Origin of the sequence: Acinetobacter gyllenbergii CIP 110306 = MTCC 11365 (genome assembly GCF_000413855.1) — a bacterium.
Taxonomy (GTDB): Bacteria; Pseudomonadota; Gammaproteobacteria; order Pseudomonadales; family Moraxellaceae; genus Acinetobacter; species Acinetobacter gyllenbergii.
In genome coordinates this window covers 173014-288356 of record NZ_ATGG01000011.1, presented here as the reverse complement: position 1 = coordinate 288356, position 115343 = coordinate 173014, and the positions used below count along the sequence as shown (strand labels likewise).

Sequence of the window (115343 nt, the reverse complement as noted above, 5' to 3'; positions counted from 1 at the left end):
CGAAGTAAGTCATGAATGTGTTGGGTATGTTTTTTATGTAGTGCGACAATTAAAGCATCTTTATTGGGAAAGTATTGATAGAGAGAACCAATACTAATGCCTGCACGTTCTGCGACTAAATTGGTATTAAATTTTGCATAATCCATCTCTTTCAGAATTTCAGCTGCACTTTGTAATATCGCATCCACAGTCACTTTTGAACGACCTTGGCGAGGCATTTTTCTTGGTTTAAAGACCGTTTTCATATAAATAATTTAGACAGCGCAAATGTGAGCATTAACTCACTTTTTATAAAAACTTGCAATCTTATCGGTATGACAAAATATGAGTAATGACATAATTATTCTCAAATAAAGAAGTGAGTTAATTCATAACTTATTCATTTAAATAAATTAAAAAATAGCATTGCTAATGCGAGTATCTAATGTGAGCTTTTGCTCATATTATGAATCTATCGTATGAATTCTTCAAATTATTGAGGAAACTAAAGCAATGAAGATCAAATTCTCCCTCGTATTTTCACTCGCGGCATTGAGTGGATTAAATGTCTATGCAAATAGCCATGTTGTAGAAAGCCCTGTTCAGTATCAACTGACCGCGGCCCCTCTAGTTCAGGTCGAAAAGAAGCAACTTATTGCGTCAGGAGTCTGGCTGATTCCTGATCCATATATTAACTATGTGCCTAATATTGGGATCATTGAAGGTAAAGATGCGATTTTAGTGATTGATACCGGAATGGGCATGCGAAATGGCCAACATGTTTATCAAGTTGCGAAAGATATTGCCAAAAATAGAAAAATTTACCTCACAACCACACATTTTCATCCAGAACATCAATTTGGTGCCGCAGAATTTAAAGATGCGATCTATATGATCAATCAAAAACAAGAAGAAGAACTCAAAGATAAAGGCGTTGATTATCTTCAGATGTTCAGAGCGTTTGGTCAGATCGAAAAAAGTGCGCTTGAGAAGGTGGTGATTCGTTATGCAGATAAAACCTATATCAATCGAACAATACTTGATTTAGGTGGTCGATTGGTCACTTTGCAGGAAATGCCAGCACATACACGGGGAGATCAAATTATTTATGATCAGACTTCTGGCACGATTTTTATGGGTGATCTGTATGAAAAAAGTTTTTATCCGATTATGCCTGATGCTGATGCAAAAGGGAGTGAATGGATTAAAGTCATTCAACAGACAATTGAAATGAAGCCGAAAATTGTTGTACCTGGGCATGGCAGGCTTGCAACAATTCAAGATCTACAAGTGTTTAAACAACATATGCATCGAGTGAAATCTTTGGTCAAACAGCACATTGCTTTAGGACTTAATCAGGATCAAATCATTCAGACCATATCACCAACTATTTATAGCGAATATCCAGATTGGAATAACCGAGTTTTTCTGCCATTCCAAATTGCAAACTTTTATGCGGAGTTAACGCAGCAAGCAATAGTTCTGCCAAGCTTGGTCAAAGAGTTACAGTCAGACTCAACCCAATAACTTTCTTAGGGAATACGATATGGAACTAAATTTAGAAAATTTTCCTACGGTAGAAATAACACATCAGCATCAGGGGAGTTTAATTGAATTTATTGAGCAATTAGATCAGCTATTACAGAAGCAGCAAGCTTTTATATTGATTCGGCATTTACAGTCCAAGTTTAACGAACCATCACCATCACAAGAGCAGTGGAAACAAGCGATTCTGTGGATCAAGGCCCATACGCAAGCATTAGCTATTGTAAAAGGATGGATTGAAATTACAGACATAGAGATTGAAGAAAGCGATTTGCTCCGTGATCAGAAAGTTTGGAAAATCCCTTTTTATAAAACGGATAGCTTCGATGAAGCTTTACAAATGAGTAAAAGCTTGTTGAATGATTTATAACCACATGTTTGAAGTCATATTTTAAAATTATGCTGGGTGATTTTAGTTATGATTTAGCGCAAATACGGGTGATGGATGATAGTCGGTGTTTGTTGAAGACAACGCTCTAATCAAAGAAGAATCCAATGTCATTGTGCATTGGATTCATCGGGTGAAGATTTAATATTATTAATCCCAGTTTGCAGGAAGTAATTTTGCATAAACAGCGCCAATAAGGTCTATAAGTGAACCTGATTGGCCTCTAAACCCTGCAACAAAATAACCTTCAGGAATCAGGAATGAGAAGGGGTTGCCGCCATTTCCACCACCTGAAATTTTTTGTCCGTTCGTAGCTTCGAATGACAGCTGATCCACTTTTGCACCACTGCGGCCTGTTATTGATTTAAGCGATATGCCTGGGGTTAATTGAAGATCAAAACTTTGATTTCCACCATTCCCACCATGCTCTAATACGTATATTGAGTTGGTTGGATCTGAGTTTTCAAAAGTTGAAGCAATTCGATCCACATATGTTCCTGAACGTAGTTTTAAATTAACTAAACGGGTACGTTTTTGAAAGTATGAAGTTTGATTAACATCATTAAATACAGCACCTCCTGAACCTCCATGTAGGTCAGAATTAATAAAACGAAACTGTAATACAGGTTTACCTTCATTTAATGATGGAAGTTCAGGTAGTATGAAAACCTGATTTGGATTAAAAGAATAATCACTTTGTTGAATTTTTAATTTTGTTAAATCCGATTTTACTAGTTCTAATACATCTAGTAGCTTTTTGTCACCATTAAATTTATAAAAATTATAAATTAAATTAAGATTTTCACACTGATTTTTTAGATTATCTACGTCTATGCCTTTTTTTGTAAAATTACCAGTTGGATCTGTGAAATAATTAACGTTCTTTCTCACCTGATTTAATACATCGGCTGGAAAGTTTGGGACATGATCATAACTTGTGGATGTATAGGAAATAATCGCGGGGTTATCAATTTCTTTGTCAAAAAAATCAAGTGCATATTTAATAATATTATTCTGATCAGGAAGGTTAGGATTTTTTAGCCCTGAAACTATCTGTTGAAAAGTTACAGTTGAAGAAGATGATTTAGATACTTTTTCTATTTGTGATTTAAAATCTAGTGAAAGTGAACCACCAGAAAGAGATATTCCACTGGCGGAAAACTGAGTTTCTAAGGCGAATCTTTGCTCTTTAGTTTCACAAATGAATGCATAGACAGCATAGTATTCTGCTCCAGTCGCTAGCTCTGAAATATATGAATCACCATAAGCTCTTACAAAATCATTTACCTCCTTTTCGGTTGTAGGTAATTTGATCCCACTTTTAATTGAAACATTATTTGTTCTATAGATATCCTGTTTATCAGAGGCCTTAATAACAATACATAAACTTTCTTTTGTAAGATTTAATTGATTTACTAAATTAACCTTTGCCTCACCTGAGAACCCAGCATATCCTGCTGAAATAGATGATGATATATTTAGTGACTGATAGATTTCCTGTAAGGATTTTGTGACTTTGTACTGTAGCTCACTTACCCCAGAGTTTTTAGTTATGCTACCTTCAATAGCAGTATTAAGTGCCTGTGCAGTAACATTATTATATCCTTGAAACATAGCGGATGCTGTTGATAGACTAGATAAATCTAGATCTTGTTTTGAGTTCATGATATTTTCCTTTGATTATTAATATATTATTTAATTATTAAGTTTTATATCGCCTTTTGGGCTTTATTTTTATATCAAATTAGAAGTGGCTTTTGTGTAAATTTTAATCAAAACTTATTTATTTCCGATGAGTAGTATATTTATTTTTAAAATCTTTTAATAAGTTGGTTTAGTTCGATTAATCGTTTATATTATCTTGATTTTGTGTTTAATTGGTTTTTTGTTCTATTTTTAATTTAATTTATTGATTTTTAAATGGTTAGAGTGGGTTTTATTAAATGTAGGGACTACTCGTACAAGAAAAGTGGTGGAGATAATATTTTAGAATAAAACATCAGTATTTAGCTAAATAAATTCTATTTTAAAATTAAATAGCCAAAGATTCTAAGCTTTGATTGATATCTTTGGCTATCAGTACTTTAGCGTTAAACTAACATATCTAAATCATCAAAGCTCTCTAGTGTTTTTCCTGCATTGATATGCTTTCGATAATACTCAAGACGCACTTCATCTAAAATCGTACTTGAAAGACCAACATTCCAATAACCTGTCACTTGTACATCTTTTTTAGGTAGTGACTTTTCCTCTAAAAAGAATTTGCGAATTGCTCTGGCTTCATTCCGTTCGCATGCAGCCCAAACAACTAGGTCATTTGTTTCTTTAAATTGGTAAGCAGCTTTTAGCAACAGCCCCATTTTTCCTGCTTGATCTTGGCGTTCTCTTTGCAGTAAATGTATTTGAACATTTTCTTGATTTGGAAGATATTCGCAAATATTGGCGTCATGACTTTCAACAAAAATATCTGCAGTTATATTGTTTTGCCAATGTTGCAAGATTGAATAAAGCGCAGGAAGGGCGGTGTCATCAGCAAACATCACGATATGCTTTTCTGCTTCAAAATCTGGAACAAAATGTGGTCTTGGTCCAATCAGCTGCGTTTTTGTTCCTACCTTGGCTTGATGTATCCATTGCATTGCAGGACTCTCATCTTCATGTTCAATCAGATCAATTTCTACTTCGTGGTGATCACGATTAAATGAGCGAATAGTATAAACACGGGTTAAATTTTCAGAAACTTCAATACGGACAGCTAAATTTGGCTTATCCCACATACCTGGTTGATTTGTATTAATTTTACCATGAACTCTTAAAATGCTTGGGAATGGCCTTGAAATTGCAGTGATTGTCATCTCGGTCTGTTCGAGATTTCTCATATGATCGTTTTGTTTGAGTATATTATTATCGTTTGAAGTCACTTTTTGCTTAGTCATTGTCAATTTACCTATCATAATTAAGTGAAATTTCATTAATTATGCATGGTAATGATAATTATTTGCAATAACTTTAGCATAAAATAAGAGCGAGAGAATGCATTCGACATTTTCTCGCTCAGCTTAAAATAACTTTTTGTTAGAACTTTCCTCTTATCCAACCATATGCAGCTGCAAAGGGTAAAGCCGTTCGCGCCAAGTAAGGTACATGCCACAAGCCACCATGATTGGCATTTTCCATAATCAAATCTAAAGGATGATTTAACTGTTTGGTTGGATTGGTCGCACTTTCTGGATTATTTAAATCATGTACCCAAAGCGCTGCCATGATGGCATTGGTCGTCTCTGGACTGAATGTTTCTACTTTAAATAAATCTGCACCAGCAAAGGCAGCTTTGAGAATTGGATTTTTAACCACGGAGTGTGTTGTTGTAGAGGGTGCAATATTGATGACCGTTTTTTGGCCACGTGCACGGCTGCGTATTGCAAACCATTGTTGTAGGCGTTTAGCAAGGGCGTAGTTCGGCCCTTGTTCAATGACCATACAATCGGAGATACCGTACTGCTGACCATTATCAGATTGGATTAACTGCTTTGCATTTGGTTTAAAGAAGTTAGTCAAGGAAATATTGTGAATAGATCGAGTGAGTAACTTTTCTATCATTGGACGCCGTTGAGTTTTTTCTTGTATGGAGTTCACTACAGCTTTTGGAATCGCATAAATATCAGTTGGCGTCAGCATAAACATGATACTGCTGTCCGCTTTTTGTTTGCTCACTTGCTCCATAATGCTAATCATAGCGATTGAAACACGGACATGTTTTTCACCATCTAAATATGCAATACCTGCAAGGTCTAAGGTTTCTGCAAAGGTATTCAGCCAATTCGCAATTTCTGGAGTTTGGGTTAATAGGTTGGCACCGAGCTGTTTCTCTTTATTGGCTAAGCTGATCTGTGGAGCGATCAATGTCGCGTTACCTTGCTCAACTGTTTGAGTAATTTTTTCCCATATTTGAGGATTTGGTAAATCAATCGCAATAATATTGGCACGCCATTTTGCCAACCAACTTAAAGGACCTGCTTCAGATGCAGCACCAAACAGTACCATCGTTCGGGTAGATAAATCAAACCATTCTGGGTGTGCTTGCAGTAAACGTAATGCCTTAGCATGGCTTGGTTCTATGATCTGCTGTTTTTCCCATTGATCTATTTGTTCGAGTAATGCTTGTCCCTGTAATTTTTCTCCATTGAAAGGAATATACCAAGGTTCAATCGCAGAATTACCTACGCCCTTTAAAACATAGTTATCAAAAGGTTGGTCTTTAATATCAGACATTGCTTGTTCTAACGTCGATTGTTGACCAGCTCTATTAAATGTGAAGAGATTTTTAGCTGCATCTAGACCATTTTGGGCAATAAGTAATGGATAATGTACCGAGCTAATTCCTGTTTTTACAAGTTCTTGAAAGTAAGCTGGATATTTTTTTCTCCAATTTTTTTCTGCTTTAAGTTGTGATGCAAGTGGAGAATCAACGCTACTCAATGCGGCATATAGAATTTTCTTTGCTGTATTTGTCGTACTGGGAGCCTGTTTGCCGGATTGAATTGGAAATTGTATCCCATCATTTTTAGACTGTAATTTATTACTCAACTCACTACTCCCATCTATTGAATCCAGAAATCCTAGGTTAGGATGTCTTCTATGCTTTTTCCATTGTATCTTTCAGAATAAAGCCAAATCATGAAATACAAAATAGCGAAAATAGCGCAATTGATTGACTTTTTTGAATAGAGAAAATGTTGCAATAAATTTGTTGATTGGTGGAAAAATCTTTTTTATACAAATTGTTATGATGAAATAAGTGCTTTTATATTGATTACATTGATAGGTAAAATATTACTTTATACATACTTAAGTTGCTTTAATGAATAAGCTATTACAGTCAGATGTGTATTTTAAATCAACGACTAATAGTCACAATATGCTGAATTATCGGCGCTCATTTCAAAGAGGATGAGGCTGATACAGCAATTGTGTTGGCACAAGTATTTTTTGCGGACTCAACAAATTCCTCTAATCCCATTGTCTCAGCTTTCACTTTACAGCGATATATTACCCCATACATTGGATGTTTTTGATCATTAGTCATATAGTAATTTTTAACATGAACAAAAGAATAATAATGAAACAGGGTAGAATTCTCATCGCCATCATAGACATATTGGCTACCTGTAAAATGTATACGTAAAGCCTTAGTTTGGCTCATTAATTCATCTAAACTCTCTATGACCTCATGATTACAGATTTCGAATGCTTTTGCTTCTTTTTTATCAAGATTTTTTAAATAATCACCAGCGCATCGTCTGATATACGCTTCATAAATCATTCCATTTTCTTTCTTAACCGAAAAATATTGATAACTTTTATTGGCCAGTGCCTTTATTTGATTTTTTTCAATAAATTCATTTCCATTGATTGTAATTAATGATTCTTGCACATCTTTATCCAGCAAAAGCGATAAGTTTTTTGCTGAGCAAATTGATGAACTAAGGCCCAAGCACATAAATAAGGGGAGGATTCGATAAGATAATAATTGATACAGTTTCATGTGTGAACCATAGAAGATATTACTTTGTTTTTATTAAGCTATTTCTTTCATTGCGTTGCATATAAAATTTTTATGCTAGTGAACTAGCATAAAAATTTGACTTAAATCTTTTTTATTGAAGTTTATCCTGCGTTTTGGTTTCAAAATCACTGGCATCGTGGCGTTCATGTAGTTGGGTTTCCAAGTCTCCGAAAGTACGGTTGACCATTCGTCCTCGTTGCACAGCGGGACGTGCCAGAATCGCATCTGCCCAGCGTTGTACATGTTTATATTGATCTACAGCTAGGAATTCATCTGCATTATAGACCCAACCTTTGACCAAACTGCCATACCAAGGAAAAGCCGCAATATCAGCAATGGAATATTCTGTACCAGCCAAATATTCATTTTTTGCTAAGTGTTGATCTAAAACATCCAATAAGCGCTTGGTTTCCATGGCAAAGCGGTTGATCGCATATTCAATTTTCACAGGTGCATAAGCATAAAAATGCCCTAAACCACCACCGAGGTAGGGTGCGCTTCCCATTTGCCAAAATAGCCAGTTCAGACATTCGGTGCGTGCAGCGATATCTGTTGGGATAAAGGCTTTAAATTTTTCCGCCAAATAGAGCAAAATCGAACCGGATTCAAAAACACGGATTGGTGGATTCTGACTATGATCAACCAGTGCTGGAATTTTAGAGTTCGGATTAATTTCGACAAAGCCACTGCTGAATTGTTGACCTTCACCGATTTTAATCAACCATGCATCGTATTCGGCATCTTGATATCCTAAGGCTAATAGTTCCTCAAGCAGGATCGTCACTTTCTGGCCATTTGGCGTTGCCAATGAATACAATTGAAGCGGATGTTTACCAATAGGTAATATATGTTCATAGCGGCTGCCTGACGTCGGCTGATTTAAATCAGATTTTTCTCCAGTCCATTGCCAAACTTGCGGGGGGATATAGTTTGAATCACTCATTGTTATTTGCCATATGATCAACAGATCATTCTAGTCTAGGCGAGCTGACCCAAGATTGGGTAGCTTTTTTGTGGCAAAGCTTTATCCATTTTTCTGAGAATGTTATTCCTCTTTTTCACGGCTCTAACTTGGGCCTAATTTTTTGAAAATGTTGATGAATTACACTGAGCCATGCTTGTACTGCAGGAGAGACAGGAAGGTTTTTTTTCCATGCCATGGCCAAATGCCATTGAATGTTGGGCTTTTCCAGCGGGATTGCTGCGAATAATTGGGGATCAAGCATATCGGTATAATATTGTGGCAGTAGAGCAATACCCATACGTTGTAGTACCATATCAGCCAATAAATTCCATTGACTGGTACGGCAAGCAATCGTTGGATAAAAGCCGTGCTGTTGGCAGGCATCAAGAATGATGCTGTTGAGCGAAAAATTTTCAGGAAACATCAGAAAGGATTGCTGTTGCAGTTCTTCCAAATTTATTTTCTTCCGGTTTGCCCAAGTTGCATCTCGTCGCAATAGCACCATCAGTGGGTAATCACACAGTTCAATACTGTTGAAAATTTGCTGATCAAAGGGCTGCAATAATACCCCCACATCGAGTTCATTATTTAACAGCGCTTGCTCGATCCCTCGAGAACCGACTTCGAGAAAGGACAGCTCAATACGGGGCCATTGTTGGTGATAATCAAACAGGGCGGTGGTGAGCAGTTGAGCACCGAGTGGTGGCACACCGAGTTTTAAGGTGCCTGTATTTAATTGTTGATAATTTTCAATTTCTAAAAAGATATTTTGCTCAGCTTGCAGTAATCCTAAAGCATGTTGATAAATACGCTGCCCAATTTCAGTCAGCTCAACTTGTCTTTTTCGACCATGTTCAGGCTTTACAAACAACTGTACCTGTAGTTGTTCTTCAAGCTGTTGCAGCATTTTACTGATGGTCGGCTGCGTTAGGGAGAGCGCTTCAGCGGTACGGGTAAAGCTTTTGCTTTTAACCAAATGAACAAAGCATTGTAATGATTTGAGAGAAAGCATAGTCAATCTAAAATTATTCCATTTATGCATAATTTTAGCATGAATAATTCATATTACATCGATGCACAGTGGATAAGATAATCATGTTGTTCACCATTTGATGTTGTTAAATGAGTACCGAAGCTGTTTCTAAATCTCTCCCAAAAAATTCACTCTTGATGTTATTTAAACAAATTCTGATTCTTGCTGCATTTTGGTTGGCAGGTTATGTCTTAAACCAGAAACTGGGTATCCCGATTTCAGCAGGGATATTGGGAATGTTTCTACTGCTTTTCAGCTTGTTTTTTAAAGTGATTAAGATGGATCAAGTGGCAATGGGCGCGACCTTTATCTTAGGAGAGCTATTGCTGTTTTTTGTACCTGTGGTCGTTGCTGTCGTGCAATATAAAAGCCTGTTTATGACGGAAGGCTGGCAAATTGTCTTGAGTATCGCGGTTGGGACAATTTTAGTCATGTTGAGTACGTGTTTGACCATCCATTATTACAACCGCTTAAAGTCCTATTTACACGGACGTAAACACTTTCAACATAAGCATAGCTAAGGCAGTCAAAATGAATATGTGGTCAATTGTTTGTTTGATCTGGACGCTGCTTGCTTACATCGTGGCAAAGCGTATCTATCAAAAACACCCTCAACTATGGTTATCACCTGCGATTAGCGTGCCCGTCGTCACGATTCTGTTGATGGCGATCTTTGGAATTTCATATCAGACCTATGCACAAGATACGCAATGGATTGTGAATTTACTCGGGCCAGCAACTGTTGCATTCGCCGTACCAATTTACCGTTATCGGGAAACGATTCGTAAAAATTTGGGTGTACTATCGATTGCGATTGTGGTCGGGATGAGTGTTGGTGTGATCTCTGCCTATGAAATGGCAAAGTTATTTCATTTTAGTCCCGAGGTAACCCAAAGTTTAATGGCTCGTTCCATTTCAACACCTTTTGCCATGATTTTGGCAGAAGATATCCATGGTTCAGCAGCTTTGGTTTCTTTATTTACAGTGATTACTGGGTTGGTCGGGATGATTTGTGGTGATGCTATTTTAGCCATCACCAAAATCCGCTCCAATGTGGCAAACGGCGCTGCATTGGGTAATGCAGCACATGGCTTTGGCACGGTGAGAGCTCAGCAACGTAATAGTGAAGAAGGGGTAATCGCAAGTTTAACCATGGTGATTGCGGGTATTTTGATGGTGTTGGTTGGACCATTCGCGATACATTTATGGATGCTAATCTAAAGCGTTAAAATGGCTTTTATAAATTTGAAAATGATAACGCCTTTTCAAAGCAACAAAGGGAAGGGCATTGGATGTTTAAACCTTTAGCATTCGATGCTTGTGAACGGAAGAAAAATTAAAAAAATACTTGAGAAAGAAAAAGAGGCGTTTTTATTCACTTATTTTTTGCTAAGATATTGCTAATAATTCTCATTCTCCTTTAAAAAATGTCTGATCCCATCAATACGCTCTATCGTCATCATCACTCTTGGCTATATCAATGGTTAAAGCGTCGTCTTAATCAGAGTGAGGATGCTGCGGATTTAGCCCATGACACCTTTATTCGTATTCTGAAACGTAAAGATCAATTGTATTTTGATCAGCCACGGGCACTTTTGACAACAGTTGCGAAAGGCCTGCTAATCAACTGGTATCAACGTAAATCAATAGAAAAAGCTTACTTGGAGGCGCTTGCAAGCCGAGCTGAATATGATGAAATTACACCTGAGCAAAAACTCTCAGCCATTGAATCTTTGTGTTTAATTAATCAATTACTCAACCAGTTACCAGAACGTCAACAGCAGGTCTTTATCTGGTCACAACTGGAAGGGCTTACACAACAGGAAATCGCAACGCGTTTGAATATTTCGACAAGAACGGTTATGCGAGATTTAGTGACTGTACTGACTCAATGTTTAGCAGTCATGGATTGATATTTTAATGTCTCAAGCACAAATTTTGACTGAGGCTGCTGAATGGATTCTAAAAATTCAGACAGCTGAATTGACCGAAACTGAGCAATGTGAATTAGAACACTGGAAAGCTCAGAGTGCAGCACATCAAATGGCATGGGCTAAAGCAGAACGTTTATTGACAAGTCTAGACTATTTTCCAGAGAACGGGCAGGCAGTGATCCAAGCCGGCAATCATGCTGCTCAGTTTAAATGGAGCAAACAACTTCTATTGGCTTGTTTTGCCTGTTTAGGGGGGCTCGTCGCTTGGCAGTCTGATTATAAATATTTATGGTTGGCAGATTACAGCACAGCAAAAGGTGAACAAAAAATTGTGAAGCTTGAGGATGGAACGCAACTCCAACTCAATACAGACACTGCTTTGGATATCCGTTATACATCCCAACAACGAACACTGCACTTACATTATGGCGAAATACAAATTCATACCGCACATGAGCAGCAGGGTTATCGTCCATTTTTTGTAGAGACGCAATCGGCTCATTTACAAGCATTAGGAACTGTTTTCAATGTGCAATATCTGCAAAACCAGCAACAACAAACCTGCTTAGGGGTCATTGAAAGTGCGGTAAAAGTTACCTTGAATCAATCTCAAAAAATGACAGTTGTGCAAGCGGGTGAACAGTTATGTTTTGATGATACAAACTTTAACGCTTTGGGTCCTTTAGATTCAAATGTATTTGCATGGAAAAACCAGATGATTATGGCTTTTGACATGCCTTTGGCGCAGCTATTCCAAGAGATTGGACGTTATCGACATCAATATATCGACATCGATCCACAATTGAGAGAATTAAAAGTTTCGGGTTCCTTTCCTGTAAATAATGTAACGGATTTACAGGCGGCGCTGGAATTGAGTTATCCCATCAAAATGGATCGATCTTTCAATGATCATTTCATTAAAATTCAGGCGAATAATAAAGGTGTGAAAAAAGAATAGAATTTTTTTGTCAGCTTTTGCGTATTGAACGGGTAATAAGATTATAGCAAACACACTGGAAAAACTGATGTCAACTTTACTTGCGACCAATCAACTTGCCTTACGGTTAAAAAATGAAACTGTGAGTCAACATGAATATATGCACCAATTAATGCACCAAGCACAAGTCTTTTTAGATTCGCAGCATTATGCTCAATTTACTCTAGGGCAATATTATTTTCAGCAAAATGTCGAACATCTGTTTCGCCATCCTGAAGTATCTGCGTTGATTACTGACTTGGATATTCGTGGTCGTTCACAAGCGGCATTATTGGATTTATATGATCTCGGAATCAAACCTGATGCGCAGCAACTCGTTACAGAAAAGGTCGGCTTTGCTGAAGCCTTAGGCTGGATTTATGTCTCAGAAGGTTCAACTTTAGGCGCCGCTTTTTTATTTAAACAAGCACAACAACAGTTAGGCTTGTCTGCTGACTTTGGAGCACGCAATTTGGCTGCCTATCCTGAAGGACGAGCAAAAGTATGGAAGCATTTTATCAATGAACTGGATACGGCTGAGCTGAGCCAGCATGAACAGGAACAAGTGATTCAGGGTGCTAAACAAGCCTTTGATTATTTTGGAAGCTTGTTAAAAAATATGCTTTAAGCACAAAAGTTATGCAAAAAGATGCGTCTTTAGCTCAACAGACAAAAGGAGAAGATTCAGTTCATGCTGAGCCTTCTCCATGCATACACAAAGTGAAACTTCATGCATCACCGCTGGTGCGTGGTGCTTATATAGTTTTGACCATACTTTGTCTGATTTTGGCCGTACTGGGCATTATTTTACCGGGTGTGCCTAGCTTAGACTTTTTATTTTTAGCCACCTTTTTTGCAGCCAGAAGCTCTTCAAGATTACATCAATGGTTGCTTCAAAATCGCTATGTCAATCTGCTAATGATGCAATATCAGGGCGGGTTTAAAAAGATTTCCCGCTTACGCAAGTTCATGCTGACCTTTAGCTGTGTATTGATTTCAATCAGTTTATTTTTTTCTTCCATACATATGCATTTAAAGTTAAGCCTCCTATTGATATTGCTTATTTGTTTAGTATGGATATGGAGCAGATCAGAAAAAATTGAAAGTTAATGTCACATTCTTCGAAATCACTGGGTAATAGTTAGTGAAAATGAAAATCATTACCTAATGTGGATCTCCTTATGAAATTCAAGCAGCAAACTTTGGCAATTCTCATACATTGTGTCTGTATACATGGGGCTTATGCCGAAATCACCTCGTCGGTTACAGCTCTTGAGAAACCGACTTCGGAAAAATACTATCAAATTCCTGCAAACCAATTGGGTTATGTACTGTCCAGCTTTGCTGCACAGTCTGGCATTGTCTTAAGTTATGATTCTAAACTGCTAAAAGGGCTACAAAGCAAAGGCATTACAGGACAATACTCCATACAGAAAGGCTTTGATTACCTATTGGCTGATCAGCCTTATCGTATCATACGACAAGGCTCGACCTACTTATTACTTCCCCAAGCTCAAGCAACATCCACATATTCTGAAAAAATCAATACGAATAGTCAGCGCGTGGAGTCATTCAATCAAATGGCAACAGATGTTGTTGTTCTGCCTGAGATTAAAGTGAATGCTGAACCACAAAAAGCCAAGGTGAATACCAGTCATCTTAATCGGGAACAGATTAATCGATTTAGGGGGACGGGTAATGGTGATGTTTTTTCTGATATTGCTGGGGTGCAGGTCAACAGTTTAAGGAATGAGGCAGGCGCAATTGACATTGGAATTCGCGGGATGCAGGGTGAAGGGCGTGTTCCAGTGGTGATTGATGGAAGTCTACAATCGAGTCATACCTTTCGGGGTTATCAAGGGGAAAGTGATCGTACCTATATTGATATGGATTTAATTAGCCAAATTGAGGTTGAAAAAGGTGCTTCACGCGCAAAATTCAGTGTAGGGGGAATTGGTGGCATTGTAAAAATGCGAACCTTAAGCGTCAATGATATTCTACTTCCTAACCAAAACGCGGGTGTCATGCTTAAAGGCAGTTTTTATAACAATAATAAAACGCCTAATACCTCTGATAATGAAAAGGAGCAGATGTCTTATCTGCTCCACAATAAAATTTCTTCAAACAATTTTCAGAATGGTGCGGGAACACTTGCTCTGGCTTATCGGAATGAGATGTTTGACTTGGTGGCTGCCTATAGTAAACGAGAGGTCGGCAACTACTATGCTGGAAAACATGGTATTGATTATTATGAGAAACGGGATATCCTCGACGTTGGTCCAGGTCAGGAAGTGGTGAATACCAGTTATCAAAGCGATTCGGGAATTATCAAAGCTGGTGTCAATCTCAGTGATGAACACCGTGTTGAAGTAAATATGCGACGCCATGTACAAAAAGCGGGTGAAGTGATGGCGTTTTATTGGAGCCGATCAAAGGTCATTGATCCAAATTCACCACCCTACGGCTATATCGATGGTGACTATGTTGAGCCACAATACATTGAAAATGCGTATACCATGCCACAATGGTCACTTGGTTCAGCCGCCATTAATGCCTTGAGTGGTAGTTATACCTACAAACCTAAACAGAATAACTGGGTCGATTTGGAACTGGGCATTTGGCATACCAATGCCAAATATCGTCAGCATAATGGCATGATTGGTATGAAAAATTCAAGTTATGGTGATCAATATTGGGGGAGTTTTCAAGATTATCGAACTGGCCTAAATTTAGAAAACACCAGTAAAGTTGAGAATTTGACCTTAAATTATGGTCTAACTTATGATGAACAGCGGATGAAGCCGCAGAATCTTATTGATCATGAAATTGCCCGTGATGGGTTACGTAAAGAATCCTCAGTCTTTCTCAACGGCGATTATATTTTTAATGATTTCACTTTGAGCCTAGGCAGTAAATGGCATAAAGCAAAAGTAAAAGACTATGGTGATCAATATCGACCAATGACGCCAATCGCGCATTCAGACTTAAATGCAAAAGGTTATGCAGCACGTCAATATGAGGGAAAAATAGATTGGATGTCCCAGTTGAACTATCAAATCGTCAATGGGATTGATGTCTATGGGAAACTTTCAAATACCTACCGTAGTCCAAGTTTATTTGAATCGACAGTGTCGGGTCAAACCTTTAGCTATGATCCTGATTTACCAATTAAATCGGAAAATTCTCGTCTGATAGAGCTGGGTTTTGTTGGAGAGCGTGACAATCTATTCTCAGCAGCCGATCATTTAAAATTCAATCTTAATTATTTCCGTAATCAAACCAAAGATTTTCTAACTCAAGGCGTGCAGAAAAAAGATATTGAAAATCAGATTACACCAGATTTTATTCTTCCTTATACCACCTCTTATACTTTTGTAAATTATAATCAAGTCGTACTCAAAGGTTTAGAGTTTGATCTTGCTTATCATCATCCAAGTTTCTTTACTAGTTTGAATGGTACCTTATATCAAGCGCCTAAAGTTTGTCCTGCGAGCAAAGAAGATTGTAATGAGGTTGGTGATTCTTGGAGCTTGATTTCAACTCGTCTTCCACCTCGCAAGATTTTGAATCTGACGGTAGGTAAAAACCTATTGGACAATAAACTCGTTCTAGGTGCGCGTGCCAGATATCATTCAGAAAAGAAAAACCCGAAAGGCTGGTTAGCTGGTACAGGGGTCAGTGGACGGGCAGTAACAGAGATTTCTTCTGAAACTTTAATTGATGTGTTTGCGAGTTATCAGTGGAACCCTAATCTGGCTCTTTCTTTTAATGTCGACAACCTGACCAACCGTTATAACTTTGATCCAGGTACTGTGATTAGAATGCCGATTCCTGGCCGCACCATCAAAGCTGGGATAGAAATTAAATTCTAAACGGAAAGTTATTCAAGCCCTATATTTTAACTAGGGGCTTGAATAGCGAATTTTTCAATTGATACATAACCGAGTTTAGCGATCTATGTCCAAGGCCTGACCTTGGCAATTTAAAAATAACTGTTGCTGATGCCAAGCCAGTTGGCCAGAAACAATGGTGGTATCGACCTGATAACGAAAAGTCCTATCCTGAAACGGGCTCCAATTACAGTGCATATAGTTTTTTTGATCTTTCACCGCGATTGCTTGATGATTCTTACGCAATAATACGAGGTCAGCCCAATAGCCCTCTCGAATATAGCCCCGATCTTTGATCTTAAACAGGTCTGCAACTTGATGAGATGTTTTACGCACCAACGTTTCGATACTCAGTTTTCGATCTGCTACCAGCTCCATTAGTGCAGGCAATGCATGCTGAACCAGTGGCAGGCCAGCGGGAGCATTTAAATATGATTGCTGCTTTTCATCCCATGTGTGTGGTGCATGATCCGTGCCAATAATATCTAAACGATTACTCTGAGCAAGGGCAGTGATGAGCGCCTGTTTATCCTGTAGGGTTTTAATTGCGGGGTTACATTTAATTAAATGCCCAAGTGTTTCGTAGTCTGAATCATCAAAACTAAGATGATGAATACAAACTTCGGCAGAGATATGCTTTCTATTTAAAGGTAGATTTTTAAATAAGCAGAGTTCTTTGGCGGTTGATATATGCAAGACATGGAGTTGAGTCGCATATTTTTCGGCCAATGAAACCGCTAGGCGCGAACTTTCAAAACAGGCATGTTTATCACGAATTTTGGGGTGCATTCGCGCGGGAATATCTGCGCCGTATTGTTGTAAATGTAGCGCTTGTTGCTTTTTGATCTGAGGTGTCGATTCGCAATGGGTCAGCAAGATCGTCGGGACATTGGCAAATAAACGTTCAAGTGTTTTGGGATCATCCACCAGCATATTGCCTGTAGATGCCCCCATAAAAACTTTGACACCGCTGACGAGTTTTGGATCAAGTTGTTCAATGAGGTCTAAGTTATTTGCACTCACGCCAAAATGAAAAGCATAATTTGCTCGACTCTGCCGTGCTGCAATCTGCTTCTTTTGCAGCAAACTTTCAAGATCTAATGTCGGGGGATTGGTATTGGGCATATCCATATAGCTGGTAATACCACCAATTGTGGCTGCCATGGATTCTGAGGCAATACTTCCTTTGTGTGGCGCACCTGGTTCTCTGAAATGAACCTGATCATCAATCATGCCTGGGATAAGCCAAGCCCCTTGAGCATCAATGGTTTTTGCATTAAATATTCCTGTTATTGTTGTCGCTATTTTTTCAATTCGACCATTTTGAATAAGCACATCTGCGATCTGCTGCCTTCCTTCATTGACCAGATTAGCATTGCGAATAATGATGTTTGGATACTGTTTAAAATTCATTGTGTAATGCCTTGTAGCCTTTGACCAACTCAATATTGGTGGTGACGACACTTTCTGAAAACTCAGTGATCGAGATATCAATAGGAGGATATTGGCTTAAATCAGTTTTTGGATTGATATAGCTCATAGCCGGTACATAAAAATATGCAGGTAAATCTCGTCCATCGACAACGGCATTGTGTCGGATTGCACTGTGAGCACCAATCTTGCAGTTAAACAGCACGCTGTTAAATCCCACAAAAACATGATGCCCAATTTCACAAGGCCCATGAATGATGGAACGATGCGCAATAGATGAGTTCTCGCCAATGATCACAGCGGCACCTGCTTTGGAATGAATCACCACACCATCTTGAATATTAGAGTTAGCGCCAATGCTGATGGGTTCCATTTCTCCATTTTCATTGGTTTCATCGGCGCGAATGACAGCATAAGGACCAATAAACACATTGGCGTGTACTATCACTTTGCCACAGATAATCGCGGTTTGGTCCACATAGGCAGACTGATCAATGACAGGCAAATGTCCAGTTGGGTTTTTTCGTAACATAGGATGACCGTTTGAATAAGTTAAAGCATGGGTTCAGTTAAGATAGTGACTTGATCAGTCGTTATTCCCAGATAAAAGCAGTTGGGACGCCATGTATGGCAGGCAGGGCCAATTTGATTGACCACCAACAACAGGCTATCGCCATCACAATCGAGACGAGCCTCGATCAAATATTGGTGATGACCTGAACTTTCACCTTTGCGCCATAAACATTGACGAGATCTGGACCAATAACAAACTTGTCTGGTGATTAAGGTTTCGAGTAGAGCCTCTCGATTTACCCAAGCCATCATTAAAACGGCTTTGTTCTGCTGCGCTTGGGTAATGACTGGAATTAGTCCATCCTGATTCCATTTGATCTGTTCAAATACACTATCAAAGGCAAATTGTTGTCCTAGAACAGCATGTTCCATTTGCTCGAAGATCGTCTGTTCTACCATTGCCATGAACCTTGAGCGACTGCATCATGTGCATGTAGGCTTTCTGCATGAATGACTTTGAAATTGAAAGCTTTAATACTGTGGTGATGGATAAACGTGCCATAGAGCCGTCTCAACGCATCTTCACAAAACATCAGGTTTTGACCATTGGCAATTGCAAAGGCCTGCTCATCAATGCGTTTGACTGCTGTCTGAACAGGAGTCATTAAAGCCTGTTCAGCTTGATTAATAAATAAGATCAATGGGATATGCTTTATATTTCGATCTAATTTGAAATGAAGAATGGCAAAGCTTCTTTGGCTATGCGGTGTTGCCGCAATCGCATCGGTTCTGCTCAGCCAGTTCAGAATCTCGTGTTGATCTAGACCGATTTCCTGTTTTTGCAGCGCCGATTCAAAGCGTTGCTGAATAATATTTCTAGCAAGCGCGGCAGAACAAGGACAGGTCGAAGAATAGGGAATTTCAACTCTAAGTTCAGCCTCAAATCGATCATTTAACAGTTGGCATGACAGCATAAAGGGATAGCTTTTCCATCCTGATAAGTTGCTAATCAGTGCGGATCGTTCGATATAAAGCTCGCTGTGAATTTCAATTTTGGCATGTTTGGATAGATCGTGATGGCTTTCCAGAAAATCCATGAGTGTCAATTCAAGATCAGCCAAATTAATATTTTGAATCGAGCTTAATTCTAATAGGCGTGTATACAACCGAGACATATGGATGCCCTTGGCTAAAGGATCATCCAGACTGACATAAGCATTGACTTGGCTTTGACATAAGGTATTTTCCAACCGAATAGGTAATGCAATGTTTTCCATGCCAACCCAGTCAAGGGCATAGCTATAGGCTTTGGGAAGATGAGATTCAGCAGAGATATCAGGTAGGGCGAGATTCATTTCTTCATTTGCTTCAGTTGTAATGCATATTGTTATGTTATAACATAACAATATGCATCGACAAGTTCGCTGCCAAGTTAATTTGAGTTGAGAGAATCTGGCGAATCAAACAATGAAAAAAATTTATCTATTTGGCTGCATTTGTGCGCTTTCTGCCTGTCATTCCCCACAGCAAACGATTCAGCCAGAACAGACGGTTCTACCTCAGACCAATCTCACACGACCTGAATTGATCGTGCAAGAGAAACAAGTACCAAGCTCATATCAACTGTGGATGAGTCACCCGAAATACCAACAGCAAATACAAGCCTACAAAAAATTTCTAAAGCGTCAGGGGCTTAATTCTTATATTCCAGATTTTGAATTTTTTCAGACCGCGAGAGATTGGCAAAAATGCAACTATGTTGAATATGAAATCCCACCAAGAGAACTATGGAGCAATATTGTCCCGACATTAAGTATTTTAAATCAATGGATTGAACAAAAGCTAATTGATCAGTTCACTGTGACTTCGGTTTATCGAAACGATGATTTAAATCGGTGTGCAGGAGGCGCAAATGCTTCACGGCATGTTTTTAATGCTGCATTGGATTTTCGTATCGGAAGTGAAAGTCCCGATCTAATCGAACAAACACATATTGAAGAGACCAAAACCAAACTTTGCCAATTTTGGCAAGACCATGGAGAAGCACTCAATTTGGGCTTAGGTGTATATGCATCTGGACAAATCCATATTGATACGGCGGGATATCGCACATGGGGAGTCGACCATCGTTATAGCTCATCACCGTGCATAAATAATTTTTTCAAAAAGAATAAGGTATAAAAAGATGAAACTCGCAAGCGCCCAGCAAAAAATTTTAGACATTTTAAGCACTGAGAATAAAGCCATGAGTGCTTATGAACTATTAGAAAAGGCCAGACCTTATGGTTTTCAAGCACCAATGCAAATCTACAGAATTTTGAAAAAGCTCACAGATCAATGTCTCATCCTGAAACTGAATACATTAAATATGTACGCCAGTAAACAAGCTGAAATGAGTTCCAACTATCAACTCATCACAATTTGTACAGAGTGTCAGAGCGTGCAAAGCATCACCATTCCACAGCTTCGCAGCTGTGTAGAAACCACAACCAAAGCGCAAAAGTTCAAGCCTCAATACCCATATTTGGAAATATTGGGACGATGTTTTTCATGTGCTGCAAAACCTCAAAACTAACATATTTAACCAGTGAGAAAGCCAATGAATCCTTCTTTAGCCACTCCATCCAAACTCCCTGTAACCGTCTTGTCAGGATTTTTAGGTGCAGGTAAAACCACATTACTCAATCATATTTTAAACAATCGCGAAGGGCGCAAAATTGCAGTGATTGTCAATGATATGTCAGAGGTCAATATTGATGCAGCATTGGTCCGTGAGGGCGGTGCTGAGCTGTCAAGGACCGATGAAAAGCTGGTAGAAATGAGTAATGGCTGTATTTGTTGTACGCTGCGAGAGGATTTACTGATCGAGGTCCGTCGCTTAGCGGAAGATAAGCGTTTTGATCAATTGGTCATTGAATCTACAGGAATTTCTGAACCATTACCTGTAGCAGAAACGTTTATCTTTGAAGATGAAAATGGCATTTCTCTGTCTGAATTTGCTCGCTTGGATACCATGGTCACTGTGGTTGATGCTTATAATTTTCTGAAAGATTATGGTTCTGTCGATAGTTTAACTTCACGAGGAGAATCACTAGGTGAGCAGGATGAACGCAATGTGGTTGATCTTTTAATTGATCAGATTGAATTCTGCGATGTGATAATACTGAATAAAGTAGATCTGATTGACGTAGAAGAAAAAGAAAAGCTATTGGGTATTTTACATTCACTCAATCCGAGAGCAAAAATTGAAATTTCTGAATTTGGGCAAGTGAATCTGGATAAAATTTTAGATACTAAGCTATTTGATTTTAATGAAGCCGCGCAAGCACCGGGTTGGCTCAAAGAGTTAAGAGGAGAACATAGGCCTGAAACTGAAGAATATGGGATCGGTAGTTTTGTCTATCGGGCCAGACGACCTTTTCATCCACAACGTTTTTTCGATTTTATCAATTCTGAATGGCAGGGTGTGATTCGCTCAAAAGGCTTTTTCTGGTTGGCATCTCATCCTGAATTTGCAGGTTCTTGGTCCCAAGCAGGCGCCATGGCCAGACATAGCGTAGCAGGGTATTGGTGGGCGGCTGTACCAGATGAACACTGGCCTGAGGATCAACCAAGCCGCGATGCCATCGCAAAAAATTGGGATGATGCAACAGGTGATGCACGACAAGAACTGGTGCTGATTGGGATGGAAATGGATCAGGCGGGACTGACTGAACAGTTTGATGCCTGTTTATTAAATGATGAGGAAATGGCCTTGGGTGCAGAACAATGGCAGAAATTTGAAAATCCCTTTGTAGAGTGGCATCAGGTCGTGGCCAGCTAAAGCGTAATAAGCTGAAAAAATCTTAGATATGGTGCATAACATGCTTGTCCTATCTAAGAAAATTGTGAATACTCATGCCCGCAAAGTGTAAGCTTTATTATTATCTTTTGGGGTTAGGCAACAACTGTGAAAACGTATCCATTTTCTCGTTTACAAAAAGCATTATTGGCGGTTGGTTCATTTTCATGCCTCGGATTAAACACCGTATTGGTCCATGCAGACACTGAAACACCGCGACTAGCTCCAATTCTGATAAAAGCTGAAATTTCTGAGCTTGCGTACGCTCAGCCTAAAGTGAATCTATCTGGTTTTACCCAGCAAAATCTCGCTGAAATTCCTGCTTCTATTTATACCGTGACAGCCGCGCAGATTGCGGATCAACATGCCAAGACCTTAACCGATGTGGTGAAAAATGATGCCGCTGTCGGTGAGGGTTATGCACCGATTGGTTATTATCCAAACTTTGTAATGCGTGGCTTTGCTCTAAATTTAGGATCAAGTTACTTATTAAATGGTCACTTGGTCAGAGGTGAGCAAAATATTGCACTTGAAAATAAAGAGCAGGTTGAAATTTTAAAAGGTATCAGTGCGATTCAAAGTGGTATGTCCACACCAGGTGGTGTAGTCAACTATGTAACTAAACGTCCAGCGGATATTCGTTCTTTTACACTTGAAGCAGATAGCCATACTGGTAATCGTATAGCAGCTGACATAGGTGGTTTAATTGGTTCAGATCAGCAGTTTGGTTATCGGGTCAATCTCGCCAAAGAAGAAATCCATCCGTATGTCGAACATGCCAATGGACAGCGTTGGTTTGGTTCAGTCGCTTTGGACTGGAAAATTTCAGATCGTTCAAAACTCGAATTTGATCTTGAATCACAACGTCAGCGCCAACGTTCCGTACCTGGTTACCAATTACTTGATGGTAAAAAAGTACCTACAGATGTGGATTGGGATCGTTTATTGGGTCATCAAAGCTGGGGCAAACCCGTCAGTAATGAAAGTCTCAATGCTGGTTTAAAGTATAGTTACCAAGTGAACGACAATTGGAGCGCTAATCTTTCAGCATCACAAAGTCGAGTGGTGGTCGATGATTATTCTGCATTTGCATGGGGCTGTTATAGCGAGATATGCCAAACGACAGGCTTAGGTAATACTTTTGACCAAAATGGCAATTACGATATTTATGATTTCCGTAGTCCCGATGACAGTTATCTCACCAATCAATTTAAAACAGGCTTAAGTGGAAAATTTAACACAGGAACTTGGCAACATACACTTAATGTAGAATTATCTAATAGTTATAAACGCCATGCCCAGCATGATCCAATCAATGAATTAGTAGGTACTGGAAATATCTATACAGATAACATGACTTATCAGCCTTCAAAAGCAACCTTAGGTAAGCATTACAAGTCATTCAGTAGTCAGCAAACGGCATTGAACCTACTTGACCAAATTGATTTTAATCAGCAATGGTCGATTCTGGCGGGTGGAAAGCTTTTGCATCTAAATGAAGATGCTTATGATGTTGATGGCAACAACATCCGAGATACCAACTTTAATCGCTTTTTACCTCAATTTGCGTTGATGTATCAGCCTTGGGAAGGCACCAATGTCTATGCTTCATATGCCAAAGGTCTGAGTGATGGTGGACAAGCACCGTGGTATGCCGAAAATAAATTTGAAACATTGGCACCAAAACATTCAACGCAATATGAGCTAGGTGTTAAACAGCAATGGCAAGATTTATTGTTTACAGCAGCATTGTTTAATTTAAAGCAAGACAACCAATATACAGATATAGCCAGTAATTTTGTTGCTGATGGCGAGCAACATAATCTTGGCTTAGAACTCGGCGCACAAGGTCGTGTAGGTCAAAACCTAGAGATCACCTCGACCTTAGCATTGACACGTTCACGCTTGAAGGATACTCAATCAGCCGAATATCAAGGCCATCAAACTCAAAACATTCCTGCAGTGCGTTTTGCGAGTTATCTGTCTTATCAACTCCCACACGTGGAAGGACTGCGTTTACTGGCGGGTATGCAATACAGCAGCAGTAAATATGCTGAGAAAACAGGTACTGTAAAAGTATCGGGCTATACGGTATTTAATGCAGGTACAGCCTATAATTTCCGTGCTTATGGTTATGACAATACTTTGAGATTAAATGTAGATAATCTATTTAATAAAAAATACTGGCGAGATGTGGGCAGTTTCTTCGGCGATGATTACTTATTCCTTGGGGCACCGCGTACAGCACAGTTATCATGGAATATCAAATTCTAAAATGAGTCGCTTTCTTTATTTTATTAAGAATAGATGAGAGCAAAGGAATAGGAAAAAGACCAGTTAACGGATTCACTGGTCTTTTTTATTTGTGACTTTGACTAATGGTCCATCTTCTTTTTTGTTTTATAGATAGAACAATCTATCTTAATAATGTTGCTGTATTCTTTTGCTTACTTTGTAATATTGGTTAGATATTTAAGACGTGACGCTATCTTGCGATCAGCCTTTATTTTTGTTCAGTCTATTGCATGGAAAATGAACTGAACTTCGAAATGCAATGATAGAACTACGCTTGGAGGCGTATTGCAGAGGATTAATCGCATGACAATGAATAGAAAAACTCTGATCAAGCGCCTTGTTTTGCTTTGTCTCTTTTACAGTTTATCTGCCTGTCAGCTCGTCAAACTTCAACAACGAAGTTTAAGTGCATCCTTAACCGATAAAACTCAAAGCATCTTAACGCGACCTCAATTAAGTGATGCTTCACAAAATACTTTGCTTCTTGCTGGTATTCCAGCAAATGAATGTATTAATCAATCCGATAGATGTGTACAGACTTTAGAAAAAAAACTAACTGATAATAATGAACAACGTTATGCTGCAGCCAGTGAAGTGTATTTGGCTCAGGCTTTACGCTTAAGTGAAGAAAAACAATGTCATGTGTCGTTGTTGGAAAGACAGCATTCAATGAAACAAAATCAGTGTTTAGATCAAGTACTGACTTTACTTGATCAGAGTATTCGTTTTAGTTATGCCTATTTATTTGAAACGCAACATACACCTCAACAACGTATTTTTGATCAGAGGCAAACGCAGGTTCGGCTTTTTTATAATGTAGCACTTTCACGATTGATCACGACTGCTTATTTACGCTATCAATTTACTCGTTTTCCTAAACAATTACTGATTAATCAGCACCTTTATCATTTTAATTTCGATGATTATCCAGAACTTGCAACGACAGATATTCAGTTATTGCAATCGAGTTACAATATGCGTTTTTCTGGATTTTATAGTGTGAATCGTCGCGATGGCTTTGGTTCAGAGTTTGTGTTAGTCGCAAAGAATAAGCAGCTCTTCAGTTCAGACTATATTTATGATCCAGAAACTTTCTATGCCAATAAGAAAAACCCATATATTCATACGGCGAGATATTTATCTGTCACTGCCGTAGCGCAGCCATTAAAACAGAGCAATGTTAAAAATTTGGCTTTGCTTCGAGATGCTGCACTAGAAATAAAGCTGATCGATCCCTTTCGCCATGATGAGGTGAAAGTCGCAGGTGATAATTATTTATTAACAGCCAATTACTCAGCGCCATACGGTCTTTGGTTGGCTGAAAATAATTTGGGCGGCACGGGCTATACGACTTTAATTGATCGTAAAGAGCAACTCAGCATGCCGCATTTATTTATACTGGAGCCTTATCAACCAGATAAGAAAATCATTATCTTTATTCACGGCTTAGCCAGTAGCCCAGAGGCATGGATTGCGCTGACGAATGATATTTTAGGAGATGAGAACCTGCGTAAGCATTATCAGGTTTGGCAAGTTTTCTATTCTACCAACATGCCGATTTTAGAAAGCCGTGCCCAGATTTATGCCTTGTTAAAGCAGGGATTTGCAATGCATGATCCTAAAGATGCTGCAATGTCTGACGCTGTTCTGATTGGACATAGTATGGGAGGAATTATTAGTCGCTTGATCATGGGGCAAGGCGATATCCGCCAGCAGGCTGTAGACGCGATTAATAATGAAAAAGCTCATGATTTTATTTTTTCACCTGCAGTCAGTAAGCGCTTTATCTTCCAGCCAATTGATCAAATTAATCGCGTTATTTTTATTGCAACACCACATAAAGGTACGGCCTATGCGGATCGCTGGTTTACACTGGCATTACGTAAAGTTATTCATTTACCGAGTAAGTTTTTAGCGGCAGCTGAGGTTGCGGTCACAGAAAAGAAAATTAACCTACAGCAAATGAAAAACAGTCTTGGATCAGGCATTATTGAAAATGGACCGAGCGATTTAAGCTATCAGTCTAAATTTATGAAAATGAGTCAGGATATTCAACCGATAAAGGGTTTAGCCTACCATTCAATTATGGGGAATATCACGCAAAGCCAAGACCCCAATAAAATGACAGATGGTATCGTGCCATATACCAGCTCGCATCTAGAAGGGGCATTATCAGAAAAAATTATCCAAGGTGGGCATTCGATTCAAGAGAAACCTGAAGCAATTCTGGAGTTAAGACGAATTTTAAAATTACATGCCAAACAGCACGCTTTGCCTCAATGATAGTTGAAAGCGCCAGCGTCTAACCATGGGAATTATCGTAGTTTCTGAATTTTAGCCATCTCTTAAGATTGTTTGACCTGTGCGTGGATTGGTGAGGGTTACGTTTTCTAATGCGCGGATCAGCCAAAAACCATTTTGCTTGCTGAGAACAGCAAGAATTAATGTATCGACTTGATGTGGACCCGCTGGATGGGCAGTGCCAGCGGTTAATCTGCTCCAAAAATGGATAATGACCACATCATCGGTAATTGGACTCAGCTCTATGATTTCATTCTGAAGCGTCGAATCACGATAGATGGTTTCATGAATAGGAAGATGTAAGGCAACAATTTCTTTTATACCTTTTACATAGTGTCCAAAACGATTTACAAAGCTTGCATCCTCAGCAAATAACGAGGCAAAGGCCACCATATCATGTTCATTCCAAGCTGCTTGGAATAAATATGGAATTTGCTCTGGTGTAGTTGCTTTAACGGTCATATTTTCCCTTATTTTAATCCACGTATCAGCGCACTGATCGTCATTTCTTTTAGCGTATTTGGATTTCCCCATGGGTATTCTGGGATGCCAATCAAACTTAAGGTAATCCCTAACATACTACAGAGTAGAACGTTCTTGATTTCATTGGCATCAACAGCCAAACTAAGTCGTAGCTCATCTGTGAATTTTTAATTTTAATAAAAGCAATAATTTCAAATAGATAAATCAATTTTATACCGCTTTTCATCTAAACTGAAATTAAATTTTCCAAATATAAATAGAAAGGAGCATAACAACAAAACATTAACTTTAAGTTAACAATATAACATTTCAGTTGATTGATCCAAATCTAGAAAAAGCTTTTTATAAGGTAAGTCAAGTCATCGTTACCAAGGAAAAGCACATGGAAGATTGTGTTCAGAACAAAGCAAATCTATGGACAAAACGTCGACATGCGAAACAATTGAAATTAGAGCGGGCGCGTAAATATGCTGATGGTGTGGTCATTCCTCGACAGAATATTATTCAAGTTTTGGAAACCTTGATTTGCTCAGGCGATAAAGTTGTATTGGAAGGAAACAACCAAAAACAAGCTGACTTTTTATCGCGTGCGCTTGCACAAGTAAATCCCAAGACCCTGCATCATTTACATATGATTATGCCAAGTGTTGGTCGTCCTGAGCATTTGGATTTATTTGAAAAAGGGATTGCACGTAAACTCGATTTTTCCTTTGCAGGTACACAAAGCCTACGCATTAGCCAACTACTTGAGGATGGATTACTCGAGATTGGTGCAATTCATACCTATATTGAACTGTACTCACGGTTATTGGTTGACCTAATCCCAAATGTTGTCCTCTCTGCAGGATTCATGGCAGACCGTCACGGCAATATTTATACAGGTCCAAGTACAGAGGATTCACCTGCATTAATTGAACCTGCTGCTTTCAGTGATGGCATTGTGATTGTTCAGGTGAATGAGCTTGTTGATGATGTACAAGATCTACCTCGGGTTGATATTCCTGCATCTTGGGTAGATTTTGTCGTAGTCGCAGATAAGCCTTTTTATATCGAACCATTGTTTACGCGTGATCCCAAGCACATCAAACCTGTTCACATTTTAATGGCCATGATGGCGATACGTGGAATTTATGAACGCCACCAAGTGCAGTCGCTCAATCATGGGATTGGTTTTAATACGGCGGCAATTGAATTAATTTTACCAACCTATGGCGAATCGCTGGGTTTAAAAGGAAAAATTTGTCGGAATTGGACTTTAAATCCACATCCAACATTAATTCCTGCGATTGAAACGGGTTGGGTTGAAAGTGTGCATTGTTTTGGCACTGAATTGGGGATGGAAAAGTATATTGCTGCACGTCCAGATATTTTTTTTACAGGTCGTGATGGTTCCTTACGTTCGAATCGCATGATGTGTCAGCTTGCTGGTCAATATGCTGTCGATTTATTCATTGGTGCAACCTTACAGGTCGATGGCAGCGGCCATTCTTCAACTGTAACCAAAGGCCGTTTAGCGGGATTTGGTGGAGCCCCGAATATGGGACATGATCCACGTGGTCGTAGACATCCAACAGCGGCTTGGATGGATATGCGGATCGAAAGTCAGGATGAGACTGACACCTATCTAGCTCGTGGGAAAAAATTAGTTGTACAGATGGTCGAGACGTTTCAGGAAGGGGGAAAACCAACATTCGTAGACAGACTTGATGCTGTTGATGTCGCGAAAAAAGCAGGGATGCCTTTAGCCCCCATTATGATCTATGGGGATGATGTGACCCATTTGCTTACGGAGGAAGGGATTGCCTATCTTTATAAAGCACGGAGCTTGGAAGAACGTCAGGCAATGATTGCTGCTGTCGCGGGTGTTACCGATATTGGCCTAAATCATGATCCGAAAAAAACAGAGCAATTACGCCAAGAAGGGTTGGTTGTTTTTCCGGAAGATCTTGGCATTCGCCGTACCGATGCAACACGTGAATTATTGGCTGCGAAAAATATTGCCAATCTAGTGACATGGTCTGACGGACTGTATCAACCACCTGCAAAATTTAGGAGTTGGTAATGAATGCGCTTCTAAAACAGACTGGTTTTAACACAGCAGAATTTCTCGCTGATATGGCCGTACAAGCATTAATTGATGAGGTTAATTTAACCCCTAAACCGGCTTTGGTTGATCAACGCGGAAGTGGTGCACACGATGATTTAAACCTTGAGTTAATGGAACTTTCGGCCCAGTGCTTATTTCCAATGTTTAAAGCGATGGCTGAAGCCGCTGAACTGCATGGGGATGTCTGTACTGCACTGAGAGAAGATATAGGCCAATTAGGTCGCTATGGTGAGCATCGGATGCTGCAAGTTACGCAAGGCATAAATACACATCGTGGTGCGATTTGGTCGATGGGTTTAATGGTGACATCAGCGGCATTAACGCTATTCAACCAAAACACATGCACAGTTGATGTGTTATGTAAAACAGCCAGTGAGTTAGCTCGAATCGAAGACCGCTTTATCCCAAAACAACAATTGACACATGGACAACGTGTCCGACAAAAATTTGGTGTAAATGGCGCAAAACAGCAAGCTCAACAAGGTTTTCCAGTTATTAGACAATATGGATTAACCCAATTGCATCATAGTCGGATTCAGGGTGCCGCAGAGTCTTCGGCTCGACTTGATGCCTTACTGGCCATGATGGGGCAACTAACGGATACATGCGTGATTCATCGAGCAGGTTTAGATGGATTACATCAAATGCAGGTTGGTGCACAACAGGTTTTGGCACTTGGCGGTAGTTCGACGCTTCAAGGTCAACAACGCCTGTCACAACTCGAACAGGACTTATTGGCCATTCGAGCTTCTGCAGGCGGCGCAGCAGATTTACTCGCAACACTGTTATTCCTTGATGGCATAGAAAAATATCACTGGAAAAGATTTTAGGAAATAGTGCAATGGAAATACTTAGTTTTGAGTTTGCAGCGGGAGAGATTCCCAATAAATCAGCTGTAGTTGGATGTGTAGGATCAGGTGATCTGGAAATTTTAATGCAACCTAATCATTCAGGTCAAATCGCTATCATCAAGGTGGTCACTTCAGTCGATGGTAGCCAACAACGATGGAAAAATCTGTTTGAACGTATTTTTTCGGTTGATCATCCTCCTGCTGTCAAGATCGATATTCACGATTTTGGTGCAACACCAGGAGTCGTCCGTTTAAGACTTGAACAAGCTTTAGAGGAGGTGAACAGTGACTAATTTTCATCATTTATTAGATAAGCAAAGCTTTATTGAACTTGGGGCACGAGATCGGGCGAAATCTTTGCTTGATACAGGCAGTTTCCGTGAATTATTAGATCCGTTTGCAAGAATCATGTCACCTTGGTTATCCAAACAAAACATTGTTCCTCAAGCAGATGATGGCGTTGTGGTGATAAAAGGGAATATTCAGCAACATCCAGCTGTTGTGATTTCAATCGAAGGGATCTTCCAAGGGGGGAGTCTTGGTGAAGTGGGCGGTGCCAAGATTGCAGGTGCATTAGAACTGGCCATTGAAGACAATCTGAAAGGCATCCCAACTACAGCCATTTTACTGCTGGAAACAGGTGGTGTCCGTTTGCAAGAAGCGAACTTGGGCTTAGCCGCGATTGCTGAAATCCAATCTGCCATTGTCGAGCTCAGACAATATCAACCTGTCATCGGTGTCATTGCGGGGAGTGTGGGGTGTTTTGGAGGGATGTCCATAGCAGCTGGGCTGTGTAGTTATTTGATCATGACGCAAGAAGGTCGTTTGGGCTTAAATGGCCCTCAAGTGATTGAACAAGAAGCTGGTGTCCAAGAATACGATGCCAAAGATCGTCCTTTTATCTGGAGTATCACTGGTGGCGTACAACGGTTTGCCAGTGGTCTGGTTGATTTTTATGTTGAAGATGATCGTCAGCTGATTCAACAGCAAATCATGCAATGTATTTCACAAGCTAAACCTCCAATTCATCGTAGCAGTAATGCAGCTTTTTACTTATCCAAGCTGCAAGAGGTTGATACGACAACACAGATTTTACCTGCTGAAGTTCAAGTTTTATATCAAGGAAAAGGGGCTTAAAGATGAATACAGTTGTTGTTCAAGCTTCCTCACGAGGGCGAAACTGGTTTAATGCCTTAACTCAACAATTTGATTTAATCGAAACTAAAATTGACTCATTACTAATTGCCGATGGTCAATTGGCTGGTCAGGCCATTTGTGTTTTTGCCATTGTTGCCGATGAGTATAATGCTTATCCACGTGCACGACAGGGTGAAGTGGGTTTATTAGAAGGCTGGGCGCTGGCACACGCAATTGATGAAGTCATTCAAGCTGATCAAGCAAAAACAAAGAAACGCGCAATTTTGTGTATTGTCGATGTACCGAGTCAAGCTTATGGACGTCGAGAAGAAGTGCTGGGAATTCATCAGGCACTTGCTGGTGCCGTAGATGCTTATGCAACTGCCCGTTTGGCGGGTCATCCCATCGTTAGCCTGTTGGTGGGTAAATCCATGTCTGGTGCATTCTTGGCACATGGCTATCAAGCGAATCGTATTTTAGCACTTAAAGATCAGGGCGTTATGGTGCATGCGATGGGTAAAGAATCTGCTGCACGTGTCACGTTAAGAACAGTGGAAGAGTTAGAAGCTTTGGCGGCTCAAATTCCACCAATGGCGTATGACATTGAAAACTACAATAGCTTAGGATTGCTATCTCAAATTTTAGAGGTTGAACATGCTGAACAGCCAACACCATCTGATGTGATATCCGTTCAGGCTGCTTTACTCGAGGCAATTCAGGATATTCAACGACAGGGTTCGGTGGATTTAAAGCATCGCTTAGAAGGTGAAAATCGCAAAGCCTCAAAATATGTCCGTGAGCGGTTACGTGAGCAATGGTCATGAATCATCCTCTGCAGGCACATGATTTATTGTGGGGAATGCGACCACACATGTTAGCTGATAACGTGCCAGATTGGGTTATTCAAGTGCTTTCTGAGCATAAGCCAGTTGTGGTCAGACGGGCAGTTACTAAAATGCATATAGTTGCAGTGGGTATTCGAGGTGAACAACGGAATTTGCGCTTTGCCACTGAAATGCCTGTTGAGGCGATTGTTAAAAAAGTAAGCCCAGAAAATTTAATTGATAAGGATTTGGCTTTATTCCCACATTTACAACACAAACTGCAAGCTATTCACCAAACCATGCAAAGTTTTTCATTGCCATGGGGGTATACCGGTAGCGTAGGCTATGAGCTGGCAACAGGCTTGAAAACTGTGACGGAAAACAGTGATGTTGACGTATTGATTCGGACCGTGCAAATGCTCTCAAAAGCTGATGCACACAGCATGTTAATTGCGCTAGAACATTTAGGCATACAAATTGATGTGCAATTACAAACACCGTTAGGCGGTGTGGCTTTACGAGAATGGGCAAGGTCGACAGGCAGCGTTTTACTCAAGAGTAGTGATAGCGCTGCTTTGGTTAAGAATCCTTGGAGTGCAGAGGAATGCATATGAGTTCAATCTGGGTCTATCCAGGACAAGGCGCTCAAAAAGTGAATATGTTGCATGATTTACCCCAACATTCGCTGGTGAGGGAATATTTAGAACAGGCATCGGATCTACTGCACCAAGATGTTCTATTGCTTGACCAAAAGGAAGCTTTGCAATCAACCTATTCTGTTCAGCTCTGTTTGTATATGACTGGCGTGATTTGTTCTGTATTGCTGAAAGAACAAGGTCTAAAACCAGATTATGTTGCGGGTTTATCGATTGGTGCATGGGCAGCCGCTACAACCGCTGATGTCATTACTTTTGAAGATGGTCTGACTTTGGTGGCAAAGCGTGCTGAGTTGATGCAACAAGCCTATCCAAAAGGCTTTGGTATGATGGCAATCCTTGGCTCGGACTCATCTAAAGTTGAACAGTGGGTTTCAAAAATTCATGAACATTGTTCAGATATTTTTGTTGCCAATTTTAATGCACCAAACCAAACCGTGATCTCAGGTTCAGATCTTGCAATGCAGCAGGTTCAAACGCTTGCAACACATTCTGGGGCAATCACCAAAAGATTAGAGGTCAGTGTGCCATCACACTGCTGTTTATTGGAAAAACAAGCCAGACAATTGGCTAGTTTGGCGGAGGATATTCAGTTAAATCAACCTAGTATTAGATATTTAAGTGGAACGTCAGCACGTTTGCTCAACACACCTGAACAAATTATTGATGATCTTGTTTTTAATATGAGCCGAACCATCGATTGGGAAAGCACCGTTCAGGCGGCATGGGAGCGAGGTGTTCGATTACAGATAGAAGCTTTGCCAGGTACCACACTGACAGGTTTGGCACGTAAAGTATTTAAAGAAGGAACGCTTTTATCCTTTCAAAATACCAGATTAGAAAATTTGATTATTGAAATGCAAAAACAATGTAATTTTGCATAAACAGAATCAGAAATAAATGAAGTTACTCAATGGATAGAGGAAATTGAAAATGATTATTTATGGAACCGCTATTTTAGCAATTTGCCACTTATTAGGCGATTACTTGGGTAATACACTTGGAAGTTTATTAGGTGTACAAGCCAATGTAGGTGGCGTTGCGATCTCGATGATTTTACTGATCCTATCGAAAGAAGTGCTCACAAAAAAAGGCTATTTACCTCAAATTACCCAATTTGGTGTTTTGTATTGGTCTGGTATGTATATTCCAATCGTGGTCGCCATGTCAGCAGGTCAAAATGTGGTTGCTGCGCTTTCAGGGGGAATGTTAGGGCTTGCAGTATCTGTCGCGTCCCTTATTGGTACAGTTTTGGTGATCCGCTACCTGAACCGCCTGAGTGGAGATTATGAAACATACGAATGGTCAATAGAAACAACTGAAAAAATTGCTTAAATATAATTACTTAGGAATATAAAAAATGGATGCTTTGATTTCGGTTCTAACTAAGAACGCATTGGTAACAGCACTCGCCGTGACTGGTTTAATGATGTTCTTTTCTCATTTACTTTCTAAATATCTCACTAAGGGTAAGTTACAGAGTTCGGCAATTGCGATTACTTTGGGTTTAGTGATTGCTTATTTTGCAGGAGTTTATACGCAAGGTACGAAAGGAATATCAGATATTGCCATTTTCTCTGGTTTTGCATTATTAGGTGGAGCAATGATTAGAGACCTTGCAATTGCTTCAACTGCTTTTGAGGTTGATGTAAAAGAAGTTAAAAAGGCAGGTAAAATAGGATTCATTGCCTTAATGCTTGGCTGTGTTGTGCCGTTTGTAATCGGTGTCGTGATTGCTTGGTGTTTGGGTTACAAAGATCCTATATCTATGACGACCATTGGTGCTGGTGCCATGACCTATATCGTTGGCCCAATAACAGGTTCTGCGATTGGTGCGAGTTCTGAGGTTATTGCCTTGTCAATCGCGATTGGCTTAATCAAATCTGTCTTTTTTATGGTGGCTACACCATTATTGGCTAAATTTATGTATCTTAAAAGTCCCCGATCAGCAATGGTTTTTGGTGGTCTCGCTGGCACAACAAGTGGAACTGCAGCAGGACTTGCAGGTACAGATGTACGTTTAGTTCCTTATGGTGCTTTAGTTGCAACATTTTATACAGGTCTTGGTTGTTTATTGGGACCTTCAGTATTCTTTCTGACTGTGAATGCAATTTTTAGTTAATTTAAAAGGATTAGAGTCGGGCAAGGATGAAAATTTTATGAATTGCCCGAAAATACCGTTACTTTGTTAAGAAACGTTTGGAAAACATTCGGCATTCAGCAATCAACGCCAGTAAGTTTGGATCAGGTTCTTTACTTTTCAGAAACACTAAACCAATTTCTTGCTTGATCTGAAAAGGTTCTTTTAAGGGAATCAATTTCACTGAACTTTCGTAAATTGTCGAAATACGCCCTGGTAATAACGCCAGTCCTACACCTGTGCTGACCATACTCACTAAAGTAAAAATATCACTCACTTGCAGAAATACTTTCGGATCAATTCCTGCTTTTTCAAACAAAATATCTGAATCATTACGGGTCGCAAATCCTTTAGAAAGCGTTAAAAACTTTTCATCCTTTAAAGTACTCAGGTCAATCTGTTCCATCAGTGCAAGTGGTGAGTTTGTATTAACGGCTAGATATATATTGTCTTGAAACATAGGAAGTGTTTCAAAGTCTGAGTCATAGGTTGTGTCATTAAGCGCAACGATAATGGCATCCAACTCAGTAGACTTCAGTTTCTTTACTAAATCTAAGTTGGAACTCAGAAGAAGCTGAATATCTAACTCACCTCGACGAAGCTTCAATCTACTGATTACATTTGGAATAGTGTTTACGGTTAATGAATAGAGTGAGCCTAAATGTAATATCTTTGCAGCAAAACCTGCGGCTTCACGGGTTTTATTTACTGTAACAATCACATCTTGAATAAGCTTTTGTGAGTGCTCTTGTAATACATAAGCACTTTTAAGTGGAATCAAATTCCGCCCTTCATTTTTAAATAAAGGGCAACGCAGGGCACTTTCTAAAGAATGCAATGCTTTATGTACACTAACATTACTGATTTGCATCTCATCCGCAGTTTTAGATAAATTTCCATGACGCATAAAAGCCAGAAAAATCTGGATTTTTTTTAGTGTTAGTTCTTCTTCTATTTTCATAATTTAACTGAATTTAAAATAATGAAAACAATTATATAGATAGTTTTATTTATTTAAATAAAGTATTAAATAAATATTTAACAAATCAATAGCAATCGATACTCGCCATCTTTTTCAATCGGTGCTCGATGAACACAAGGGAAGGCCTGTTGTGTTGGATGATCTACCGCTAAACGCCAGAGATGGCCTATGCCTAAATTCACTGGTTTTGCATCTGGTTGAGGTTGGTAATGTAAATCAAAAAAATACTCTGCTAGAAACGTTTCAAATTCAGCTTCTGGGCCACCATGTAATTCTTTGAGTTTTGCTCTAATTTCTGGAACCAAAATTTTCTGTTCAACTTGATCATGTGGCAGGATATCGCTTGCTGGACCATGATAGGTACATAGAAAAGTATCTGTTTCGACGGGTGAACGATCTACATGATATGAATATACATCGGTTGAAATGAAATCAAGCGCTTCATCGCGTTCGTAGCATTTAAGTAGATTAAGTGAAGGGGAAGCACCTAAATCAGTTAAGCGCTTTATATCACTTAAGATCATCTCTCTTGCCTGGCTGCCTTGTTCTGAAAGTTGCAAGGCCAACAGATCTTCAACAGATACTTCTGTAATATTTTCTTTTAACTCAAGTTTAGCCACAATCTCTTGAAAATCACCTAACAAATCTCGATGCCAGCAAAGAGCATTCATAGCACCTTGAAAATTAGAATTCACAAGTTCAGAAAAGGTCGAAACCATGCTAATTTGGGTGTTATCAGACTGTATATTCTTCATATTAAGACTAAATCATGCACTATTGCGAATTATACACTTATGCCTATAAAAAATATTGTATTTCTATTTAGTCATGCGCCAAAAAAGAAACCTCAAAAGTAGCGCTCTACTTCTGAGGTTTTCAAATAGACCCTTGTTAAGGAACAATAACAAAATCTGGGTTTGCTATTGCAAAAATTGCTTCACGGTCTGCGACTGGTGGATAAATCCATACCGTATTAATTTCTTGCTTAATTTTTTTCGCTTCTTCACGCACAAATTGAACCTGTCGATCCCAACCTTCAGTATAAAGTGCACCCCATGGACCTAAATCAACACAAGTTACATACTTGGGCTGACTATATGGATGTAATGGTAAATCTACCAGTTCTGCAGCTGCATTATAACCTGCGACTCGACCTAAGCTCATCGCGTGTTGGCAAGACATCACGTTGAAATTGCCTAAATTATCAGTCGGAACTTTTACCGTATCACCCGTCACAAAAATATGTTTTGCTTCAGGCGCATGTAAATAAGCATCACCTAGAATACGCCCCAAATTATCTTTCTCACCTGCAATTTGAGCAGTAAGTGAATTGGCTCGCATACCCGCCGTCCAAATGACGGTTTCGGTCTCAATTCTTTCACCGTTAGAAAGGGTGACGCCAGTGGCATCGAGTGCAGTAACCCGTAACCCAGCTTTAGCTTCTACACCGAGTTCGGTGAGCGCTTCACGAATCACAGCTGCTGCTTCGTCACCAATTGCTGAACCAATTTCTGCTGATGAATCAACCAAGACTACACGAATATCAGTTTCAGTTAAAATACTACGCAGACGTTCAGGCATTTCCGTCACTGTTTCAAGACCTGTAAGTCCACCACCAGCAACGACGACGGTGTTACGTGCCGCACTGACAGGTTTATTAGCTAAGCTTTTAAGATGTTGATCCAGTTTCTTCGCATCTTCTAATGTGCTGACACTAAATCCATAGTCTTTAAGACCAGGTATAGGCGGCATATAGCCAGTACTTCCTGTTGCCAAAATGAAACGGTCATAACTTAAGCGCTGTGTATCGCCGTCGATTGTTGTCATCACAAGATTTTGGGCCACAGCATTCACTTCATTGACCCAACCAGCGACATATTTAACGTCAACAACATTTAATATCTCTAAAATGTCAGGGTACATATTTTCAAGTACAGCTTCATAGAGACGGGGACGAATATCAACATTCGGACTCGGAGAAATCATCAGAACTTCAATATTTTGTTGTTGTGCAGCCAAATGAATTGCGCGTTGTGCGGCAAGTGCAGCCCATAGACCAGCAAAGCCAGAACCGGCAATAATAATACGCTTACTCATTTAATGATCCTTTTGGTCGATTCATTCGAACATACAAATTCCAACTCATCATAAAATTCAGGATGAGTGAATCCTTTCTCTGACTGTTCGAAAAATCTGAGAAGGGGGTTAAAAAGGTTAGGGAAGTAATTACGTTAGGACGCTAAGTCCTATCACGCTTTAGTCGGGAATATCCCTTGATATTTTACTTTTCCGCATTTTTGCTGTTCTTCCTTCGATGCGTTCATTGATCCAGCCATTTACATCACTAAAAAATACATCAGGGGCATAACGACCAAAACGGTCAGCAATATCACCCAGTGTATGTGCGCCTAATGCATCTCGCATCGCTTTCTCGGCCTGTAGCATAACTGCATGTACGGCACATACTCCATGTGTTGCCCAATCAGGGGGAGCACTATTAAAGACCGCGCATTTGCCACGAACTTCTTGGCATTCGAAAAGTGGTTTTTCACCTTCAATTGCATTCACAATATCAAGAAAACTGATTTCATCAGCAGGGCGAGCCAGTAAATACCCACCACGAATACCTTCTTGTGCCAAAACAAGCTTTGCCTTTTCAAGTTTAGGAAAAATCTTGGCCATAAAGCTTGGCGAAACGCCTTGCAATTCAGCCAGATCCTTACTACTCAATGGTTTATCTTCATTATTTACAAGAAAAAGAAGACAGTGAATCGCATACTCGACGCTACTAGTGATATAAGCCATTTAATTTCATAATTGATCAACTACAAACACAGACTAATGTAGTCTGTGTTTGTAGTCAAGAATGAAACTAAGACAATGTTAGTCCTAGTTTTATTAATGGATCATTCAAGTTCAAAAAAATAGCGCTATATCACTGAATCTAAATACCTTTAAATGAGGATTGAGGGCCGTCAATAATTTAAAAATTATCGAATAAAATTACGAACGCCACCAATGGTTTTCGACATTTGGCTCGTTTAAGTTCAATACTTCACCCATTTGAGGCGTACTAATCGCTAAGTTATTTTGATGAGCCAAAGCCACGATCCGTTCAAACGGATCATCCCAAGCGTGCAGTGCCAAGTCAAAAGTCCCATTATGGACAGGTAACAAATGACGTCCTTTTAAATCGAGATGTGCTTGTAAAGTTTGCTCAGGTTGCATGTGAACATCTGGCCATTCTGGATCATAGGCACCAGTTTCTAGCATGGTAAGATCGAATGGGCCGTAACGATGTCCAATCTCTTTAAATCCATCGAAATAACCCGTATCACCACTAAAAAACACCCGTAGATCATTATCAATAATCACCCACGATGCCCAAAGTGTTGCATTGCTATCACCCATACCACGGCCTGAAAAATGATGGGCAGGGGTGGCAATCAGCTCAAGACCATCCACATGAGTAGTGTCCCACCAGTCAAGTTGCTGTACCTTTTCTGCTGGCACGCCCCATTTAATTAGTGTGTCACCGACACCAAGCGGTGTTAAGAAGTGTTCAACCTTGTCTTTGAGTTGGATTACTGCATGGTAGTCGAGATGGTCATAGTGATTATGTGACAAGATCACACCCTTAATCGGCGGTAAGTCAGCAATGCTAATTGGTGGTTGATGAAAACGCTTTGGGCCAATCCACTGAAAAGGCGAGGCACGCTCAGAGAAAACAGGATCGGTTAACCAAAATTCATTACGCAATTTTAATAAAATGGTCGAATGCCCAAGACGAAATAGAGAGCGGTCAGGGGCATTCATAAGTTGCTCTTTAGATAAACTTAACACAGGAATTTCTCGGTTTGGCACCGTATTTTTGGGTTTGTTAAACAAAAATTTCCACATTAAGCCGAGTGTTTTTCCAAAAGAGTGTGTCTGCAGATTCGGTCGTGTATTTCTAAATTTACCATTATGCTGCTGTGATGACATGAAGGGAGAAGGCAGGTCTGTTGTGTTTGAAATCGTCATTTTATTTTCCTTGAGTGGAACAACCTATATCTGTCAATAAGAACTCGAGTTAAGTGCTTATTTAGATTTATTTAAATGAGTATTTAATCACTCATTAATTGATTTAAAAAAATAAGAATGCTGCGCATCCTTACTTTGGTCTTTATCTACATGGAAACTGCATGCCAAAATGCTTCAAAACCTGACTTCCGATAAAGATCAGCCTGAGAGGCATCTTGGGCAATAAAATTAAGTGTAACTTCAGCTAGTGCACCCAAAATTGAACCGATAAACAGGGGTGGGTAATCTCTTAATTTTCCCTCATCGATATGTTCTTGAATGGTCTTAGTAAAATCACAAAAAGTTTGCATACCGATTTGCTTGCTCTGTTCGGTAATTTGTTCAGAAGTTGATAGTTGTGCCATCACTTTACGTTTCAGTGGGGCATCTAAACTCCAGTCCAAATAGCTTTGCCAGATATAAAACAGTTGAGTTTGCAGATCTGAGTTGTTCGGATAATTCAGCATGATGACCTGACGCAGTTCGGCCTTTAGCGAAAGGTATAACTGGTTAAGTAGTTCCTCTTTATTACTGAAATAAGTAAACAAAGTACCTTCAGCTACACCAGCGACTTTGGCAATTTTTGAGGTAGACGCACGCTCTCCAAGTTCTGCCAATGTTTCAATCGCAGCATTTAAAATTGCATTACGTTTATCTTCACTACGGGGACGGGCCATATACAAACATGTTAATTGAGTGATTACTCAATCATACATAAAAATAGAGAACGCGCAAGATATATTTTTTATAGAGCAGGGCTTTTCAAGATCATAAGCCATAACATCGCTTAAATAGGTCTACATAGCAAATTTAACCCCTTAAATAGCTTGTATACAATTCACAAAAAAATTAGAGTGTAGAAAAACTACTTGCTTAAGTGTTTATGGTATCACGTAGAAAACTGCCATCTTTAAATGCCTTACGTGCATTTGAAACAGCTGGCCGAAAGTTAAGTTTTCGCGCTGCTGCCGATGAGTTGGGAGTGACTCAGGGTGCGATTGCTCAACAGGTGAGAGCATTAGAAGATCATCTAAATGTTACGCTATTCCAACGACTTCCTCGGGGACTATGTTTGACTCCTGAGGGAACAAAGTATCTGGTCGATATAACGCGTGCCTTTGATATTCTTGCTGAATCAACAGAATCATTATTCGATCAGCCAGATCGAGTAACCATTAGTGTAACACCAACGATTGCAACCAAAATGTTGATCCCTCGATTAGGTGATTTACATGCAGTACTGCCTGAGATCAATTTATGCACGCTTGCAACTGAGGTTGTTTCAGACTTTGATCGTGATCAGGTTGATATCGCTATCAGGCTCACTCAAAAATCATTTCCAGAAAATCTAGAAACACAGTTATTGTTTCATCAGGAACTTATTGCTGTAGCAAGTCCTGATTTTATTCAGGATTTAACGCTGCCTTTGCAACTTGAACAGTTGATCAATATGCCACTGCTACACGATGCTCATGATCATTGGCCAAATTTTTTGAACACGAATGCAAAGTTATCTGGGGCAGTATTTAATCAAACCACGCTGGCACTAGATGCAGCTTTGTCTGGGCAAGGGGTTGCTTTAGCATGCCAAGCATTTGTAGATGCAGATATTCGGTCAGGAAAGCTCGTCCAAGTCACTTCGGAAACAAAAATTGTTGAACCAAGTTATTATCTGGTTAGAAAAAAAAGCTCACATCCCAATAGTACAGTCGATAAAATTTGGCAGTGGTGTATTGAATATTTAGGCACGGAGCAAACATACAAATAGATACTTATTGGTGATGATTCAGTGAGTTCAAATCTTGAAGGAATCATGTATAGATCATTTATCCCTTCAAGTTTTTATTAAATGTCGTTATACAGAGCGAGTTAGACCACCATCTACTCGTATATTCTGTCCAGTGATATAAGCCGCACCATCCGACACAAGGAAAGCCACTGTAGCTGCAATCTCTTCTGTTGAACCATATCGTTTCATTGGAACACTATTGGTTCTTTCATCTGTTTTGGGTAGGCTATCAATCCACCCAGGTAAGAGATTATTAATACGAATATTATCAACAGCATATGTGTCTGCACAAATCTTGGTAAAAGCTGCCAATCCTGAACGGGCAACCGCAGACGTTGGAAATAGTGAACTAGGCTCAAATGTCCATGCACTGGAAATATTTACAATCACGCCGTGTTTTTGTTGTTGCATGATCGGAATCACTAAACGAATAGGGCGTACAGCATTGAGAAAATAAGTATCTATGCCATCATGCCAATCTTGATCTGTTAATTCTAAAATTCCTTTGCGAGGGCCATGTCCAGCACTGTTGACTAAAACATCTATACGTCCCCAACGAGCAAGCGTTTCATCAATAAGGCGTTGAATATCATCTATTGATTGATTTGATCCAGTAATGCCCAAGCCATTCAGTTGATCCGCAAGAATTTCACCTTTACCGGATGATGATAGAATTGCAACTTTATATCCATCTGCTGCTAGTTTTTTTGCAACTGCAGCACCCATACCACTTCCAGCGGCCGTAACAATAGCGACTTTCTCAGCCATGATTTTTACCTCTTAATGTCATTCGAAATATGAAAGAGTTAGCTCATTTTAAAATCATATTAAAGTTCAACCGTGTGCTGAGCAAACGATAAATTTTCGTTAAAGCCAGTAGAAAATCTACAGGCTTGATTCGTAATCCAAAGATATGGAAAGGTTTTAATTATTATTCACGCTAAATTGATAGGGTTGCATTCCACTTAAACAAGCCACGCGGATTTGCGTAGGTTCGACTAATACACAAGTCAAGTAGCCTCTTAAAAAATCAATAATGAACAACTTTTTAGAAATGTGTGTAATCCTGAATATGTGCTGTTACAACATGTGTAAATTGCTAGATTCTCTCATCAGATTGTTCCAGTATAGGTTTAGACACTCGAATTTTCAGGACAATGATCATGGCATTTAGATACTCTATATTATTAAAATATATAGCTATTTTAGGTTTTGTAGCAAGTTCTACTGTGATGAGCAGCGTAACTTTTGCAAGTTCTGAACAGGCATGGAACAAGCATGATCAGGAAATAAAAGCGGCTTGCATAAAAGCGAGCCAACTTAAAAATGCCAAGACAGTGAGCAATGTCATGCTGTTTGATGATCGTGTTGGATATTCAGCAGTCTTGATTGAAGGAAAATATCCGCAAGCACATATGAAAAACAAAACAGGGCAAGAACTGTGTTTATGGAATAAGACATCGAAAAAAGCTTATTTAACTGAAACAAACATGAAAGCACATTGAAGTCATAGCCATACAGAGTTCTGATCGCTACGATTTCTGTTTGGCTTTTTGGCGTAAGACATACAAATATAAGCTTTCCACTTTTTCACGTGCCCATGGTGTAGTACGTAAGAATCGCAACGATGACTTAACACTTGGATCTATGCAAAAACATCTAATCTCAATTTTACGACTTAAGCCTTCAAAGCCACCGTAGTAATCCAATAATTCATCCAAAATGTCAGCAAGTTTTTTGCCGTGTAGAGGGTCATTGGAGGCGTTCATAATAGATCAACCATATATTGGGAGGCCATCATTATAACCTGAGCGAGTTGAAAAATGAGAGGTTTGTAATTTAAGCGTAATTAACATAGAAAATTACAGCTTATCTTCCTATATTGTGTAAAGCATAGGGCAAAAACATGGACAAGACGAATCTAGATCAAAGACTTTCTTTTCCAAATGAATTGTCTTTAGGGCAAACATAGTAAAGTTTATGAAGTATTATTTAGGTGTTTTTTAGATAACTTATGTTCACCTAAAATCTAGTTCATAAACTTAGCTATGAATATATATTTTCCTACTAAAAAGATTTTAAGAATAGACTAAATTTGTCTAGGAGAGTGGTGACAGTCCACCACTAATTAAAATACTTAGGTTATGATTTCTATTTGGCCTTTTGGCGTAAGACAGGCTATATTGCACAAATATTTATAATTTGAAAAGTCCCCAACTTACTAAAATTTAAGTTAAAACTTGGGTTTTAGGTAGATCTAATTCCGTATCACGTAATAATAGATAAGGTTTTTATACCAATCGTTGCAATACAAAATTCATAATTAATTTAACTATATGAAAGTAATTATTTTTTTATTGTATTCTTTAATTATTTTAAACTAAAGTTACATTTTTTTATTTAAGTTTACTTGAAAAAATCATTTTTTTAATCAGAATGGAAATCACATGGAGTAATCAATATTTCATGTTTTTAACATTATCAAAAGAGGAAGTAATAATATGAAAAATCTTAATAAAATGTTCAAAAAAGAGCAGAAATATCATAAACAATTGAAAGTTATTTCTGTTAAAGGAAGTGCTTCAAAAATGACGCTAGGAGGAAAAGGTCCAATTTTTGAGACTTGGGTAACAGAAGGAAACTACTACGGCTAAATGTTTGAAGTGGTTTATATTGGAATGCCAGACTTGGCATTCCAATTTTTAGAAAGGATATTGATATGCCTTATAAATTTAGAAATAATATTAAAGCAACAATTTGTGAAGATGACTTAATAATACTGGATATTGAAAAAGATGCTTATTATTTAATTAATAATATTAACGCTGATCTAATAAATAACTTTTTAAAAGGAGTAGATCATCATGATCTGTCAGATATTTTAAATTATGATTGGTTGAATGAGAGTGAAAATATTTATGACCAGCTTATTGCAAAAAAATTAAAAGGTTACTTTGAACAGAGATGGATTACACATAATATTTTTTGTGAAAAATTAAATTTTAAAATTTATCTTAAAATTATTATTGAAATATTTAAAATAAATTTTAAAATTCAAAAGCTAGACTTTAATACCATAAGTAATTTAAAAAATAGGGGAAGTATTGAAGATTTTAGTGGAAATTATGAAGATATAATTTACTCAGTAGTTTCTTCTTTAAATAAGCTCTTTGTTCTGGATATGTCTAATAATAAATGCTTAGCGTACTCGTTTATTTTGTTTAAGATCTTAAAAAGTTATGGAATAAATGCAGTTTTAAAAATTGGTGTAAGAACGAAACCATTTTTTTCTCATGCATGGGTGGAAGTCGATAAGAAAGTTCTCAGCGATGTTCAGATGGTTAATGAAAATTTAGCTATAATAATGGAGTTTTCATGATTTTTTTAAGGCGATTAGTAGAAAAGGATGAGTTGAGTTTAAATAAAAATAATTCATATAAATCAAAGGTTTTTGATAATTTTTATTTTGAACATGATACCAGTTTCGATGTGTGTGAGCATGATAATTTTTGTGTCATATTTAATGGAGAAGCTTTTAGTTATACTAGTGCTAAGTCACTAAAATCTATTCTATTTGAAGTAGGTAGTGTAGAACTGTTGCTAAAAGAAATTAGTGATTTGGTCGGTAAATATACTATTCTTATTATTTATAAAAATACACTTAATGTAATCCAAAGTTTATATAAGAATATAGATATTTACTATATGGTTGAGAATGATGAATTTTATGTAACATCTAATTTATCAGCTCTTCTAAGTACAGGTAATTTTGAAATAGATACTAGCTATGCATATAGTTTCATCCTTAATAAAAGAAACTTTGGTTTGGAGACTCCATTTAAAAATGTAAAAATTGTTCCACAAGGGGAATCTTGTCTATTCAAATCTTCTAATAATATAAGCAGGAGCCTAGTTAGCTTTAGAGAAATTTCTAAAGTTAATTATATTGAGGAAATATCAAAAAATATTAATTTATTTAATTTAGATAAAGACTCTCCATTGTATGTAAGTTTCTCTGGTGGATTGGATTCTAGTGTAGTACTTTACTCTGCTCTTATGGCTAACTTTAGACCTAAAGCTATACACCTATTACCCCCAGAAGAACATTCATCTGAGTTAGAGATAGCTCAAAGTGTTGCTAAAGAGTTTGATGTAGAATTATTAGTTTTTAAACATCCTTATTTTTTATCAGGAAGAGAAACATTTCAGCCCTCAACTCTAACATATAATATTTCTGATATACATATTCTATCTTCTGGTCTTTGTGAGACATCCGAGATTTATAATGATTTGATGAAAAGTGAGGCATTGCCTTTAGGCCTTACACTAACAGGACAAGGTGGGGATTTTATTTTTATGCAAAATCCGCCTGAAAATATTGGCTTTGATGCATTAAAAGAAAAAGGTTTACGTTCTTTTTTAAATAAAACGAAACAATATAGCTTATTAAAAAAAGCTAGATACTTTAATATACTACATAAAAATATAAAAAATTTTATTGGAAATCTTTTTTCTGATACCAGTGTTTACAACAATTTTTTTGATAACAATGTTACGCTCTCTGAGAGTAAGCATCTGTTATTGGATAGTGTTTCTAATAAATCGGCAAAATATGATTATATACATGGTGTTTTAACAGGGCTATATAGTGTTAAGCCAACAAGAAATGATGGTTATAAAATTTTACATCCTCTTTACTTACAAAATATAGTTTTTAATATCATTAATAACTCAGTATGTGATATGTTTAATGAGGATCATGATAGGTTAATCATTAGGGAGCAATTTTATAGAAAATCTCAGTCTGAAGTGGCTTGGAGAAAGACTAAGAGATCATCATCAGGAGCATTGTTTATGTTTCTGAATAACAATAGGGAATTAATCTATGATTATCTATTGAATGGATATGTAGTGGATACATTGAAAATTAATAAAAAGTGGTTGGATGAGGAAATTTCTCAAAACACAATGGTAGGCATTACTAACAATTGTGGAATTGTGATGAATATACTTCAATTAGAGATTTATTACAGACAATTTGTTTGGAGGGTGAAATAAATGTCTATTAATTCAAAGTTTATTTCAACTATGTTAATGTATATTTTTAATAAATTATTAAAAAATTCGAAAAAGGAATTTTTAATAATTTTTTTAGTTATGATTGTATCCTCATCTATTGTTGTATATATACCATACTTATTTTCAAATATTATTGATGGTCTCTCAGTTGACACTTTAAAGGTTAGCTCTTTATATATTTTTGTTGCTTATGCAATTTTATTAGGCCTTTCTTTGTTTTTTCAAAATTCCATAAACTATCTTGCAGCGATAATTGCAGAAAAGGTTAAATTTTTTGCCTCTATTAGTTTTTTTAAAAAAATTGTTTATAAAAACTCTAACTTTTTTATAAATCATAATGCTGCTGAAATTCAATCTACTCAAATTAAAGGTTCAGATGCAGTAAATACAATAACACAATTATTTGTTATGATATTTTTTCCTTGTATTTTACAGTTGTTTTTTTCTTTATATTTAATTGGGAAGAATATTGATCCAATTATGGTTTTAGTGGTTTTTTTATACGGAATCTTTTTTATTGGATTCACTTTTTTTTCTAATATTTGGATTAGAAAATATTTAAGTAATGCAGTAGAGCAAGGTCAATTAAATGCTAATTTGGCAGGGAATGCCATTCTAAATATAGAAAATTTAAAATATTTCAATTCTTCTAATTGGATGTATAATAAGTTTAAGTTTGGCGCAGGTGAAGTGCTAGACAATTGGAGGAAGTATTGCATCAAAAGAATAAGTTACTCTTTGGTGTATGGCGTAGCTTTAACCATTCAATTTATTATATTTTTTCTAATTATCTTACCTAAGTTTGAACTGGGGTTGATTACTATAGGTAATATTGTTTTGTTTAATGCTTTGTTACTACAACTTAATAAACCTTTTGAGATGGTGGGTTTGTCTATAGAGAGTTTAATCAGATCCTTCTCTGAACTAAAACCATTTGCAGTAATGTGGAGTAATGATAAAAATGATAGACTCTTTTTTGAGTTAAAAAAAGAGGTGGATTTTACTAATAATGTTATAGAATTTAAAAATGTATCTTATAAATATGATAATGGTAGAGGTATAAATAATCTAAGTTTTAAGACGGAAAGTAATAAATTAAACTTTATAGTTGGTCCAAGTGGAATTGGTAAATCAACAATTTTAAAAATTTTATTAAAGAATATTGAACTATTTTCTGGGAAAGTTCTTGTTGGTGGTATAGATATTGTAGAGGTTGATGAGTTCAATCTTTATAGTAGTGTTTCTGTTGTTCCACAAGATATTTTATTATTAAACGATACTTTGAAGTCTAACATTGTTTTAGGGCGAGATTATAATGATGGGATTTTTTATAGAGTTATAAAACTTGCATCAATTGAGCACCTTATCTTTAATATGCCAGATGGTATTGAAACTAAGCTGGGAGAAAGAGGGTTAAGTTTATCTGGTGGTGAACGTCAAAGAATTGCATTAGCTAGAGCTTTATATGGAGAACCAAAATTTCTTTTGTTAGATGAGGCTAGTTCTAGTTTAGATTTCAATACTGAAAAAGAAATTATTGAAAACTTAAGAACTTACTGCAAAGATATAACTATATTAGCGATCACTCATAGGCTGAGTATTATTAGGGAGGATGATCATATAATTAAATTAGGTTAATGGCTTATTCTCTATTAAGTATTAACTCTTTGCTTCATGTAGTATTCTATTTCTTTGGGTAAAATAGAAATCACTTAAGTTATTGAATAGAGGTCAGAGAGTGAAAGAGATTAACTTATTATCAGGTGCAATCTATTTAACATAATATACATTATACGAAATAAAATTATATTAATAATTTGATATGTAATGACTTTTATAATGTCCACTTTCTTTCAAATCCTGATGTATGTTGACATGCACTTAAATATTAAACACAATACTTTCACTATATAAATGTGTTTATTCCAATAACAATGCCTTCGATTTATCAATTAAAACCAGCATTTCAAAATTTACTTCGCCCATTTGTACAATGGCTTTACTCAAAAAAGATCACGGCGAATCAAGTTACGCTCTTAGCCATGTTTATCTCTGTTGGATTAGCTGTCGTACTTTACTGCCTACATCTTTACCAACAACCTATAATCCTGTTTTTACTATTTCCTGTATGGATGTTAGTTCGTATGGGTTTTAATGCAATTGATGGCATGCTCGCACGTGAGTTTAATCAACAATCAAAACTTGGCGCCTATTTAAATGAAATTTGTGATGTCATCTCCGATTCTGCGCTTTATCTGTGTTTTTTAGGCTTAGCTTTCATCAACCCATTTCTGTTGGGCTTAGTTGTCTTTCTAGCGATTCTGAGTGAATATGCTGGAGTTATGGCACCATTAATTGGTCAGGAGCGTCGTTATGATGGTCCTATGGGCAAAAGTGATCGTGCATTTTGGTTTAGTTTAATTGCTGTATTTGTCAGTTTTAGCCCGTATTTAATTGAAAATAACTACATTAATTCAATCGTTTACATCTGTAATGGACTGCTTATTTTTATTGCAGCACTATTGATTTTGACAATTTATAACCGTATTAAAAATAGTATTCAACTTTAAGGAAAATCAGATGCAAAGTTCGCAAAAACATGTATTTACCAGCCATGATGATACTCAGTTAGCCTATCAACATTGGCCAGCAGCTACAGAAAAAGACACAAAAAAGGCAATTATTTTATTCCATCGTGGACACGAACACTCCGGACGCATGTCACATTTAGTCAATGAGCTTAATCTACCAGAATTTGATTTTTTTGCATGGGATGCGCGTGGACATGGTGAATCACCAGGTTTACGTGGTGATGCGCCAAGTTTCTCTGCGTGTGTGAAAGATATTCAATATTTTGTGCAACATATTGAATCCACGTATAATATTTCATCAACCAATATTGCAGTTATTGGTCAAAGCGTTGGCGCTGTTTTAGCAGCAACTTGGGTCCATGATTATGCACCAAAAATCAGAGCCTTATGTCTAGCTTCGCCCGCATTTGATATTAAACTGTATGTACCATTTGCAAAAGCTGGTTTAACGGTTCTAAGCAAGCTCAAAGGTAATTTCTTTATTACCAGTTATGTAAAAGCCAATATGCTGACGCATGATGTTGAGCGTGCAAAAACCTATGATACCGACCCACAAATTGCCAAAGCCATTTCGGTACGAATGCTGTTGGGCTTATATGCAGCGTCAGAACGTATCGTCAATGATGCACAAAATATCTTTGTTCCCACACAAGTTTTATGCTCTGGATCAGACTTTGTGGTATTCCGTAAGCCACAACAACAATTTTATGAAAAACTTCCTCATCCGCGTAAAGAATTTCATGTTTTAGATGGTTTTTATCACGATACTTTAGGTGAAAAAGATCGTCATATTGCAATCGAAAAAATTCGCCGTTTTATCTTGCAAAGCTTTGCTGAAGATTATCTAGCGCCAGATGTACTCAATGCCGATAAAATTGGTTCAAGCTGTGCAACTGCTGAACAATTGAGTAGTCCATTTCCCGCTTCTTCAATCAAGAATCTGTTCTGGAATTTAACCAAACGTAATTTAAAACTCGGCAGCAAATTCTCCCGTGGTCTTAAAATTGGTGAAGATACCGGTTATGACTCTGGCAGTACTTTAGATTTTGTTTATCGAAATCAAGGTGAAAGCAAAAACATTCTCGGCAATATCATTGATCAACAGTATTTAAATGCAATTGGTTGGCGTGGTATCCGCGTGCGTAAACAGCATATCGAGCAGTTATTGGCGAAATATGCACAAGTTCTAAATAAGCAACGTAAAGACATTCGCATCCTAGATATTGCAGCGGGTCATGGTCGTTATATTTTAGATGCTGTGAGCCAATTGCCAACTCCACCAAAATCAGTGTTACTGAGAGATTATAGTGAATTAAATGTTGAGTCTGGTTCTGCATTAATCCAAGAACGAAAACTGGACAATATCGCCCAATTTGAACTCGGTGATGCCTTTGACACGGCGTCATTGGCCAAAGTGAAACCAAAGCCAAATTTGGTCATTGTGTCTGGGCTTTATGAGCTGTTTAGTGATAATGACTTATTAAGACAATCACTTTCAGGTATTCATCAAGCCATGTTGCAAGGTGGTTTTCTGATTTACACAGGACAAATTTGGCACCCACAACAAGAGTTTATTGCACGTGCTTTAACTTCACACCGTCAAGGTGATGCCTGGGTGATGCGCTTACGCTCACAAGCCGAAATGGATGCACTGGTTGAACAAGCTGGCTTTAAAAAAGTGGATCAATGCATTGATGAATTTGGAATTTTTACGGTTTCTGTTGCTCAAAAAATTTAAATAAAGACCTTTTATGCAAAATAATATCTTAGATCGTCAACCAGGTACATGGAAATGGGGGCTACTCTGTTTAGTCTTTTTAGCCCCTTTTTTCTTTTTAACCTATGGTTTTGCAAATCAGTATGCATCCAGTTTAGCTCATGTTCCAAGTATCGTTTTCGCTTGGGAACATCACATTCCACTTTGGGCATGGACTATTGTACCTTATTGGTCGATTGATCTTTTCTATGGTTTATCTTTGCTATTATGTTGGAATAAATTTGAATTAAAACAACATTCACTTAGGCTATTTTTTGCCCAACTTATTTCCATCAGCTGCTTTATCATCTATCCGCTCAAGTTTAGTTTTCAACGAGCCGAGTTAGATGGGTTCTTTGGACTCTGGTTTGATGTGCTCATGGGTTTTGATAAACCCTTTAACCAAGCACCCTCCTTACATATCGTGCTTTTGGTTATTTTGTGGGATTTTTATCGTCGACACATCAAGCCAAGCTACCGTTGGTTGGTTCATGTTTGGTCATTCCTGATCGGACTCTCTGTTTTAACCACATGGCAGCACCATTTTATTGATATTCCATTGGGTTTACTGGCAGGTGCGCTATGTTTATGGCTATTTCCACTTACAGTGAAAGCACCTTATCAAAAAGATCCATTACAACAACGTACATACAAACATTTAAAATTAGGCTGTTTTTATCTGATAGGCGCCTTACTGTGTCTGATACCTGTATTTTTATTTAAAGGTCCTTGGTTATGGATGTTATATCCAGCCATCAGTCTATTGCTAGTTGCATTGGCTTATTTCACGGTTCGACCACACTTTTTTCAAAAACAACAAAATGGCCGAATGACGGTTGCTGCGTACTTGCTGTTTGCTCCTTATTTTCTAGTGGCAAGGCTAAATAGTCGATTATGGACTTATCGACACCCTGAAGACTCCCTGATTCTGAACTTAAACGGCGTGGATCTCTATCTGGGGCGTATTCCATCTGCTGAACATAGTAAACAATACAATGCCTTATTTGATTGCTGTGCTGAGTTAGCGTTAAATCAACAGGTGCAACACTATGAAAAATTTAGCACACTTGATTTAATCCCTGTCCAAAGTCAGCAATTGTTGTCCGCCGCAGCAGCATTCGATGATTTTATTCAACCTGTTATAGACAGCCATAAACAGCAAAAAATACTGATTTTCTGTGCGCTTGGTTACTCGCGTAGCTGTAGCATATTGATTGCATGGTTATTACAGCACAATCACGCGACTAGCGTTGAAGACGCCATTGCCTTAATCCAACAATCTCGCCCTTGGATTGTTTTGAGTGAGACGCATATTGCTGAAATTAAAAAATTTCAAGTGCTGCTTACTCAGGAGATACCACAATGAAAATGAATTTTGTTGTAGTAACACGCCTGTTAAAACAGAGTCAGAGTATTTTAAAGTCCGGCTATTTGGTCTTTGTTTTGTCAGTTGTAAGCCTATTTTTATTTTCAAGCATACCAATCTTGATTCCACTTTTACTCGTAAGTGGACTATTGGCGATTCATCATTATTTATTTATTCGAATTGAGTTTGATCGTGGTCTGTTACAGTATATGGTGGACCAACCAGAGGATATAGACCGTCTTACCCAACAACTCGATCAATCACTGTTAAATTTGAAATTGATCCCTGCGAATAAAACTGGCCGTGAATGGTCTGAACGCTTCAAGGGATGTTTGAAATTACTCAAAATACAAATTGCTATCGTGTTGGTACAATATGCTGTATTCATCATACTGTTTTATAAATTAGCGCATAGATGAAAGTTGAATGAAGAAAAATATAATTACGCAATCAGTTGCACGTTTTATTGCTTTCCTTACCCGTCGTGGGGCACGGTTATTAACGGGTGCAAGAAGTTTATGGGTCGGCTGTGAACCAGAACTTAAGCAGCGTATCTACTATGCCAACCATAATAGTCATATCGATTTCATTTTATTATGGTCTTCCTTACCCATTCATATACGCAGACAAACTCGCCCAATCGCAGCGTCTGATTATTGGCTGAAAGATGGATTTAGGCGTTTTTTGATTCAAGACACTTTTTCGGGTGTCACCATTCAACGCAATCGTAGCGATCAACAAGATCCCTTACAACCGGTTAAAGATGTTTTGGCGGAAGGCTATTCCATTATTTTCTTCCCTGAAGGAACCCGTAACTTAAATGATGATGTTGAACTCCTTGAGTTCAAAAGTGGACTGTTTCATCTCAGTCAACAATTCCCCGATGTTGAGGTTATTCCCGTTTGGATTTCTAACTTAAAACGGGTGATGCCCAAAGGTGCTTTTATCCCATTACCTTTACTTTCTACTGTTATTTTTGGTGAACCTTTAGTCCTCAATCAATTCGCAGATAAGGAACAGTTTTTACAACATGCTCAGCAGCAATTATTAAAATTAAAAGAGGCCGAGAATCAATGAGTTTAGACAACTTACAACAAACGTATTTATTGTTTGGCATCTTTGCCGTGATTTTGATTATCGCCTCAAGTATTGGCTTTATCCTCAAACAGAAAGCAGGCATAACCCCCTCCCCAGTGATTGATAACTTAAATGCCCGTATCAATGCTTGGTGGATCATGCTGATTGTCTTGGCAGCCGCCATTCTATTGGGAAAAACTGCTTTTATTGTGCTATTCGGTCTTATTTCGTTTTTTGCACTACGCGAATTTATTAGTTTATTACCAACACGTCGTGGCGACTATCTGCCTTTGCTGATCGCGTTCTACTTTGTTATTCCCTATCAATATTATTTGGTCTATACCAACTGGTACGGACTATTTTCGATTTTCATTCCGTTGTATGTATTCTTACTGATTCCAATTGCCAGTTTAAAGCTAGAAGATACCACACACTTTTTGGAACGCAGCGCCAAAATCCAATGGGGTTTAATGGTGAGCGTGTTCTGTATCTCACATGTTCCAGCCCTGTTAAACCTAGATTTACCTCAATTTAAAGGGGAAAAAATTTGGTTAGCGATTTGGCTGATTATGGTGGTTCAAGCCTCAGATGTACTGCAATATGTATGCGGTAAGCTGTTCGGGAAACATAAAGTTGCACCAACCTTATCCCCTTCAAAAACAGTTGAAGGACTGCTAGGTGGTATCATTCTGGCAACCGCACTGGGTGTGTTGATGTCAGCATTGACCCCATTTACTTACTGGCAAGCAGCGTTGATTGGTTTGATTGTCTGTATTTTTGGTTTCTTTGGTGGACTGGTGATGTCTGCCATCAAACGTGACCGTGGCGTAAAAGATTGGGGACAGCTCATTCAAGGTCATGGCGGTATGTTAGATCGTATCGACTCTATTTGTTTCTCTGCGCCAATCTTCTTCCATATCCTACGCTATTGGTGGAGCTAAGCCTTAAAACGAAGAATGACCAGTGCTGACTTCACGATAAAACTTAGGTGTCACATTGGTCCACTTCTTAAATGCCCGTGAAAAGTGGGAAATATCGGCATAGCCCAAACGTTCTGCAATCTGTTCAATCGTGAGTTTAGGCTGTTTTAATAAACGTTCGGCTTGTTTACGACGTACTTCAGCGACAAGAACTTGAAAAGAAGTTTGTTTACGGCTTAATTGGCGCTGTAAAGTGCGTTCGGAAAGATGGAGCTTCGTCGCAACCTGCTTTAATGATAAGAAACCCTGATGCTCGTCATAGAGTAATGCTTTAACCTGCGAATCTAAACGGTCTTTTTGATCCCTTTTCAGCGCAAGTTTATGAGCATCTTGTTCACATTGTTGCTTGCTTAAACGTGCTAATAGCGCATCAGCACTCTTTAAGGGAAGTGATAAAGCCGCTTTGTTAAAGATCAGGCAATCCTTCTCTCCATTAAAGTGCATATTCATTTCATTAAATTTTTGAGTGTTTTTATAAAAATCAGGTTTATCTTGCTGGAACTGAAAACAGATTCCAAGTTTGTCTTGAGCCAAGTTTTCCAAAATTTGTGAAAAGCCTAGAATCAAAAACATCATACCATGTCGATTTAGCTTAAACTTTGGTGATGGCTGATCAAAGTCTAAATACGCCATCTCCCCATCTATTTTGAGTTTGGGTTTAAACACAGAACAATGTAAGCCAATAAATTGTTCCAGCACAGCAATCGCCTCTCCCAATGTTTCAGAAGCCGTTGCCGCAATCCCCACATGCCCATAACAAGAGACTTTCATGTCTTCGGCTAGATATAAACTAATTGCAGCTTCATTTGTCAATAATGCTGCCCGTTCTAATAAATGATTAAAAATATTAAAGTCGACATACCAAAATGGTGCTGTTAACGTCTGCTTAGAAATTCCTGTACCTGCCAGGAGTTGTTCTGAAGAAATGCCCCATTTTTGGATAAGATCAACCAAAAGATTGACATAACTTCCGGGTAATTCTGGATTCATTGTCGCTCCAAGATTGAAGAATAAATTGGCGTGAAATGGTAAATATTGGCGGTTAATGAACTATGACACCTTTCTTCATTTAAGCATAGTAGAGCAATCTGAAAATTCATCATGATAAGAGATTAAATCATGCATATTTTGATTGTACATGCACACCCAGAGCCATTGTCATTCACTACAGCACTGAAAAATACGGCACAACATAGTTTTGAACAGCAAGGTCATAGTGTCGAAGTTTCTGATCTCTATGCCATGAATTTTAATCCTGTTGCCTCAAAGCAGGATTTTGAGAGTTTGAGTCAACCCGATTACTTTAATTACGCACTTGAGCAACGTCATGCGTTTAAGCAGCAACACTTGGCACCCGATATCCAAACTGAAATCGAAAAAGTTCAACGTGCTGATCTGGTTATTTTTAGCTTTCCTTTGTATTGGACTTCTATACCTGCCATCTTGAAAGGTTGGATTGATCGTGTATTCGTATCTGGCTTATTCTACGGTGGTAAACGTTTTTATAATCATGGCGGTATGCGTGGTAAAAAGGCCATGCTGTGTTTAACACTCGGTGGGCGTGATCATATGTTTGGTGAAGGTTCTGTACATGGGCCTTTGGAGCATTATTTGTCATCATTGCAACGTGGTACGCTTGCCTATGTTGGTTTTGACGTTCTCCCTCCATTTGTTGCCTACCATGTCCCTTATATCAGTCAGGAAGATAGACAGAAGATTGTGATTGATTTTGAACAGTATTTGCAAAATATAGATGATCTACAGCCCTTAGTATTTACACTACTGGAAAATTTTGACGATAGAATGAATCCGTTATAAGAACAGTAATATAGAAGAAATCAATGGGATCAGACTCTTTCAAAGCATGAAAATCTCTGAGCATTACTGCCAAGGTCTTTCTTAGCTCAGTAGCTGATCCTCCCTTCTTATCTTATTGGAAAAATAAAACCAATTACTCACGAATGAATAATTGGTCAGGGTTTTTACGAAATATTAAAGATTAACCTGTTTGGCATTCCACCCTACAATGATCGAACGAGACAAAACATCGGCTTAAATAATGTGTTGATTAATTAATTTTTAATAAAATATGATAATTCATTTCTTTCCACAATTTGATTCAAGAACTCCTTAATATTATTCAAATTAACACTTGACAACAGAACTAAATTTTTATCATAGAAACAATTGCTGCCAAAATAGTTAGCATTCTCCACACTATAGATTCTTCTCATATCATAAAAATTAAAAATATAAGAATCTTCAAAAATTGTGACATCAATTTCTAAGCATCCTTTAGCTTCATATTCCCAATCATAATCCTGAAAATCATCAGGTGAGTTAATAGTATAGTTTTCCATTAGTTTCATCTCACACATTTCATTTGAGAACACAAATACATATATTGCTCAGGAGTTAAAAAAGTTCCAGGAGTAGGAAGAATTTCAAAATGTTTTGGATCTGAACCTCTTTGAAAAATTCCTAATCCTACTGGAAGAGTCTTCGGATCAACCTTATGTGGGGTCATTCCCTTTGAAATTAGACTACTAGAATTATCAAATAATGACACCCCTCGTGCATAAGGATCACTTCCATTCTTTACAAAACCATTAACATCTATTTTGAAATCATTAGGTCGTGGAGTAAAATTGTGTATTTTTTCATTTTTATCTCCTTTATTTGATTTTAAAATCGCTTAAAATCTGCACGATTATACTAGAGGAGTCTGTCTAAAAATTAACAATTGCGACATTCAATAGTGTTAATTTCTTCATATTTTTATTGTAAATAGTGACTGAAATCTAAAAATTAAAAGGGAAAATATATTATATAAAGACATATATTCAGAATGGTTGCTTAATGATATTGCTGCACTGAGACATTCGTTGTTTCCATCTTCAAAGTCACTTCAAAGATAAATGATAAATATCAATTAATTAATAAAAAACCTATACCATTTCTACATGAGATGAGATCCAAATCTTCCTAAAATAGTCTAGCTCTCTTTTGGTCAATCTTGCTTTTGCTCTCATTTTTATATGAATCTTCATATAAATGAAACGGTGCTGTCATAAGCGCTGTCTAGTGTGTTGACATCTTTAATATGGATGAAGCAGATGTTGAAAAAGATGAAACGATGGCTCTCATGTCTTTATGTTGTTCCCATGCTATTGGCACTCACCGCGTGTAATGATTCAAATACCGATCAGGCCGCAGCGAAACCTGATGATGCCAAAAAACCAGTCATGCGCTGTGCGCCATAAACATAAAGAACAATAAGAGGAAATCGCGTGATTAATCGTCGTCAATTTTTAGCAAACACACTTAAAACAGGTTTTGGTGCTGCCGCTTTAACAACTTTCCCAGCAAGTATTCAAAAAGCGTTAGCGATTCCAGCCAACAATAAAACAGGAACCATCCAAGATGTTGAGCATGTGGTGATCCTCATGCAGGAAAACCGCTCATTTGACCATTATTTTGGAACTTTAAAAGGTGTACGTGGTTTTGCTGATCGCCTGACCATTCCTTTACTCAATGGTCGTACAGTTTGGCAACAACAACGTAGTAATGGCGCGTTATTAACTCCCTTTCATTTAGATGGTTCTAGTAATAATGCGCAACGTGCGCCCGGCACCAACCATACTTGGATAGATAGCCAAAAAGCATGGGACAATGGCCGTATGTCTAACTGGCCAACCTATAAAACAGACTATGCGATGGGTTATTTCAAAGAACAGGAAATTCCTTACCAATTCGCTTTAGCCAATGCGTTTACCATTTGTGACGCATATCATTGTTCTATGCATACAGGCACAGACGCCAATCGCTCATTTCATCTCACAGGCACCAATGGTGCAGTGCCAACCAGTACCGCATTTGTCAATAATGAATGGGACTGGATTGATGGCGATCCGAAAACGGTTGATGTCGGTTATACATGGAAAACCTATGCGGAACGTTTAGAAGAAGCGGGAATCAACTGGATTTGTTATCAAAATATGCCTGATGAATGGGGCGATAACATGTTAGGTGCATTCCGCACGTTTAGAAAAGCCAATATCGATTCTGGTTTTCCTGTTTCGAGTGGTGGTGCGCCCAATAGTCCTTATAACAAGGCTGCACAAACACTGCCATACAAAGCTTATGATGCAACAACAGACAATGCTAAAAATCCACTTTATAAAGGCGTTGCCAATACTTTACCCGGCAACAAACCAGAAGAATTTTTAGATGCATTTAAAAATGATATCAAAACTGGAAAATTGCCTCAGGTGTCTTGGATCAATGCCCCTTCCATTTACTGTGAACATCCTGGCCCATCTAGCCCAGTACAAGGCTCTTGGTTTATTCAGGAAATACTGGATGCCTTAACAGCCGTCCCTGAGGTGTGGAGCAAAACTGTTTTCCTGATCAATTTTGATGAAAATGATGGTTATTTTGACCATGTTCCATCGCCATCAGCACCGACATTGCAAGCGGATAATACTTATGCAGGTAAATCAACGCTCAGCCAAGCAGATATGCGCCATGAATATTATGTGCATGACGCACCACTAGGCAGTACCAGCCAACCCCAAAAAGACAATGGTGTTTATGGCCCTGGCCCTCGTGTTCCACTCTTTGTAATTTCACCTTGGAGTCGTGGGGGGATTGTTAACTCTCAAGTATTTGACCATACCTCAGTGTTGATGTTCCTTGAAAAACGTTTTGGCGTTAAAGAAAGCAATATCAGTCCTTATCGTCGTGCAATTTGTGGAGATCTCACTTCTGCATTTAACTTTAAAACCCCCAATGAAGATGCACTACCAACACTAAATGGCAAACAAACCCGTGAACAAGCTGATCAACTTCGTCATGCACAACAACAATTACCCAATGTGCCTATTCCAAGCAATTTGCAAATGCCAATCCAAGCCAGTGGTATCCGTCGTTCTAAAGCACTGCCTTATGAACTACATAGCAGTGCACGTTGCCAAAATGATGGGACTGTCAAGCTGCTGTTCTCAAATACAGGAACACAAGGTGCTGTCTTTCATGTCTATGACAAATTAAATTTAAGTCGAGTTCCGCGCCGTTACATTGTCGAAGCAGGAAAAAGCCTAGATGATGTATGGAATGTGCAAAAAGACAATCAAGGCTTATATGATCTCTGGGTGATGGGGCCGAATGGTTTTCATCGACATTTCAAGGGTGATCTGAATCGTAATCAAGATCTGCAAATCAATGCTGAGATTCGTGTTTGCTATGATATTGCCAATGGCAATGTATATGTCGACCTCAAAAACTCAGGGACGAAGGATATTGAATTGGTGATTAGCCCCGTGGTTTATCGCACGGATGCTCCACTGAAAGTAACCGTGAAAGCAGGACAAAGCTTCACCCAGCACTGGGATTTGGATGAGACAGGTCAATGGTATGACTTCGCTGTAACCTGTACACAGGAAGCCAAGTTCTATCGTCGTTTTGCTGGACGAGTTGAAACAGGTGAAGATTCTGTGAGTGACCCTGCAATGGTTTAAGGATTAACACTGTATAATGACTTTCACCTCCTCGGTTTTGACTATAACCGAGGAGGTTTTTGTTTTTCAGTATGAATCAGCTTTTGTTCAAACTGAATACTCAAGCGTTCAGTTCTTATGCTGTAACTTATAGCACTCATCTAAGGCAAGTTCATAATATTCCAAACCTTCTTTTGCGGCCAAGAAAGCTTTTCTTTGCTGCTCAGGGTCTTTATCACATAAGCGCTTAATCAGCTCCATCGCTTCATAAGGATGTAAATCATCATAATGTGCATGTGCTCTTAACCATGCTAAAGAACGCTTATTGATGTTTACTTCAGGATGTTGCGTATAGGTTTGAATCCCTTTGTACACTTGAATCGTCCAATCCCCTGTGGCCCATTCAATCGCAAGATTAGTTGCTGCAATACTTTCAGCCAAACTTCCGCGAAAATTAACATCCCAAAGAAAGTGATTAACCGCATTCATCGCAACAGGTGGCTTCACATTATTCAACATTTCAACTGTCAGACCAAAGCCCCCCGCCCAGTCCTGATACCAGTTTAAATGTCGCTCTTCTACCTTGATGTTTTGAATCAACCAATCTCTGGTTTCAGTCACGCCATCAAGTGAAAAAGCAGTTGCTTTGGCTAAAGACCCTGCCATATAAGAAGGAAAATGTGCAACCAAAGGATAGAAGTTCAATAAGGCTGAACGAAAACATTCAAGACTTAAACAACCATTGGCCATATCTAAGAATAACGGATGTTTGCTGACCCGCTCTTTTGAGGGTAATAATTCTTCCCAGAATCGTTGAGCCCAACCCGAATGAGGTGTAATTTCTAATTTTGTTCCATATTGATTCATAGCAGTCATTGCGATGCATCCTATTTCGTATGACTTAATCCAACCATGTACCATGATTGCTGCTTTTTTATAAATTGTATCCTAATACCGTAAAGATACAATCGTTTGTGATTTAGTTTGTAACAGTTTTTATTTCTTGAATCTAATTTAAACTTGAATCATTATATTAGGCAATGGCTCTTATATAAAAATTAATATTTTTTTATAATCTAATACACATTCTATTTAAATCAGTGTAACGTAGTAAAAAAATAATCCCTATTTTGACATTTATAAGAACATTTTGGGAGTGGTGAGAGATAAGATGAAGTTGAAAGCTTCCAATATTTTGGGACAAGAACAAATCGACTTGTTAATTTCTCGCGGGCTAAATTTAGTTTGGTTTCCTAAAGAATTAGAAGTGATCTATCGAGATCAGTATAGAAATGAGGCTGCGCATGAGTTCCGCTATCGCGCCCCTATTATTTTAGGTTTATATCTATTTCTAAGCTTCGGTATCTATCAGGTCTTGCCTATAGACCTACGTATTACTTGGATGGCAACCTACGGTTGGGTAGGTATCATCATTACATTGGCATGGTTACTCTCGTTCCTGCCCATCATGAACAAGTGGTTTGATCACTACGTGTGTATTGGTTCAACCGGTGCAGTGGCAATTTCCTTCACCATCATTAACGTATTGGAGCAAGGTCAGAACAATGTCTTGTTCCATGCTGCCATGATGTATGCCGTAGTGATCATCTACGGCTTTGTTGGAATGCGCTTCTATACCGCGATCATTGCGGGCTGGGTTGGTGGTTTGATTGGTATTGCAGCCAGTACTTGGCTCAGTGGTGCGATTGATTGGACCTTCTTAAACCGAACCTATACCTTCAGCAGTTTTCTGGGTATGGCACTTGCTTATGCCACTGACCGACAGCATCGTGAGAACTATCTACAGAACTGTATGATTGAGCTCAATCGTTTGGAGCTCATGCGACAAGCACAGCAGTTGTCTATTTTATCTCAGCAAGATGCTTTAACAGGTCTCGCCAACCGGCGCTATCTGGATGAAGTACTTGAGAATGAATGGAAACGTGCAACTCGCCATGAAATGCCGATTACCATCATGATGATTGATATCGACTTCTTTAAGCTCTACAACGATACCTTAGGACATATTCAAGGAGATCAATGCTTGCGACGAATTGCAATTATGTTGGGCTCAATTGCCTCACGTAGTGGTGATCTGGCGGCGCGTTATGGAGGCGAAGAGTTTTTATTACTTTTTGCGATGACAGATCGTGATCAAGCAATTACACAGGTACAAAGATTGATGGAATTGGTACGTAATATCGGAATTCTGCATCCACGCAGCAATGTATCAAAACATGTGACCATTAGTGTAGGCGTTGCTACTATGGTTCCGAGTATGGGTGATAGTCTTTCAGAATTTATTGCACAAGCAGATCATGCATTATATATCGCGAAAAGTAATGGTCGGAATCAGTATCATATTGCAACATCAGATAATATCGTTTCTGAAGCTTTATAATTTCTTGATCTTGATTAAATGAATATTAAACTAATATTTAATTAAATTGTTTTTAAAATGTGATGCAAGCCGCAGATATAATAAATTATATGTGCGGCTTAATATTTTTATTATGGTTCAATTGGTTTAAACGGTGCAATCACATCTGCATTTTGTGCACGATGTCTTAAGAAATGATCCATCAATACAATCGCCAACATCGCTTCAGCAATTGGTGTTGCACGTACACCCACACACGGATCATGACGGCCTTTGGTCAATACATCTGTATTTTCCCGATCAATCGTAATGGTTTTACCTGGCGTGGTTATACTCGCGGTTGGTTTTAATGCAATCGCCACACGAATGCTTTGACCACTTGAAATCCCACCTAAGATGCCACCTGCATGATTGGCTAGGAAACCATCTGTCGTCAGCTCATCACGGGTTTCATGACCAAATTGTCCTGCGACTGCAAAACCATCACCAATTTCAACGCCTTTGACTGCATTAATGCTCATCATGGCATGGGCAATATCTGCATCTAAACGATCAAATACAGGCTCACCCCAACCCACGGGCACTTTCTCAGCAATAATTTCTAGCTTAGCGCCACAACTGGTGCCTTGCTCACGTAAGGCAGTCACCAATTGCTCAAAGCGTGGTACCGCATCCACATCACCACAGAAAAATGGATTATTCGGCACTTCTGCCCAATCTAGTTTTTCAGCAACTTCATTGCCGATTTGTGTGACATGTCCACGAATATCAATACCAAATTTTTCGGCAAGGTATTTCTTGGCAATTGCACCTGCAGCAACACGCATTGCCGTTTCACGCGCACTTGAGCGACCACCACCACGATAGTCACGGAAGCCGTATTTTTGCGTATACGTGTAATCCGCATGGCCTGGGCGGAAAGTTTGAGCAATATTGCCGTAGTCTTTTGATTTCTGATCGGTGTTACGAATCAATAAACCAATCGATGTTCCTGTGGTTTTACCTTCGAAAACACCCGAGATAATCTCAACTTGATCTGGTTCTTTACGTTGCGTTGCAAACTTCGATGTTCCCGGTTTACGGCGATCTAAGTCTTTTTGCAAATCTGCTTCACAAAGCTCAAGACCAGGTGGCACGCCATCGACAATCGCCATCAAGCCAGCACCATGTGATTCACCACAGGTTGTCACTCGAAAGAGTTGCCCAATACTATTCCCTGCCATGCTTTAACCCCTTAGTTTTGAACTGATTGCTGAAAAACTTCTTTATAACGGCGACATTGTTCGGCAGTTAAAGCAAAAATACCAGTACCACCTTTTTGGAAAGTGAGCCAATGGAAGTCAACTGTATTGAAGTTCTGGCGCATTGCCCATTCAGAATTACCGACTTCAATCACAATCAAACCATCTTCCGTTAAATAGTCAGCTGCTTGGGCTAACATTTTGCGGACTAAATCTAAGCCATCTTGACCTGCAGCAAGTGCAAGCTCAGGCTCATGTAAGAATTCTTCTGGTAAATCCGCCATATCTTCTGCATCCACATACGGAGGATTACTGACGATCAGGTCATATTGGTTTTCAGCAGGAATTTTTGAGAACAAGTCAGATTCAAGTAATGCCACTTGGTACTGTTTATCGTGGTGCTCTGTGTTGATTGAGGCCACTTCCAATGCTTCTTTTGAAATATCAGTCGCATCGACTTCTGATTCAGGAAAAGCATAAGCCAAAGCAATGGCAATACAACCTGAACCCGTACACATATCCAAGATACGTTGTGGTGTTTTCGGATTGTTGTTTTCAGGTAAGTTATTTAATGCTTCTAGCATACGGCCATTTTCATCTAGGCAGTACGGCGCGAAACGTTGTTCAATCAACTCAGCAATTGGTGAACGTGGAATCAAGACACGCTCATCCACATAAAAAGGCTTATTGAAGAAATAGGCCAAATTCAATAAATACGAAGTTGGAATACGATCATTGATACGACGTTCTAACAAGCTTAAGAATTCTGCTTTTTCGCTTGGTAAAAGTTTGGCATCCAGAATTTCAGCATCTGCTTTCCACTCTAGCGATAGTGTCTGTAGTACCAATGCAGAACTCTCTGCAAAATAATCTTGAGTACCTTGACCTAAGTGCGCGTCATATTGACGCATTGCGGTTACCCCAAAACGAACAAAATCTCGAATGGTTACTAGGTTTTCAGCCGCTTCTTGTAAATGTTCAGGGCTGATTGTAGGTCGCTCCACTTAGGCGTCTCCAAAAGTGCTAATTGCAAAACGCTTTATTCTAACGGGATTAAGGTTGATTTAACAATAAAAAAACCGCCTCTCTACACGAAGCGGTCTATTAACCTTGAGATATTCAACAAGAACTTATAGGCCTAGCTTTTCTGCCACATAATCCGAGTCTTTATCGCCACGTCCAGAAAGATTGACCACGATCTTAATACCTTTATCCAACTTAGGCGCTTCACGTAACGCCCAAGCTACCGCATGCGAACTTTCCAAAGCTGGGACAATACCTTCTACCCGTGAAAGTGTCATAAAGGCATCCAAACATTCCTGATCCGTCGCCGTTTCATATTGCACACGACCAAGCTCTTTCAGGAAACTATGTTGTGGCCCAACACCCGGATAATCCAAGCCCGAAGCAATCGAATGCACTGGCAACGGCTCACCGTTGTCATCTTCCAGCACATAGCACGCCATACCATGAATCTGCCCCGGCTTACCCAAAGTCAAAGTGGCTGAGTGTTTGTCGGTATCTAGGCCATGACCTGCAGGTTCTACACCCACCAATTGAACTTCTGGCGTATTTAAAAATGCAGTGAATGCGCCTATCGCATTAGAACCACCACCAACACAGGCAACCACATAATCTGGATTCTGTCCAAAGCGTTCATTAGCCTGAGTTTTGATTTCATTGCCAATAATTGATTGAAAATCACGTACCATTTTCGGGAAAGGATGTGGCCCAACCACCGAGCCAATCGCATAGATATAGTTTTTAGGATCTTTTAAATATTCTTCAAAAGCACTATCCACCGCATCTTTTAAGGTCGCTGTGCCTTGTGTAACTGAAACCAGTTTCGCACCCAAGATTTTCATCTTCACGACATTCGGATGTTCTTTTTCAATATCGACTTGACCCATGTGGATTTCACATGGGATGCCGACCAATGCACAAGCCGTTGCCAAAGCCACGCCATGTTGCCCCGCACCCGTCTCGGCAATGACTTTGCTTTTGCCCATATATTTCGCAAGCAAAGCCTCACCCAAACAGTGATTAATCTTATGCGCTCCCGTATGGTTCAGGTCTTCGCGTTTGAGATAAATCTGTGCTCCACCCAATTGATCAGACAAACGCTTGGCATGAAACAATGGGCTTGGACGACCAACATAGTTTTTGAATAAGTCATTCAGCTCATCCTGAAACTCAGCGGTATGACGAATCTCTTCATAGGCCTTATTAATTTCATCCATTGCTTCTTTTAAATGTGGTGGAATGAACTGACCACCAAAATTGCCAAAGAAACCTGCTTCATTTGGCAAAGCAACGCCATTAATTTGATGTTCCATGTCTTTTCCTGTTCTTATAAAGTCTTAATATAAAATTTTAACGCGATAGGTAGCGTGTCATATCCTCAAGACCTTTTAGGGTCATTGGAAACATGTGATTCTCAAAAATGTCTTTAATCCAGTTAATGGTCTGGGTGTAATGCCAATAACCTTCCACTTCAGGGTTCAACCAAGCGGTTTTGTCAAAATGCTGACGTAAACGTCTAAGCCATACTTCGCCCGACTCTTCGTTCATATATTCAACTGAACCACCCGCAGACTTTAACTCATATGGTGCCATACTGGCATCACCCACCACGATGACCCGATAATCACGTCCATAAGTATGGAATAGATCCCATGTATTCATACGGGTTGAACTACGGCGATGGTTATCCTTCCACACATGGTCATATAGACAGTTATGGAAGTAGAAGTATTCGAGGGTTTTAAACTCTGATTTAGCCGCACTAAATAGCTTTTCACACTCTGCGATATATGCATCCATCGAACCACCGACATCAAACAGCATGAGCACTTTAATGCGGTTACGACGCTCAGGGACCAACTGTACATCCAAAATCCCTTGTTTGGCTGTCTCACGAATGGTGCCATCGACATCGAGCTCTTCAGCAGCGCCTTGGCGGGCAAATTTACGCAAACGGCGTAAGGCAATTTGCATCTGACGGGTTCCCAAAACCTGATCATCATCTAGATTTTGGTATTTACGTTGTTCCCAAACTTTAACCGCTGAACGTTTACGCCCTGGCCCACCAATACGAACACCTTCTGGATGATCACCAAACGCACCAAAAGGTGAAGTTCCCCCAGTGCCAATCATGCGATTGCCACCCTGATGTTTTTTATGCTGTTCACGTAAGCGTTCTTCCAGCATTTTCATCAGCTCTTCGAGAGAACCTGCCTTTTGTAGCTCAGCACGTTGTTCAGGCGTAAGATGTTTCTCTAATAGCTCAAGATCAAACCAGTCTTTGGGTAGCTTATGAACTTGTTTTAGCAATTCATCTAAATCAAAAGTTTCGATGCCATCAAAATAATCTTTCATGGCACGATCAAACTTATCAAAAAAGCGCTCATCTTTGACTAAAACAGTTTTAGCCAATTGATAGAACTGTTCCTGATCTGCAAATACAAGACCTGACGCGACCGCCTGATTAAGATCAATGAGCTCACGTGTTGTTACAGGCACGCCATATTTGCGTAAGGTGTAAAACAGTCGCACAAACATTTTTAAACACTCTTAGCGGCGTGACATAAAGGCTAAACGTTCAAGCAATTGCACATCTTGTTCATTCTTAATCAAAGCACCATATAAGGGTGGAATCGCTTTTGATTTATCGTGATTACGCAATACATCTTCTGGCATATCATCTGCCATCAACAGGCTTAACCAATCAATGAGTTCTGATGTTGACGGTGGTTTTTTCAAATTCGGAACTTCACGTAATTTAAAGAACACCTGTAGTGCTTCACTGACTAGGGTATTTGAAATATTCGGGAAATGTACTGCAATGATGTCACGCATAGTTGCATCATCAGGGAACTCGATATAATGGAAGAAACAACGACGCAAGAATGCATCTGGCAGTTCCTTCTCATTATTCGAGGTAATAATCACGATTGGGCGTTGAGTTGCGGTAATGGCCTCACCAGTCTCATAAACATAGAACGACATTTTGTCGAGTTCATGCAATAAGTCATTTGGAAATTCAATATCCGCCTTGTCGATTTCATCAATCAACAATACACAACGCTCTTCGCTGGTAAATGCTTCCCACAATTTACCGGGTTTAATATAGTTTTTAATGTCGTAGACACGATCATCACCTAGCTGGCTGTCACGCAAACGTGAAACAGCATCATATTCATACAGACCTTGCTGGGCTTTGGTGGTTGACTTGATATGCCAAGTAATCAGTTTCAAACCCAAGCTTTCAGCCACTTGCTCTGCAAGTAATGTTTTACCTGTACCTGGCTCGCCTTTCACCAATAATGGTTTCTGTAAAGCACGGGCAGCTTTCACTGCAAGCTTTAAGCTATCAGTTGCAATATATTGATCTGTACCAGTGAAGTGTTGTGTATCAGCAGACATTTTAAAACCTTATTTTTCTATATTTAACGTTGTATCTAAACTGAACCTGCAGTTTTATTTGCAGTGTATTTTGACCAGCAGAAGCCGATCAGTAACCCCGTACCAATGACAAATAAAATCAATGATAAGTTAGACCAGACTAAGACATGTTCTTTGGTGAGGACACCAAAAAGCAAACCAAAAATTGCTGGCGCTAAGGCCGAGTTTGGACCTTCTGAAATTGTTGGAGTCGCAAGAACTGCAAAGGCAATAATCCAAAGGATGCCACCAATTGGATTGGGTAGGCGTGACATCAAACGATACCAGCACCACAATGCAATGAGTGTCCCTGTAACATAAACAATGATCGCAACATTTTCTTCTGGAAATTGATCCAGAACCGAAAGAATGTTAGACCATATCGCTGTTAAAGTCTCAAGCACCACGTAAGCCCTCTGGTTCTACCGCATTCGGATTAATTAATCCTTCTGGTGGCATCTGAATAAAAAAGCCTTTGGTATTTAATGAATCTAACACATGTAAAACGTTAGCACGTGCAAGTTTACGCTCATTATGAAGCTCTAAATGCATGACAAAGGTGGCTTTGCCGAATGCTTGTAGAACTGTTTCTGGAACACCTTCAAATGGGTTTTCTTGTTCCTTGTCATCAGGATAATTTGGACGAGCAATATACATATACATTTCATCTTTTTTGCTCGATCTATAAATATCGCAGTGCATGTTTACTCACATCTATTAACAATCAAAGACAGCATACATGAAAATAAAAATGGATACATTAAGGATTGTTAACGCTGGAGTCGTGTTTTGCGGTCTTAATGGCAAGTACAAAACGAAAAGACAAAACAATGCGTCAAAATAAAAAAGAGCGAATCATTGATTCACTCTTTCCTGTTTATCGTATCACTTTCATTTGTGTGGAAAGATATTCAATATCTTCTTTTAACAACGCAATCAATGGTTGTGTCAGAATGTCATAGCGCCAACCCATTAAATAACTCGGTAAAGACTGCTCATCTAAATGAAAGACCACATGTTCATAGATGGCATTCATCCATTTCTTACGCAGTAATACTTCTTTCGGTATCCCAGTTTCTAAAACTACACTTTCAATCAACGCATCAATTTTGGGTGCAACTTCTTTAGAATTACTCTTGATCGGCTTAGCCATACGTAATGGCCACTCTTCCTCTGGCGGTAAGAACTTGAGTAAATCAAGAATCATTTTGCCATGTTCACGTACAATGTGCGGACGAATATCTTTAATTCTTGCCAACTGAAAATTATTGCGAGGATTCTTTTCCACCAAATCGATCATGGTGGAGTTTCTAAGAATAAAACTACGTGGCTGATTCAATGCCTTGGTAATCTGCTCTCGCCAAATACTGAGTTGTTGCAACTGCATCAATTCACGGCGTGAATGGCGATAATTACCGATATCGGTGTACAACTCTGCCAGTGGTGTTTCCAAGGCAATCTCTTTGGTGAGATTTTGACAATCTTCCAATACGTATTGATACAGCCCTTTTGCTTTCAGATCTGTTTTCAGCGCATCTGCAAGTTTGCTTAAATAGATCACATCATTTGCCGCATAGCACATCTGCTCTTGCGTTAATGGTCTAGCAAGCCAGTCCGAACGGGTCTGATCTTTTTCAATCTCAATATTCAAACAAGTTTTAAGCGCATTTTGATAACTGACTTGAAGCCCATGTCCGAGAAATGCCAACGCAACTTGGGTGTCGAATACATTATTTAATGGTTTTTGGTCGGCATAATGATAGATCAGATCAATATCTTCGCCACAGGCATGAAAAATATTTTGTTGAGCCGCAAAAATCTTTGGCCAAAAATTGCTGAGATCTAATGCTGCACCATCAAGCAACAGAATTTGACCATTTAAATTGATTTGGCAAACACCAAGTTTAGGATATAAGGTATCGACCTTAATAAACTCGGTATCAAGGGCGTAGACAGAACACTGTTCCATCTGCTTGAGGAGAACAGCTAAATCTTGTTGCTGTTGGATAAACTGAAACATGTGTGCTCAAGTAAAATAATAAAGAACCATGTGCAATAAAACTGCCCAATGTCAGTCATTGCTCAACTGAAAAATACAAAAAAATTAATTGGTATTCCACATGCAAGACATGAAATTACTCCTCTTCCATTCATCAAAAAACGAAAATCCTTTTCGCCCGTCAATAGTGCCACAAATCACAATAAATAGATCTACGATAATGTTAGACAATATGTAAAATTTAATTATTTGTTTAAATTAACAGCATGAATTTAATATAAATATATAAAAATGCGAATGAACCCCGTTATTTCATTCGCATACGGTTATGTACAGCTTGACTTAAGGTATGACTATCTACATATTCCAGTTCACCACCTTGTGGCACACCTTGCGCAATTCGGGTCATGTGAATCGGCAAATGCTTGGTCGCCTCAACCAGATAATGTGCAGTCGCTTGTCCTTCCACAGTCGCATTAGTGGCTAAAATCACCTCTTGAATCTGTCCTGCACTGAGCCGCTGAATCAAGTATGGAATTCCTATCTCTTCTGGGCCGATACCATCCAATGGAGAAAGGTGTCCACCAAGCACATGATATTTTCCGCGAAAACTGCCACTCTGTTCAATCGCCATCACATCGGCTGGTGATTCAACCACACACAGCAGTTGCTCATCACGCTCTGCGGAAGCACAGATATCACAGATTTCATTTTCAGTTAATGAATGACAAATCTGGCATTCGTGAATATGGCTCGATGCTTCATGTAAGGCATGCGACAAAGCAAAAGCACCTTCCCGGTTTTTCATTAATAAATGTAATGCCATACGTTGTGCTGATTTGGGACCAACACTTGGCAATATACGTAATGCTTGAACTAATTGTTCAAATCGTTCACTAAACACAAATCAACTCGATTGTTTATAAAAAAAGACTCCCTAAGTTCCATTTGAAAGCTTAGGGAGGGATTTATTAAAATAAGCCAGATAAGCCTGGTGGTAAGCCCATACCGGTGTTCGCACCTTGTAATTTCTCTTCAGAAATGGCTTCTGCTTGACGCGCGGCATCATTCATTGCCGCAGCAATCAAATCTTCAATCATATCCGCTTCGTCTTGCAACAGGTCAGGACTAATTTCAATACGCTTAACCACATTACGGCACGTCATGGTTACTTTAACCAAGCCACCGCCTGCTTCAGCATGAACTTCAGTTTTTGCAAGCTCTTCTTTGGCTTTTTTAAGATTTGATTCCATATCTTTTTGCATGCGCTGAGCTTGCTGCATGAGCATATTAATGTTCATAAGTTTCTCTCGTTAAATTAAATCTAAACCGCGTGATATGTCGCGAATAATATCATCAATGTCTTCTAAACCAACAGACACACGAATCAAACCTTCTTCAATTCCTGCAGCTTGTTTAGCTTCAGCCGACATTCTACCATGCGAGGTCGTTGCTGGATGTGTAATTGTTGACTTAACGTCACCTAGATTACTGGTAATCGACAAGAAACGGGTGTTATCAATCACGGTCCAAGCACCTTCGCGCTCACCTTTCACCACAAAGGATACAACACCACCAAAGCCTTTTTGCTGTTTTTTCGCAAGTGCATGGCCTGGATGATCAGGTAAGCCTGCGTAATACACTTTTTCAACTTTTTCGTGCTGATGTAACCATTCCGCCAATTTTTGTGCACTTTCACAATGTGCTTTCATACGAATGCTCAGTGTTTCCAAGCCTTTCAAGAAAATCCAAGCATTGAATGGACTCATCGAGTTACCCAAAGTACGGATTACACCATTTACTTCTTCAAGTAAGTCATGTTTTCCAACAACAGCACCCCCCAAGGCACGACCTTGGCCATCGATATACTTGGTTGCTGAATAAAGGACTAAATCCGCACCAAACTTAATCGGTTGTTGTAATACTGGCGTGCAGAAACAGTTATCGACCGCAAACAAAGCGCCATTGGCATGGGCGATATCAGCAATGGCCTGCATATCTCCCACTTGTGCCAAAGGATTCGACGGCGTTTCGATAAATAGAATACGCGTGTTTGGACGAATCGCCTGTTTCCAGCCTTCAAGATCATCTAAATCGACAAAAGTCACTTCAACGGCAAATTTCGCGACATATTTTTCAAATAAAGCAATGATTGAACCGAATACCGCACGAGAACAAATGACATGGTCACCCGCTTTTAAATAAGCCATACACATTGCATGTACTGCAGCCATACCTGAACTGGTCGCGACTGCACGTTCTGCGCCATCCAAAACAGCCAAGCGCTTTTCAAAAGCCTGTACGGTTGGATTGGTATAACGTGAGTAGGTATTACCAGCAATTTGCCCTGAGAATTTGGCAGCAGCATCAGCCGCACTTTCACACACAAATGACGAGGTTAGAAAGATTGGCTCACTATGCTCACCTTCAGAGGTACGATCATGCCCTGTGCGAATTGCCAGTGTTTCTAATTGGTATTCTAAATCATCGCTTGGATTCATCGTTCTGTATGCCTTATGATCATAATGTCGAAATGTGCCAATATTTTGAGCGCCTAAGGTATTTAAGGTCAAGGCGTAAGATGAAATTATCGCTTAGACTTCGTGCAATCTTGACTCATGATGAGACTTTCTAAGATGAAATCGCTTGTGGAACAGCAAAAAATAAATTTTAAACATCTGGCTATGCGTGTTTTCGATGCCGACAAACTGGTTTTGTCTCAATCGACGCCGTATCAAGTGATTGCTCAATTTAAACAAACTCGCGTCCGTTTCTATGCGTCAGAGAACAAACGCTATAAAGAACCGTTAGTATTCGTTGCACCGTTGGCCATTAATATGGATATCTATGATTTATATCCTTATCGTTCTTTGGTGAAACATTTTCAAGACAGTGGTTTTGATGTTTATTTGATTGATTGGGGTAAACTGACTTATAAAAACTACCAAATTAACTTTCTATCTTTTATTGATAACTTTATACCTAAATGTATTGAAGCAATTCAACAACACTCCAAATCTGAAAAAATTTCGCTGCATGGCTGGAGTATGGCGGGAATTTTCGTCACCCTTTACACTGCTCGCCATCAGCCGAGTGTTGTCAAAAACTTGGTGGTGTTAGGTAGTCCGATCGACAGCTATGCTTCGGGTTATATTGGCAAACTTTATAAAACTTTGGCTTATCTGACTAACCGCAACCCCACCATTAAAGATTACATCTATAATCGTTTACCGAAGTTAATGATTCATTCACCAGGCTTCCTAAACTCGCTTGGATTCAAGTTGTTAGATCCTAAAGGCTGGATTGATGGCAACATTCAACTACTGAAAAATTTGGATAATCTAAAACTGGTGCAAGAAGATGCAACCCTGAGCCACTTCTTAAACAATATGATTGATTATCCTGGTGGTGTGAACCAAGATATGCTGTTCAATGTCTGGTTGCAAAATCCTTTAAAAAACGGCGCGATTCAGCTTAAAAACAAAACCATTGAATTGAAAAAAATCAATTGCTCTTTATTTGTTGGTGCTGGAAAAGGTGATCAACTAGTCACTTCTGAATCTGCATTTCCGTTGACTCAGTTGACAAGTAGCCAAGATGTCACGTTTACTCTTATTCCTGGCGGACACTTAGGTTTAATGTCTAGTCATAATAGTTCAATAGAGTTCTGGCCAACACTTACGACATGGTTAGCCGAACGATCAACGCAAATAAAAAGGTAAAGTATGACTCAATCTGTTGCATTCATCGGTTTAGGGGCTATGGGCTATCGTATGGCAGCGCATTTGCCTAAATATTTCGAGAAGGTCTATGTCTGGAATCGAAATTTTAGTAAAGCTGAACAGCATGCAACAGAATATGGAACTACAGCCGTTGAGCTTACTCAAGCGGTTCAGGCTGATGTGATCTTTTCTTGCTTACCAACCAGTGAGGACGTCGAAGCCTTGATTGATGGTCTAGAGATCAAATCAGGTTCAATCTGGATTGACTGTACCAGTGGTGTGCCTGAAGCGGCACGCCGTCTGGCTGAGAAATTAAAAGCTCAAAATGTAGACTTTTTGGATGCACCTGTCAGTGGTCAAACCGTAGGTGCTGAGAATGCAACCTTAACTGTCATGGTGGGTGGTGATGTTGATGCTTTTGAACGTGCTTACCCTGCTATGGCCGCAGTCGGTAAATTGATTCAACATGTAGGTGAATCTGGTGCGGGTTTTGCAGTAAAAGCCATTAATAATATGTTGCTTGCTGTGAATTTGTGGTCAGTTGCTGAAGGTTTCAGTACTTTAAAAGCACACGGCGTCAATTTGGATGCAGCACTGAACTGTATCAATGCATCAAGCGGTAAAAGTCTGGTTACAGAAACGATTTTTCCGCAACGCGTATTGAGTCGGGAGTTTTCTGTAACTTTTGGACTACCATTACTTGCGAAAGATACAGGTATCGCACTTGATTTAGTTAAGGATGCAAAACTCCCTGCTCCGATTTTGTCGTTAACGCAAAGCTTGATTCAAGCAGCAAATTTAACCGCTGAACCAAATAGTGACTTCTCCGCAGCCGTAAAAATGTATGAATCATGGACTAAAATCACTTTAAAATAAATTTTTGAATTAACACATAAGTGTTTGTATTAATTTATTTTTTAAATAAAAAGACATATTCCATGAATATGTCTTTTTTATATTAACCGCTATGTCAAATACAGAACTTTTTTAAGAACTTTCAGCAAAGACAAAATCATAGCCTACTTTTTAAAATAAGGAGCGAGTAAAAAATCCCAAGCATCGACGATTTGATTATACTCATGCTCACATTCCTCTGAACGATCTTTATTGAGCAACTCATCACTGATTAGATACTGAAAGTTCTTTGTATCAGATCCATATACATAGCATAGAAAATTAACCGCACGTTGAGCATCTAATGAATGAGAATCATAAAAAGGAAGATCGTCCAATGATTTTGCTCGTTGTGCTGCAAGGCTATACGTATCAGCAACAGTAAGAAGATAATCTTTATCCTCATCATTATAAGTTAAAATATATGCAGCTAATTGATCAGCCACATCTTCTTCTCTACCTGTAATTTTTAGATTAAGTACATCAATCAAGGCGTGTCCAGCCTCATGGAATAGCGTTCCTACAGCACTTTGATAAAGTTCGTTCTCTAAAATATCCCCAGAATCACCTGCATCAGTGAACATTTTTCGCTCTTCTGCTCCTAATTCATAACACAACTCGATTGTTTGTGTTTCACTATCATAAAATGCGTTTGCTTCCTGACACTCTTTTGCTACAACTTTAATGTCTACAGGAATATTTACAAAACTATTCATCTCTGCTGTGTAGCCTTCCAAAATTTTTCTGCTGCGCCAAAGATTTTCTTCAATTCGGTTTTCGTTCGTTCGAGCCACTTCATAGACTGGAATAAATTTACCTTTCAAAGATGTATTTTCCACTACTGTCCCTGATTTAATATTTTTAGATTTGGAATCTGAACTGTCATTACACCCAACCAAATTTAATAGCGCATAAATTGACAAAGAAAAAATAATTGTTTTCCTGAGATAATTGCTATGAATGATTTTCATCAAAAATGTAACCTTTTGCATAGAATATTTAATATTCATAGGAGAGTATGCATGGATACATTTTGTATGTTTCCATGAGTTTCTAAATCAAATTATTTATAGATTTATCGGCTAAAACAATCTGCAAATGCAGACGCTCTTGCAGAATTTATCGTAATTAAAGTATGCTCCTACCGAGTAAAGAAGTCGGGGCTAGAAAGCTTTTGGAAGAAATACAAAATATTACTTCAATTGAAGTCTTAGGCCATTACTTATTGAAATTAGGAAAGATTTCCAAAGATCATCTGGCTTCAGAATTTATTCGGCAGTCATTGCAAGAATTAAAAACAATCATATGTTTTGATGCTGCTTGGTGGGGACTCATCACACACGATAAAGACAAAAAAATGGTGGGTATTCATCACACAGAGACAATCAACCTACCAACAACTTTTCCGTCTGAATGGAAAGCTGTTGCAAATGATGATGAATTTGCTCATGTGGTTGACAATTTATCTGATATTGCCCATAGGTTCAGTTATTCATCTGATTTTCAAGATGAAACTGAAAGCCATGAGCTCAACCAATTTAGCCGAAAATATCAACTCTTACATGGCATGTCCATGTCTATAAAAGATACCTTTACTGGACATATTTTTTTTATAAGTTTATATCGACATAGTGGAGCTTCATTTAGCAATATAAATATCGCCTTTTTCGAACAGTCAGTTCGTCATATAAATCAAATTTGGCGTTATAACTTGCAAGAGGCTTTAGAGCTTTCTCCTAATCACAATATGTTTCATGCGGGACTAGTACGAGAAGATGGTTATATATTAAGCATTGGTGCTGGTCTATGTGAAGTTATTTACGCAAAATGGCCAGAATGGAAAGGGGTTTATATTCCTGAAGAATTGATGTTTCAGTTCGATAAAATACCAACCAGTATTCGTTTAGGTAAAGTCAACATCAATATTTTCAAAAAATCAGATAACATTAGAATTGAAATTTTAAATATAAAGAGAAATTTAACATTATCACCACGTGAATATCGTGTTGCTTACCTTTTCTCACAGGGCCATTCTTATAAAAAAGTCGCTGAACTATTAGGGTTAAGCCCATCTACAGTTCGGACCTATCTACAAAAGGCTTATATGCAATTAGGCGTTAGTAATAAAGTTGAATTGATCAAAGCGCTACATATTATTTCTTCTTAACGAAATCTTCTAGCTCAATTTATCTATGCACGCCCCTCCTTTCGCTTAGTAAAACCAACTTCATTCACCGATGTACAAATGATAATTTCATCACCAAGAGACCATTCTGCCACTCTAGCTACCATAACAGCAGGCACACCATCCGATCCCGGTCCTGAGGGCACATCATAAGTCGCATGCGCATCGTGCGGTAACAATACATCATAACCAAGCTCTAATGCTGCACGGGCTGTTGCAGCTACACACATTTCGGATAGAACTCCACATATTGCGAAAGACCTAATCTCATCATCTTCCAATTTCTGTTTAAGTAAAGTGCCACTAAAACCATTATCTTGATTTTTTCTTATGATAAATTCATGAGATTGTGGCGGAAAAAATAGCTCCCAACCCACTTTGTATGGTTCATCTAAAGTCCCTATATCTCCATCATTTTGCAGGAAGATCACGGAGGCATGAGCTAATCTCGCTTTGGCAAGTAAAATACTGATTGATTCAATTAGTTGTTTTGATGCAGGTACAGCTTCTGCACCTAACACAAAAGCATTTTGCACATCCACAATCACCAATGCATCGACGACATTAAGTTCAGTTGAAATATCGGTCTCCTTATGCTTCGAAAGCAACTTAAGGTATGAGTTTGAATTATTTATTATTCGCTTCCATGTTGAAAATCCTCCAGTTAAAACTGAATAGACACCAAATTTTAGCGAAAATTTCTTCTAGTGTAGAAAAATAGAGAACAACATCGAACTGCCGGCAATCAATAGCATCGCATCAAGCATAAGGTTAAAAGTTCGATCTGACATTCTCAATACAAAGGTTTTACCAATATAATTACCAATGATTAAAGAGATCCCTACTGCAATTCCTGCAATTAAGATATTTTGCTGTAAAACACCCAATGCCCCAAAAGTTAGACTTTTTGTCAAGTAAATTGCGAAGGAAGCTGCTGCCTCAGTTGCTAAAAGAGCTCCTTTTATCAGGCCAAATCCATTAAAAAATGGCAGTAATAAAGGCCCTGTTGAAAACACGATACCCGTAATATATCCAAGCACACCTCCAGCAACCACCATTTGCCAAGCATTCAAAGTGAAATTACGATCTTTTGCATAATGCCGTATCGGGATAAGACATAAGAAAAATAGACCAATACATAAATTAGAAAGAAATGGCGACATGACCCAAAGTGTGTTTGCGCCCAGTACGGTGGCAGGAATACCAAGACTGGAAAACAATAAAAAGGCCCTGATATTTAATTCTTTGCGCCACATTACAACACGAGAGATATTCCCCATGATTGAAGCAATTGCCATAATTGGAACAGCCAGCTTTGCACCAAAAATATAAGCAAGAATAGGTAACAAAATGATCGATGATCCTGTGCCAACTATGCCACTAATCAAGCCTGAAATAACACCAATTAAGGCAAGTGCAACATAGATCATAGAATATCGACAGCAAACAATTTCTTATATTCTATAATATTTTATTAGTCACCTACTTAAACTGTTTGAATCATCTCGAAACTGTCTTAAATGGTCATGCCTAACAACAACAAGAAAATTAAATGTTGTAAGTCATATTCAATAAATAAATCTCCCGAAGGAGGTCGAATTTAAAGCGTTGTTCCACAAATATCTTTTGTTCCTGTAGGGTAAGTATTTGCAAGCTTTGTATGGTCAGTAATAAACTCTATAGATAAATTTTGCCCAACAACAGATGCCGATGTCGCAATAGCTCCAGTCCCCCCACCTGCCATAAACGATAAAGTAGAACCATTGCTCTCATAACCTGAGATATAACCTTTGTTTACTCCATTAAAAATATATCCAATCTGTTTACTATTTTGATTCACATAAAACCCGAAAGTCTGATAACCATCAGCGGTATTTTCAGGTTTTAAGGTCAACACACCAGATGACTGTGTACCACCATTAATCAAAAGCAGAATATTATTGTTTGTATTTGTGGGCTGGCCATTCACATGAATTAAAGCGATATTAAAGGCATTCTGATTACCATTCGTTGCAGCAATCTGAATTGGGAAAAAAGTTATTGTTTCACCTGCGGGTAGAACATAAGTTGGAATTTTTAACTTGATTTCAAAAGCAACTGTACCACCAGCAGAAATTACCTTGTCTCCAGGCACATCTTGAAAAGCAAGATTTGGATAACTAATTTTATTATTTGCGAAAGCATTACTCATGGACATATAAGATTTCACACTGCTACTTGCATCTACATTAAAACTTGCTTTAGCACCTAGTATGTTAGGAAACCTAGTCATGGTTGAATCAATTTGTGATAGCTGAGCCTGTGTGGCATCTAAATTATAAGTACAAGCAGCAAAGCTACTCCATGTAATCATCGTACTCAAAAACGCCCCTAAAATTATCTTTTTCATATGTTAATCCTTTTTATAGTAGAACATTCAGTATACATTTTTGATTTAATTAGTGAGTAAAAACAGATAAATGGGTACAGATAGCACTGTTCTATTGAAAAATAGGAAGTATTAAAAACCCACGTTTAAACGTGGGTCAATGTCTTCAAGCAATGGCCAATGAATCTACACTGCCCCGACATACCGGTAAATACTGCCATCTTTAGGATTTTCAAAGAGTAAATCCATATTGGGTAGAAGAATCTCCCCTTCAACTTCGATATGTTCAATTCGTTTAAAGAAGGGAATTTCTTGATCATTGACAGCTTTTACTTTGGCTGTCGCGATCTTTTCGGCCTCAAACTGATCCTTTACCTTAATTTTTATAGTACTCATTAAAAACTCCAATTTTTTAAATTTTAAATACAGCAGCAAAACCAAAATTTAGAACGATGAAATTGCTGAATAAGCCAGCGGCATCGCAAAGAAAGTTAAAACAAATGCTGCTGAACGTTGTAAGTTACGTTGATTCAGCCACGAAATTTTGTTGGAAATTAAAATAGATCCAAATGCAATCCATAAAAAAGCAATTGGGGTGATCAATGCTAAGAATGTTCCCATATGAACAACATATTCATGTAGGTTAAGCCAAGCAGTGTGTGGAAAAATGGCTGAAGCGAATAATAAAGCTTTAGGGTTCAGTAAGGTTGCTACAAATAAAGCCTTAGTTGTAATCAAAGGTTGATTCAAATCCAACTCTTTAGTTGAAGTAATCCATAACTTAATTGCCAAATAGATAATAAAAGTCGCACTAAGCAGCTTAATTAAAGGTGGTAGCCAAGGCACATAGTGTGAAACAGACTCAAGTAAAAAGCCCCATGTTGTAATGGCAATAAAATAACCTATAACTTCAGCAGGGATTAATTTTAGTGAACCTTTAATACCCGCTTGGATTCCAGACGAAGCCAATAATGTATTCGTTGGACCTGGTGTTAGTAAGATCGTAATGATCAAACCAATAAATAGAAATGACACCATAGACAAATACCTTTGCTAAGTTTCGCAAACGCAATATGGCAAACCAGATCTAGTCTTGTCGACAAAATGGTTGTAACCAAAAATATTTGGTCTTATATTTTCCATTAAAAATCAAAACATTAATTCATTTACAATTTGATTTTAGATTTAACCAATTTTTCGTATATGTGTGATAAAAGTCACATTATTCTCAATAATTCCATATAGATAGAGCCACGTATTTCACACAATATTATGATTATTTCTAAGAATTCATAGAAGAAATTCAAGTCTAAAAATTGAAGAGGCTATCTCACTTCTGCGTGAAAAAACATGACCTGCTACCACTTCACTTTACCTAGCTCTAGAAAATCACAACTTATAAAATTCGATATGTGTGTTACAGACTAAGGTATACAAGCCATTATTTTTTCTATATAACAAGAATTCAACCTCAAAAATGAGCAAAACTGATGGAGTCTGTAAGACTTTTATATGTAAGCAAAATTAAAAATATCGACTCAAACTTAAAAACAGATTTGATTAAAATCCTTGATGAAGCTGTGGATTTTAATTATCGCAACGATATTCGAGGTGTTTTATATTATGGGCATGGCTATTTCGTGCAATGTTTAGAAGGTCCAAAGAGCATCGTAGACGATTTGTTTTACAACAAAATTGTGAAAGATGAAAGACATATCAATTGTGAAATCCTCTATTACACCGAATGCGAGAATCATTTTTTCTCTCAATGGTCTATGAAGTTTTCACCCATTAATCCCAATATTTCAGACTTTTTCATGAAGTACCATTTGGAAGAATTCAACCCTTATCTGCTAACGGCTGATACTGTTGAGAAATTCGTTTCTGTTTTAGCTGGTGAACCAGAATATGATGTCCAAGCTTATGTTTCGTGAATAAGAAACGTATTTCCACGAATGTACTAAAGGTATCTGTTCTTTCAGGTACCTTTTTTACCAATTGGAATAAAAATTAACAAAAATGAATTGAAGTCATTCACCAATAATGCTTATATAGTCTCTGAAGAGGACGACCTCTTTATTCAAATTTTCAAGCTTTAGGACGACCTAAAAATATTAATAATGAGGTGTCGAAATGGCTTGGGCTTATCTAATTTTAGCTGGTATTTTTGAAATTGTATGGGCATATTCCATGAAAATGTCCGATGGTTTTACCAAGCTTACGCCTAGCATCATTACAATTGTCTTCATGATTTTAAGCTTCGGTCTGTTAGCTGTTGCAATGAAAACACTCCCCTTAGGTACAGCTTATACAATTTGGGTGGGTATTGGTGCTGTAGGTGCATTCTTGATCGGGATTTTTTTCCTGCACGAGCCGATGGGATTTTTACGTCTTTTAGCAGCAGCATCGATTGTATTTGGCGTGGTATTGATGAAAGTGACGACACCCTAATTTTTGATTTTTATAAAACCCTCATTTTGAGGGTTTTATAAAATTAGCTTATTTAAAGCAATATCGCTTAATTGGGATTAATATAATAAAAATACACAATAAGACTGACCAGTAGAATGCTCGCAACCGTTAGATAAACCCCCACCGTATTAAAGCTTCTCAAGAATTTTAAAATGTTCATATTTTCAATTTATTGATAAATCGAGAGAATTATCACATAATATGAATTAAATTTGAATTTATTTAGATTAAAAATCAATCGCTTACTTTCTACATTTTTAGATATGTTCCCTCTAAAATTTTCTAATTTCAATACATAAATATTTTGAATGAAGAAAAGGACGTTTTGAATTGGTACTTTTCTTCACTCATTTTATCGCTTAAAAACGATAACCTATTCCGACATAGGTAATAAGTGGATCTATGTCAATTTTTGTTGAGGCATGAATTAATTTGGCACCAGTAGTTTTGTTCACAACATCAATATTTGCCTTATTATTGAGTTTTGCGTATGACACAGAACCTACACCATACCAATCGTCATTAATATCATAGGTAAAACCAACAGAGACAATTGGAGCGATTGCATCATCTGCATCAACCTTAACTTTCATGTCACCACTTGATTCTTTACGGTCTAACGCAGCGCCAGCTTTTCCATCTAATACATTTTGGATCATATGACCAGCTGAAATTAAATCAGATCTAATCCCCTCATTGAGTTTGATTTGATTAAAATGTGCATACATTAAGCCAGCCCCAATATATGGTCTAAATTTATCAACTCCACTTTGCCCAAACTGATACTGCGCCTCGATTGCGGGTGTCCAAGCACGGACAGTTGCGGCATTCGGTTTATTACCCAAATTAGTAATAGGAACAGCTTGGCCTAATACAATCCCATCAGGGAAAAGATATTTAACTAAGTCAGCAGATGACATTGCTAACCCGCTCAATGGTGCATATATTTCGCCTTTACCCTTGATATCAACTTTAGGTGGAATTCCACCAATAAGTTGTAGTGATACATTATCATTTAGATAATAGTTAAACATTAAACCCAAAGTATCTACATCATCTACTTCTAGACCCGCATCTTTCTGCTGCCAGTTTTCTAATCCATTGATTCTTGCGGTACCTGTAACTTCAGCCAGAACATTACCATTACCATCTGTAAGTTGATCCTGAATTTCGGGTTGGGCTAAGAACTCTGTGAGTGTATCTTTTAAATTCCAAACCTCCCCGCCTAAATCAGTCATCGTTGCATTTGGATCAACTGAGTTTAAAAAGCTAGTCGTTGAAATAGTTCCTACAGTAGCCACTGTTTGATTTTTCACACTGGTATTAATGTTAAATGGATTGGCTTTACCTTGAGGCATAACATGTAACCAACCCGCCGAGACAGAGAATCGTTTAAATTCCTGAGCATAAGATAAGTGAGTTAATGTGATTAAAGTCGTTGCTATTACGATTTTTGTTGCTGTTTTTTTTCATTGTATTTCATCCTGAAATTCCACATTACTTGATTTAGTAATATGTTTCCCGAATATAACCACTATCTATTTTTTATCAAATGTTAAATTTTACTTCCTGATAAAAGGTGATTAATCACTTAAATTTCGTGAACTGGTTAACAAATAGACAGAGTTAATTAATGGATAATAAAATGATACTTTAAAAAAACTGAAGCTATAAAGATCTAAATTGGAAGGGATTAAAGCCAATATCAAGGGCTACATCTTTAGTGAAAAACTTGTTTAGGTCTCTAGACAGTGACTTCACTGTTTTAATGCTTTTCCATCTGCATCCTACACTTTTCAATCTCTCCTAACTGCTCTTTGTGCTGCTGATCAAAAAAATTGCACGTTATATTTAATTGCTATAATAATGCTAGACAAGTTGAATCATAAAATTCCGAACCTGATGTCCTGACAAAATATGTTTTTATAAGCAATAATAATTTTAAGGAAGCTATAAAATGCGACACAAAATAATATATAACAAATTCACATGGGTGCTTTGTTGGATAATTCTCGCTTTTCCTGTAATCGCGGCTTTATCAATTGACCTTTTCTTAATCCCCATAGAAATATGTCTTTTTATTTCAATATTTTACTTCGTTAATCGAGAAATCACCTTTATTTCAATTCTACTATCATTATTCTATTTATTCTTTTTATGGTTTCCGCCTTATTATTCATTTATTCGGCCATACTTTGAGGTTGGGTTAAACATACAGGATACCATCCAATTTATATTGGACATAAGAATTAGAAGTGAGGGTGTTTTTAAAAACCTAAGTCTATTTTCTATAATATTTTTCGTTTGTCTATTCATTGTGCTGAATTACAAAAAGCATCGCTGCTTATAAATTTCATCAATTAATTAACATATTTTAGATTGAATTTAATAGGCATCATTCAAGATTTTAAAAATAAAGATCTCTCTGCTTCACGTCGGCGGACTAAACCTTTTAGCACCTTTCCTCCAGCTTTATTCCAGACCAGAAACTGCTCTGCCGCAGCATGTTCATCAAGTATATTTAGATACTTCACTAATGTTGAGCTCTTAAAAGCATGGCTGCCAATATTATATGACAAGGAAACAAGAGCATCGAATTGATTTTGAGAAATGGGAACGGTTATCGCTTCATTGACCGCTTTCTCAAAGCGTTTTAGATCATATTGAAAAAAGGAATTTGCTTGCTCTAATGTACAACTATCCCCTTGCCTAACTGGAACACCAGTTGGATAAACTGTAGTACCGAAGCCGATAGACCACACCCCCACGCCGTCATCATAGGCATTTAGTTTTAGATCTTCAAAGCTTGTAATAAAATTGATACCATGAGTACTTATGGACATTTCGTAATCTATAGCTACACCAACCATATCAACTGCATCATAGGCCGTTGCAACATTAATATGCGTATCTTTAGCATCAATCCGTTGTTGAGACTGCTTAATATCAACAATCTTGCGGAAATAATCCCAAATAGCCTTCATGATTCCTCACTTAACATTTTACCCATCATTCGATCTTACTACGAAAATCCACAATAGCATTTACAAAGATTGGAAAACGTATATTTAATGCTAAATACATCAAAACACTGACAATTCTTAACATTCAAAATTTGTATTTGAACGTTTCTTAGCAATCAATCTAAGTAATGTATTGCGTGTAATAACTCGCTGCAAAGTCAAAATTTCTGTTTAATCAACACCTACTTCACTGGGTTCCCGCCATTGAGGTCGTCTTAAGCTGATCTATTTCCAAAAAGTAACACTTTGGGAAGCCTATCGAACGAAGGACACGACCCCTGATCGTTTCTTTTGAAGCTAATTTGAGTAAAACAAACATGGTCACATGTGAAACCATGATTAAGACTCCAATCTACGGGCTTTTATTTTTTGTAATACATAACAATTTTGCTTTCTCGTTTAATTGGAAATAACAAACTCTCCCTATAGCTCTACTTCCAGTACCAATAAGTTGGATATTCAATACAATTAAAAAGCCCACTCAATGAGTGGGCTTCCCCTTAATTCTTTTTGCGCTGAATGAAGGTTATTGTTGTTTAGTTATTATCAAACAACATGGCAAATATAGACAAAAGTGTGACGCAAATCAACAAATTTCCACTTATTTTGAGAAAATTTTAAAGCTGAACTACACAATAAGGAGCTGTAGGCGACCTTGATCATTGTTGTGCTGAAGCCTCATTCCCCTATGCTGAACTTAGCTATTCAACATGATTTAATTAAGATAAAGTATTACTTTATCCTTATGAGGATGAAATCCAGAATCTCTACTTTTAATAAGCATTTGAAACAAATGATCTTATTTTTCAACGAAAATGGTTACGAGTAACAGCAAAACTCATTACAGAAAGATGAGATAGAAATAATTTCAGAACCAGACTACCAGCAAAAATTAGTCGACAAAATCCAATATCTTTATTGTAAAAAAGCCCATCCGTTGATGGGCTTTTATTGATAATGTTGTGTTTATATCGAAAAATACAGGTTGTAATATCTAGCGACAGATGAACAGCCTCCTAACCTGAACAAATTAAGATCAGTTCTTTAAAGACAAATCGATTAGAGATTCAATTTTTTGAGATGCAATTGAGTTATAGTAGGTGCATTCATTCTTGACTTCATTAATTGCACCAGTAAATGAAACTTGATCGTCATAACCAATAGATTGTTTTAGTGAGGCTTCATATCCCTCAGCCAATGACTCAATTGATGTATTCGGATTTTTCGTATAATAACCTGCAGCAAGTTTATTATTGATGTTCATATAGACATCAATTGAATAGTACCTAGGGTCATTTGCCGTTTGCTTCGAGTAAGCCCATGCTGTCGTTCCCCATTTGCCAGTAACAGCATTGCGCCCTAAAGTAGAAACATATTCATTCAAGCTATAAATACGTTTAGCATCCGTATATACACTAGTATCGGGATCTGTGATGACATAAAATGGCGTCGAATAGGTTGTTTTTTCAACCTTAAAGCATTTTGCACCAACAGGAAAACGAGTTTCTCGGGTAAGCGCCAAAAAGTTTTTAAATTGAGTTCCTAATAAATTCTTGCTAAAAAAGACACTTGTAGGAATTTTCTGTGCCAGCAAATTCCAATATACAGCAGTTCGGTCACTGATTCTTACATTCTGTAAATCAATCCAACGACCTTTTTCTTCAATAACTAAGTTTTTGTGCCCTTCGATGTTATAGGGTGTTTTTCTAAAAACAGTACCATCCTCTGAGACTGATCTGATATTAAAGTGTCGATAACCTAATGGATATTGGGTCTCATCAGGTGTATATAAACCATCTGTACTTAACATCCGTCTGCCGATATCTGGCTGGCTCTTTGAATCTAGTTTTTGATAATCAACATATAAAACCTCTGCATTCCGTGTATTTCTAGCTATTTCAACAAAGGTAGTATTAAATTGAATGGATGCCCATGAATAAGAGGTCGTATTATCAAAGTTTTTATTAAAAACACCTTCTTTTTGCGATGTTGTACCCGTAATTTCAGCATTACTTCCACCACCACCACATGCTGTCAGTATGCCCGAAATAAAAAGGAGAGAAATAGTTTTATTAAATGTCATGAATCGTGCTCTTATAATGAAAGATATGAAGTAACTCAGGATAAAAGGTGTTTTAGCCAAGAAGAAAAATTTATCGAATACTATATTTTATTTTTGTAATACACAATTGTATTTGCCTTTATCATGAAAATGATCTTTAGCATACCCATACTGTTCACACACGATGAAATGCTGTGCTCCACGTATTATTCAGGAATAATCGTACCTTGAACTTAGAAAATATGAACAAACCGAGAAAAGAACATGAGCAAATTCAAACAAAATAGCAAGAACTGGAATAGATAATTATTTGTTTTATATAAAGTTATAACAAAGATGTTGATATATAAAGCTTTTTAATATTATATGGATAAATTATGGAGTAAAATTACACTCGTACCATACAGTTTCATTGAAATTTTATTAATAAACCTTATATTGGTATATGTGTAGCGATCAATCGCCATATGGACATACTCCATACAGCATTGATTTATACTTTTTTGATTAGAGGAACACCTCATGAATAAGTTAATGGTTGCTGTTTTTGCTGGCTTAATGACTTTAACAGGTTTTAGTGTACAAGCTGCGACACCAGAACAAGAATGTAAAAAGTTACAGGATGACTATAACCTGATCTATGCATCTAAAGGATTCTGTTTTAAAGACGCTGATGCTAAAGCAAAGTTTGGTAATGAAAATTGCCACACAACTAAGCCAAAATTTTCGGATAAAGAGCAACAACGTCTTGATGAAATCAAAGCTCGTCAAAAAGAGCTGAACTGCAAATAATCAAGTCAATTACGGAGTTTAATACTCCGTATCACTCTGCTAATTGAGTGCACATTTCACCAATTTAAAGCTTACGCCCTATTTAAAGGATGAATCATGGCATACGATGACCAAAATATTTTTGCACGAATCCTTCGCGGTGAATTACCTGCAATCAAAATCTATGAAGATGATCAGGTCCTCGCTTTTATGGATATCATGCCCCAAGCAGATGGTCATGCTTTAGTGATTCCAAAGATAGCAGCAGTTACATTGCTGGACCTCCCTGCTGATGCAGCTGCCTATACCATCCAAATCGTGCAGAAAATTGCCAAAGCAATGGAAACTGCCTTAGATGCCAAAGGTATCGTGCTTATGCAGCTTTCAGGCGCAGCAGCGGGACAAACTGTCCCTCATGTACATTTCCATCTGATTCCTAGTTCAGTGCATGAACTTGGTCGCCATGCAGCAAAAATGGGTGATCAGGAAAAAATTACAGCACTCGCTGAAAAAATCAAAGCTGTACTCTAAGTTCTTATTTTTATAAAGACGGAGTTTTTACTCCGTTTTTTTTGTTTGCTAATTATATAAAAAACAATAAGAAATATAATTATTACCAAATATGAATCGTCATCAAACTGTCATTTTTCTTTCACTTCTCTGTCACAAAGTTTACCGATACTGCATACAAGTCAGTGAGCTATGTAACTTTATGTACATAAGCAAGCTCATAACAGTAACTAAGGCATCAGCCATTTACAAAAAGTGTTTTGGAGAAATCTCAATGAAAAAATTGCTTCTTGCTGCTACTGTAGCAACTTTAGCCATGAATGCAGCGCAAGCAGCACCAACATTGTATGGTAAGCTCAATGTGACTTTAGATCAAATTGATAAGAATGGCTTTAAAGATGAAAGCGTAACTAAAGTAAACTCAAACGCTTCTCGTATCGGGGTAAAAGGTGAAGAAAAACTGACTGACAACCTTTCAGCAGTTTACTTAATTGAATGGCAAATCAGTGCAGATGGCGACGGTGATGTATTTAGTAACCGTAACCGTTATATCGGTATTAAGTCAGACGGTATCGGTACTTTAAAAGTAGGTCAACATGACTCTTACTTTAAAAATGCTGCGGGCAATAACCAAGATATTTTCAACGATCACAACGAACTAGATATGACTAAAGTTTTAGTTGGTGAAGATCGCTTAAAGAATGTGATTGCGTTTGAAACTGATAAAAAATTACTCGGTGGCTTAGCATTCAACATTATGTTCCAACAAGGTGAAGAATCGTCTGCTGTAAAAAATAATGCAAAAGGCCAAAAAGGCAGCCGTGATGGTTTCGGTGATGGTGTATCAACCTCTCTTACTTATGAAAACAAAGATTGGGGCTTAGCAGCAGCTGTTGCGGGTAACTTTGGTGTTGCTTCTAAATTTAATGCTTATAGTGACTTAAGTGGCGACAATAGCGTTTATTCAGATGCAATTCGTGTAACAGGTTCTTTAGACTTAACAGCAGCTGGTGTTAATGGTTTAGTGCTTGGTGCATTATGGCAAACAGCTCAACCAACTGATGACACGGTTGCAGTAACAAGCGGTACTCCAGCTGTTGTTACTTCATATAAAGGTCTGCAAGAAGATGCCTATGGCGTAACAGCTGCATACGTAATCCCTTCTACTCCTGTGAAGTTAAAAGCAGAATATATCTCTTCTACAACTGAAGTGAATGGTCGTGATGATCGTAAACAAGATCTTTATGGTGTAGGCGCTGATTATCAAATCAATAAACAAACACGTTTCTACGGTGTTGTAGGTCAACAAAAACGTGATTGGTTAGTGAAAGATGATAAGAAAACAACCATCGGTTTAGGTATGGAATATAACTTCTAATTTGAAGCAATATTCAAATTTATATGAAAAAGGGCGATCTTGATCTGCCCTTTTTCTTTTTATGTTGTACTCACAACTCTCAGTTACTTTCTAATTTGGAAGCTTTCTTCAAAAAAAACCTTTGATAATCTTACGGAAACTTTGAATGACAGGGTCTTGGGCTCTACCTCGCCTAAAAATAAGTGAAAATGGTGCTGCATAGCCAAACGTTGCTGGAAGTAACACTTTTAAACGCTGTTGTTCCACCCAATATTGGGCAAAATGCTCAGGTAAATAACCAATATATTGCCCAGATAAAATTAGCACCAACTGCGCCTCCATCGAATCTACTGTGGCAAAAGCATGTTTAAAGCCCTGTTTTGCCAGCTCGGTATGACTCCAATAACCACGACTTACCATTTTTTCACGGCGAATCACTTCTGCTATTAGCCCATGCTGCTCAAACAAGGGGTGCGTATCGCTACAAAATAGCCATTGTTGTTCTTTATGCAAAGATTGATACATCACGCCATTCATTTTAAGAAAAAAAGATCCTATCGCAACATCAAAACGATTTTCCAAAATTCCCGATTGTAGTTCATAGGGTGATTGCACCTGCAATTTAATATAAACATTTGGATTTTGTTCTGAAAACTGCTGAATAATTTGATCTAAGGGGATATTTCGATCTGTCACCATGGAATCCAGCAGTCCTATTTTAATGTTGCCTGTCAGTTCCCCCTTAATCTGTGCAGTATGTCTGGAAAAATTTTCTAATTCATTCAGTATGCGCTTGGCTTCCTGAAAAAACATGTCGCCTTTTTGAGTTAAAGAAAAACCACCACGACCACGTTCACATAACTTGAAACCGACCATATGCTCTAATTGAGTCATATAGGTACTGATTGCCGAAGTTGATAGATTGAGCTCTTGTTGGGCATTGGCAAAACCTTGATTCTTCACAATGCTGACAAAAATTCGAACTAACTTGATATCCATCTGTGTCATGGCTTTTATCTCAATTTTCCCTCTGCCTCACTTCATCTTAAAACATTCTTGTAAATCTTAGTTTAGAAAAATCAAAACTAAGTTTTTAAAAAATAGGATTTAACCCTGTTCCAAGCTGATCAATAAATAAGAAAAAGGAGAAGCAAATGAACAAGCGTTTAAATCAACCACTTGGTGGCAATGAAATGCCGCGTTTTGGTGGTATTGCCTCAATGTTACGACTACCAGTTGTCGACAATGAGGCAGGTTTGGCCGAATTGGATGCGGCTTTTATTGGGATTCCTCTAGACATTGGTACATCTTTACGCTCGGGTACACGTTTTGGTCCTCGGCAAATTCGTGCTGAATCGGTCATGATTCGCCCATATAACATGGCAACTGGCGCAGCACCCTTTGATTCACTCAATGTAGCTGACATTGGTGATGTCCCGATCAATACTTTTAATTTGACCGAAGCGGTACGCATTATTGAAGAACATTACGACCGTGTACTGGCCCATCCGATTATCCCACTCACCATTGGCGGTGATCACACACTGACCCTTCCGATCCTACGTGCGATTCATAAAAAACATGGGCCTGTTGGTTTGGTTCATATCGATGCGCATGCAGACGTCAATGATGAGATGTTTGGTGAAAAAGTCGCACATGGCACTACCTTTCGAAGAGCTGCTGAAGAAGGACTACTGGATTGTCAGCGCGTTGTGCAAATTGGTTTACGGGCTCAAGGCTATAGCGCAGATGATTTTAACTGGAGTCGACGTCAAGGCTTTCGTGTAGTGCAAGCAGAAGAATGTTGGCATAAATCACTCGCTCCCTTGATGGATGAAGTGAGAGCCAAAGTGGCTGGAGGTCCTGTATATCTCTCCTTTGATATTGATGGAATTGATCCTGCGTGGGCACCAGGTACAGGAACTCCTGAAATTGGTGGCTTGACCACGATTCAGGCCATGGAAATTATTCGCGGCTGTCAGGGCCTAGACTTGATTGGCTGTGATTTGGTTGAGGTTTCTCCACCCTACGACACGACAGGCAATACCTCATTACTGGGTGCAAATCTGCTATATGAAATGTTATGCGTCCTCCCAGGAGTGAAAATACGCAAATAAATTTCTGCGATAAAACAAGAAAAACATATGGATAAAAATAGGTCGAGATGGAATGAAAAAAGATCAATCAAAACGGGCTGCTGCCGCAGCCTTCGTAAGTACAACGATTGAGTTTTATGACTTTTATGTTTATGCCACGGCTGCAGCGCTTGTGCTCGGCTTGGTATTTTTCCCTGAAACCGATCCTGTAACAGGGACAATAGCGGCTTTTGCAACCTTTGCTGTCGGTTTTATTGCAAGACCAATCGCTGCCGTTATTTTCGGGCATTTAGGCGATAAATTAGGTCGCAAAAAAATGCTGCTATTTACCATGCTGTTGATGGGGCTGGCGACTACTGGCATTGGTTTGATCCCCAGTTATGATCATATTGGAATTTGGGCACCCGTTCTACTGATTGTACTGCGCTTTTTGCAAGGCTTGTCCGTCGGTGGAGAATGGGGTGGCGCCGTGTTAATGGCCAGCGAACATGCGCCTGCCCATAAAAAAACTTTTTTTGCCTCTTTTGCCCAAATGGGCAGCCCAGCAGGTTTGATTCTGTGCCTATTGGTCTTTAAAGGTATTACGTCTTTGGATGAACAAGCCTTGCTGAGCTGGGGTTGGCGGGTGCCTTTTTTACTCAGCTTTGTATTTATGCTGATTGGCCTTGTCATTCGTTTAGGGGTCGAAGAATCCCCTGAATTTAAACAGATGCAAGCCAAGCAAGAAATCGCCAAATACCCTGTAAAAGAGTTGCTTAAAAACTATTGGCCTCAAGTGGTTTTTGCTGGACTGGCGATTACCATTGGGACAGCGGGTTTCTTTTTCACCAATACCTTCATGATTAGCTATGTCACCCAATATATGGGGATCAGCCGCCCCACGATTTTAAATGCTTTGTTCTGGGTCACCCTATTTGAGTTTTTAGCCATGCCTATTGCGGCTTGGTATGCCAGTAAAATTGGAGCACATCGCTTTTTATTCTGGGCAGCAATCCTCTGCATCGTTATTCCATATCCAATGTTTATGTTGGTCAGTACTAAAAATATCTATTTCATCGTGTTAGGCATCACCTTGGCTGTGCTTGCATTGTCATCGTTATACGCTGTGGTCGCTGGCTTTATGGCGGAAGCTTTTCCTGCACATGTGCGTTATTCAGGGATTTCCATTTCCTATCAAATGATTGCGGCCATCACCAGTGGAACAACACCCATCATTGGCACTTTGTTGGCTCAACATTATGCAGGCCAATGGCTACCTTTGGCCTTCTTATTTAGTTTTCTCTCGCTGCTGTCCCTCATTGGCATTTGTGGCATTACCCGATTAAGACAAAAGCAACACTCTCAGGAACAGGCTGAACAAAAGCACGGCAGCCCCAAACAAGCCGCTTAATGGATGAGCAAACAAGCGAATCTGAATCTGATAAATGGATATTAAGAGTAGCGTATTATGCAAAGAGATCGTTCTAAACAGATTACAACAATTGAAAGTTTTGGCATCGAAGAAATACCGGCTCATGCTCGTACAGCAAGCCCTTTTGATCTATTTCGTTTAAGTTTTGGTGGTGCTAATACCTTTTCGACCTGTGTCTTAGGCAGCTTCCCGATTGTATTTGGCCTCTCTTTTCAAGCTGGATTCTGGGCAATCTTGTGCGGAGTTATCTTAGGGGCCTGTATCTTGGCACCAATGGGAATTTTTGGTGCGCGTACAGGAACCAATAACGCCGTGGCTTCTGGCGCCCATTTTGGTGTCCGTGGCAGAATCGTCGGTTCGTTTTTATCCTTACTCACTGCCATTGCCTTCTTTTCACTCTCCGTTTGGAGTTCTGGCGATGCACTGATTGGCGCAACTGAGCGACTGTTTGACAGTTCTTATCAAAGCAATTGGCTGTATGGATTGGTCTATAGCGGCTTTGCCTTAGTGGTACTGATTATTTGTATCTATGGCTTTCGCTTTATGCTACTGGTGAACCGAGTGGCTGTGATCGCCTCTAGCCTGTTATTCTTTTTAGGTCTGTTTGCTTTTTCCAAGCAATTTGATTCAACTTACGCAGGACAAATTCAACTCGGACAAGCTGGATTTTGGGCGGCTTTCATGAGTGCTGCATTGATTGCATTCAGTAATCCAATTTCCTTCGGAACTTTCTTAGGTGGCTGGTCACGTTATATTCCAAAGGAAACAGCTTCATCTAAAATCATGGCAGCCGTGTTTGCATCCCAACTTGCAACCCTCATTCCCTTTCTTTTTGGCCTAGTCACCGCCAGCATTGTTGCTAGTAGTACTCCCGTATTTATCGAACAAAATAATTACATCGCTGGGCTGATTCAGATTGCACCTGCTTGGTATTTTATTCCTCTGTGTCTGATTGCACTGATTGGTGGGTTATCTACTGGAACGACAGCCTTATACGGTACGGGCTTGGACATGTCGAGTCTTTTTCCAAAATCGCTTACACGTGTTAAAGCCACGATCTGGGTTGGCCTATTGTCCATCCTGTTTATTTTTCTAGGTCGTTTTGCAGCGAATCTGACTCAAAGCGTCATGACTTTTGCCACTTTAATAGTGGTGTGTACCAGTCCTTGGATCATCATTATGATTATCGGATTTATCACACGGAAAGGTTACTATAAAAATGATGATTTACAGGTGTTTGCAAATGGCCTAAAGGGTGGCGCTTACTGGTTTCATCATGGTTGGAATTGGCGTGGCATCATCGCATGGATACCCAGTGCGGTCATTGGCCTTTGCTTTGTACATTTACCAGATCAGTTTATTGGTATCTGGGGGCATGTATTCAACGGTCTTGATCTGAGTTTACCGATCAGTATTACACTCGCAGCACTGCTTTATATTTCACTGCTCAAACTATTCCCTGAACCAAGTAGTGTATACAAAGCAACATCTAGTGTGAAAAAGACCAAGCAGCAATGTAATCGATCATTGGTGTCAGAATAGCAATGATGCAGATATTTAACTTAGAAAAAAGCCTGCTCAAGAGAACAGGCTTTTTCGCATCGGATTTTTTACTTTTTAAGGAAACCACTCACCAAATTCAAGACTTGTTGAATATCTTGGTTGGCTTCTTGCGGATTGGTACTGCTGCCTTGCGGTGTTAAAGAGTCAATCACTTGCGGTAATACTGAAGCAATTGCACCATAAATGGCTTGTTTCGGTGCTTGGGTTTGTTGTGCAACTTGTTCTACATCTTGGTCATCAAATAAACTTTGAATATTTTGCTCTGGCACATCTTGTGCATTTTGTTGCTGTGGATCAACCCAGCTTTGCACTTGATTCGATAAACCCGCATTTTTCAGTTTATCCAATGCACCTTGTAAACCACCTTGTTTTTGAATCCAAGCTAACACCAATGGTAAAACTGCAATCAATAAAGTTTGTGCGGTATTACCACCAGTTGCATTACTTTGGGTTGAAGTATTTCCACCACCCAATTGCCCTAAAACTGAACCCAAGATACCACCCAAGCCGCCTTGCTGGCTTTGGGTATTTTGCTGTTGGCCGCCAAGTTGACCTAAAACAGAACCTAAAATTCCACCTAAACCACCCGTTTGGCCTGATTGTTGCTGACCGCCTAAAGCTTGCTTTGCTAAAATTTCAACAATGTTGGTTAAATCAGTCATGACTTAAACTTTCCTTTGGAATTATTTATGCAAAAAGCATACGCTGCTTTGAAAGCACAAAACAAAGTTAAATTGTTAAATTTTGCAAGAACTTGCAACTCTTTCCAGTCTAATTATTTTACCAGCGGAATTTATTCCAATTCTCAGGATTCGCCCAGAACTTGGAGTTAAACCAGTCAGGTACATGCTTATAAGTCAAAATATTAAATTGCCATAAAGCAAAATCACTGCCGTGTGTGGTTTTATCAATCAATTGAGTAAAGCCAAGCGAACGCAATAATTTTTCATCACCCAATTTACTAACCACGACAATTCGTTTTGCCATCAGGTCACGTAGCTTCACTAACAGCTGTGATTTTTGCGTTTCAGTGATGTTTTGCATTTCTTCTGTATCAAATAATACAAAACCTAAATCATAACGCTGCGTAAATGGCAGACTTAAAAAGTCAGTTACGCTAAAATAATGCCATTGAATTGAAGCATTTTGGTCAATCTGCTGACCTATACAAAGTGCAGTATGAATGGGCTGTTCTTGAGATAAATCGTCTAGCATAGAAGTGATGACATTTTGTTCAGCCATAACTGCAACCCTTGATTGAAAGATGAGAGTTTATTAATGGAACTACAAGGCATTTGTCATAAAATGCATGCAGCGCTCAAAACGCATAGTGTAACTGATCAATCAACAAGCAAGGCAAATGTTGAATATAAATTTATATTAGATCGTTCAGAAACTGACCTTCCTTTTGTTTTAGGTCAAGAAATTGAGATCGAATGGACGGGTAATATCTTTTGTACCTCTTGTGGCGCAAAAACACCGAAGTCTTATTCACAGGGTCATTGTTTTAAATGTTTTAAAACCAAGGCCGAATGTGATTTGTGCATTATGAAACCTGAAACTTGCCATTATCACTTGGGAACTTGTCGTGAAGACCAGTTCGCACATGATGTTTGTTTCCAGCCACATATTGTGTATTTGGCCAACTCCAGCGCCTTAAAGATCGGGATTACCCGTATCGTCAATATGCCAACCCGTTGGTTAGATCAAGGGGCAACGCAGGCGTTACCCATTATGAAAGTCGGTTCACGTCGTTTGTCAGGGCATTTGGAAACGTTAATTGGTACACAAATCGCAGATAAAACAGACTGGCGCAAATTGCTGAAAGGTGAAGCTGAACCTTTAAATCTGCTTGAGCAACGTGATCAAATTTTGGAAGAGTTCGCTCCAAAAATTCAGAGCATCCGTGAAGAATTTAATCAGAACCTTGAATTTAACGAAAGCTTGGAATTCTTGGAAGATGAAACGCCACGCGAATTTATCTATCCGGTTGAGCATTATCCTGAAAAGATTAAATCGCTGAATTTAGATAAAACACCAAAAATTCGCGGTGTATTGCAAGGAATCAAAGGTCAATACTTATTATTTGATATCGGTGTGATCAATATCCGTAAATATACAGGTTATGAACTAATCCTTCGTGCCTGAAGAATATGCATAAAAAAGGTGGCCTAATCGCCACCTTTTTTATTTAGCCCGTTTTTAAACAATTCAAAATCGCCTGTACGGGGTCTTCCGTATTGCCTGAGATTAGCTGTTTATGCATACTCAAATGTTGCATCATTTGGATATGCGCCGTTTCATGATCCATTAAACGTTCAATTTCAGTGGCTAAATGCTGTGGTGTTGCATCGGCCTGAATCAGTTCCTCAATCACTTTCTTGCCCGCAATAATGTTTGGCAATGAATAGTACGGAATTTTGACCATGAATTTCGCAATCAGATAGGTCAACCAGTTTAACTTATAAAAAGTCACCATTGGACGGTGCAATAACATTGCTTCCAGCGTCGCGGTACCAGAGGCCAAAGCGACAATATCACTGGCATTCATCACCATACGACCAATTTTTGACTCGGCATCACTATTTTCCAAAACATGAATTTTAGATTTCAAGCTCGCATCTAGATTTTGAATGCCTTGTTCAATCTGATGCTTGCGCGCATCATTAATTGCAGGGATTAAAAACTCCAGATCAGGATGCTTTCGATGCAGAATTTCTGCAGCGCCAGTCAATAAGGGCAATAATCGCTCAATCTCACCACGACGACTGCCTGGTAATAAAGCAATATGGGTTTTATGTGCAGACAAGCCCAATTGATGTTTGGCTTCAGTAATTGGATTTTTTAAAGGGAGTTGCTTTGCCAATGGATGCCCAACAAAAGCGGCGGCAACCTCATAATTTTCATAGAAGGTTTTTTCAAATGGAAATAAACACAGAACCAAATCGATACTGCGTTTAATGCCATGAACACGACCTTGGCGCCACGCCCAGACCGACGGGCTGACATATTGCACAGTTTTTATCGGTAAATGTTTTTCTTTAATGGTTTTAGATAGGCGTAAATTAAAATCGGGCGCATCAATACCAATAAAAATATCGACAGGATGCTCGGTCCAACGTTCAACTAGACCATCACGCACAGCAAACAGCTTTTTTAAATCTTTAAGGACTTCAACAATTCCCATCACCGAAAGAATTTCCATCGGATAATAACTGTGAAATCCCTCTGCAATCATTTGTGGGCCACCAATCCCCTCAAATTCAGCATCAATGCCCTGTTCGCGAAAACTGCGCATGAGTTTCACTCCTAGAGTATCTCCAGAAACTTCCCCCACCACGATACCAATTTTTAGTTTTTGCTTTAACAAGACCTACGCCCCACAGAAATGTTTAAATGATTCTAACAGAATGATTTTACATCGAATCACCCTACACCGTGCAAATTGTTCATGATTGGTGAACATCAGTTCTGATCTAAGATGACATTTATTATTCAAAATACAATCTAGATTTACGATGAATGAAGAATTGATTGAGATTCTGCTAAGATTTAATATAAACAAGAATCATTTCCATATGTGATCTATTTCTCCCTTCTTTTGCTTCAAGACCCTTTATGGCTAAATCTGCATCTGTTTCGCTTGTCTATCGACTGAGCATTTTCTATCGCTTTGTACTGAGCTTTGTTCTTGGCTACGTGTGCATGATGTATTTGAGCCTTGGACTTGGTTCATTGTTTAGCCATTTATTAGACAAGGCAGAGGCAATCTATCTTGCGGCCTTTATTTCAATTCTCTTTTATCTGGCCTTTATCATTTTGAGTTTTTGTATGCATTCATTGATCAAACTCAGCTTGATCAGTCTGGTTTTGACTGGCGCATTGTTTGGCTTATCTGTGGGTTTAAATTAAAAATGCAAAATAAAGGCGTTCGCCAATCAATGGCATGGTTGCATGCGTGGGCAGGCTTAATTTTTGGCTGGCTTTTATTTGCCATTTTTTTAATGGGTACCAGCTCCTATTATCGACATCAGATTAATCTATGGATGCAGCCACAACTGGCGCAATACCAAATTAATCAAGACACTGCTATCCGTACAGCAACGGATTATTTAGCTAAAAATGCGGCTGATGCCAAATCTTGGTATCTCAATATTGCCAATCATGAAGAACCCGTCAATAAAATGTATTGGCAACAAGCCAGCGGCGGCTATGAAAGCCGTAGTTTAGATGCCAATACAGGGCAAGAGCTAAAACTCTCAGCGACCCAAGGCGGAAATTTCTTTTATAATTTCCACTTTCAGCTCTATGGTGTTCCCATCATGGTCGGACGGCTGATTGCCTGTCTCGCTGCCTTTATTATGCTGATTGCTTTGGTCTCTGGGATTATCACGCATAAGAAGATCTTTACCGATTTCTTTACCCTCAGAACCTTTAAATCGCAACGCTCATGGTTGGACTTCCATAATGTCTCTTCTGTACTAGCATTGCCCTTTTTCCTGACCATTACCTTTACAGGCTTGGCGATTTTCTTTTATCTGTACTTGCCTTGGGGTATGCAAAAGCTTTATCCAGAGAATCCTTTTCAATATTTTACTGAGATCAGAACCACTGAAAAAAGCACAACGCATCAAGCTGAACCTAAAAAAGCGGAAATGTTGCCGATTGGCAGTTTATTAGAAAAAGTAAAACAACAATGGGGAGATCAAGCCTTAGCATCGATTGAGGTCAAAAATCCCAATACAGACCAAGCCATCATTACCTTTAAGCAATTAGAAGATCGTTCGATTAGCTTAAATCAGGCACAAATCACCTTTGATGGTCAAGGTCATGTATTGGCGAATACCCGAAATGAAAGTGCTGTTGCGACCTTAAATGCAGGTGTTTATGGCCTACATATGGCGACTTTTGCTCAGCCGATACTGCGCTTCGCTTTCTTTTGCTCAGGCATTCTGGGATGTTTGATGATTGCGTCTGGCCTATTACTGTGGAGCCTAAAGCGCCAGATTCAAAATAAATCGAATCAATTTCATTTCGGCTATTATTTGGTGGATCGTTTAAATGTTGCAGCCTTTGTCGGTCTTCCTACGGCAATGCTCGGCTATCTATTCGCCAATCGATTGGTCCATATCACTGAAACCACACCCAACTATGAAATTTATACCTTTTTCAGCGTATGGGGACTGAGCTTTATCATCGCTTTATTGACCCAAAAACAATATTTATGGAAATCACAGATTTGTATCTTCGGATTGATTACTTTGATTCTACCGATCTATAACTTGGTGTACTTGATTCAACATCAGTTAATCACTGATTTACATAGCTATTGGATATTCTTGCGAATTGATTTGTTTCTGCTGGTCTGTGCCCTATTTGCCGTGTTTATTTTTAGAAATATTCAGCCGATTCAAGCGAAATCCGCTCAGAAAATTAAAAGCAAGTTGGCGAAGCAACAAGAGGTTAAAGCATGATTCTGTTGAGCCTTGTATTGACCTTCATCGGGATGTTGTTGCTCTATAAATGTAGCGCCAAGCAAGTCAGTAAAGCCAAACAACAGGTTTTCATTCGCTATCAAACACACCTTAGAGTCTTAGCTTATCTCTGCTTCTTAATTGCGGGTAGCCTGCTTTGTTTAGAGTATGGTAGTTCCATTGGCTTTATTAGTTGGTGGATCTTTGCCACACCAGTGACCTTTATATTGGTGTTATCAGTGAATGAGTTAAAACCCACTAAAAAGCTAAAATGATTTTGCTACAACAGCTATCCTCAACTTCTGCCAAGGATAGCTTTATTACTTAAAAATTAATGCCCGTGATGGCTATGATCTTCCTGAGCAGCCGTTTTGTCTTTGTCATCACAACATTTCATCTTTTTTTCACAACACTCTTTTTTATTGGCGGCCTCTTTTTCCTTACAACAATTACCTGCAGCAAAAGCCGGTACAGTTGTAGCCAATAAAAGTGTTGAAAGCAAAATGGTTTTAATATTAAACATAATCATGTCCTTGAAATAAAAATAAAAAATTTGAATTTATAAAAATAGGACATGATTTGGAGGGCGATAAGGTAACTGATAAATGCCTAAAGTCAGTTGATCTAGATAAGTTGAATTTGCTGTTTTAAACGATTGTATGCTTCGTTCGATGGAATGAGGGCTATCTTCAAATGTTGCCACGACACAGCACAGACTCTTTTGGCAATGCGATGTATCTATTTTGCCACTGTCCATAGGGTCATGCTTCGTCATCGTAGCCATTCCACAATCTGACATTGCAGCATGATTTTTCATGACTTGCGCTACAACAGGTTGACTCACTTCAGACACAGCCATTGCATAGCTATTGGTGATAAAACACATAGCAATCAGCAATGAAATGAGGCTTCGAATGAAAATAGACATAAGGCGAAATAATCAAACATACAATCCGTGTATCAATCTCAAAATAAACCAATCACCGTTCATAAAGCAAGCCAAACTGAATAAAAATTGATCTAAAAAGCTGTAAACTCGGCTTTCTTTAGCTTTTTTTTGCATAAGCAAATCATTATTCATCACAACGAGTTATCTAAAAAAAGCATAAGATATGCTGATTTTTGCATAATTAGGCATATTGTCGATGTTTGGTCCTATAGAATTTATTATGGCTGGGGTATTGGTTGGCTTCTGTGTCGGTATCACAGGTGTCGGTGGTGGTTCATTGATGACCCCAATCCTGATTAGCCTATTTAAGATCGAACCGCATATTGCCATTGGTACTGATCTACTTTATGCCTCAATCTCAAAATTCTGTGGTTCAGTGGTTCATGCCAAAAAACTGAATATTGTCTGGCCAATTGTACTTTGGTTGTCTTTGGGCAGTATTCCAGCCTCTTTCGCAACCTCTTGGGTACTTGAACATTATCTCAGTCAATCAACGCATTATAAAGCGGTATTGACCATGGTCTTGGGCTTTATGTTGACCTTGACGGGCATTTCGATTGTGTTCCGTACGCAAATTGAAAAGTTCTTTGACAAATTCCGTAACCGCGAACAAGCGGATATGGAAAGTGAACAGCATGCATTGCAACACAAGCGTCATTACATTGTGATTATGGGTATCGTGCTTGGTATCTTTGTGACCTTATCTTCTGTGGGTGCAGGTGCTTTCGGTATCATGGCCTTAGTGCTTATGTTCCCAAACCTTCCTATGATCCGTATCATTGGCTCAGATGTAGTACATGCGGTATTACTGACAGCGGTTGCTGGCCTAAGCCATATGTCTTCAGGTAATGTCGATTTTACCCTGTTAATGTGGTTATTGGTGGGTTCAATTCCAGCCATTATTGTCGGTACACTCATCAGCTCACGTATGCCAGAACGACTAATCCGTAAAATTCTAGGCATTACCCTATTTGCCTTGGGTGTGAACTTTATGGTGAACCCAATTAAGGCGAAACCAAAGCCAGTTGAAACACACCAAGCTGTTGTGATTCAGCAAACAAAGCATGTAACAACAACTGTTTAAGCGTTGTAATGCCGATTATTTCTACATAAATTATGCTTTTCGCTAGTTAATCAATCGGCATTTCATGCTATATTCGTAGACAAAATAACCTTTTCTTTCGATTGAATTTGTGACAGCAATGAATACTCTACAGTCAAATCCAGTTTCTCAGCCAGATATCGACGACGTTAATATTAAAAGCATTCAAACTTTGATTACCCCAGCAGAACTGAAAGCTGACCTCCCTTTATCTGATGCTGCTTCTCAAACTGTGTTACAAGGACGTGCAACTGTACGCAACATTTTAGATGGCAACGACAAACGCTTGTTTGTGGTCATTGGCCCTTGTTCGATTCACGATCCTAAAGCTGCACATGAATATGCTGACCGCCTGAAAGTGCTCAGCGAAAAAGTAAAAGACACTTTATATCTAGTAATGCGTGTTTATTTTGAAAAACCACGTACCACAGTTGGTTGGAAAGGTTTAATCAACGATCCAGATATGAACGACTCTTTCAATATTGAAAAAGGTTTGCATATCGGTCGTGGATTATTAATTGATCTGAATGAAAAAGGTTTGCCATGTGCGACTGAAGCACTTGATCCAAACTCACCACAATACTATCAAGACTTGATTTCATGGTCAGCAATTGGTGCACGTACCACTGAAAGCCAAACTCACCGTGAAATGTCTTCAGGCTTATCCTCTCCTGTTGGCTTCAAAAACGGTACCGATGGTGGCTTAACCGTTGCGACCAATGCGATGCAATCTGTTAAACATGGTCACAGCTTCTTGGGCCTGAATGAAAATGGTCAAGTTGCGATTATCAATACCAAAGGCAACCCTTATGCACACGTGGTATTGCGTGGCGGTAATGGCAAGCCAAACTATGATGCAACTTCAGTTGCCGAGGCGGAAGCCGCTTTGGCAAAAGCTAAAGTCAGCAACAAGATCATGATTGATACTAGCCATGCCAACTCAAACAAAGACCCGTACTTACAACCTTTGGTTTTGAAAAACATCACGGAACAAATCCTTGATGGTAACAAATCAATTGTTGGAATCATGGTGGAGAGTCACTTAAAAGGTGGTCGTCAGGACATTCCTGAAAATCTGTGTGATCTTGAATACGGCAAGTCAGTGACGGATGGCTGTATTGATTGGGAAACCACAGAAAAAGCATTACTCGAAATGCATGAAGCATTGAAAGACGTCTTACCAACACGTTAATTCGATCTTCACAAAAAAACAGGCCCTTATGAGCCTGTTTTTTTGTTCATCAATTCAGCTAACTTGCACAAACGTACAATACAGCGCATGGCACTTTGCCCTATTTTGATCATCCTTTGCTATTGATTCATTTAGGTTGGTCATGGAAATTTTTCTTTATACCTTAAGTGTGATGTACAGCCCTGGTCCTGTGAACTTTATGGGGTTAAATGCTGGGCTAACAGGACAGTTCTCCCGAACATTGGGCTTTTTTGCTGGTGTGGGTTGTTCCATGCTGATGCTATTTGTTGTATTTGGTTATGCCGGTGCAGCATTAATTCCCCATGCGTATTTGCATTTGATTGCCTTGATTGGGGCAATCTATACATTCTATTTAGCCTATAAAATGATGACGGCACATACTGAGTTAAAAACAGATCAAACCCAACACAAAAGCCTCAATTTTTGGAATGGTTTCTGGATTCAAAGTCTGAATCCTAAAGCGATTTTAGTGATTTTACCTGTGACCACCATTATGTACCCTGCTGCACATATCACAGGTGGCCTGATTCTCATTGTTTCACTACTCATTTCTCTTGGTGCAGCGGGTGCTCCGTTGCTTTATTCATTTGCTGGATCAGTAATTGGCAAAAAATTGAGTAATCCAATTTGGCTCAATCATCTAAATAAAATACTGGGTATCTTCCTAATTATTTCAGGTCTATTTATGTTGAGTGATTTCTTAAAAGGTATGCATCTTATTTAGAGCTTTTTTAGTTGCAAACACAGCTTATTTCTGACGTGTATAAATCTGTTTCCATCTTGCTGGGGTAATCCCAAAAGCTTTGGTAAAATGCCGAGTCATATGGCTCTGATCAAAAAAACCAGCAATGATGGCAGCCTGCGTCAGCGACTCTCCGTACATCAGACATCTTTTCACGATATCTAGCCGACGCATGGTCATATAACGATGCGGACTGGTGCCGAATAGCAGTCTAAAATCACGAGAAAGACTCCAACGATCACGCTGTATATTCTGTTCTAAATCATCCAAACTGATGTTCTGATCCAGCGAAGCGTGAATAAACTCTCTGGCTCGCTCTGCTGCAATATAATCATAGCGTTGCCGCGCGCGTGATGACTGACCTGCAACTTCATACAAAGTTGTTGCCAAGTCATACAACGCATCTTCTTCTTCTAAAAGATCCAATGGATCCTGCATGTTTTGCAAAAGTGTATGGGTAACACGATAAAGCCGTGGATCATCACTCAGCCCATGTTTGAAAAAAGGCAGCGGTTTGCCTTTCATGATCTTTTGAATCAATGCAGGTTCAACGTACATCATTCGGTAGTGAAAGCCTTCTTGAGTTCCCGCACTGCCATCATGCTTTTCATCTGGATGTAACACCATGGTCATGCCATGCTGACTATGTCGGACTTCACCACGATAATGAAAGCTTTGTACACCAGACAAGGTACGACCAATCGCAAAGGTATCATGTTGGTGTGGTTCATATGCATGATCAGAAAAGAAAGCTTCTATTCTTTCCAAGCGCTCACTATCAGAAGCCCGCACAATCCAATCGGACTGATTTGCTATTTTTGACACGCTGATCTGCCTATAAAATATTGAATTCAGCAGTCTCAGAATACCTCAATTTTGCTTTGATCTATAAGTCATTTTTTGATTATACTGCTGCCACATTTCTCCTACGACGTATCGCTGATATGAAGTCCAGTTTTCGTCAACATTTGCTTAAGTGGCGTGCCAGTTTCGGCGCGATAACTTTGCTTTGTTTACTCTGGCATATCTTCTTACCAACAATGGTCCATACAGGCGTCGTACCTGCACTTTATGCAATGCCAAGCCATTGCCAAGTCACTGAAATTCAAAATGCATCGTTGATGTCACAGATGCATTCGAGTCATCATCAACACAGCATGCATGACATGCATCACGGACCGCAGTTACAGCATGCCAAACATGCCCAGCTCAGTGAATATGCACAACAGGTATATGCGCTGGCTAGCCAAATCATGAAGCATTGCCCTCTCTGCTCACATGGTTTAGATGCCGCTGCGATCGTGCCGCTGATTGCATTCATTATTATATTTCTACTGGCTTGGTTCAGTCGCGTTCGCTGCCTGTGCCATACGTGGACAGAAGATCTGCACATCGCCCGTATCTTCTATATTTTTCCAATCAAACAAGCCCCGCCACTCGCTTTATAAAACGCAAATTTTACTTCGTACCCCGTAAATGACGGCGGTGCGTTCTCGTTTATTGCTTTTTATAGAGTTCAAAATGAATACTCCATTCCGTTTGTCTGTACTCACGGCTGCGTGCCTGTCTGTTGGCTATAGCTCTGTTGTTTTTTCAGAAACTGTACCTTCTGATGCGACTAAAACCTTAGCCACCATCGTTGTGACCGCGAGTCGTGAAGGTGAATCGATTAATAATACCCCTGCTGCAATCAGTAAAATTAACAGCAAGGACATTGAAGATAAACATGCAACTTTTATAGGACAAATCATCAATCAAACACCGGGCGTACTGATGAATGATTTGGGTAATGAACAGCATATGATGTCGATTCGCCAACCGATGACCACAGCTGCCGTTTATCAATATTTAGAAGATGGGATTTCAATTCGTCCCGTGGGTGTATTTAACCACAATGCCTTATATGAAGTGAATCTAGCGGGTATTGATAGCATCGAAATTTTACGCGGCCCTGCCAGTAGCTTATATGGCAGCAATGCGATTGGTGGAACCATTAATTTTCTGACCAAAGCACCAAGTGCGACAGCAACAGCCGATCTGGGCATCAGTGCCAGTTCTGAGGGATATCGCCGTATCGATGTCGGCGCTTCAAATACCTTTGATAGCGAATTTGGTGAGCACGGTTTAAGGCTTTCGGCCTATGCCAGTGATCGTGGTGATAGCTGGCAAGACCATGCTGAAAGCAATAAACAGAGTGTGACGCTCAGACACGACTGGCGCATCTCTGATGCCACACAAATTAAAAATATTGTCAGTTATAACCATTTAAAGGCAGATATGACCGGTAGCTTAAATCTGGACGATTATCGCAAACGTCCTGGATACAGCTACCAAACCTTTACCTATCGTGAAGTTGATGCCACACGGCTTTCTTCTCAAATTAGCCATCAATGGAATGATCAGCAACAAAGCCAAGTTACCTTGTATTATCGTAACAATACCACCGAGCAAAACCCAAGTTATAACATCCGCACCGATGTTAAAAATGGCACACCGACTGGCACTTATAGCGGACAAACCACCTATAACGCCTTTCAGTCCTATGGTTTAAATGCGCAGCATTCTGCTACATTTGATCAGGTCAAACTGATTGTCGGGGCAATGGCTGACCATTCTCCTAACCAAGCCAGAACCAATGATATTCAGGTGTTCCGAGACCCGAATACTTTGGTCTATACCGGTTATCAACAACGCCAGCGCTTACGCGACTTTAATGTAGACGTCAATAACCAAGCCGTCTATGCACAAGCCAATTGGCAAGTGTTACCGACTTTAAATTTAGTCGGTGGTGCACGTTATGACTGGATTAGTTATGACTATGAAAACAAATTAACCCCATCAAAAACCACAGGCGCACCGAATGAAAAACGTGATTTTCATAAAGCCAGTCCTCAAGTCGGTTTTGTCTGGAACATCACGCCAGCAATTGATCTTTATAGTAATTGGTCACAGGGTTTTGTACCGCCAGAAGTCAGCAGTTTATACGGTGCAAATTTGGTGACACCTGACTTGAAAGAAGCCACATTTAATAATATCGATGCAGGTCTGCGTTTTAAATTATTCGATGATCGCTTAGACGGTGAAATCACCCTATATCGCTTAGAAGGCGAAGATGAAGTGATGAGCTATACCAAGCCAGATAACACACGCGAGCCACGCAATGCAGGCAAAACCTTACATCAGGGAATTGAAATTGGGGGAACATGGAAACTCAGTGATTTATATGATCAGCGCTTAAAACTCTCAGGCAGTGTGGCCAAACATGAATATCAGCAGTTTCAACCTTCGAGTGTTTTAGATTATAGCGGCAACACCATGCCAAGTGCGCCTAAAACATTTGGTACGCTTGAATATCAAATCAAGCCATTACCTGAGCTATTACTTTCTGCAGAAGCGGTTTATGTCGGTTCTTACTGGATTAACGATGCCAATACGGAAAAGTATGATGGCCATACTTTGCTGAATCTACGTGCCAACTACCGTAAAAATGCTTATGAAATCTATGGGCAAATCCTGAATGCCACAGATCAGCATTATGCAGAAAGTACCTCATTTAGTAATAACCAAGTCAGTTATACCCCCGCTGCACCACGAACCTATTTATTAGGTTTACGTTACCATTTTGGGAAATAAGCAATGAATGCCAAACAACTGAAAAAACTACTGTCTTTACACCGTAGTTTTGGGATGGTGTTGGGCGTTCTCGTTTTACTTTGGTCTTTAACAGGTGTGTTGCATCCAATCATGAGTGCAACACAACCCCAGCCTGTAAAACGAATGCCACCATCTCAACAACTGGATTTAACACATGCCTTAGCAGCAACGGATGTTCTGAAACAACATCAAATCGCGCAATTTTCGGCCTTACAGGTAATTGAATTAAATACTCAGCGGATTGCCTATCGCATATTACAGCCCAATCAAAAGATTGCTGAATACTATGATAGTCAGACTGGTCAATTGCTGGCCAATGCGGAGCAATTTGATGCCCAACGTTTAGCACTTTGGTATACAGGCTTATCGCAACAGGACATTGTATCCAGTCAAATCATCACCACATTCAGTGATGATTATCCGAGTGTCAATCGTTTGCTGCCTGTTTGGCGGGTTGATTTTCAAAATGGTTTACGTGCCTATGTTGATCCTTCACAAGCCCGATTGGCTACACTCTCCAATGATCAAAAGATGTGGATGGCAAAAATCTTCCGCTTAGGTCATACCTGGACGTGGGGTGATCAAGCTTGGATAGGCCAAACTGTTCTTATGCAACTGGCTTTGATTGGCATACTCTGCATGATTTTTATGGGGATAAGCTTATTCTTTAACATTCACAATCGGCGCAATCATCGTCTAGGGCAAAAACCAATACGCTTTCTGCATCGCTATTTAGGCATCAGTTTAAGCGTCTTTATTCTGCTTTGGGTGCTTAGTGGTTTCTATCATATTTGGCAAAAAAAGCCCGATATTAAAAATATTCAACCTGTTTTCCATACGGCTGATTTAACTACAGAAGTATGGCAACACATCACTCAACAGCCTATTCAACGGCTGGATCTTGTTCCCACATCCTTTAGAGAAACACATAGCCGTGCAGCTTGGATGATTCAAGCCATCGGACGAGAGCCATTACAAGGCAGCATGACGGCGGCAACGAAGCAGCATGATCATCACACGACTAAAACAGTAGTTCCCGCGATTCAGTTTGTAGATGCTGGTAATGGTGAACTGATTGATATTCTTAAACAAAGTAAACAATTGGCTGCAAGTTATTTAGGATTACAACCTGAACAAGTTCAACAGGCCGCATGGGTGACAAGTTTTGGAGGCGAATATGGGTTTATCAACAAGCGTCTGCCCGTGATTAAGGTTGAAACGCAGTTAGAGAATCAACTCAGACTGTATATTGAGCCGAGCAGTGGCGTAATTGCAGCTCAGGTGACGCAACAAGATGCTTTAGAAGGATTTAGTTTTGCTTATCTACATAAATGGACATGGTTGCCAATAGATAAAACGCTTCGGGATATCATCCTAGGTACGATTGCCGGGTTGGTTGCTTTACTCGCTGTGCTAGGTTTCTGGGTTCAATTGGGCAAACGCTAATCATCAAAGTGATCCTTCTGTTTGCAGGAGGATCACGACAATCCAAGCATTCAATTTTTTAAATCACATAGAATGAAGCAATCACAAAACTGAGAATCACACCAGTTTCAGCCAGCTCAATTGCAGCGCCTATAGTATCCCCAGTAATCCCGCCGATTCGTTTAATAAACAATGATCGCATATAAAAAAGCATCACTAAAAAAACCAGTAAAGCAATTAACCCAAGCCATTTAAACATACAAAGAAATGCGATTGTAATGACAAAAACCATCCAAAGTTGTTTTTTAGGCATAAAATCTGTCATAGAACGGCCCAAGCCTTGAGCACGTACATAAGGTGTTGTGAGGAATAAAAACAGCGGCACACTGCGCCCAAGCATAGGCAAGACGATTAAAAAAACAGCCATTTGTTGTTCAAGCAAAACGTATAGAGCCACAAATTTCAGCAAGCAGACGGCAACTAAACTCAGCACCCCGATTGGACCACATGCAGGGTCTTTCATGATTTTCAAGGTTCGTTCAGGATCACCAAATCCACCGACCCATGCGTCGGCTGTATCCGCTAAACCATCCAGATGTAATCCACCTGTCAGCCAAATCCAGAGTACGAGAATCAGCACTGCACTCAAGATGATCGGAAGCTTTGCCAATAACATGGCAGATGCAAACAAAATCAACCCAAGTAATACACCCACCAAAGGATAAAACAGCATGGCCTGAGCATTCTGCTTTGCGCTTGGCATCGTTTTGAGTTCAATGGGTAAAACAGTCAAAAACTGCAAGGCAATCCAAAAAGGTGTCATGCAACCTCTCAATGACAACGAGTTCATCATGCCTGAATTATGAAGAAATAAAATTGGGAATAGCAAGCGATTCCCAAATGAAAAGACCCAATATCTTAGATTATTGAATTTGATAACATTGTTTAAGCTTCAAATAATCATAATAAAAACTGTTGTTGCTATAACGTGCGTAGTTACAACTCGACTTAAATAGGGTTTCTTTCTCGTTATAGAACATTTTCACCAAGGTTGTACCTTGCTTGTTTTGATAAATATCCCATTGTAAATTCGCTGCCATGGGTGACACTAGCTCACCTCGCCAAGTGCTGCTGTTGTAGCTATAAGTTTGACGTAAAGGTAAAGGCTGCATCATATTGTGCAACTCTAAACTGGTCGCCAAAGGAATAATGATTTCGGCATGAGCAAAACGTAATACCGCACGATGGGTTTGCTGCTGATCTACAATCGCATCGACTTGTTTAAATAAGTCCTGCTTTAATCCTTGAGCAATTGCACTGGTGACGTTCTTCGATTCGGTAAAACTTGGCCCTTTGCTATAAAAATCATTGGCATCGTTAAATTCAGCATAGAATTTTGCAGCATCTACAGGCATATACTGATCAAAATCAACACCTTTCAATTCAGTTTTCATACCGCCTGATATTGAATATAACTCATAGACATAGGCCGCCGCATCCACAGCACTGGCAATGCTATTTTTACCTTTACCTTTTTCAGTGATGGTTTCGCCTTTAGGTGAAGTAACGCTATATGAACCAATATTGCTAAATACATAGCCTGTGGTTCCCAGTTTTTGAATAAATTCTGCTTTGAACAGTGGATTCAATACACTCTTTGCCACTTGTTCAGCACGACTATTTTTCGCAAGTTCATTTAACTTATTGACCAGATCTGCATCCTCTTCTTCAAAATGCTGATAGGCTTGGCTGGCATCGTAAATCGCCTGTTGTTGTGCGGATAAGGGCTGTGCTAAATCTTGCTCTTTATTTAAACTATGAAAATAAAGCTTAAAACGATCCACTCCACCATCTTCAAGCGTTGGCACACTACTACTGGCTAAACTGGTGTATGAGACTGGGGTGATGTGTGTTTTTAATTGCGGTTGCTGTTGGATCAATTCAGCAGTGAAAAATTTGGCACTATCCACCGCACGGTCTACCCCCGAACTTTGCACTAAAATTGATGTCGGTTGTTGTGCTGCGGTTTGAAATAAATTTGGAAGTCGCTGCAATAAACGATCAGCAATACCACGATGCTCCTGAATACCTTGCATGGTTTCATTGCCATAACCAAACTGACGGATGCCATCCACACCATAACCCAAAAGAATATTGGCTTTCATCATGCTTTCTAAATCTGCCCCCAGTTTTTCACCTAAAGGTGTGAGTGCATTTTCAGCTTTGGCTTGTTTCCAAAGGTTATACAACGCTAAATCATATTTGATGCTGGATAAACCGCGCGAACCATGACGTGCAACCAATTCAGTAAATACAGGCTGAAATCCTTGTGGAATAGCTTCATATTTTTTGAGATCTTGTTGTGGTTGGTACGGAGTTTTAGTCTGATAATATTTTGATGCAGCGTTATTTTCTGAGGTTGTTTTCGATTCTTGGTGATCGTCGTTATTACATGCTGCCAATAAAATGCTTGCGCATAACACACTGCTTTTCAATAATATATTCATGAATGATTTGCTTATAGGTCAATAAATGCCATGTATCATAGGCAGTCGCAATGACAGTTCGATTACATCAAGCAAGCAAATACTGGAAACAGAATAAGATTTTATCGCTACTAGATTTTTGTCTTTTCAGAAAAATGAATTTGATTGTCAATTTGAGTTAGCTTTAAAGCATATAAGGTTCCTAACTCTGCGGGCATGGTTAATAGGTCATCCAGCTTTTGGTGACGTGCCAAACAAGTCAGTAACTTAATCACCCCACCATGCGTCACAATCAATGCCTTGTTCCAGTTGTGTTGCTGCATTTGAACATAAATTTCATTAAAACCATGCAAGACACGTTGCTGGAATTGATTCAATGACTCCCCATTCGGGGCATGATATTGCGTTGGAAATTGCCAGAAATTTGCCAATCGCTCAGGCTCTGTTTCGTAGATGGTTTGAGTCGCAATACCTTCCCAATCGCCAAAATACATTTCCTTAATTTCTGCATTGAGCAGCAAAGGTAATTCAAGTTGTTTCGCCAGTGCTGCCGCAAACTTTTGACAGCGTTGTAATGGCGAGCTGATGATCACATCCCATTGTACTTGAGCAGCAAGATGCTGCTCAACGGTAGATTGCATTTGTAACCAACCTTGTTCTGTGAGTGCATCATCGAGATGCCCACGCAAGGTATGGCTCAATGCTGTTTCCCCATGCCGTAGTAAATCAAGGTGCAACTTTATCACCCGTAACTGCAGCTTCGGCAAAGGTGGCCATTTGATTGTGTAAGACACAAGCCAGTTGTAACATGGACAAGGCTGCTCCTGCGCCGCTGCCTTCACCAAGACGCAAATTCATATTTAAAATAGGCTGAGCGTCTAAGGCTTTTAGCACACGCTGATGACCATATTCAGCCGATTGATGTCCAAACAACATCCATGCGCGACTGTGGAGTTGAATACGTACCGCACACAAGGCTGCAACCGAGCTAATAAAACCATCCACCACAATTGGTAAACCAAGTTGTGCACAGCGAATATAAGCACCTGTCATGGCCGCAATTTCTAGACCGCCAACAGCTGCCAGAATTTTTAAAGCATCGTCAGCAACAGCTGCTTGATGTCTCTTCACCGCTTGATCAATGACCGAGATTTTATGTTGCAACTGTTGATTCGTAATTCCTGTCCCCACACCCGTCATTTGTGCGGCATCTTCATGCAACAACAAACAGGCCAGTGCTGAAGCTGAACAGGTATTACCAATTCCCATCTCACCAGCAATAAAAATATCGGCAGCTTGAGCTTTGGCACGATCAACGCTGTCTTTACCCAGTTGTAATGCCGCTAAGCATTCCTGTTCCGTCATTGCCGCTTGTTGGGCAAAATTAGCAGTACCTGCACGAATACAATAACGCTCGACCCCAACATAATCATAGGCTTCACCCACTGTACCGCAATCCACCACTTGTAAATGTGCATGATGATGTTTGGCAATCACACTGATAGCTGCACCACCTGAAGCAAAATTTTGCAGCATTTGACGGGTCACGGCCTGCGGATAAGCCGAAATATTTTCGGCCACAACACCATGATCACCTACAAAAATGGTAATCCAAGGTTGTTGAATCTGCGGATGGACCGTGCCTTGTAAGCTCGCCAATTGAATGGCTAGCTGCTCAAGTTGCCCCAAAGCGCCTGTGGGTTTGGTCAATTGCAGTTGACGTTGTTCAGCTTGTTGTTTGGCTTCTAAATCTGGTTGTTGTACGGCAGCTAAAAACCATTGCGCTTGTTCAGTCATGTTATTTCTCATCTTTTAAAATCATTGGAAAGCCTGCCACACAAAACATGACTTTATTGGCGAGTTGCCCCAAGGTCTGATGCAAACGCCCTGCTTCATCGACAAAACGACGGCTGATTTCTCCCATTGGTACCACTCCCAGCCCAGTTTCGTTACTGACCAGAATAATCTGAGAGTGTAGTTGTGGTAAGACCTCGAATAGTTTTTGCATCTGTTGTTGCTGCAAGGCTGGATCTTCAGCCAATAACAGATTACTGAGCCACAAGGTCAAGCAATCGACCAAAATCAACTGATTGGCCTGATCGCATTGCAAGAGTCGATCTGCCAGATAAATCGGTTCTTCATATACTTGCCAATGATCAGGACGTTGCTGTTGATGATGTGCAATACGCTGCTGCATTTCTGTATCTAAGGCCTGCGCCGTTGCAATATAAATGACGGATAAGCCTGTATCTTTGGCGGTTTGTTCTGCCAAACGACTTTTACCTGAGCGCGCCCCGCCTAAAATTAGTTGCAACATATCTAACCTAGTTCAATTTGCTGATAAGGATACAGTAATCCTTGTAAAATCTGTGCCTTGTAATAGCCAAAAGTCAGTTTTTTGACCTGAATCTTCATGGATTTTAACGAAAGCTGTTGTATCCGCTGCAATACCCTATCACCCGGCCAAGCTTCACCATACAAACCTAAAGTAATATGCGGACAATATTCAAGTGCTGCGATCTCTTCAGATATGAGCAAATTGCTGACGAATTTGGGCCAGTACACCCTGCCGATCTTGAATCTGTAAGAACAAAGCACTACTAAAGCTATCGATCTGTGTGATTTCAAGCTCAAAAGGTTTGAGCTGTAATGCTTCAATTAGCTTGATCTGCTGCTGTAATTGTTGAATCTGAAAATCATCGTCGTATTGCTTAACAGTAGGCTGCAAGAAACCGCACACAAATAAAGTAATGTGATATTGGCGTTGCTGTGCAGGAAGTAATAGATCTGAAAATTGTGCCTGGATTTCGTCTAAATATTGAATTAATTCAGGTTGATCAATCTCAATATACCAAAGCCCATAATCTGAGCGACCCTTGTGCCATTCAGGATAATCGCGTATTGCGGTCGCAATCAACTGGGTGTCTGTTTGTAATAACACAACTTCAGCATCATAGATAAAGTTGTGTTATTCAAACATAAACCCAGATCAAAGTTAAGCTGCATTCACCGTGAGCACTGATGTTTATGCCGTTAGAGGTTTCAACTCCTCCAACTGTGATATGAATGCATTGTCATTGAGTTCCGCCTGAATCCCGTGATAGAGCTGGTTTAATAAGGCTTTTTTTTGATTTTCAGTGATGTCCATATGCTCAATATTGGTCTGGACATGTTTTACAATCTTAATCTCATCCAGCCCAAGCCTTTTCAAGGCATAGGCATAGCCATAAATTGCACCTTGTATCAGCTTTTGATAAGGAAGCTGTTGTTGCACCTGACATTCTAAACTGCCTAATACGCGCTCATTCAGATTGAGTTTTCTAAGCGGATCACGAGCTACACGTTCACAAGGATCTTTATAGGCCGCTCGGCAAGAATGCAGGAAACTTTCCGCCATTCGGTCCAGTTCTTTGGCTTGATTGGGAATCATATTGGCTAGACCCAATTTAACTTCGTTAACCACCTGCTCTGCATATTTCATGATTTTTGGATCCGCCATGGCGATACCAATGGTGTCATGTCCAAGTGCACTGGCATACCACGCCAACATGGCATGACAGCCATTCCATAGGCGGTTCTTAATGATTTGAATCTCAGAAATCTGATCCACTAAAATCATTTGACGCATTTTGCTTAATAACGGGCTGCGATTTTCCACATAAATCGGCATATCCGTTTCACTATGGAACAGGATCAGATCCATATTTTGTAGGAATTGCCCTGTTTGAAACTGTCCGCGCATATCTTCTAAACAATGTGTGATCTGC

The 115343-nt window shown here is 39.0% G+C and carries 117 protein-coding genes and 2 pseudogenes (2 of these 119 only partly in view); 60 read left to right on the top strand and 59 right to left on the bottom strand.

Annotated features, from left to right (window positions below; all coding sequences use genetic code 11):
* Nucleotides 1-245, bottom strand: the 5' portion of a protein-coding gene (locus tag F957_RS13565) for a TetR/AcrR family transcriptional regulator (RefSeq protein ID WP_016540114.1). The gene continues 364 nt to the left of window position 1, outside the view; only the first 245 of its 609 coding nucleotides appear in the window; the start codon lies at nt 243-245; its stop codon lies off the left edge, out of view.
* Between the two features lie 247 nt (nt 246-492).
* On the opposite strand from F957_RS13565, the gene F957_RS13570 reads away from it, so the two are divergent.
* On the top strand, nt 493-1506 hold the full coding sequence (locus F957_RS13570) for an MBL fold metallo-hydrolase (protein WP_016540115.1): 1014 nt from the start codon (nt 493-495) through the stop codon (nt 1504-1506).
* A gap of 19 nt (nt 1507-1525) precedes the next feature.
* Nucleotides 1526-1894, top strand: a complete 369-nt coding sequence (locus F957_RS13575) for a hypothetical protein (protein WP_016540116.1) — start codon at nt 1526-1528, stop codon at nt 1892-1894.
* 168 nt (nt 1895-2062) lie between these two features.
* Here F957_RS13575 and F957_RS13580 read toward each other — a convergent pair whose 3' ends face one another.
* The 6 genes from F957_RS13580 to F957_RS13605 all read right to left on the bottom strand — a co-directional run bounded on the left by F957_RS13580 (nt 2063) and on the right by F957_RS13605 (nt 9454).
* A complete protein-coding gene (locus tag F957_RS13580) occupies nt 2063-3577 on the bottom strand; it encodes a jacalin-like lectin (RefSeq protein ID WP_016540117.1) in 1515 nt (504 codons plus the stop codon).
* 425 nt (nt 3578-4002) lie between these two features.
* Complete coding sequence (locus tag F957_RS13585) at nt 4003-4848, bottom strand: siderophore-interacting protein (protein ID WP_016540118.1); 846 nt, start codon at nt 4846-4848, stop codon at nt 4003-4005.
* A 139-nt stretch (nt 4849-4987) separates the two neighbouring features.
* Nucleotides 4988-6499, bottom strand: a complete 1512-nt coding sequence (locus tag F957_RS13590) for a hypothetical protein (RefSeq protein ID WP_016540119.1) — start codon at nt 6497-6499, stop codon at nt 4988-4990.
* A gap of 349 nt (nt 6500-6848) precedes the next feature.
* Nucleotides 6849-7457, bottom strand: coding sequence for a hypothetical protein (locus tag F957_RS13595; RefSeq protein WP_016540120.1), 609 nt, complete (start codon nt 7455-7457; stop codon nt 6849-6851).
* Between the two features lie 112 nt (nt 7458-7569).
* Nucleotides 7570-8421, bottom strand: coding sequence for a glutathione-dependent disulfide-bond oxidoreductase (gene yghU, locus F957_RS13600; RefSeq protein ID WP_016540121.1), 852 nt, complete (start codon nt 8419-8421; stop codon nt 7570-7572).
* 115 nt (nt 8422-8536) lie between these two features.
* Nucleotides 8537-9454 carry a LysR family transcriptional regulator gene (locus tag F957_RS13605; protein WP_016540122.1) on the bottom strand — a complete coding sequence of 306 codons (918 nt, stop codon included), beginning with the start codon at nt 9452-9454 and terminating at the stop codon, nt 8537-8539.
* Between the two features lie 110 nt (nt 9455-9564).
* Between F957_RS13605 and F957_RS13610 the strand changes: the two genes are divergently transcribed.
* The 7 genes from F957_RS13610 (at nt 9565) to F957_RS13640 (ending at nt 16257) form a co-directional block, all read left to right on the top strand.
* Entirely contained in the window at nt 9565-9996 is a 432-nt protein-coding gene (locus F957_RS13610) for a CidA/LrgA family protein (RefSeq protein ID WP_016540123.1), read from the top strand.
* Between the two features lie 10 nt (nt 9997-10006).
* Nucleotides 10007-10696 (top strand): LrgB family protein, encoded by a 690-nt coding sequence (locus tag F957_RS13615; RefSeq protein ID WP_016540124.1) that lies wholly within the window; start codon nt 10007-10009, stop codon nt 10694-10696.
* A 206-nt stretch (nt 10697-10902) separates the two neighbouring features.
* Nucleotides 10903-11388, top strand: a complete 486-nt coding sequence (locus F957_RS13620; protein ID WP_016540125.1) for a sigma-70 family RNA polymerase sigma factor — start codon at nt 10903-10905, stop codon at nt 11386-11388.
* Between the two features lie 7 nt (nt 11389-11395).
* Complete coding sequence (locus F957_RS13625) at nt 11396-12367, top strand: FecR domain-containing protein (RefSeq protein ID WP_016540126.1); 972 nt, start codon at nt 11396-11398, stop codon at nt 12365-12367.
* Nucleotides 12368-12434: 67 nt separating this feature from the next.
* On the top strand, nt 12435-13013 hold the full coding sequence (locus F957_RS13630) for a biliverdin-producing heme oxygenase (protein WP_016540127.1): 579 nt from the start codon (nt 12435-12437) through the stop codon (nt 13011-13013).
* 11 nt (nt 13014-13024) lie between these two features.
* Nucleotides 13025-13495, top strand: coding sequence for a YbaN family protein (locus F957_RS13635; RefSeq protein ID WP_016660252.1), 471 nt, complete (start codon nt 13025-13027; stop codon nt 13493-13495).
* Between the two features lie 71 nt (nt 13496-13566).
* On the top strand, nt 13567-16257 hold the full coding sequence (locus F957_RS13640; protein ID WP_016540129.1) for a TonB-dependent receptor: 2691 nt from the start codon (nt 13567-13569) through the stop codon (nt 16255-16257).
* Between the two features lie 75 nt (nt 16258-16332).
* Here the strand turns inward: F957_RS13640 and F957_RS13645 are convergent, their stop codons facing one another.
* Genes F957_RS13645 through folE2 form a run of 4 tightly spaced genes read right to left on the bottom strand, consistent with a single transcriptional unit; the run spans nt 16333 to nt 19574 of the window.
* On the bottom strand, nt 16333-17688 hold the full coding sequence (locus tag F957_RS13645; protein WP_016540130.1) for a dihydroorotase: 1356 nt from the start codon (nt 17686-17688) through the stop codon (nt 16333-16335).
* Complete coding sequence (locus F957_RS13650; RefSeq protein WP_016540131.1) at nt 17678-18238, bottom strand: gamma carbonic anhydrase family protein; 561 nt, start codon at nt 18236-18238, stop codon at nt 17678-17680. Before F957_RS13650 ends, F957_RS13645 begins: the two co-directional genes overlap by 11 nt.
* 20 nt (nt 18239-18258) lie before the next feature.
* Nucleotides 18259-18678 carry a phosphoribosyl-AMP cyclohydrolase gene (gene hisI, locus F957_RS13655; protein ID WP_016540132.1) on the bottom strand — a complete coding sequence of 140 codons (420 nt, stop codon included), beginning with the start codon at nt 18676-18678 and terminating at the stop codon, nt 18259-18261.
* Nucleotides 18672-19574: a GTP cyclohydrolase FolE2 gene (gene folE2, locus F957_RS13660; protein ID WP_016540133.1), complete on the bottom strand. Its 903-nt coding sequence runs from the start codon at nt 19572-19574 to the stop codon at nt 18672-18674. Before folE2 ends, hisI begins: the two co-directional genes overlap by 7 nt.
* Before the next feature lie 112 nt (nt 19575-19686).
* Between folE2 and F957_RS13665 the strand changes: the two genes are divergently transcribed.
* From F957_RS13665 to F957_RS13685, 5 genes are all read left to right on the top strand, one after another.
* On the top strand, nt 19687-20400 hold the full coding sequence (locus tag F957_RS13665; RefSeq protein WP_016540134.1) for a D-Ala-D-Ala carboxypeptidase family metallohydrolase: 714 nt from the start codon (nt 19687-19689) through the stop codon (nt 20398-20400).
* Nucleotides 20401-20404: 4 nt separating this feature from the next.
* Nucleotides 20405-20794: a Fur family transcriptional regulator gene (locus tag F957_RS21490; RefSeq protein WP_016540135.1), complete on the top strand. Its 390-nt coding sequence runs from the start codon at nt 20405-20407 to the stop codon at nt 20792-20794.
* 24 nt (nt 20795-20818) lie between these two features.
* Complete coding sequence (gene zigA, locus F957_RS13675; RefSeq protein WP_016540136.1) at nt 20819-22042, top strand: zinc metallochaperone GTPase ZigA; 1224 nt, start codon at nt 20819-20821, stop codon at nt 22040-22042.
* Nucleotides 22043-22168: 126 nt separating this feature from the next.
* The gene (locus F957_RS13680) at nt 22169-24334 is read left to right on the top strand and encodes a TonB-dependent siderophore receptor (protein ID WP_016540137.1); all 2166 of its coding nucleotides are present in this window, start codon (nt 22169-22171) and stop codon (nt 24332-24334) included.
* 324 nt (nt 24335-24658) lie between these two features.
* The gene (locus F957_RS13685) at nt 24659-26638 is read left to right on the top strand and encodes an esterase/lipase family protein (protein WP_016540138.1); all 1980 of its coding nucleotides are present in this window, start codon (nt 24659-24661) and stop codon (nt 26636-26638) included.
* A gap of 51 nt (nt 26639-26689) precedes the next feature.
* On the opposite strand, the gene F957_RS13690 is transcribed toward F957_RS13685, so the two are convergent.
* On the bottom strand, nt 26690-27118 hold the full coding sequence (locus F957_RS13690) for an SgcJ/EcaC family oxidoreductase (protein WP_016540139.1): 429 nt from the start codon (nt 27116-27118) through the stop codon (nt 26690-26692).
* 403 nt (nt 27119-27521) lie between these two features.
* Here F957_RS13690 and mdcA point away from each other — a divergent pair, with 403 nt between their 5' ends.
* From mdcA to madM, 9 genes are read left to right on the top strand one after another with little or no spacing between them, the layout of a single operon-like run.
* Complete coding sequence (mdcA, locus tag F957_RS13695) at nt 27522-29201, top strand: malonate decarboxylase subunit alpha (protein WP_016540141.1); 1680 nt, start codon at nt 27522-27524, stop codon at nt 29199-29201.
* Nucleotides 29201-30076 carry a triphosphoribosyl-dephospho-CoA synthase gene (locus F957_RS13700; RefSeq protein ID WP_016540142.1) on the top strand — a complete coding sequence of 292 codons (876 nt, stop codon included), beginning with the start codon at nt 29201-29203 and terminating at the stop codon, nt 30074-30076. The genes mdcA and F957_RS13700 overlap by 1 nt, the downstream gene beginning before the upstream one ends.
* Before the next feature lie 11 nt (nt 30077-30087).
* Nucleotides 30088-30390 (top strand): malonate decarboxylase subunit delta, encoded by a 303-nt coding sequence (locus F957_RS13705; RefSeq protein WP_016540143.1) that lies wholly within the window; start codon nt 30088-30090, stop codon nt 30388-30390.
* A complete protein-coding gene (locus tag F957_RS13710; protein ID WP_016540144.1) occupies nt 30383-31234 on the top strand; it encodes a biotin-independent malonate decarboxylase subunit beta in 852 nt (283 codons plus the stop codon). The genes F957_RS13705 and F957_RS13710 overlap by 8 nt, the downstream gene beginning before the upstream one ends.
* Before the next feature lie 2 nt (nt 31235-31236).
* Nucleotides 31237-32058 carry a biotin-independent malonate decarboxylase subunit gamma gene (gene mdcE, locus F957_RS13715; RefSeq protein WP_016540145.1) on the top strand — a complete coding sequence of 274 codons (822 nt, stop codon included), beginning with the start codon at nt 31237-31239 and terminating at the stop codon, nt 32056-32058.
* Nucleotides 32055-32672, top strand: coding sequence for a malonate decarboxylase holo-ACP synthase (locus F957_RS13720; protein WP_016660251.1), 618 nt, complete (start codon nt 32055-32057; stop codon nt 32670-32672). Before mdcE ends, F957_RS13720 begins: the two co-directional genes overlap by 4 nt.
* A complete protein-coding gene (mdcH, locus tag F957_RS13725; RefSeq protein WP_016660250.1) occupies nt 32669-33598 on the top strand; it encodes a malonate decarboxylase subunit epsilon in 930 nt (309 codons plus the stop codon). The genes F957_RS13720 and mdcH overlap by 4 nt, the downstream gene beginning before the upstream one ends.
* A 49-nt stretch (nt 33599-33647) precedes the next feature.
* Complete coding sequence (madL, locus tag F957_RS13730; RefSeq protein ID WP_016540148.1) at nt 33648-34049, top strand: malonate transporter subunit MadL; 402 nt, start codon at nt 33648-33650, stop codon at nt 34047-34049.
* Nucleotides 34050-34074: 25 nt separating this feature from the next.
* On the top strand, nt 34075-34836 hold the full coding sequence (gene madM / locus F957_RS13735) for a malonate transporter subunit MadM (RefSeq protein ID WP_016540149.1): 762 nt from the start codon (nt 34075-34077) through the stop codon (nt 34834-34836).
* Between the two features lie 58 nt (nt 34837-34894).
* Here madM and F957_RS13740 read toward each other — a convergent pair whose 3' ends face one another.
* From F957_RS13740 to F957_RS13765, 6 genes are all read right to left on the bottom strand, one after another.
* Nucleotides 34895-35815, bottom strand: coding sequence for a LysR family transcriptional regulator (locus F957_RS13740; RefSeq protein ID WP_016540150.1), 921 nt, complete (start codon nt 35813-35815; stop codon nt 34895-34897).
* A 77-nt stretch (nt 35816-35892) separates the two neighbouring features.
* Entirely contained in the window at nt 35893-36591 is a 699-nt protein-coding gene (locus tag F957_RS13745; protein WP_016540151.1) for a DUF1826 domain-containing protein, read from the bottom strand.
* A gap of 136 nt (nt 36592-36727) precedes the next feature.
* Nucleotides 36728-37933 carry an NAD(P)/FAD-dependent oxidoreductase gene (locus tag F957_RS13750; RefSeq protein WP_016540152.1) on the bottom strand — a complete coding sequence of 402 codons (1206 nt, stop codon included), beginning with the start codon at nt 37931-37933 and terminating at the stop codon, nt 36728-36730.
* A gap of 159 nt (nt 37934-38092) precedes the next feature.
* Nucleotides 38093-38641: an RrF2 family transcriptional regulator gene (locus F957_RS13755; protein WP_016540153.1), complete on the bottom strand. Its 549-nt coding sequence runs from the start codon at nt 38639-38641 to the stop codon at nt 38093-38095.
* A gap of 198 nt (nt 38642-38839) precedes the next feature.
* Nucleotides 38840-39859, bottom strand: coding sequence for an MBL fold metallo-hydrolase (locus tag F957_RS13760; protein ID WP_016540154.1), 1020 nt, complete (start codon nt 39857-39859; stop codon nt 38840-38842).
* A gap of 146 nt (nt 39860-40005) precedes the next feature.
* Nucleotides 40006-40575, bottom strand: coding sequence for a TetR/AcrR family transcriptional regulator (locus F957_RS13765; protein WP_016540155.1), 570 nt, complete (start codon nt 40573-40575; stop codon nt 40006-40008).
* Between the two features lie 206 nt (nt 40576-40781).
* Here F957_RS13765 and F957_RS13770 point away from each other — a divergent pair, with 206 nt between their 5' ends.
* Nucleotides 40782-41666, top strand: coding sequence for a LysR substrate-binding domain-containing protein (locus tag F957_RS13770; protein WP_016540156.1), 885 nt, complete (start codon nt 40782-40784; stop codon nt 41664-41666).
* Nucleotides 41667-41753: 87 nt separating this feature from the next.
* Here the strand turns inward: F957_RS13770 and F957_RS13775 are convergent, their stop codons facing one another.
* Nucleotides 41754-42455, bottom strand: a complete 702-nt coding sequence (locus tag F957_RS13775; RefSeq protein ID WP_016540157.1) for an SDR family oxidoreductase — start codon at nt 42453-42455, stop codon at nt 41754-41756.
* A 395-nt stretch (nt 42456-42850) separates the two neighbouring features.
* On the opposite strand from F957_RS13775, the gene F957_RS13780 reads away from it, so the two are divergent.
* Nucleotides 42851-43192: a hypothetical protein gene (locus tag F957_RS13780; protein ID WP_016660249.1), complete on the top strand. Its 342-nt coding sequence runs from the start codon at nt 42851-42853 to the stop codon at nt 43190-43192.
* A 27-nt stretch (nt 43193-43219) separates the two neighbouring features.
* Here F957_RS13780 and F957_RS13785 read toward each other — a convergent pair whose 3' ends face one another.
* On the bottom strand, nt 43220-43456 hold the full coding sequence (locus F957_RS13785; protein WP_003651786.1) for a VF530 family protein: 237 nt from the start codon (nt 43454-43456) through the stop codon (nt 43220-43222).
* Between the two features lie 732 nt (nt 43457-44188).
* Here F957_RS13785 and F957_RS21485 point away from each other — a divergent pair.
* The 10 genes from F957_RS21485 to F957_RS13830 all read left to right on the top strand — a co-directional run bounded on the left by F957_RS21485 (nt 44189) and on the right by F957_RS13830 (nt 54497).
* Nucleotides 44189-44341 (top strand): lasso peptide acinetodin, encoded by a 153-nt coding sequence (locus tag F957_RS21485; RefSeq protein WP_016660248.1) that lies wholly within the window; start codon nt 44189-44191, stop codon nt 44339-44341.
* 65 nt (nt 44342-44406) lie between these two features.
* Nucleotides 44407-45066 (top strand): lasso peptide biosynthesis B2 protein, encoded by a 660-nt coding sequence (locus tag F957_RS13790; RefSeq protein WP_016540159.1) that lies wholly within the window; start codon nt 44407-44409, stop codon nt 45064-45066.
* Nucleotides 45063-46745 (top strand): lasso peptide isopeptide bond-forming cyclase, encoded by a 1683-nt coding sequence (locus F957_RS13795; protein WP_016540160.1) that lies wholly within the window; start codon nt 45063-45065, stop codon nt 46743-46745. The genes F957_RS13790 and F957_RS13795 overlap by 4 nt, the downstream gene beginning before the upstream one ends.
* Complete coding sequence (locus tag F957_RS13800; protein ID WP_016540161.1) at nt 46746-48404, top strand: ABC transporter ATP-binding protein; 1659 nt, start codon at nt 46746-46748, stop codon at nt 48402-48404. It abuts the gene before it with no gap.
* A gap of 296 nt (nt 48405-48700) precedes the next feature.
* Nucleotides 48701-49336, top strand: coding sequence for a CDP-alcohol phosphatidyltransferase family protein (locus F957_RS13805; RefSeq protein ID WP_016540162.1), 636 nt, complete (start codon nt 48701-48703; stop codon nt 49334-49336).
* 10 nt (nt 49337-49346) lie between these two features.
* Nucleotides 49347-51095 (top strand): bifunctional alpha/beta hydrolase/class I SAM-dependent methyltransferase, encoded by a 1749-nt coding sequence (locus F957_RS13810; protein ID WP_016540163.1) that lies wholly within the window; start codon nt 49347-49349, stop codon nt 51093-51095.
* Nucleotides 51096-51108: 13 nt separating this feature from the next.
* Nucleotides 51109-52479, top strand: coding sequence for a phosphatase PAP2/dual specificity phosphatase family protein (locus F957_RS13815; RefSeq protein ID WP_016540164.1), 1371 nt, complete (start codon nt 51109-51111; stop codon nt 52477-52479).
* Nucleotides 52476-52898, top strand: a complete 423-nt coding sequence (locus F957_RS13820; RefSeq protein WP_016540165.1) for a hypothetical protein — start codon at nt 52476-52478, stop codon at nt 52896-52898. The genes F957_RS13815 and F957_RS13820 overlap by 4 nt, the downstream gene beginning before the upstream one ends.
* Nucleotides 52899-52905: 7 nt before the next feature.
* Complete coding sequence (locus F957_RS13825) at nt 52906-53556, top strand: lysophospholipid acyltransferase family protein (protein WP_016540166.1); 651 nt, start codon at nt 52906-52908, stop codon at nt 53554-53556.
* On the top strand, nt 53553-54497 hold the full coding sequence (locus F957_RS13830) for a phosphatidate cytidylyltransferase (protein ID WP_016540167.1): 945 nt from the start codon (nt 53553-53555) through the stop codon (nt 54495-54497). The genes F957_RS13825 and F957_RS13830 overlap by 4 nt, the downstream gene beginning before the upstream one ends.
* A gap of 3 nt (nt 54498-54500) precedes the next feature.
* Here F957_RS13830 and F957_RS13835 read toward each other — a convergent pair whose 3' ends face one another.
* Complete coding sequence (locus F957_RS13835) at nt 54501-55526, bottom strand: AraC family transcriptional regulator (protein ID WP_016540168.1); 1026 nt, start codon at nt 55524-55526, stop codon at nt 54501-54503.
* 129 nt (nt 55527-55655) lie between these two features.
* On the opposite strand from F957_RS13835, the gene F957_RS13840 reads away from it, so the two are divergent.
* Complete coding sequence (locus tag F957_RS13840; protein WP_016540169.1) at nt 55656-56354, top strand: NAD(P)H-dependent oxidoreductase; 699 nt, start codon at nt 55656-55658, stop codon at nt 56352-56354.
* A gap of 254 nt (nt 56355-56608) precedes the next feature.
* On the opposite strand, the gene F957_RS13845 is transcribed toward F957_RS13840, so the two are convergent.
* Nucleotides 56609-56896 (bottom strand): hypothetical protein, encoded by a 288-nt coding sequence (locus tag F957_RS13845; protein WP_016660247.1) that lies wholly within the window; start codon nt 56894-56896, stop codon nt 56609-56611.
* Nucleotides 56897-57652: 756 nt separating this feature from the next.
* Here F957_RS13845 and F957_RS21605 point away from each other — a divergent pair.
* Together F957_RS21605 and F957_RS13850 are read left to right on the top strand one after the other, a co-directional pair.
* Nucleotides 57653-57799 (top strand): hypothetical protein, encoded by a 147-nt coding sequence (locus F957_RS21605; protein ID WP_016540170.1) that lies wholly within the window; start codon nt 57653-57655, stop codon nt 57797-57799.
* A gap of 27 nt (nt 57800-57826) precedes the next feature.
* Nucleotides 57827-60055, top strand: coding sequence for a phosphocholine-specific phospholipase C (locus F957_RS13850; RefSeq protein ID WP_016540171.1), 2229 nt, complete (start codon nt 57827-57829; stop codon nt 60053-60055).
* 108 nt (nt 60056-60163) lie between these two features.
* Here F957_RS13850 and F957_RS13855 read toward each other — a convergent pair whose 3' ends face one another.
* Nucleotides 60164-60910 carry a TenA family transcriptional regulator gene (locus F957_RS13855; protein ID WP_016540172.1) on the bottom strand — a complete coding sequence of 249 codons (747 nt, stop codon included), beginning with the start codon at nt 60908-60910 and terminating at the stop codon, nt 60164-60166.
* Between the two features lie 295 nt (nt 60911-61205).
* Between F957_RS13855 and F957_RS13860 the strand changes: the two genes are divergently transcribed.
* Nucleotides 61206-62435 (top strand): GGDEF domain-containing protein, encoded by a 1230-nt coding sequence (locus F957_RS13860; protein ID WP_016540173.1) that lies wholly within the window; start codon nt 61206-61208, stop codon nt 62433-62435.
* Between the two features lie 110 nt (nt 62436-62545).
* Here F957_RS13860 and aroC read toward each other — a convergent pair whose 3' ends face one another.
* The 11 genes from aroC to F957_RS13915 form a co-directional block, all read right to left on the bottom strand.
* Nucleotides 62546-63637 (bottom strand): chorismate synthase, encoded by a 1092-nt coding sequence (gene aroC / locus F957_RS13865; RefSeq protein ID WP_016540174.1) that lies wholly within the window; start codon nt 63635-63637, stop codon nt 62546-62548.
* Between the two features lie 11 nt (nt 63638-63648).
* Entirely contained in the window at nt 63649-64659 is a 1011-nt protein-coding gene (gene prmB / locus F957_RS13870) for a 50S ribosomal protein L3 N(5)-glutamine methyltransferase (protein ID WP_016540175.1), read from the bottom strand.
* A gap of 126 nt (nt 64660-64785) precedes the next feature.
* A complete protein-coding gene (gene trpB, locus F957_RS13875) occupies nt 64786-65991 on the bottom strand; it encodes a tryptophan synthase subunit beta (protein WP_016540176.1) in 1206 nt (401 codons plus the stop codon).
* Nucleotides 65992-66028: 37 nt separating this feature from the next.
* On the bottom strand, nt 66029-67216 hold the full coding sequence (locus tag F957_RS13880; RefSeq protein ID WP_016540177.1) for a vWA domain-containing protein: 1188 nt from the start codon (nt 67214-67216) through the stop codon (nt 66029-66031).
* Nucleotides 67217-67228: 12 nt separating this feature from the next.
* Nucleotides 67229-68080 carry an AAA family ATPase gene (locus tag F957_RS13885; protein ID WP_016540178.1) on the bottom strand — a complete coding sequence of 284 codons (852 nt, stop codon included), beginning with the start codon at nt 68078-68080 and terminating at the stop codon, nt 67229-67231.
* Nucleotides 68081-68115: 35 nt separating this feature from the next.
* The gene (locus F957_RS13890; protein WP_016540179.1) at nt 68116-68502 is read right to left on the bottom strand and encodes a hypothetical protein; all 387 of its coding nucleotides are present in this window, start codon (nt 68500-68502) and stop codon (nt 68116-68118) included.
* A complete protein-coding gene (locus F957_RS13895) occupies nt 68495-68800 on the bottom strand; it encodes a YcgL domain-containing protein (protein ID WP_004653415.1) in 306 nt (101 codons plus the stop codon). The genes F957_RS13890 and F957_RS13895 overlap by 8 nt, the downstream gene beginning before the upstream one ends.
* Nucleotides 68801-68975: 175 nt before the next feature.
* Complete coding sequence (locus F957_RS13900; RefSeq protein ID WP_016540180.1) at nt 68976-70118, bottom strand: ribonuclease D; 1143 nt, start codon at nt 70116-70118, stop codon at nt 68976-68978.
* 286 nt (nt 70119-70404) lie between these two features.
* On the bottom strand, nt 70405-71001 hold the full coding sequence (recR, locus tag F957_RS13905; protein WP_016540182.1) for a recombination mediator RecR: 597 nt from the start codon (nt 70999-71001) through the stop codon (nt 70405-70407).
* Nucleotides 71002-71068: 67 nt separating this feature from the next.
* Nucleotides 71069-71398 (bottom strand): YbaB/EbfC family nucleoid-associated protein, encoded by a 330-nt coding sequence (locus F957_RS13910; protein ID WP_016163647.1) that lies wholly within the window; start codon nt 71396-71398, stop codon nt 71069-71071.
* Nucleotides 71399-71410: 12 nt separating this feature from the next.
* Complete coding sequence (locus F957_RS13915) at nt 71411-72598, bottom strand: O-succinylhomoserine sulfhydrylase (protein WP_016540184.1); 1188 nt, start codon at nt 72596-72598, stop codon at nt 71411-71413.
* A gap of 135 nt (nt 72599-72733) precedes the next feature.
* Between F957_RS13915 and F957_RS13920 the strand changes: the two genes are divergently transcribed.
* Together F957_RS13920 and F957_RS13925 are read left to right on the top strand one after the other, a co-directional pair.
* On the top strand, nt 72734-73819 hold the full coding sequence (locus F957_RS13920) for an alpha/beta fold hydrolase (protein WP_016540185.1): 1086 nt from the start codon (nt 72734-72736) through the stop codon (nt 73817-73819).
* 3 nt (nt 73820-73822) lie between these two features.
* Entirely contained in the window at nt 73823-74695 is an 873-nt protein-coding gene (locus F957_RS13925; RefSeq protein ID WP_016540186.1) for an NAD(P)-dependent oxidoreductase, read from the top strand.
* 143 nt (nt 74696-74838) lie between these two features.
* Here the strand turns inward: F957_RS13925 and F957_RS13930 are convergent, their stop codons facing one another.
* On the bottom strand, nt 74839-75723 hold the full coding sequence (locus tag F957_RS13930) for a DUF4344 domain-containing metallopeptidase (RefSeq protein WP_228129621.1): 885 nt from the start codon (nt 75721-75723) through the stop codon (nt 74839-74841).
* A 164-nt stretch (nt 75724-75887) separates the two neighbouring features.
* Here F957_RS13930 and F957_RS13935 point away from each other — a divergent pair, with 164 nt between their 5' ends.
* Nucleotides 75888-76880, top strand: a complete 993-nt coding sequence (locus F957_RS13935) for a helix-turn-helix transcriptional regulator (RefSeq protein WP_228129622.1) — start codon at nt 75888-75890, stop codon at nt 76878-76880.
* Nucleotides 76881-76903: 23 nt separating this feature from the next.
* On the opposite strand, the gene F957_RS13940 is transcribed toward F957_RS13935, so the two are convergent.
* The 5 genes from F957_RS13940 to F957_RS13960 form a co-directional block, all read right to left on the bottom strand.
* Nucleotides 76904-77506 (bottom strand): isochorismatase family protein, encoded by a 603-nt coding sequence (locus F957_RS13940; RefSeq protein ID WP_016540189.1) that lies wholly within the window; start codon nt 77504-77506, stop codon nt 76904-76906.
* Between the two features lie 96 nt (nt 77507-77602).
* Nucleotides 77603-78328 carry a sulfite exporter TauE/SafE family protein gene (locus tag F957_RS13945; protein ID WP_016540190.1) on the bottom strand — a complete coding sequence of 242 codons (726 nt, stop codon included), beginning with the start codon at nt 78326-78328 and terminating at the stop codon, nt 77603-77605.
* A 170-nt stretch (nt 78329-78498) separates the two neighbouring features.
* Nucleotides 78499-79287 (bottom strand): DUF4882 family protein, encoded by a 789-nt coding sequence (locus tag F957_RS13950; protein WP_016540191.1) that lies wholly within the window; start codon nt 79285-79287, stop codon nt 78499-78501.
* A 165-nt stretch (nt 79288-79452) separates the two neighbouring features.
* Nucleotides 79453-79662 carry a hypothetical protein gene (locus F957_RS13955; RefSeq protein ID WP_016540192.1) on the bottom strand — a complete coding sequence of 70 codons (210 nt, stop codon included), beginning with the start codon at nt 79660-79662 and terminating at the stop codon, nt 79453-79455.
* A gap of 48 nt (nt 79663-79710) precedes the next feature.
* Entirely contained in the window at nt 79711-80304 is a 594-nt protein-coding gene (locus F957_RS13960; RefSeq protein ID WP_016540193.1) for a LysE family translocator, read from the bottom strand.
* A gap of 452 nt (nt 80305-80756) precedes the next feature.
* Here F957_RS13960 and F957_RS13965 point away from each other — a divergent pair, with 452 nt between their 5' ends.
* Both F957_RS13965 and F957_RS13970 read left to right on the top strand, forming a co-directional pair.
* Complete coding sequence (locus F957_RS13965; RefSeq protein ID WP_016540194.1) at nt 80757-81200, top strand: BLUF domain-containing protein; 444 nt, start codon at nt 80757-80759, stop codon at nt 81198-81200.
* A gap of 199 nt (nt 81201-81399) precedes the next feature.
* The gene (locus F957_RS13970) at nt 81400-81717 is read left to right on the top strand and encodes a DMT family transporter (RefSeq protein WP_004807239.1); all 318 of its coding nucleotides are present in this window, start codon (nt 81400-81402) and stop codon (nt 81715-81717) included.
* A 67-nt stretch (nt 81718-81784) separates the two neighbouring features.
* On the opposite strand, the gene F957_RS21480 is transcribed toward F957_RS13970, so the two are convergent.
* The 4 genes from F957_RS21480 to F957_RS13990 form a co-directional block, all read right to left on the bottom strand.
* On the bottom strand, nt 81785-81898 hold the full coding sequence (locus F957_RS21480; RefSeq protein ID WP_016540195.1) for a hypothetical protein: 114 nt from the start codon (nt 81896-81898) through the stop codon (nt 81785-81787).
* A 199-nt stretch (nt 81899-82097) separates the two neighbouring features.
* Nucleotides 82098-83189, bottom strand: a complete 1092-nt coding sequence (locus F957_RS13975) for an OmpW/AlkL family protein (protein ID WP_045544696.1) — start codon at nt 83187-83189, stop codon at nt 82098-82100.
* A gap of 948 nt (nt 83190-84137) precedes the next feature.
* Nucleotides 84138-84722: a lysozyme gene (locus F957_RS13985; protein ID WP_016540197.1), complete on the bottom strand. Its 585-nt coding sequence runs from the start codon at nt 84720-84722 to the stop codon at nt 84138-84140.
* A gap of 1075 nt (nt 84723-85797) precedes the next feature.
* Nucleotides 85798-86844 carry a hypothetical protein gene (locus tag F957_RS13990; RefSeq protein WP_016540198.1) on the bottom strand — a complete coding sequence of 349 codons (1047 nt, stop codon included), beginning with the start codon at nt 86842-86844 and terminating at the stop codon, nt 85798-85800.
* Between the two features lie 501 nt (nt 86845-87345).
* Here F957_RS13990 and F957_RS13995 point away from each other — a divergent pair.
* From F957_RS13995 to F957_RS14005, 3 genes are all read left to right on the top strand, one after another.
* The gene (locus F957_RS13995; protein ID WP_016540199.1) at nt 87346-87615 is read left to right on the top strand and encodes a YARHG domain-containing protein; all 270 of its coding nucleotides are present in this window, start codon (nt 87346-87348) and stop codon (nt 87613-87615) included.
* Nucleotides 87616-87711: 96 nt separating this feature from the next.
* Nucleotides 87712-88125, top strand: a complete 414-nt coding sequence (locus F957_RS14000) for an HIT family protein (RefSeq protein WP_016540200.1) — start codon at nt 87712-87714, stop codon at nt 88123-88125.
* Between the two features lie 253 nt (nt 88126-88378).
* On the top strand, nt 88379-89482 hold the full coding sequence (locus F957_RS14005; RefSeq protein WP_016540201.1) for a porin: 1104 nt from the start codon (nt 88379-88381) through the stop codon (nt 89480-89482).
* Nucleotides 89483-89590: 108 nt separating this feature from the next.
* Here F957_RS14005 and F957_RS14010 read toward each other — a convergent pair whose 3' ends face one another.
* On the bottom strand, nt 89591-90469 hold the full coding sequence (locus tag F957_RS14010; protein ID WP_016540202.1) for a LysR family transcriptional regulator: 879 nt from the start codon (nt 90467-90469) through the stop codon (nt 89591-89593).
* Between the two features lie 146 nt (nt 90470-90615).
* Between F957_RS14010 and speB the strand changes: the two genes are divergently transcribed.
* The 3 genes from speB to F957_RS14025 are packed head-to-tail and all read left to right on the top strand — an operon-like array spanning nt 90616 to nt 94510.
* The gene (gene speB / locus F957_RS14015) at nt 90616-91578 is read left to right on the top strand and encodes an agmatinase (protein ID WP_016540203.1); all 963 of its coding nucleotides are present in this window, start codon (nt 90616-90618) and stop codon (nt 91576-91578) included.
* Nucleotides 91579-91630: 52 nt separating this feature from the next.
* Nucleotides 91631-92947 (top strand): MFS transporter, encoded by a 1317-nt coding sequence (locus tag F957_RS14020; protein WP_016540204.1) that lies wholly within the window; start codon nt 91631-91633, stop codon nt 92945-92947.
* A gap of 57 nt (nt 92948-93004) precedes the next feature.
* Nucleotides 93005-94510 (top strand): purine-cytosine permease family protein, encoded by a 1506-nt coding sequence (locus F957_RS14025; RefSeq protein ID WP_016540205.1) that lies wholly within the window; start codon nt 93005-93007, stop codon nt 94508-94510.
* Between the two features lie 68 nt (nt 94511-94578).
* Here F957_RS14025 and F957_RS14030 read toward each other — a convergent pair whose 3' ends face one another.
* Both F957_RS14030 and F957_RS14035 read right to left on the bottom strand, forming a co-directional pair.
* Entirely contained in the window at nt 94579-95193 is a 615-nt protein-coding gene (locus F957_RS14030; RefSeq protein ID WP_005315636.1) for a YidB family protein, read from the bottom strand.
* A 118-nt stretch (nt 95194-95311) separates the two neighbouring features.
* Nucleotides 95312-95773, bottom strand: a complete 462-nt coding sequence (locus tag F957_RS14035; RefSeq protein ID WP_016540206.1) for a DUF6231 family protein — start codon at nt 95771-95773, stop codon at nt 95312-95314.
* A 36-nt stretch (nt 95774-95809) separates the two neighbouring features.
* Here F957_RS14035 and F957_RS14040 point away from each other — a divergent pair, with 36 nt between their 5' ends.
* Entirely contained in the window at nt 95810-96679 is an 870-nt protein-coding gene (locus tag F957_RS14040) for a DUF2797 domain-containing protein (RefSeq protein WP_004653389.1), read from the top strand.
* Nucleotides 96680-96722: 43 nt separating this feature from the next.
* Here F957_RS14040 and lpxB read toward each other — a convergent pair whose 3' ends face one another.
* The gene (gene lpxB / locus F957_RS14045) at nt 96723-97901 is read right to left on the bottom strand and encodes a lipid-A-disaccharide synthase (RefSeq protein ID WP_081401615.1); all 1179 of its coding nucleotides are present in this window, start codon (nt 97899-97901) and stop codon (nt 96723-96725) included.
* Between the two features lie 248 nt (nt 97902-98149).
* Between lpxB and F957_RS14050 the strand changes: the two genes are divergently transcribed.
* Genes F957_RS14050 through F957_RS14060 form a run of 3 tightly spaced genes read left to right on the top strand, consistent with a single transcriptional unit; the run spans nt 98150 to nt 100280 of the window.
* Nucleotides 98150-98443, top strand: a complete 294-nt coding sequence (locus tag F957_RS14050; RefSeq protein ID WP_016660243.1) for a hypothetical protein — start codon at nt 98150-98152, stop codon at nt 98441-98443.
* Nucleotides 98444-98445: 2 nt separating this feature from the next.
* Nucleotides 98446-100005, top strand: a complete 1560-nt coding sequence (locus F957_RS14055) for a PepSY-associated TM helix domain-containing protein (RefSeq protein ID WP_032860385.1) — start codon at nt 98446-98448, stop codon at nt 100003-100005.
* Nucleotides 100002-100280, top strand: a complete 279-nt coding sequence (locus tag F957_RS14060; protein ID WP_016540211.1) for a hypothetical protein — start codon at nt 100002-100004, stop codon at nt 100278-100280. Before F957_RS14055 ends, F957_RS14060 begins: the two co-directional genes overlap by 4 nt.
* A gap of 56 nt (nt 100281-100336) precedes the next feature.
* Here the strand turns inward: F957_RS14060 and F957_RS14065 are convergent, their stop codons facing one another.
* The 3 genes and pseudogenes from F957_RS14065 to F957_RS22115 form a co-directional block, all read right to left on the bottom strand.
* The gene (locus tag F957_RS14065) at nt 100337-100528 is read right to left on the bottom strand and encodes a hypothetical protein (protein WP_016540212.1); all 192 of its coding nucleotides are present in this window, start codon (nt 100526-100528) and stop codon (nt 100337-100339) included.
* Nucleotides 100529-100564: 36 nt separating this feature from the next.
* The gene (locus F957_RS14070; protein ID WP_016540213.1) at nt 100565-100933 is read right to left on the bottom strand and encodes a hypothetical protein; all 369 of its coding nucleotides are present in this window, start codon (nt 100931-100933) and stop codon (nt 100565-100567) included.
* A gap of 66 nt (nt 100934-100999) precedes the next feature.
* A pseudogene (locus tag F957_RS22115) lies at nt 101000-101086 on the bottom strand (hypothetical protein); the annotation flags it as partial.
* Between the two features lie 64 nt (nt 101087-101150).
* Here F957_RS22115 and F957_RS14075 point away from each other — a divergent pair.
* The 3 genes from F957_RS14075 to F957_RS14085 all read left to right on the top strand — a co-directional run bounded on the left by F957_RS14075 (nt 101151) and on the right by F957_RS14085 (nt 103993).
* Nucleotides 101151-102038 carry a sulfite exporter TauE/SafE family protein gene (locus F957_RS14075; protein ID WP_016540214.1) on the top strand — a complete coding sequence of 296 codons (888 nt, stop codon included), beginning with the start codon at nt 101151-101153 and terminating at the stop codon, nt 102036-102038.
* 118 nt (nt 102039-102156) lie between these two features.
* Nucleotides 102157-103248 carry a 3-deoxy-7-phosphoheptulonate synthase gene (locus F957_RS14080; RefSeq protein WP_004653380.1) on the top strand — a complete coding sequence of 364 codons (1092 nt, stop codon included), beginning with the start codon at nt 102157-102159 and terminating at the stop codon, nt 103246-103248.
* 142 nt (nt 103249-103390) lie between these two features.
* A complete protein-coding gene (locus F957_RS14085) occupies nt 103391-103993 on the top strand; it encodes a LysE family translocator (protein ID WP_016540215.1) in 603 nt (200 codons plus the stop codon).
* A 24-nt stretch (nt 103994-104017) separates the two neighbouring features.
* Here F957_RS14085 and F957_RS14090 read toward each other — a convergent pair whose 3' ends face one another.
* Nucleotides 104018-104836, bottom strand: a complete 819-nt coding sequence (locus F957_RS14090; protein ID WP_016540216.1) for an AraC family transcriptional regulator — start codon at nt 104834-104836, stop codon at nt 104018-104020.
* A gap of 119 nt (nt 104837-104955) precedes the next feature.
* Here F957_RS14090 and F957_RS14095 point away from each other — a divergent pair, with 119 nt between their 5' ends.
* The 3 genes from F957_RS14095 (at nt 104956) to F957_RS14105 (ending at nt 109111) form a co-directional block, all read left to right on the top strand.
* Nucleotides 104956-105459 carry a hypothetical protein gene (locus F957_RS14095; protein WP_016660242.1) on the top strand — a complete coding sequence of 168 codons (504 nt, stop codon included), beginning with the start codon at nt 104956-104958 and terminating at the stop codon, nt 105457-105459.
* A 73-nt stretch (nt 105460-105532) separates the two neighbouring features.
* The gene (locus F957_RS14100; protein ID WP_016540218.1) at nt 105533-107644 is read left to right on the top strand and encodes a TonB-dependent receptor; all 2112 of its coding nucleotides are present in this window, start codon (nt 105533-105535) and stop codon (nt 107642-107644) included.
* Between the two features lie 3 nt (nt 107645-107647).
* Nucleotides 107648-109111 carry a PepSY domain-containing protein gene (locus F957_RS14105; RefSeq protein WP_016540219.1) on the top strand — a complete coding sequence of 488 codons (1464 nt, stop codon included), beginning with the start codon at nt 107648-107650 and terminating at the stop codon, nt 109109-109111.
* 58 nt (nt 109112-109169) lie between these two features.
* Here the strand turns inward: F957_RS14105 and F957_RS14110 are convergent, their stop codons facing one another.
* From F957_RS14110 to mtlD, 7 genes and pseudogenes are all read right to left on the bottom strand, one after another.
* Nucleotides 109170-109913: an adenosylcobinamide-GDP ribazoletransferase gene (locus tag F957_RS14110; protein ID WP_016540220.1), complete on the bottom strand. Its 744-nt coding sequence runs from the start codon at nt 109911-109913 to the stop codon at nt 109170-109172.
* A 100-nt stretch (nt 109914-110013) separates the two neighbouring features.
* On the bottom strand, nt 110014-111597 hold the full coding sequence (locus F957_RS14115) for a histidine-type phosphatase (RefSeq protein ID WP_016540221.1): 1584 nt from the start codon (nt 111595-111597) through the stop codon (nt 110014-110016).
* A gap of 110 nt (nt 111598-111707) precedes the next feature.
* A complete protein-coding gene (locus F957_RS14120) occupies nt 111708-112313 on the bottom strand; it encodes a histidine phosphatase family protein (RefSeq protein WP_032860436.1) in 606 nt (201 codons plus the stop codon).
* Nucleotides 112303-113373 carry a nicotinate-nucleotide--dimethylbenzimidazole phosphoribosyltransferase gene (gene cobT / locus F957_RS14125; RefSeq protein ID WP_016540223.1) on the bottom strand — a complete coding sequence of 357 codons (1071 nt, stop codon included), beginning with the start codon at nt 113371-113373 and terminating at the stop codon, nt 112303-112305. Before cobT ends, F957_RS14120 begins: the two co-directional genes overlap by 11 nt.
* A 1-nt stretch (nt 113374) precedes the next feature.
* Nucleotides 113375-113893 (bottom strand): bifunctional adenosylcobinamide kinase/adenosylcobinamide-phosphate guanylyltransferase, encoded by a 519-nt coding sequence (gene cobU, locus F957_RS14130; RefSeq protein ID WP_016540224.1) that lies wholly within the window; start codon nt 113891-113893, stop codon nt 113375-113377.
* 2 nt (nt 113894-113895) lie between these two features.
* A pseudogene (locus F957_RS20850) lies at nt 113896-114517 on the bottom strand (2'-5' RNA ligase family protein).
* An 84-nt stretch (nt 114518-114601) separates the two neighbouring features.
* Nucleotides 114602-115343, bottom strand: partial view of a bifunctional mannitol-1-phosphate dehydrogenase/phosphatase gene (gene mtlD, locus F957_RS14135; protein WP_016660238.1) — the 3' portion only. It continues 1382 nt past the right edge of the window; only the last 742 of its 2124 coding nucleotides appear in the window; the start codon falls outside the window, past its right edge; its stop codon occupies nt 114602-114604.

Coding starts and splice junctions, on each gene's coding strand:
- F957_RS13705 (WP_016540143.1), top strand. CDS start 30,088: ATGGAAATACTTAGTTTTGAGTTTGCAGCGGGAGAGATTCCCAATAAA.
- F957_RS13645 (WP_016540130.1), bottom strand. CDS start 17,688: ATGAATTTTAAACAGTATCCAAACATCATTATTCGCAATGCTAATCTG.
- F957_RS13855 (WP_016540172.1), bottom strand. CDS start 60,910: ATGACTGCTATGAATCAATATGGAACAAAATTAGAAATTACACCTCAT.
- F957_RS14025 (WP_016540205.1), top strand. CDS start 93,005: ATGCAAAGAGATCGTTCTAAACAGATTACAACAATTGAAAGTTTTGGC.
- F957_RS13915 (WP_016540184.1), bottom strand. CDS start 72,598: ATGAATCCAAGCGATGATTTAGAATACCAATTAGAAACACTGGCAATT.
- mdcH (WP_016660250.1), top strand. CDS start 32,669: ATGAGTTCAATCTGGGTCTATCCAGGACAAGGCGCTCAAAAAGTGAAT.
- F957_RS13925 (WP_016540186.1), top strand. CDS start 73,823: ATGACTCAATCTGTTGCATTCATCGGTTTAGGGGCTATGGGCTATCGT.
- F957_RS13690 (WP_016540139.1), bottom strand. CDS start 27,118: ATGACCGTTAAAGCAACTACACCAGAGCAAATTCCATATTTATTCCAA.
- F957_RS13800 (WP_016540161.1), top strand. CDS start 46,746: ATGTCTATTAATTCAAAGTTTATTTCAACTATGTTAATGTATATTTTT.
- madL (WP_016540148.1), top strand. CDS start 33,648: ATGATTATTTATGGAACCGCTATTTTAGCAATTTGCCACTTATTAGGC.
- F957_RS14085 (WP_016540215.1), top strand. CDS start 103,391: ATGGAAATTTTTCTTTATACCTTAAGTGTGATGTACAGCCCTGGTCCT.
- F957_RS13790 (WP_016540159.1), top strand. CDS start 44,407: ATGCCTTATAAATTTAGAAATAATATTAAAGCAACAATTTGTGAAGAT.
- F957_RS13625 (WP_016540126.1), top strand. CDS start 11,396: ATGTCTCAAGCACAAATTTTGACTGAGGCTGCTGAATGGATTCTAAAA.
- F957_RS14030 (WP_005315636.1), bottom strand. CDS start 95,193: ATGACTGATTTAACCAACATTGTTGAAATTTTAGCAAAGCAAGCTTTA.
- F957_RS13945 (WP_016540190.1), bottom strand. CDS start 78,328: ATGATCTATGTTGCACTTGCCTTAATTGGTGTTATTTCAGGCTTGATT.
- F957_RS13770 (WP_016540156.1), top strand. CDS start 40,782: ATGGTATCACGTAGAAAACTGCCATCTTTAAATGCCTTACGTGCATTT.
- F957_RS14035 (WP_016540206.1), bottom strand. CDS start 95,773: ATGGCTGAACAAAATGTCATCACTTCTATGCTAGACGATTTATCTCAA.
- F957_RS13650 (WP_016540131.1), bottom strand. CDS start 18,238: ATGTTACGAAAAAACCCAACTGGACATTTGCCTGTCATTGATCAGTCT.
- F957_RS13805 (WP_016540162.1), top strand. CDS start 48,701: ATGCCTTCGATTTATCAATTAAAACCAGCATTTCAAAATTTACTTCGC.
- F957_RS21490 (WP_016540135.1), top strand. CDS start 20,405: ATGAAACTCGCAAGCGCCCAGCAAAAAATTTTAGACATTTTAAGCACT.
- F957_RS13820 (WP_016540165.1), top strand. CDS start 52,476: ATGAAAATGAATTTTGTTGTAGTAACACGCCTGTTAAAACAGAGTCAG.
- yghU (WP_016540121.1), bottom strand. CDS start 8,421: ATGAGTGATTCAAACTATATCCCCCCGCAAGTTTGGCAATGGACTGGA.
- madM (WP_016540149.1), top strand. CDS start 34,075: ATGGATGCTTTGATTTCGGTTCTAACTAAGAACGCATTGGTAACAGCA.
- F957_RS13765 (WP_016540155.1), bottom strand. CDS start 40,575: ATGGCCCGTCCCCGTAGTGAAGATAAACGTAATGCAATTTTAAATGCT.
- F957_RS13745 (WP_016540151.1), bottom strand. CDS start 36,591: ATGAAGAATATACAGTCTGATAACACCCAAATTAGCATGGTTTCGACC.
- F957_RS13950 (WP_016540191.1), bottom strand. CDS start 79,287: ATGAAAAAGATAATTTTAGGGGCGTTTTTGAGTACGATGATTACATGG.
- mdcE (WP_016540145.1), top strand. CDS start 31,237: ATGAATACAGTTGTTGTTCAAGCTTCCTCACGAGGGCGAAACTGGTTT.
- F957_RS13775 (WP_016540157.1), bottom strand. CDS start 42,455: ATGGCTGAGAAAGTCGCTATTGTTACGGCCGCTGGAAGTGGTATGGGT.
- F957_RS13760 (WP_016540154.1), bottom strand. CDS start 39,859: ATGACGATTTCAAACACAACAGACCTGCCTTCTCCCTTCATGTCATCA.
- speB (WP_016540203.1), top strand. CDS start 90,616: ATGAACAAGCGTTTAAATCAACCACTTGGTGGCAATGAAATGCCGCGT.
- F957_RS13585 (WP_016540118.1), bottom strand. CDS start 4,848: ATGACTAAGCAAAAAGTGACTTCAAACGATAATAATATACTCAAACAA.
- F957_RS13960 (WP_016540193.1), bottom strand. CDS start 80,304: ATGGTGTCATTTCTATTTATTGGTTTGATCATTACGATCTTACTAACA.
- F957_RS14005 (WP_016540201.1), top strand. CDS start 88,379: ATGAAAAAATTGCTTCTTGCTGCTACTGTAGCAACTTTAGCCATGAAT.
- F957_RS14050 (WP_016660243.1), top strand. CDS start 98,150: ATGGCTAAATCTGCATCTGTTTCGCTTGTCTATCGACTGAGCATTTTC.
- cobT (WP_016540223.1), bottom strand. CDS start 113,373: ATGACTGAACAAGCGCAATGGTTTTTAGCTGCCGTACAACAACCAGAT.
- F957_RS13610 (WP_016540123.1), top strand. CDS start 9,565: ATGAGTACCGAAGCTGTTTCTAAATCTCTCCCAAAAAATTCACTCTTG.
- F957_RS13965 (WP_016540194.1), top strand. CDS start 80,757: ATGGAGTCTGTAAGACTTTTATATGTAAGCAAAATTAAAAATATCGAC.
- F957_RS13995 (WP_016540199.1), top strand. CDS start 87,346: ATGAATAAGTTAATGGTTGCTGTTTTTGCTGGCTTAATGACTTTAACA.
- F957_RS13755 (WP_016540153.1), bottom strand. CDS start 38,641: ATGGCTTATATCACTAGTAGCGTCGAGTATGCGATTCACTGTCTTCTT.
- F957_RS13750 (WP_016540152.1), bottom strand. CDS start 37,933: ATGAGTAAGCGTATTATTATTGCCGGTTCTGGCTTTGCTGGTCTATGG.
- F957_RS14055 (WP_032860385.1), top strand. CDS start 98,446: ATGCAAAATAAAGGCGTTCGCCAATCAATGGCATGGTTGCATGCGTGG.
- F957_RS13815 (WP_016540164.1), top strand. CDS start 51,109: ATGCAAAATAATATCTTAGATCGTCAACCAGGTACATGGAAATGGGGG.
- F957_RS13795 (WP_016540160.1), top strand. CDS start 45,063: ATGATTTTTTTAAGGCGATTAGTAGAAAAGGATGAGTTGAGTTTAAAT.
- F957_RS13575 (WP_016540116.1), top strand. CDS start 1,526: ATGGAACTAAATTTAGAAAATTTTCCTACGGTAGAAATAACACATCAG.
- F957_RS14070 (WP_016540213.1), bottom strand. CDS start 100,933: ATGTCTATTTTCATTCGAAGCCTCATTTCATTGCTGATTGCTATGTGT.
- F957_RS21605 (WP_016540170.1), top strand. CDS start 57,653: ATGTTGAAAAAGATGAAACGATGGCTCTCATGTCTTTATGTTGTTCCC.
- hisI (WP_016540132.1), bottom strand. CDS start 18,678: ATGGTAGAACAGACGATCTTCGAGCAAATGGAACATGCTGTTCTAGGA.
- F957_RS13580 (WP_016540117.1), bottom strand. CDS start 3,577: ATGAACTCAAAACAAGATCTAGATTTATCTAGTCTATCAACAGCATCC.
- F957_RS13630 (WP_016540127.1), top strand. CDS start 12,435: ATGTCAACTTTACTTGCGACCAATCAACTTGCCTTACGGTTAAAAAAT.
- F957_RS13930 (WP_228129621.1), bottom strand. CDS start 75,723: ATGAATATTAAATATTCTATGCAAAAGGTTACATTTTTGATGAAAATC.
- F957_RS13720 (WP_016660251.1), top strand. CDS start 32,055: ATGAATCATCCTCTGCAGGCACATGATTTATTGTGGGGAATGCGACCA.
- F957_RS14000 (WP_016540200.1), top strand. CDS start 87,712: ATGGCATACGATGACCAAAATATTTTTGCACGAATCCTTCGCGGTGAA.
- mdcA (WP_016540141.1), top strand. CDS start 27,522: ATGGAAGATTGTGTTCAGAACAAAGCAAATCTATGGACAAAACGTCGA.
- F957_RS13880 (WP_016540177.1), bottom strand. CDS start 67,216: ATGTTTGTGCGACTGTTTTACACCTTACGCAAATATGGCGTGCCTGTA.
- F957_RS13700 (WP_016540142.1), top strand. CDS start 29,201: ATGAATGCGCTTCTAAAACAGACTGGTTTTAACACAGCAGAATTTCTC.
- F957_RS13615 (WP_016540124.1), top strand. CDS start 10,007: ATGAATATGTGGTCAATTGTTTGTTTGATCTGGACGCTGCTTGCTTAC.
- F957_RS13780 (WP_016660249.1), top strand. CDS start 42,851: ATGGCATTTAGATACTCTATATTATTAAAATATATAGCTATTTTAGGT.
- F957_RS13685 (WP_016540138.1), top strand. CDS start 24,659: ATGACAATGAATAGAAAAACTCTGATCAAGCGCCTTGTTTTGCTTTGT.
- F957_RS14110 (WP_016540220.1), bottom strand. CDS start 109,913: ATGACACCTTTTTGGATTGCCTTGCAGTTTTTGACTGTTTTACCCATT.
- F957_RS13920 (WP_016540185.1), top strand. CDS start 72,734: ATGAAATCGCTTGTGGAACAGCAAAAAATAAATTTTAAACATCTGGCT.
- F957_RS13830 (WP_016540167.1), top strand. CDS start 53,553: ATGAGTTTAGACAACTTACAACAAACGTATTTATTGTTTGGCATCTTT.
- F957_RS14040 (WP_004653389.1), top strand. CDS start 95,810: ATGGAACTACAAGGCATTTGTCATAAAATGCATGCAGCGCTCAAAACG.
- F957_RS13860 (WP_016540173.1), top strand. CDS start 61,206: ATGAAGTTGAAAGCTTCCAATATTTTGGGACAAGAACAAATCGACTTG.
- aroC (WP_016540174.1), bottom strand. CDS start 63,637: ATGGCAGGGAATAGTATTGGGCAACTCTTTCGAGTGACAACCTGTGGT.
- F957_RS14075 (WP_016540214.1), top strand. CDS start 101,151: ATGTTTGGTCCTATAGAATTTATTATGGCTGGGGTATTGGTTGGCTTC.
- F957_RS13825 (WP_016540166.1), top strand. CDS start 52,906: ATGAAGAAAAATATAATTACGCAATCAGTTGCACGTTTTATTGCTTTC.
- F957_RS13970 (WP_004807239.1), top strand. CDS start 81,400: ATGGCTTGGGCTTATCTAATTTTAGCTGGTATTTTTGAAATTGTATGG.
- F957_RS21480 (WP_016540195.1), bottom strand. CDS start 81,898: ATGAACATTTTAAAATTCTTGAGAAGCTTTAATACGGTGGGGGTTTAT.
- cobU (WP_016540224.1), bottom strand. CDS start 113,893: ATGTTGCAACTAATTTTAGGCGGGGCGCGCTCAGGTAAAAGTCGTTTG.
- F957_RS14100 (WP_016540218.1), top strand. CDS start 105,533: ATGAATACTCCATTCCGTTTGTCTGTACTCACGGCTGCGTGCCTGTCT.
- F957_RS13740 (WP_016540150.1), bottom strand. CDS start 35,815: ATGAAAATAGAAGAAGAACTAACACTAAAAAAAATCCAGATTTTTCTG.
- F957_RS13785 (WP_003651786.1), bottom strand. CDS start 43,456: ATGAACGCCTCCAATGACCCTCTACACGGCAAAAAACTTGCTGACATT.
- F957_RS13595 (WP_016540120.1), bottom strand. CDS start 7,457: ATGAAACTGTATCAATTATTATCTTATCGAATCCTCCCCTTATTTATG.
- F957_RS21485 (WP_016660248.1), top strand. CDS start 44,189: ATGAAAAATCTTAATAAAATGTTCAAAAAAGAGCAGAAATATCATAAA.
- F957_RS13620 (WP_016540125.1), top strand. CDS start 10,903: ATGTCTGATCCCATCAATACGCTCTATCGTCATCATCACTCTTGGCTA.
- F957_RS13845 (WP_016660247.1), bottom strand. CDS start 56,896: ATGGAAAACTATACTATTAACTCACCTGATGATTTTCAGGATTATGAT.
- F957_RS13840 (WP_016540169.1), top strand. CDS start 55,656: ATGCATATTTTGATTGTACATGCACACCCAGAGCCATTGTCATTCACT.
- F957_RS13885 (WP_016540178.1), bottom strand. CDS start 68,080: ATGTCTGCTGATACACAACACTTCACTGGTACAGATCAATATATTGCA.
- trpB (WP_016540176.1), bottom strand. CDS start 65,991: ATGGAACATCAAATTAATGGCGTTGCTTTGCCAAATGAAGCAGGTTTC.
- zigA (WP_016540136.1), top strand. CDS start 20,819: ATGAATCCTTCTTTAGCCACTCCATCCAAACTCCCTGTAACCGTCTTG.
- F957_RS14105 (WP_016540219.1), top strand. CDS start 107,648: ATGAATGCCAAACAACTGAAAAAACTACTGTCTTTACACCGTAGTTTT.
- F957_RS13910 (WP_016163647.1), bottom strand. CDS start 71,398: ATGAACATTAATATGCTCATGCAGCAAGCTCAGCGCATGCAAAAAGAT.
- F957_RS13810 (WP_016540163.1), top strand. CDS start 49,347: ATGCAAAGTTCGCAAAAACATGTATTTACCAGCCATGATGATACTCAG.
- F957_RS13985 (WP_016540197.1), bottom strand. CDS start 84,722: ATGAAGGCTATTTGGGATTATTTCCGCAAGATTGTTGATATTAAGCAG.
- F957_RS14020 (WP_016540204.1), top strand. CDS start 91,631: ATGAAAAAAGATCAATCAAAACGGGCTGCTGCCGCAGCCTTCGTAAGT.
- F957_RS13605 (WP_016540122.1), bottom strand. CDS start 9,454: ATGCTTTCTCTCAAATCATTACAATGCTTTGTTCATTTGGTTAAAAGC.
- F957_RS13570 (WP_016540115.1), top strand. CDS start 493: ATGAAGATCAAATTCTCCCTCGTATTTTCACTCGCGGCATTGAGTGGA.
- F957_RS14115 (WP_016540221.1), bottom strand. CDS start 111,597: ATGAATATATTATTGAAAAGCAGTGTGTTATGCGCAAGCATTTTATTG.
- F957_RS14065 (WP_016540212.1), bottom strand. CDS start 100,528: ATGTTTAATATTAAAACCATTTTGCTTTCAACACTTTTATTGGCTACA.
- F957_RS13665 (WP_016540134.1), top strand. CDS start 19,687: ATGAAAAAAATTTATCTATTTGGCTGCATTTGTGCGCTTTCTGCCTGT.
- F957_RS13990 (WP_016540198.1), bottom strand. CDS start 86,844: ATGACATTTAATAAAACTATTTCTCTCCTTTTTATTTCGGGCATACTG.
- F957_RS13955 (WP_016540192.1), bottom strand. CDS start 79,662: ATGAGTACTATAAAAATTAAGGTAAAGGATCAGTTTGAGGCCGAAAAG.
- F957_RS13895 (WP_004653415.1), bottom strand. CDS start 68,800: ATGCACTGCGATATTTATAGATCGAGCAAAAAAGATGAAATGTATATG.
- F957_RS14010 (WP_016540202.1), bottom strand. CDS start 90,469: ATGACACAGATGGATATCAAGTTAGTTCGAATTTTTGTCAGCATTGTG.
- folE2 (WP_016540133.1), bottom strand. CDS start 19,574: ATGAATCTCGCCCTACCTGATATCTCTGCTGAATCTCATCTTCCCAAA.
- F957_RS13640 (WP_016540129.1), top strand. CDS start 13,567: ATGAAATTCAAGCAGCAAACTTTGGCAATTCTCATACATTGTGTCTGT.
- F957_RS14080 (WP_004653380.1), top strand. CDS start 102,157: ATGAATACTCTACAGTCAAATCCAGTTTCTCAGCCAGATATCGACGAC.
- F957_RS13900 (WP_016540180.1), bottom strand. CDS start 70,118: ATGTTTCAGTTTATCCAACAGCAACAAGATTTAGCTGTTCTCCTCAAG.
- F957_RS13635 (WP_016660252.1), top strand. CDS start 13,025: ATGCAAAAAGATGCGTCTTTAGCTCAACAGACAAAAGGAGAAGATTCA.
- F957_RS14060 (WP_016540211.1), top strand. CDS start 100,002: ATGATTCTGTTGAGCCTTGTATTGACCTTCATCGGGATGTTGTTGCTC.
- F957_RS13835 (WP_016540168.1), bottom strand. CDS start 55,526: ATGAATCCAGAATTACCCGGAAGTTATGTCAATCTTTTGGTTGATCTT.
- F957_RS14095 (WP_016660242.1), top strand. CDS start 104,956: ATGAAGTCCAGTTTTCGTCAACATTTGCTTAAGTGGCGTGCCAGTTTC.